Annotated in this window: 80 protein-coding genes and 5 tRNA genes; 21 read left to right on the top strand and 64 right to left on the bottom strand. The window is 54.5% G+C overall.

Features of this window, described 5'->3' with window-relative positions; translation table 11 throughout:
- Nucleotides 1-129 precede the first annotated feature (129 nt).
- Genes hemG through pepQ form a run of 4 tightly spaced genes read right to left on the bottom strand, consistent with a single transcriptional unit; the run spans nt 130 to nt 4,122 of the window.
- Nucleotides 130-672 (bottom strand): menaquinone-dependent protoporphyrinogen IX dehydrogenase, encoded by a 543-nt coding sequence (gene hemG / locus ACFX4U_RS22380; RefSeq protein WP_313508236.1) that lies wholly within the window; start codon nt 670-672, stop codon nt 130-132.
- Between the two features lie 11 nt (nt 673-683).
- A complete protein-coding gene (gene trkH, locus ACFX4U_RS22375) occupies nt 684-2,135 on the bottom strand; it encodes a Trk system potassium transporter TrkH (protein ID WP_200553469.1) in 1,452 nt (483 codons plus the stop codon).
- Nucleotides 2,136-2,176: 41 nt separating this feature from the next.
- Entirely contained in the window at nt 2,177-2,791 is a 615-nt protein-coding gene (locus tag ACFX4U_RS22370) for an IMPACT family protein (RefSeq protein WP_313508237.1), read from the bottom strand.
- Nucleotides 2,791-4,122, bottom strand: coding sequence for a Xaa-Pro dipeptidase (gene pepQ, locus ACFX4U_RS22365; RefSeq protein WP_313508238.1), 1,332 nt, complete (start codon nt 4,120-4,122; stop codon nt 2,791-2,793). The genes ACFX4U_RS22370 and pepQ overlap by 1 nt, the downstream gene beginning before the upstream one ends.
- Nucleotides 4,123-4,311: 189 nt before the next feature.
- On the opposite strand from pepQ, the gene fadB reads away from it, so the two are divergent.
- Complete coding sequence (fadB, locus tag ACFX4U_RS22360) at nt 4,312-6,501, top strand: fatty acid oxidation complex subunit alpha FadB (RefSeq protein ID WP_313508239.1); 2,190 nt, start codon at nt 4,312-4,314, stop codon at nt 6,499-6,501.
- A 9-nt stretch (nt 6,502-6,510) separates the two neighbouring features.
- Nucleotides 6,511-7,674, top strand: coding sequence for an acetyl-CoA C-acyltransferase FadA (gene fadA / locus ACFX4U_RS22355; protein ID WP_313508240.1), 1,164 nt, complete (start codon nt 6,511-6,513; stop codon nt 7,672-7,674).
- A 466-nt stretch (nt 7,675-8,140) separates the two neighbouring features.
- Here the strand turns inward: fadA and fre are convergent, their stop codons facing one another.
- Nucleotides 8,141-8,842 carry an NAD(P)H-flavin reductase gene (gene fre, locus ACFX4U_RS22350; RefSeq protein WP_313508241.1) on the bottom strand — a complete coding sequence of 234 codons (702 nt, stop codon included), beginning with the start codon at nt 8,840-8,842 and terminating at the stop codon, nt 8,141-8,143.
- Nucleotides 8,839-10,347 carry a 4-hydroxy-3-polyprenylbenzoate decarboxylase gene (gene ubiD / locus ACFX4U_RS22345; RefSeq protein ID WP_200553538.1) on the bottom strand — a complete coding sequence of 503 codons (1,509 nt, stop codon included), beginning with the start codon at nt 10,345-10,347 and terminating at the stop codon, nt 8,839-8,841. The genes fre and ubiD overlap by 4 nt, the downstream gene beginning before the upstream one ends.
- Before the next feature lie 170 nt (nt 10,348-10,517).
- Between ubiD and rfaH the strand changes: the two genes are divergently transcribed.
- Nucleotides 10,518-11,006 (top strand): transcription/translation regulatory transformer protein RfaH, encoded by a 489-nt coding sequence (gene rfaH, locus ACFX4U_RS22340; RefSeq protein ID WP_017459761.1) that lies wholly within the window; start codon nt 10,518-10,520, stop codon nt 11,004-11,006.
- 8 nt (nt 11,007-11,014) lie between these two features.
- Here the strand turns inward: rfaH and tatD are convergent, their stop codons facing one another.
- From tatD to udp, 9 genes are all read right to left on the bottom strand, one after another.
- Nucleotides 11,015-11,797, bottom strand: a complete 783-nt coding sequence (tatD, locus tag ACFX4U_RS22335; RefSeq protein ID WP_313508242.1) for a 3'-5' ssDNA/RNA exonuclease TatD — start codon at nt 11,795-11,797, stop codon at nt 11,015-11,017.
- Nucleotides 11,798-11,839: 42 nt separating this feature from the next.
- Nucleotides 11,840-12,604: a Sec-independent protein translocase subunit TatC gene (gene tatC, locus ACFX4U_RS22330; RefSeq protein ID WP_305737427.1), complete on the bottom strand. Its 765-nt coding sequence runs from the start codon at nt 12,602-12,604 to the stop codon at nt 11,840-11,842.
- 2 nt (nt 12,605-12,606) lie between these two features.
- The gene (gene tatB, locus ACFX4U_RS22325; RefSeq protein WP_305737428.1) at nt 12,607-13,131 is read right to left on the bottom strand and encodes a Sec-independent protein translocase protein TatB; all 525 of its coding nucleotides are present in this window, start codon (nt 13,129-13,131) and stop codon (nt 12,607-12,609) included.
- Nucleotides 13,132-13,134: 3 nt separating this feature from the next.
- Nucleotides 13,135-13,398, bottom strand: coding sequence for a Sec-independent protein translocase subunit TatA (gene tatA / locus ACFX4U_RS22320; protein ID WP_249880427.1), 264 nt, complete (start codon nt 13,396-13,398; stop codon nt 13,135-13,137).
- Nucleotides 13,399-13,514: 116 nt separating this feature from the next.
- Nucleotides 13,515-15,155, bottom strand: coding sequence for a ubiquinone biosynthesis regulatory protein kinase UbiB (gene ubiB / locus ACFX4U_RS22315; protein ID WP_305737430.1), 1,641 nt, complete (start codon nt 15,153-15,155; stop codon nt 13,515-13,517).
- Nucleotides 15,152-15,757, bottom strand: a complete 606-nt coding sequence (locus ACFX4U_RS22310) for an SCP2 domain-containing protein (RefSeq protein WP_313508243.1) — start codon at nt 15,755-15,757, stop codon at nt 15,152-15,154. Before ACFX4U_RS22310 ends, ubiB begins: the two co-directional genes overlap by 4 nt.
- Before the next feature lie 11 nt (nt 15,758-15,768).
- Nucleotides 15,769-16,524, bottom strand: coding sequence for a bifunctional demethylmenaquinone methyltransferase/2-methoxy-6-polyprenyl-1,4-benzoquinol methylase UbiE (gene ubiE, locus ACFX4U_RS22305; protein ID WP_020456038.1), 756 nt, complete (start codon nt 16,522-16,524; stop codon nt 15,769-15,771).
- Between the two features lie 66 nt (nt 16,525-16,590).
- Entirely contained in the window at nt 16,591-18,048 is a 1,458-nt protein-coding gene (rmuC, locus tag ACFX4U_RS22300; RefSeq protein WP_313508244.1) for a DNA recombination protein RmuC, read from the bottom strand.
- A gap of 135 nt (nt 18,049-18,183) precedes the next feature.
- Nucleotides 18,184-18,945, bottom strand: coding sequence for a uridine phosphorylase (gene udp / locus ACFX4U_RS22295; RefSeq protein ID WP_193821550.1), 762 nt, complete (start codon nt 18,943-18,945; stop codon nt 18,184-18,186).
- Nucleotides 18,946-19,204: 259 nt separating this feature from the next.
- Here udp and ACFX4U_RS22290 point away from each other — a divergent pair, with 259 nt between their 5' ends.
- Complete coding sequence (locus ACFX4U_RS22290) at nt 19,205-20,011, top strand: dienelactone hydrolase family protein (protein WP_200553495.1); 807 nt, start codon at nt 19,205-19,207, stop codon at nt 20,009-20,011.
- A 32-nt stretch (nt 20,012-20,043) separates the two neighbouring features.
- On the opposite strand, the gene ACFX4U_RS22285 is transcribed toward ACFX4U_RS22290, so the two are convergent.
- The 4 genes from ACFX4U_RS22285 to metE all read right to left on the bottom strand — a co-directional run bounded on the left by ACFX4U_RS22285 (nt 20,044) and on the right by metE (nt 26,146).
- A complete protein-coding gene (locus ACFX4U_RS22285) occupies nt 20,044-21,072 on the bottom strand; it encodes an ABC transporter ATP-binding protein (protein ID WP_313508245.1) in 1,029 nt (342 codons plus the stop codon).
- Nucleotides 21,060-22,772, bottom strand: coding sequence for an iron ABC transporter permease (locus tag ACFX4U_RS22280; protein WP_313508246.1), 1,713 nt, complete (start codon nt 22,770-22,772; stop codon nt 21,060-21,062). The genes ACFX4U_RS22285 and ACFX4U_RS22280 overlap by 13 nt, the downstream gene beginning before the upstream one ends.
- 3 nt (nt 22,773-22,775) lie before the next feature.
- Nucleotides 22,776-23,753: an ABC transporter substrate-binding protein gene (locus ACFX4U_RS22275; protein WP_313508247.1), complete on the bottom strand. Its 978-nt coding sequence runs from the start codon at nt 23,751-23,753 to the stop codon at nt 22,776-22,778.
- A 131-nt stretch (nt 23,754-23,884) separates the two neighbouring features.
- Nucleotides 23,885-26,146: a 5-methyltetrahydropteroyltriglutamate--homocysteine S-methyltransferase gene (gene metE / locus ACFX4U_RS22270; RefSeq protein WP_313508248.1), complete on the bottom strand. Its 2,262-nt coding sequence runs from the start codon at nt 26,144-26,146 to the stop codon at nt 23,885-23,887.
- Nucleotides 26,147-26,381: 235 nt separating this feature from the next.
- Between metE and metR the strand changes: the two genes are divergently transcribed.
- Nucleotides 26,382-27,335, top strand: coding sequence for an HTH-type transcriptional regulator MetR (metR, locus tag ACFX4U_RS22265; protein WP_313508249.1), 954 nt, complete (start codon nt 26,382-26,384; stop codon nt 27,333-27,335).
- Here metR and ACFX4U_RS22260 read toward each other — a convergent pair.
- The 3 genes from ACFX4U_RS22260 to pldB form a co-directional block, all read right to left on the bottom strand.
- The gene (locus tag ACFX4U_RS22260; protein WP_305737437.1) at nt 27,223-28,122 is read right to left on the bottom strand and encodes a carboxylate/amino acid/amine transporter; all 900 of its coding nucleotides are present in this window, start codon (nt 28,120-28,122) and stop codon (nt 27,223-27,225) included. The two genes, metR and ACFX4U_RS22260, sit on opposite strands and share 113 nt — an antisense overlap.
- Before the next feature lie 104 nt (nt 28,123-28,226).
- On the bottom strand, nt 28,227-29,027 hold the full coding sequence (yigL, locus tag ACFX4U_RS22255; protein WP_313508250.1) for a sugar/pyridoxal phosphate phosphatase YigL: 801 nt from the start codon (nt 29,025-29,027) through the stop codon (nt 28,227-28,229).
- A 25-nt stretch (nt 29,028-29,052) separates the two neighbouring features.
- Nucleotides 29,053-30,045, bottom strand: a complete 993-nt coding sequence (gene pldB / locus ACFX4U_RS22250) for a lysophospholipase L2 (protein ID WP_020456027.1) — start codon at nt 30,043-30,045, stop codon at nt 29,053-29,055.
- 109 nt (nt 30,046-30,154) lie between these two features.
- Between pldB and rhtB the strand changes: the two genes are divergently transcribed.
- Nucleotides 30,155-30,775 (top strand): homoserine/homoserine lactone efflux protein, encoded by a 621-nt coding sequence (gene rhtB, locus ACFX4U_RS22245; RefSeq protein ID WP_313508251.1) that lies wholly within the window; start codon nt 30,155-30,157, stop codon nt 30,773-30,775.
- Between the two features lie 40 nt (nt 30,776-30,815).
- Here the strand turns inward: rhtB and rhtC are convergent, their stop codons facing one another.
- The 3 genes from rhtC to pldA all read right to left on the bottom strand — a co-directional run bounded on the left by rhtC (nt 30,816) and on the right by pldA (nt 34,261).
- On the bottom strand, nt 30,816-31,436 hold the full coding sequence (gene rhtC / locus ACFX4U_RS22240; protein ID WP_313508252.1) for a threonine export protein RhtC: 621 nt from the start codon (nt 31,434-31,436) through the stop codon (nt 30,816-30,818).
- 61 nt (nt 31,437-31,497) lie between these two features.
- Nucleotides 31,498-33,324 carry an ATP-dependent DNA helicase RecQ gene (recQ, locus tag ACFX4U_RS22235; protein ID WP_313508253.1) on the bottom strand — a complete coding sequence of 609 codons (1,827 nt, stop codon included), beginning with the start codon at nt 33,322-33,324 and terminating at the stop codon, nt 31,498-31,500.
- A gap of 67 nt (nt 33,325-33,391) precedes the next feature.
- Nucleotides 33,392-34,261, bottom strand: a complete 870-nt coding sequence (gene pldA, locus ACFX4U_RS22230) for a phospholipase A (protein ID WP_313508254.1) — start codon at nt 34,259-34,261, stop codon at nt 33,392-33,394.
- A 159-nt stretch (nt 34,262-34,420) separates the two neighbouring features.
- On the opposite strand from pldA, the gene yigI reads away from it, so the two are divergent.
- The 4 genes from yigI to ACFX4U_RS22210 are packed head-to-tail and all read left to right on the top strand — an operon-like array spanning nt 34,421 to nt 36,785.
- Nucleotides 34,421-34,888: an acyl-CoA thioesterase YigI gene (yigI, locus tag ACFX4U_RS22225; RefSeq protein ID WP_017459741.1), complete on the top strand. Its 468-nt coding sequence runs from the start codon at nt 34,421-34,423 to the stop codon at nt 34,886-34,888.
- A gap of 55 nt (nt 34,889-34,943) precedes the next feature.
- Nucleotides 34,944-35,840: an EamA family transporter RarD gene (rarD, locus tag ACFX4U_RS22220; protein WP_175274390.1), complete on the top strand. Its 897-nt coding sequence runs from the start codon at nt 34,944-34,946 to the stop codon at nt 35,838-35,840.
- A gap of 8 nt (nt 35,841-35,848) precedes the next feature.
- Complete coding sequence (locus tag ACFX4U_RS22215; protein WP_313508255.1) at nt 35,849-36,400, top strand: hypothetical protein; 552 nt, start codon at nt 35,849-35,851, stop codon at nt 36,398-36,400.
- On the top strand, nt 36,393-36,785 hold the full coding sequence (locus ACFX4U_RS22210) for a DUF2628 domain-containing protein (RefSeq protein WP_086868473.1): 393 nt from the start codon (nt 36,393-36,395) through the stop codon (nt 36,783-36,785). Before ACFX4U_RS22215 ends, ACFX4U_RS22210 begins: the two co-directional genes overlap by 8 nt.
- A 36-nt stretch (nt 36,786-36,821) precedes the next feature.
- Here the strand turns inward: ACFX4U_RS22210 and corA are convergent, their stop codons facing one another.
- The 8 genes from corA to ACFX4U_RS22170 form a co-directional block, all read right to left on the bottom strand.
- The gene (gene corA, locus ACFX4U_RS22205) at nt 36,822-37,772 is read right to left on the bottom strand and encodes a magnesium/cobalt transporter CorA (RefSeq protein WP_017459737.1); all 951 of its coding nucleotides are present in this window, start codon (nt 37,770-37,772) and stop codon (nt 36,822-36,824) included.
- A gap of 153 nt (nt 37,773-37,925) precedes the next feature.
- Nucleotides 37,926-37,982, bottom strand: a complete 57-nt coding sequence (gene ysgD, locus ACFX4U_RS22200; protein ID WP_353609977.1) for a YsgD/CorL family protein — start codon at nt 37,980-37,982, stop codon at nt 37,926-37,928.
- A gap of 148 nt (nt 37,983-38,130) precedes the next feature.
- On the bottom strand, nt 38,131-40,293 hold the full coding sequence (gene uvrD / locus ACFX4U_RS22195) for a DNA helicase II (protein WP_313508256.1): 2,163 nt from the start codon (nt 40,291-40,293) through the stop codon (nt 38,131-38,133).
- A 49-nt stretch (nt 40,294-40,342) separates the two neighbouring features.
- Complete coding sequence (gene yigB, locus ACFX4U_RS22190) at nt 40,343-41,059, bottom strand: 5-amino-6-(5-phospho-D-ribitylamino)uracil phosphatase YigB (RefSeq protein ID WP_065369793.1); 717 nt, start codon at nt 41,057-41,059, stop codon at nt 40,343-40,345.
- Nucleotides 41,059-41,961, bottom strand: coding sequence for a tyrosine recombinase XerC (xerC, locus tag ACFX4U_RS22185; RefSeq protein ID WP_305737444.1), 903 nt, complete (start codon nt 41,959-41,961; stop codon nt 41,059-41,061). The genes yigB and xerC overlap by 1 nt, the downstream gene beginning before the upstream one ends.
- On the bottom strand, nt 41,958-42,665 hold the full coding sequence (locus tag ACFX4U_RS22180) for a DUF484 domain-containing protein (RefSeq protein ID WP_313508257.1): 708 nt from the start codon (nt 42,663-42,665) through the stop codon (nt 41,958-41,960). Before ACFX4U_RS22180 ends, xerC begins: the two co-directional genes overlap by 4 nt.
- Nucleotides 42,662-43,486 carry a diaminopimelate epimerase gene (gene dapF, locus ACFX4U_RS22175; protein ID WP_313508258.1) on the bottom strand — a complete coding sequence of 275 codons (825 nt, stop codon included), beginning with the start codon at nt 43,484-43,486 and terminating at the stop codon, nt 42,662-42,664. The genes ACFX4U_RS22180 and dapF overlap by 4 nt, the downstream gene beginning before the upstream one ends.
- 36 nt (nt 43,487-43,522) lie before the next feature.
- Nucleotides 43,523-43,726 (bottom strand): lipoprotein, encoded by a 204-nt coding sequence (locus ACFX4U_RS22170; protein WP_313508259.1) that lies wholly within the window; start codon nt 43,724-43,726, stop codon nt 43,523-43,525.
- Between the two features lie 137 nt (nt 43,727-43,863).
- Here ACFX4U_RS22170 and cyaY point away from each other — a divergent pair, with 137 nt between their 5' ends.
- Nucleotides 43,864-44,184, top strand: coding sequence for an iron donor protein CyaY (gene cyaY, locus ACFX4U_RS22165; protein WP_313508260.1), 321 nt, complete (start codon nt 43,864-43,866; stop codon nt 44,182-44,184).
- A gap of 34 nt (nt 44,185-44,218) precedes the next feature.
- On the opposite strand, the gene cyaA is transcribed toward cyaY, so the two are convergent.
- The gene (gene cyaA, locus ACFX4U_RS22160) at nt 44,219-46,762 is read right to left on the bottom strand and encodes a class I adenylate cyclase (RefSeq protein ID WP_313508261.1); all 2,544 of its coding nucleotides are present in this window, start codon (nt 46,760-46,762) and stop codon (nt 44,219-44,221) included.
- 311 nt (nt 46,763-47,073) lie between these two features.
- Between cyaA and hemC the strand changes: the two genes are divergently transcribed.
- Genes hemC through hemY form a run of 4 tightly spaced genes read left to right on the top strand, consistent with a single transcriptional unit; the run spans nt 47,074 to nt 51,130 of the window.
- Nucleotides 47,074-48,015 (top strand): hydroxymethylbilane synthase, encoded by a 942-nt coding sequence (gene hemC, locus ACFX4U_RS22155; RefSeq protein WP_313508262.1) that lies wholly within the window; start codon nt 47,074-47,076, stop codon nt 48,013-48,015.
- The gene (hemD, locus tag ACFX4U_RS22150) at nt 48,012-48,752 is read left to right on the top strand and encodes a uroporphyrinogen-III synthase (RefSeq protein ID WP_313508263.1); all 741 of its coding nucleotides are present in this window, start codon (nt 48,012-48,014) and stop codon (nt 48,750-48,752) included. The genes hemC and hemD overlap by 4 nt, the downstream gene beginning before the upstream one ends.
- Nucleotides 48,753-48,773: 21 nt before the next feature.
- Nucleotides 48,774-49,931 (top strand): uroporphyrinogen-III C-methyltransferase, encoded by a 1,158-nt coding sequence (gene hemX / locus ACFX4U_RS22145; RefSeq protein ID WP_313508264.1) that lies wholly within the window; start codon nt 48,774-48,776, stop codon nt 49,929-49,931.
- A 2-nt stretch (nt 49,932-49,933) separates the two neighbouring features.
- Nucleotides 49,934-51,130 carry a protoheme IX biogenesis protein HemY gene (hemY, locus tag ACFX4U_RS22140; RefSeq protein WP_065369785.1) on the top strand — a complete coding sequence of 399 codons (1,197 nt, stop codon included), beginning with the start codon at nt 49,934-49,936 and terminating at the stop codon, nt 51,128-51,130.
- A 608-nt stretch (nt 51,131-51,738) separates the two neighbouring features.
- Here the strand turns inward: hemY and ACFX4U_RS22135 are convergent.
- The 17 genes from ACFX4U_RS22135 to trxA all read right to left on the bottom strand — a co-directional run bounded on the left by ACFX4U_RS22135 (nt 51,739) and on the right by trxA (nt 66,991).
- A tRNA-Pro gene (locus ACFX4U_RS22135) sits at nt 51,739-51,815 on the bottom strand.
- Between the two features lie 38 nt (nt 51,816-51,853).
- Nucleotides 51,854-51,939 (bottom strand) — tRNA-Leu (locus tag ACFX4U_RS22130).
- A gap of 28 nt (nt 51,940-51,967) precedes the next feature.
- A tRNA-His gene (locus ACFX4U_RS22125) sits at nt 51,968-52,043 on the bottom strand.
- A 69-nt stretch (nt 52,044-52,112) separates the two neighbouring features.
- Nucleotides 52,113-52,189, bottom strand: a tRNA-Arg gene (locus ACFX4U_RS22120).
- A 103-nt stretch (nt 52,190-52,292) separates the two neighbouring features.
- Nucleotides 52,293-53,678: an amino acid permease gene (locus ACFX4U_RS22115; protein WP_200553518.1), complete on the bottom strand. Its 1,386-nt coding sequence runs from the start codon at nt 53,676-53,678 to the stop codon at nt 52,293-52,295.
- Nucleotides 53,679-53,936: 258 nt separating this feature from the next.
- Entirely contained in the window at nt 53,937-54,677 is a 741-nt protein-coding gene (wecG, locus tag ACFX4U_RS22110; RefSeq protein ID WP_313508265.1) for a lipopolysaccharide N-acetylmannosaminouronosyltransferase, read from the bottom strand.
- A gap of 13 nt (nt 54,678-54,690) precedes the next feature.
- Nucleotides 54,691-56,043, bottom strand: coding sequence for an ECA oligosaccharide polymerase (gene wzyE, locus ACFX4U_RS22105; protein ID WP_313508266.1), 1,353 nt, complete (start codon nt 56,041-56,043; stop codon nt 54,691-54,693).
- Complete coding sequence (locus ACFX4U_RS22100; RefSeq protein ID WP_313508267.1) at nt 56,040-57,119, bottom strand: TDP-N-acetylfucosamine:lipid II N-acetylfucosaminyltransferase; 1,080 nt, start codon at nt 57,117-57,119, stop codon at nt 56,040-56,042. Before ACFX4U_RS22100 ends, wzyE begins: the two co-directional genes overlap by 4 nt.
- Entirely contained in the window at nt 57,116-58,366 is a 1,251-nt protein-coding gene (gene wzxE, locus ACFX4U_RS22095; protein WP_313508268.1) for a lipid III flippase WzxE, read from the bottom strand. The genes ACFX4U_RS22100 and wzxE overlap by 4 nt, the downstream gene beginning before the upstream one ends.
- A 1-nt stretch (nt 58,367) precedes the next feature.
- The gene (gene rffA / locus ACFX4U_RS22090; RefSeq protein WP_305737455.1) at nt 58,368-59,498 is read right to left on the bottom strand and encodes a dTDP-4-amino-4,6-dideoxygalactose transaminase; all 1,131 of its coding nucleotides are present in this window, start codon (nt 59,496-59,498) and stop codon (nt 58,368-58,370) included.
- A gap of 4 nt (nt 59,499-59,502) precedes the next feature.
- Nucleotides 59,503-60,180: a dTDP-4-amino-4,6-dideoxy-D-galactose acyltransferase gene (gene rffC / locus ACFX4U_RS22085; protein ID WP_380218671.1), complete on the bottom strand. Its 678-nt coding sequence runs from the start codon at nt 60,178-60,180 to the stop codon at nt 59,503-59,505.
- Between the two features lie 24 nt (nt 60,181-60,204).
- Nucleotides 60,205-61,467 (bottom strand): UDP-N-acetyl-D-mannosamine dehydrogenase, encoded by a 1,263-nt coding sequence (gene wecC / locus ACFX4U_RS22080; RefSeq protein ID WP_313508269.1) that lies wholly within the window; start codon nt 61,465-61,467, stop codon nt 60,205-60,207.
- Nucleotides 61,464-62,594, bottom strand: a complete 1,131-nt coding sequence (gene wecB, locus ACFX4U_RS22075) for a non-hydrolyzing UDP-N-acetylglucosamine 2-epimerase (RefSeq protein WP_313508270.1) — start codon at nt 62,592-62,594, stop codon at nt 61,464-61,466. Before wecB ends, wecC begins: the two co-directional genes overlap by 4 nt.
- 55 nt (nt 62,595-62,649) lie before the next feature.
- Nucleotides 62,650-63,696, bottom strand: a complete 1,047-nt coding sequence (gene wzzE, locus ACFX4U_RS22070) for an ECA polysaccharide chain length modulation protein (protein ID WP_313508271.1) — start codon at nt 63,694-63,696, stop codon at nt 62,650-62,652.
- 13 nt (nt 63,697-63,709) lie between these two features.
- Nucleotides 63,710-64,813, bottom strand: a complete 1,104-nt coding sequence (gene wecA / locus ACFX4U_RS22065) for a UDP-N-acetylglucosamine--undecaprenyl-phosphate N-acetylglucosaminephosphotransferase (RefSeq protein ID WP_313508272.1) — start codon at nt 64,811-64,813, stop codon at nt 63,710-63,712.
- Nucleotides 64,814-65,057: 244 nt separating this feature from the next.
- On the bottom strand, nt 65,058-66,317 hold the full coding sequence (gene rho, locus ACFX4U_RS22060) for a transcription termination factor Rho (protein ID WP_004386383.1): 1,260 nt from the start codon (nt 66,315-66,317) through the stop codon (nt 65,058-65,060).
- A 344-nt stretch (nt 66,318-66,661) separates the two neighbouring features.
- Nucleotides 66,662-66,991: a thioredoxin TrxA gene (trxA, locus tag ACFX4U_RS22055; RefSeq protein ID WP_017459713.1), complete on the bottom strand. Its 330-nt coding sequence runs from the start codon at nt 66,989-66,991 to the stop codon at nt 66,662-66,664.
- Between the two features lie 144 nt (nt 66,992-67,135).
- Here trxA and rhlB point away from each other — a divergent pair, with 144 nt between their 5' ends.
- Both rhlB and gppA read left to right on the top strand, forming a co-directional pair.
- Nucleotides 67,136-68,404, top strand: a complete 1,269-nt coding sequence (rhlB, locus tag ACFX4U_RS22050; protein ID WP_017459712.1) for an ATP-dependent RNA helicase RhlB — start codon at nt 67,136-67,138, stop codon at nt 68,402-68,404.
- A gap of 4 nt (nt 68,405-68,408) precedes the next feature.
- Entirely contained in the window at nt 68,409-69,893 is a 1,485-nt protein-coding gene (gene gppA / locus ACFX4U_RS22045) for a guanosine-5'-triphosphate,3'-diphosphate diphosphatase (RefSeq protein WP_305737461.1), read from the top strand.
- Between the two features lie 171 nt (nt 69,894-70,064).
- On the opposite strand, the gene rep is transcribed toward gppA, so the two are convergent.
- Nucleotides 70,065-72,086 carry a DNA helicase Rep gene (gene rep, locus ACFX4U_RS22040; RefSeq protein ID WP_313508273.1) on the bottom strand — a complete coding sequence of 674 codons (2,022 nt, stop codon included), beginning with the start codon at nt 72,084-72,086 and terminating at the stop codon, nt 70,065-70,067.
- A gap of 262 nt (nt 72,087-72,348) precedes the next feature.
- On the opposite strand from rep, the gene ppiC reads away from it, so the two are divergent.
- Nucleotides 72,349-72,630 (top strand): peptidylprolyl isomerase PpiC, encoded by a 282-nt coding sequence (ppiC, locus tag ACFX4U_RS22035; protein WP_001140255.1) that lies wholly within the window; start codon nt 72,349-72,351, stop codon nt 72,628-72,630.
- Between the two features lie 33 nt (nt 72,631-72,663).
- Here ppiC and ACFX4U_RS22030 read toward each other — a convergent pair whose 3' ends face one another.
- The 3 genes from ACFX4U_RS22030 to ilvC form a co-directional block, all read right to left on the bottom strand.
- The gene (locus ACFX4U_RS22030) at nt 72,664-73,029 is read right to left on the bottom strand and encodes a DUF1360 domain-containing protein (RefSeq protein WP_313508274.1); all 366 of its coding nucleotides are present in this window, start codon (nt 73,027-73,029) and stop codon (nt 72,664-72,666) included.
- Nucleotides 73,029-73,466 (bottom strand): Rrf2 family transcriptional regulator, encoded by a 438-nt coding sequence (locus tag ACFX4U_RS22025; protein WP_313508275.1) that lies wholly within the window; start codon nt 73,464-73,466, stop codon nt 73,029-73,031. Before ACFX4U_RS22025 ends, ACFX4U_RS22030 begins: the two co-directional genes overlap by 1 nt.
- A 158-nt stretch (nt 73,467-73,624) precedes the next feature.
- Nucleotides 73,625-75,100, bottom strand: coding sequence for a ketol-acid reductoisomerase (ilvC, locus tag ACFX4U_RS22020; RefSeq protein WP_380218669.1), 1,476 nt, complete (start codon nt 75,098-75,100; stop codon nt 73,625-73,627).
- 217 nt (nt 75,101-75,317) lie between these two features.
- Between ilvC and ilvY the strand changes: the two genes are divergently transcribed.
- Entirely contained in the window at nt 75,318-76,208 is an 891-nt protein-coding gene (gene ilvY, locus ACFX4U_RS22015; RefSeq protein ID WP_313508276.1) for an HTH-type transcriptional activator IlvY, read from the top strand.
- Here ilvY and ilvA read toward each other — a convergent pair.
- The 7 genes from ilvA to ilvL form a co-directional block, all read right to left on the bottom strand.
- Complete coding sequence (gene ilvA, locus ACFX4U_RS22010; RefSeq protein ID WP_305737669.1) at nt 76,205-77,749, bottom strand: threonine ammonia-lyase, biosynthetic; 1,545 nt, start codon at nt 77,747-77,749, stop codon at nt 76,205-76,207. The genes ilvY and ilvA overlap by 4 nt on opposite strands.
- 2 nt (nt 77,750-77,751) lie before the next feature.
- Nucleotides 77,752-79,602, bottom strand: a complete 1,851-nt coding sequence (gene ilvD, locus ACFX4U_RS22005; RefSeq protein WP_200553534.1) for a dihydroxy-acid dehydratase — start codon at nt 79,600-79,602, stop codon at nt 77,752-77,754.
- A gap of 187 nt (nt 79,603-79,789) precedes the next feature.
- Nucleotides 79,790-80,719 carry a branched-chain amino acid transaminase gene (locus tag ACFX4U_RS22000; protein ID WP_020455988.1) on the bottom strand — a complete coding sequence of 310 codons (930 nt, stop codon included), beginning with the start codon at nt 80,717-80,719 and terminating at the stop codon, nt 79,790-79,792.
- A 17-nt stretch (nt 80,720-80,736) separates the two neighbouring features.
- Nucleotides 80,737-81,006 carry an acetolactate synthase 2 small subunit gene (ilvM, locus tag ACFX4U_RS21995; protein WP_017459702.1) on the bottom strand — a complete coding sequence of 90 codons (270 nt, stop codon included), beginning with the start codon at nt 81,004-81,006 and terminating at the stop codon, nt 80,737-80,739.
- Nucleotides 81,003-82,649 carry an acetolactate synthase 2 catalytic subunit gene (gene ilvG / locus ACFX4U_RS21990; RefSeq protein ID WP_313508277.1) on the bottom strand — a complete coding sequence of 549 codons (1,647 nt, stop codon included), beginning with the start codon at nt 82,647-82,649 and terminating at the stop codon, nt 81,003-81,005. Before ilvG ends, ilvM begins: the two co-directional genes overlap by 4 nt.
- A 2-nt stretch (nt 82,650-82,651) precedes the next feature.
- Nucleotides 82,652-82,702: a peptide IlvX gene (gene ilvX, locus ACFX4U_RS21985; RefSeq protein ID WP_202819293.1), complete on the bottom strand. Its 51-nt coding sequence runs from the start codon at nt 82,700-82,702 to the stop codon at nt 82,652-82,654.
- A gap of 86 nt (nt 82,703-82,788) precedes the next feature.
- A complete protein-coding gene (gene ilvL, locus ACFX4U_RS21980) occupies nt 82,789-82,887 on the bottom strand; it encodes an ilv operon leader peptide (RefSeq protein WP_015966468.1) in 99 nt (32 codons plus the stop codon).
- A 318-nt stretch (nt 82,888-83,205) separates the two neighbouring features.
- On the opposite strand from ilvL, the gene ACFX4U_RS21975 reads away from it, so the two are divergent.
- Nucleotides 83,206-84,726, top strand: a complete 1,521-nt coding sequence (locus ACFX4U_RS21975) for a YifB family Mg chelatase-like AAA ATPase (protein WP_313508278.1) — start codon at nt 83,206-83,208, stop codon at nt 84,724-84,726.
- Between the two features lie 26 nt (nt 84,727-84,752).
- Here the strand turns inward: ACFX4U_RS21975 and ACFX4U_RS21970 are convergent, their stop codons facing one another.
- Nucleotides 84,753-85,091, bottom strand: a complete 339-nt coding sequence (locus ACFX4U_RS21970) for a DUF413 domain-containing protein (RefSeq protein ID WP_017459699.1) — start codon at nt 85,089-85,091, stop codon at nt 84,753-84,755.
- A 106-nt stretch (nt 85,092-85,197) separates the two neighbouring features.
- On the opposite strand from ACFX4U_RS21970, the gene hdfR reads away from it, so the two are divergent.
- Nucleotides 85,198-86,031 (top strand): HTH-type transcriptional regulator HdfR, encoded by an 834-nt coding sequence (gene hdfR, locus ACFX4U_RS21965; protein WP_313508279.1) that lies wholly within the window; start codon nt 85,198-85,200, stop codon nt 86,029-86,031.
- A 96-nt stretch (nt 86,032-86,127) separates the two neighbouring features.
- Here hdfR and ACFX4U_RS21960 read toward each other — a convergent pair.
- A tRNA-Trp gene (locus ACFX4U_RS21960) sits at nt 86,128-86,203 on the bottom strand.
- Nucleotides 86,204-86,287 lie beyond the last annotated feature (84 nt).

The following is an 86,287-nucleotide window of genomic DNA, read 5'->3' as shown; positions in this document are numbered from 1 at the left end:
CACCTGACAGGCCGGTGTGTTTGCCGTTGTGCCGTGTCAGTGGAGGCGCATTATAGGGAGTTAATTCCCGCTGACAAGTATAAATTTAAAAAAAGTTTTCGTTCGCTTAATTTTCAGTCGCAACGGCCGCTAATCGGTCGATTTGCATTTTAATTGAGCGATTTCGCGGGCAAAACTCGCTACATGCTGCCAGTCGGTATAGACAACTTCCTTCGTGGGATCCGTTTCGCCGCCGGTCATCTTCATAATCAGTTGAATCATCAAGCGGTCATACCAACGATAATGTGGATAACGCAGCGCACCGGCAAACACTGCACACTGATCTGGCTGCCACGGTGAAGAGAGTAAAAATTTGCGCGTATAGCTATTAGTTTGCGGAGAGCTTTTCTCCGGCTTACGCGCAACAAGGTTAACGGAGTAGAACGCGCTCGGTAGCGCATTCAACTGCTGCAGGTGCTTTTTCACAAAGCTCGCCAGCGCCGGGTGGAAATGGCCGTAACGGATAGACGCACCAATCACCACGCGTTCATAGTTATCCCATTCAATATCTGGCGTACGGTTCAGGTTCACCACATCAGCATAAACACCAAGCTCTTTCAGCTCGGACGCCAGGTAAGAGGCGATTTCCCGCGTTTGCCCATCCCGGGTCGAAAATAGAATCAATGTTTTCACGTCACGCTCCCTTATTCACGCCAGAAAGTTGGGGTAAACAGTACCAACAATGTGAAGACTTCAAGGCGACCAAACAGCATATTCGCGATGAGGATCCACTTCGCCACCGGGTTCATACTCGCGAAGTTATCAGCAACTACGCCCAGCCCTGGTCCCAGGTTATTCAGCGTGGCGACAACCGAAGCAAAGGCAGAAAAGTCATCAACACCCGTAGCGATAATCGCCAGCATGCTGACAATAAACACCAGCGCATAAGCAGAGAAAAACCCCCACACCGCTTCAAGAATACGCTCCGGCAAGGCGCGATTCCCAAGCTTAATGCTGTAAACCGCGTTCGGGTGCACCAGACGTTTCAGCTCGCGGTTACCCTGTTTAAACAGCAGCAATATGCGGATCACTTTCAAACCACCCCCGGTAGAACCCGCACAGCCACCAATAAACGCCGAACACAGTAGCAGCACCGGCAAGAACAGCGGCCAACGCGCAATACTGTCAGTGGTAAACCCGGCAGTGGTTGCCATCGACACCACCTGGAAGAAAGCCTGGTTCACCGTCGTCACCGCAGAGCTGTAAACATCGTGGAACCACAGCACCACGGTGCAGATCACCACCAGCGTCAGTTGCACGCCAATAAACATTCTGAATTCAGGATCGCGCCAGTAAACTTTCAAGCTGCGCCCGCTCAGTAAAGAGAAGTGCAGGCCGTAGTTACAGCCGGAGATCAATAAGAAGATGGCAATGATGGTGTTGATGGTTGGGCTATTGAAGTAACCCACGCTGGCATCGTGTGTCGAGAAGCCGCCAATGGCGATGGTCGCGAAGCTATGGCCGATAGCGTCAAAAGCGGGCATTCCGGCAAACCACAGCGCCAGCGCGCACGCTACGGTCAGCAACACATAAATAAGCCATAGCGTTTTCGCCGTTTCGGCAATACGCGGGCGCATTTTGTTATCTTTCAGCGGTCCTGGCATCTCCGCACGGTAAAGCTGCATCCCCCCCACGCCCAGAATCGGCAGTATCGCGACCGCCAGGACAATGATCCCCATCCCACCAAACCATTGCAGCATCTGGCGGTAGAAGAGGATGGCATGCGGCAACGAATCCAACCCTACCAGCGTGGTCGCCCCGGTTGTCGTCAGGCCAGAGAAGGATTCAAAAAAGGCGTCAGTCACCGTCAGGTTCGGGCTTTCCGAGAAAATAAACGGCAGCGCGCCCACACTCCCCAGCACGGTCCAGAACAGCACGACGATCAAAAAGCCTTCGCGGGATTTCAGTTCCTTTTTCTCCCGACGGTTCGGCCACCACAACATGGAGCCAATCACCAGCGCAGCGAAAAAGGTCTGGGTAAATGCACGACCCGCACCATCGCGGTAAATAAGGGCTACCAGTCCGGGTAAGATCATCGTTCCGGAAAAGAGGATAACCAGCAGTCCAACGATTCGGGTTATGGCGCGAAATTGCATCTCTGCCGCTTCCTTAGGTGTTCAGAAAATCAGGTGGGGGATTATTCTTCAGTTTTTAACAATTGCAATGCGCCACGACTAAAATCAGCAAGCCTTGCTGAAAATGCGTCCAGTCTGCTGTGAGGAAGCGCCACTCGCAGATGCACGGAAGCCTGATACTCGCTTGCGACAATTTTCCCCTCAAATTGCCCAAGCAGCGTTTCAACTCCGGCGAGCTGTGCGTAATCGCACCACAAAGTATATTCGGTTAATGGCGTTTTGCGGACGGTGGTTAACAGGCTTAACGCCTGTTGCACACCGCCACCATAAGCTTTCACCAGCCCACCGGTTCCCAGCAGCACGCCGCCATAATATCGCACCACGACGGCGGTAATTTCGCCGATACCGCTGCCCATTAACTGCGAGAGTATCGGTTTACCCGCCGTGCCCGCCGGTTCGCCATCGTCAGAAAAGCCTAGCTGCTGCGAATCATCCGGCGCGCCAGCGACCCACGCTACACAGTGGTGACGCGCGTCCAGATGTTCCGCCCGAACGGCGTCGACAAACGCTTTTGCCGCGTCAACACCATCCGTGTGCGCCAGCAGCGTAATAAAGCGGCTCTTTTTGATCTCCTCGCTAAAGGTGACCGGTGCCGCCGGGATCAGCCAGCTCTCCATTACGCCAGCTTCTGGTCCCGCGTCATGTTTTCAATGTTGTTTTCGTGGATAACCACGTTATCTTCAATACGAATGCCGCCAAACGGTTTCAGCGCATCAATCTTCTGCCAGTTGAAGTGCTTGCTGAGCGGGCCATCACGCCACGGCGCTAACAGCGACTCAATAAAGTAGATACCCGGCTCGATGGTCAGCACCATGCGCGGTTCCATCACGCGTGTGCAGCGCAGATACGGGTATTTCGATGGCGCAGCCAGATGCGTACCGCTGTCATCTTGCATAAAACCAGCGACATCATGTACTTGCAAGCCAAGCGGGTGACCAATACCGTGCGGCATAAACGGCCCGGTAATATCCTCCTCAACCATGGCTTCTTCACTGATATCGGTGATGATTTGGTGGCGACGCAGCAACTTCGCGATACGCTGATGGAACTGCACATGGTACTCCACGTAATTGACACCCGCTTTCATGGTGGCAATCAGCGCCAGTTGTTCATCATTGACGTCTTTCACCAGTTGCGCGTAATCGGTATCGCTGTTCGCCGCCCAGGTACGGGTCAGATCAGCGGCATAGCCGTTGTACTCCGCGCCAGCATCTAACAAGAAACTGCGCATTTCCGCCGGTGCGCGGTGATCGAGTTTGGTGTAATGCAGCACAGCGGCGTGTTCGTTCAGAGCAACAATGTTGCCATAAGGCACGTCAGTATCGCGATGGCCGGTGGCGGTCAGATAGGCGAGGTTGATGTCGAACTCGCTCATGCCAGACTGGAACGCTTCATGCGCTGCGCGATGACCAATCACCGCCGTCTTCTGCGCTTCACGCATGCACGCCAGTTCATAATCGGTTTTATAGGCGCGGTAATAGTGCAGATAATCGATCACCCCTTTCGGGTTGATATTGCTTGCCGCGATATCAAGGCTCAACGCGCGTTCCGCAACCGGACCAATATAGGCAATGTTGCCACGCGCTGCTGGCAGTTGGCTGCCAATGCCGTCCGCTTTCGGTAGCGCAATAACGTCAATTTCTTCGGTCCAGAAACTGGTCGGCAGCGGTTCCACGTTGTGCCAGTAGTCCACCGGCAAATAGAACCACAGCTTCGGTTTATTCACACCATCAACCAGCAGCCAGCAGTTCGGCACCTGCGTGACCGGCACCCAGGCTTTAAATTGCGGGTTCACTTTAAACGGATAAGGGTGGTCATCAAGAAAGACGTTAAACAACTCGCCGGAGTGAATAAGTAACGCGTCGAGTTTAAACCGCGCCAGCACGTCACGCGTGCGTTCCTGCAAAGTAACAATATGATTTTTATAAAGTTCAGCCAGTGAGTCCATCGTTTTTCCTTCTGTTTCTTGTGACCTCAAGTTTTCGCATCTTAGCACACCTGCCCGCAACTGAGTGATTTCCGCCGAGCGTGATCGGCGCTGCATTTTTTTAATGAGTTATTTGCATTTTATTAACATAAAAACCACACTCCGCTTCATCTGGTACGACCAGATCACCGCTGGATTCAGGAGACTGACATGCTCTACAAAGGCAACAATCTGTACCTCGACTGGCAGGAAGACGGCATCGCCGAACTGGTGTTCGATGCGCCTGGCTCAGTTAACAAGCTTGATACCGCTACCGTCGCCAGCCTTGGCGAAGCGTTGGGCGTGCTGGAAAAGCAATCAGATTTAAAAGGGCTGCTGCTGCGCTCGGAAAAAGCGGCCTTTATTGTCGGTGCCGACATCACCGAATTCCTCTCCCTGTTCCTGGTCCCGGAAGAACAGTTGAGCCAATGGCTGCACTTTGCTAATAGCGTCTTTAACCGTCTGGAAGATCTGCCTGTCCCGACGATCTCCGCCGTGAATGGCTATGCCCTCGGTGGCGGCTGCGAATGTGTCCTGGCAACAGACTACCGCTTAGCCACACCGGATCTGCGCATTGGCCTGCCGGAAACCAAACTCGGCATCATGCCAGGCTTTGGCGGTTCGGTGCGCATGCCGCGTCTGTTGGGCGCCGATAGCGCACTGGAGATCATCGCCGCCGGGAAAGATGTCGGCGCGGAACAAGCACTGAAAATCGGCCTGGTCGATGGCATCGTCAAACCGGAGAAACTGCGTGATGGCGCGGTGGCGATTCTGCGTCAGGCGATCAATGGCGATCTCGACTGGAAAGCCAAACGCCAGCCGAAGCTGGAGCCTTTGAAGCTCAGTAAAATTGAAGCCGCCATGAGCTTTACCATCGCCAAAGGCATGGTGATGCAAACCGCCGGTAAACATTACCCGGCACCGATCACTGCGGTTAAAACCATTGAAGCCGCCGCCAGGTTTGGCCGAGAGGAAGCGCTGAAGCTGGAAAACCAGAGCTTTGTTCCACTCGCGCATACCAATGAAGCCCGCGCACTGGTCGGCATTTTCCTCAATGACCAGTATGTGAAAGGCAAGGCGAAAAAACTCACCAAAGATATTGAAACGCCAAAACATGCGGCTGTGCTGGGCGCTGGCATTATGGGCGGCGGTATCGCTTACCAGTCGGCCTGGAAAGGCGTGCCGGTATTAATGAAAGATATCAATGAGAAATCCCTTGCGCTTGGCATTAATGAAGCGGGCAAATTACTGAATAAACAGCTTGAACGCGGCAAGATCGATGGCCTGAAACTGGCGAACGTAATTGCGACTATTCAGCCAACGCTGGAATACGCTGGTTTTGAGCGTGTCGATGTGGTGGTTGAAGCAGTGGTAGAAAACCCGAAAGTGAAAAAAGCGGTGCTGGCGGAAACAGAAGACAAGGTTCGCCCGGATACCGTTTTGGCCTCGAACACCTCGACCATTCCGATCGGTGAACTGGCAAGTGTGCTGAAGCGGCCTGAAAATTTCTGCGGCATGCACTTCTTCAACCCGGTGCACCGTATGCCGCTGGTTGAGGTCATTCGCGGCGAGAAAACCTCTGACGACACTATCGCGAAAGTGGTGGCCTGGGCGAGCAAGATGGGCAAAACGCCGATTGTGGTCAACGACTGCCCTGGCTTCTTTGTTAACCGCGTGCTGTTCCCCTACTTTGCCGGTTTCAGCCAGTTGCTGCGCGACGGCGCGGATTTCCGCAAAGTCGACAAAGTGATGGAAAAACAGTTCGGCTGGCCGATGGGCCCGGCTTATCTGCTTGATGTCGTCGGCATTGACACCGCGCATCACGCGCAGGCAGTGATGGCAGCTGGATTCCCGCAGCGGATGCAAAAAGATTATCGCGATGCGATTGACGCGCTGTTCGACGCTAACCGCTTTGGACAGAAGAATGGCCTCGGTTTCTGGCGCTATAAAGAAGACAGCAAAGGCAAACCGAAGAAAGAAGAAGACAGCGCCGTGGACGGCATGCTGGCGGAAATCAGCAAAGGCAAAAACGACTTCAGCGACGACGAAATTATCGCCCGTATGATGATCCCAATGGTCAACGAAGTGGTGCGCTGCCTTGAGGAAGGCATCATCGCCAGCCCCGCAGAAGCGGATATGGCGCTGGTTTACGGCCTGGGCTTCCCTCCGTTCCACGGTGGTGCATTCCGCTGGCTGGATACCATCGGCAGCGCGAAATACCTCGATATGGCGCAGCATTATCAGCACCTTGGCCCACTGTATGAAGTGCCGGCTGGATTGCGTGAAAAAGCGCGTCACAACGAACCTTACTATCCTGCGGTTGAACCTGCGCGCCCGGTGGGCGATTTGAAAACGGCTTAAGGAGTCACAATGGAACACGTTGTCATTGTCGATGCGATTCGCACCCCGATGGGCCGTTCAAAAGGCGGCGCATTTCGCAATGTGCGGGCGGAAGATCTTTCCGCTCATCTGATGCGTAGCCTGCTGGCGCGTAACCCGGCGCTGGACGCAAGCGCTATCGACGACATTTACTGGGGTTGTGTACAGCAGACACTGGAGCAGGGCTTCAACATTGCCCGTAACGCCGCGCTGCTGGCTGAGATCCCACATTCCGTACCCGCCGTAACGGTTAACCGTCTGTGCGGCTCCTCAATGCAGGCGTTGCACGATGCCGCACGCATGATCATGACCGGCGATGCGCAGGTCTGTATGGTCGGCGGCGTGGAACATATGGGCCACGTACCGATGAGTCACGGCGTTGATTTTCATCCGGGCATGAGCCGTAACGTTGCGAAAGCGGCGGGAATGATGGGGCTGACTGCTGAAATGTTATCGCGCATGCACGGCATCAGCCGTGAAATGCAGGATGCCTTTGCCGCTCGCTCCCATGCTCGCGCCTGGGCCGCGACGCAATCCGGTGCGTTCAAAAATGAGTTAATCCCGACCGGTGGCCACGATGCAGATGGCGTACTCAAACAGTTTACCTATGACGAAGTGATCCGCCCGGAAACCACGGTCGAAGCACTGTCGACTCTGCGCCCGGCCTTTGATCCGGTAAGCGGCACCGTGACCGCTGGCACCTCTTCGGCGCTGTCAGACGGCGCATCAGCAATGCTGGTGATGAGCGAGAGCCGCGCCCGTGAGCTGGGTCTGAAGCCGCGCGCGCGCATTCGTTCGATGGCGGTTGTCGGCTGCGATCCGTCGATCATGGGCTATGGCCCGGTTCCGGCATCTCAACTGGCGCTGAAAAAAGCCGGATTGAACGCCAGCGATATCGACCTGTTTGAGATGAATGAAGCGTTTGCCGCACAGATCCTGCCGTGTATTAAAGATCTGGGGCTGATGGAGCAGATTGACGAGAAGATCAACCTCAACGGCGGCGCGATTGCGCTTGGTCACCCGCTGGGCTGCTCCGGAACACGTATCAGCACCACCTTGCTGAACCTGATGGAACGCAAAGACGCACAATTTGGTCTGGCGACCATGTGCATCGGGTTAGGTCAGGGGATCGCTACGGTGTTTGAACGCGTTTAGTGCTTCAAACGGGAAAAGTGCAGTCTCAATACCCTGAACGCCACAGTAAGGCAGCAACAGCGCGGATCCCCGGCGCGCAGCCGGGGTGAGCAAAAGCAGCCAGCAGTGCTGATGGCGATTAGGGCAAAGAGAAAAGGTCTGTCATGCCATTGGTGCCAGAGCAAGGCGGCAACTGAGTGAATACCCGGCAGCATAGTGGTATGTAACCGGGGTGAGCGAAAGTAGCCAGCACCGCGATGGCGTCAAGGGTAAAGAGAAGGTTTAGTTGCCGTTCTTCCCGCCTGTCAGGGGCGGGTTTTTTATTTCTGTTATCCGGCAGGCGACCACGGCATAGAGAATGAAGAAAAGGCGATATTAAAGCCGTTGGTGGCAGAGCAAAGCGGCAATAAATCAATCCCCGGCAGCATAGCGAACTATGTAACCGGGGAAAGCGAAGGCAGCCAACGCGGCAAAGGCGAAGACAGGTTTAGATAAACGCAAACGCATCGCCAAACAGGCGATCTTCACGCGCACTGCGCTCATTACAGAACAGATCGCGGGCGATTTTCGCCATCTCGAAACGACCCGCAATATAGATATCGTGCTCGGCCAGCGAACCGAAATCCTGCAACACCGCAGCCAGCACTGTGCCTGAGCGGCCGCGCCAGTCCGCTTCCGGTTGCTCAACGACGGGCACGACACGCAGATTCGGATGATCCACCGATAACGCTTCCAGCTCGCTTAAATCATAGAGATGTTTCTCTTCGCGACCGCCCCAGTAAATGGTGATTTCACGATTCGGGTTTTGCGCCAGCGACGTCAGCAAAATAGAGCGGACATACGAGAAGCCGGTACCACCGGCAATCAGCACCATCGGACGCTCTTCATCGTCGCGCAGCCAGGCATCGCCGTGCGGAATATCGATAACGATTTCGCGGTCTTTCAGAATGCGATCCATCACCGCCATGGCGTAGAGATTCAGCTCAGACGCGCCAATATGCAGTTCGATAAAATCATGCTGATCCGGCGTAGAAGCCATAGAGAACGGGCGCTTGTCTCGCTCATCCATCACCACCATCAGATACTGGCCCGCGCGGAACGAAAAAGCCGCCTCCGGCACTAAACGGACACGATATACGGTATCAGTGATGGCCTCTACCGAGGTCACTTTACAGCTTAAGGTTGTCATGCGCTCTCTCTGTCGGGTCTATTTTCGTCGTTCAGTATGGCCAGTTCATCCCAGATGGCGTCGATTCTTGCCGTAACCTCCGGGTCTTTCTTGATGGGGCGACCCCATTCGCGCTGGGTCTCACCCGGCCATTTATTGGTGGCATCCAGTCCCATTTTGGAGCCCAGACCGGAAACCGGCGAGGCAAAATCCAGATAATCAATCGGCGTGTTTTCCACCAGAACCGTATCCCTCGCAGGATCCATTCGGGTGGTAATCGCCCAAATAACGTCATTCCAGTCGCGGGCGTTCACATCGTCATCGCACACGATCACAAATTTGGTGTACATAAACTGACGCAGGAAAGACCAGACGCCCATCATTACGCGCTTGGCGTGACCGGGGTACTGTTTCTTCATGGTGACTACCGCCAGGCGATAGGAGCACCCTTCCGGCGGCAGGTAAAAATCAACGATTTCCGGGAACTGCTTTTGCAGGATCGGCACGAACACTTCGTTTAGCGCCACGCCCAGCACTGCCGGCTCATCTGGCGGGCGGCCAGTATAAGTGGAGTGGTAAATCGCATCTTCGCGCTGCGTAATATGGGTAACCGTAAACACCGGGAAATTATCAACTTCATTGTAATAACCGGTGTGATCGCCATACGGCCCTTCCGGCGCCATCTCACCCGGCTCAATATAGCCTTCCAGCACGATTTCTGCACTGGCAGGAACTTCAAGATCGCTTGATACGCACTTCACCACTTCGGTTTTTGTGCCGCGCAGTAACCCGGCGAAGGCATATTCAGACAGCGTATCCGGCACCGGCGTCACCGCGCCAAGGATGGTTGCCGGATCGGCACCCAGCGCCACCGCAACCGGGAAACGCTCGCCAGGATGCGCTGCCTGCCACTCCTGAAAATCGAGCGCTCCACCGCGATGAGAAAGCCAGCGCATGATTAATTTGTTTTTACCGATCAGCTGTTGGCGATAAATGCCCAGATTCTGCCGCTCTTTGTGCGGGCCACGCGTCACGGTCAGCCCCCAGGTGATCAGCGGCGCGGCGTCTTCCGGCCAACACTGCATAATCGGGATGTTGCGCAAATCAACATCATCCCCCTGCACCACTTTTTGCTGGCAAGGGGCACCGCGCAGACGCTTTGTCGGCATGTTCAGCACCTGCTTAAACTGCGGCAGTTTATCGAACAGATCGCGAAAACCTTTTGGCGGCTCCGGTTCTTTGAGAAACGCCAGCAGTTTGCCCACGTCGCGCAAAGCACTGACATCATCTTGCCCCATGCCCAGCGCTACGCGGCGCGGCGTGCCAAATAAATTGCACAACACCGGCATGGTGTAGCCTTTGGGATTTTCAAATAACAACGCCGGGCCACCCGCACGCAACGTGCGATCGGCTATTTCCGTCATTTCCAGATAAGGGTCAACCGGAAGAGTGATGCGTTTCAGCTCGCCCTGCTGCTCAAGCAGCGTCAGGAAGTCGCGTAGGTCGTTGTATTTCATGCGGTCTATTATCGCCTCCAGGTAAGGGGCTTATTATACGGTGTTCGCCCGGCGGTTGCTGTATTTTTGTTAAATCTGCGTGAATTACAACGACATCTTTAGGTGCAGGTTATAATCAACTTAGCCATCATGCCGCGGTTTTGATATTCTTGCGCCCGAACTTACGGAAAAGAGTCATTATGCGATCCTGGTATCTACTTTACTGCAAACGTGGCCAGCTCCAGCGCGCCCAGGAACACTTAGAACGCCAGGCGGTCAGCTGTCTGACGCCTATGATTGCACTGGAAAAAATGGTGCGCGGCAAACGCACAACAGTGAACGAACCTCTTTTCCCGAACTATTTGTTTGTGGAGTTCGATCCTGAAGTGATTCATACCACCACGATCAACGCCACGCGCGGCGTCAGCCATTTTGTCCGCTTTGGTATGCACCCGGCAACCGTTCCGCAATCCGTTATTCAGCAGCTTTCGCTCTACCAACCAGAAGGGATTACCGACCCTGACACGCCTTATCCAGGCGATGATGTGGTGATCACCGAGGGCGCACTCGAGGGGTTGCAGGCGATCTTTAAAGAACCGGACGGCGAAGCACGCTCCATGCTCTTGCTCCACCTGCTCAATAAGCAGGTACTGCAAAGCGTCAAGAACACCGATTTTCGCAAGGCGTGAGCGTCGCGTTAAAAATCCACGCCGAATAACCGCCGCACGTTCTGATCCGTTACCGAACTCAGCCACTGAGCATCTTCACCGCGAAGCTCAGCCACTGCGGCAAGAATATGCCCTAACAGAGCCGGTTCATTACGCCGCGACGCAGGCTTTGGTTTGAGATCGCGCGGCAGCAGGTACGGCGCATCGGTTTCAATCAATAGCCGCTCGGCGGGGATCAGCGGAACCACTTCACGTAATTCCAGCCCGCGACGTTCATCGCACACCCAGCCGGTAATGCCTAAGTAGATGCCGCGATCGAGACAATCTCGCGCTTCCTGCGCCGAACCGGTGAAACAGTGCAGTACCGCACCGGGCAACTTATCCAGCCACGGATCCAGCAGCGTCAGAAAGCGTTCATGCGCATCGCGGCAGTGCAGAAACACCGGCATGTTTAGCTCGGCGGCCAGCGACAGTTGCGCGTCGAAAGCGCACTCCTGCTCCTGCGGCGTCGAAAAATTACGGTTGAAATCCAGCCCGCATTCACCCAAGGCAACAACTTCCGCTGTAGCCGCCAGCGTGCGGATCGCCTCTGCGGTTTCATCCGTCCAGCCACTGCTATCATGCGGATGCACGCCAGCAGTGGACCAGCAATGACAATAACGTTGGGCGAGTTGCTGTGCCTGCTGGCTTTCATGCAGATTGGTTCCGGTAATGAGCATCCCCGTCACACCTGCCGCTTGCGCTCGCGCCACGGTGTCATCCTGGTCTTTTGCAAACTGGCTGCTGGTTAAATTCACACCGATATCAAACATGCTTTTTCCCATACAACAACCGCCCTGTCGGGCGGCTGGTAATTACTCTTCGCTGGTTTCTGTTTCGTTCTCTTCGTCTGTTATGCGGCGCTTGCCGACATAGAAGCGAGCAAAAAAGACGCCGACTTCGAACAGGCAATACATCGGGATTGCCAGTAAGGTCTGCGAGAAGACATCCGGCGGCGTCAACAACATACCGATAACGAACGCGCCAACCAAAACGTACGGACGTTTTTGCCGCAGATCGGCAGGTGTGGTGACGCCCATCCAGCACAGCAGCACAATGGCAACCGGCACTTCAAACGACACGCCGAAGGCCATAAACAGCGCCATTACGAAGCTAAGATAACTGGCGATATCCGTGGAAACCTGCACGCCTTCCGGTGCGGTGTGTGTCAGGAAACCGAAGGCCAGCGGGAACACCACGAAATAGGCGAACGCCATGCCGATGTAAAACAGCAGCGAACTGGAGACCAGCAGCGGCACTACCAGACGACGCTCATGCTTGTATAACGCCGGCGCGACAAACGCCCAGACCTGATACAAAATGACCGGCGCGGAAAGGATCAGCGACACCATGAAGGTCAGTTTGATCGGCGTAAAAAACGGTGAGGCTACGTCGGTGGCAATCATCGTCGCGCCCAATGGCATCTGCTTGATGAGCGGTGCGGAAACCAGTTGGTAGATATCATTCGCGAAGTAAACCAGCGCGAGGAAAATCACGATAACGGCGATAATGCAGTTCAGCAGACGCTTACGCAGCTCAATAAGGTGTGCGATCAGCGGTTGGGTATCGTCTACAGCCATGTTCAGGATTTATCACTTGAAGAAGGTGTGGAGTCGGAAACCGGCGAGGCCGCTTGCACCGCGGTAGTCACCTGCGGTGCTTTTTTCGTTTCCGCAACGTCGGGGACTTGCTGCGGCGAACTGGCCTGGTTTTCAGCGGCGGCAGGCGTAATGCCTTCATGCTGCGCTTCGTTATCTTTCACCACCGGGTTATGGATGGTATGCGCTTCATCGCTGGCTTTTTCGGCATCGTTAGCGCTATAAGAGCGTTTCATCGATTCCGCCGCCTGGCGCAGCTCATCCATCGACTGCTTTAACTCTGGCGTCAGATTTTCCAGGCTCGCTTTTTCCACCTTTTTCAGGCTGTCCTGGAACTCCTGCAGCTTCAGTTCCTGCGTCAGCTCATTTTGCACCGTCGTTGCCAGCGAGCGCAGCGCGCGAACCCAGCCCGCCACCGTGCGCACAGCCACGGGTAGTCGTTGCGGCCCTAACACCACGAGGCCAATGATGAAAACGAGTAACAGTTCGCCAAAACCTATATCGAACACGAATTACACCTGCTCTTTGTCGTGACGTTTTTCGTCTTTTTTAGCGTCGTCGGATGTCTTGCTGTCGGAAAGAGACTTAGCCGTAAAATCCGCATCTTGTGCCGATTTATCCTGCTTTCCCTCTTTATCGTCATCACCCATGGCCTTTTTGAAGCCTTTAATGGATGCGCCAAGGTCGGAACCAATAGAACCGAGTTTTTTGGTGCCAAACAGCAGCACAACGATGACCGCAATAATCAACAACTGCCAAATGCTGATACCACCCATACATAGTCCTCTGTAACAGATGATGTTAAAAACAGGCCCCAGTATACACTTTATCCATTAAGCTGCCTCTTTGCTGACAGCTTCTGTGCACCATGCCCACCCAGGCGGCGTTTCGCTTAACGTGTTTTATACCAACCTACAAACCAGGTCAGAACGCCACCTGCCATTAGCCACGCAGGCGTTAAACCCCACTCTGGTCGATTAATCAGTAACAGCGTACCGCTCAATAACAGCGTTGCGCCAATGCCAAACAGATAGCGCGATTGCCCCTGCCGCACATGGTTTGCCTGTAATTCCCGGGCAATCTTATCCACGCTTTGCTGCAAATGCTTGCCTTGCTGCAACCCGTTGTAGATCAGTTCAGGAATTTCCGGCATTTTTTCGATCCAGAATGGGCCTTTCTCTTTCAGCGCTCTGACCAGAGCCGGAATACCCACTTGATCTTTGATCCACGTTTCAAGGAAAGGTTTCGCGGTTTTCCATAAATCCAGTTGCGGGTAGAGCTGACGGCCGACACCTTCGATATAGAGCAAAGTTTTCTGCAACAACACCAGTTGCGGCTGCACTTCCATATTAAAGCGACGTGCCGTGTTAAAGAGGTTGAGCAGCACATGACCAAAGGAGATTTCCGCCAGCGGCTTTTCAAAAATCGGCTCACAAACAGTGCGAATAGCAAATTCGAACTCTTCTACATTGGTATCCGGCGGAACCCAGCCTGAATCCACATGCAGCTCCGCTACTTTGCGATAGTCGCGGTTAAAGAAAGCAATAAAGTTCTCCGCCAGGTAGCGCTTATCTTCTTTGTTCAGTGAACCGACAATACCGCAGTCAATACCGATATATTGCGGATCTTCCGGGTGATCGTAGCTGACGAAAATATTACCCGGATGCATGTCTGCATGGAAAAAGCTGTCACGGAAAACCTGGGTGAAAAAAACCTGCACACCGCGTTCGGCCAGCAATTTTAAATTGGTGCCGTTTTTCTCCAGCGCAGCAATATCGGAAACCGGTATGCCGTAAATACGCTCCATTACCAGCATATTTTGGCTGCAATAGTCCGAATAGATTTCCGGCACATACAGCATTGGGCTGTTTTCGAAGTTGCGGCGCAACTGGATCGCGTTAGCGGCTTCACGTAGCAGATCCAGCTCATCAATCAGCGTCTTCTCATACTCGCGCACCACTTCACGCGGGCGCAGGCGACGACCATCCGGTAACAGGCGTGGAACCCAGCCCGCCAGGCGGTAGATCAGTTTCAGATCCGCTTTGATAATCGGCAGAATGTCCGGGCGGATGACCTTAATCACCACCTCTTTGCCACTCTCTTTCAACCGTGCTGTATGCACCTGCGCAATGGACGCAGAGGCCAGCGGTTCAATGGCGAAATCATCAAACCAGGTTTCAACTGGAAGATCACCCATCGCTTTTTCAATCTGCTTTTTGGCGAGATGACCATCGAAAGGCGCAACGCGGTCCTGCAACATCGCCAGCTGATCGGCAATCAGCGGCGGGAATAGATCACGGCGAGTAGACAACATTTGCCCGAATTTAATCCACACCGGCCCCAGCTCCTGCAAGGCAAGACGCAGGCGTTCCCCAAGCAATTTTTCTTTGTGCCGGTTTGGCATCCAGAACAGCGTCCGTCGCCATAACCGCAGCGGCAGGGTGAGACGCATTTTGGGAATGAGCTCATCAAGCCCGTAACTTAAAAAGGTTTGGATGATGAAATAGAGGCGCCGTAATTCTCCAGGCGTCATTTGCCCTCCAGTTTATCCAGGCGTTTGGCTAAGGCATCCGCAGCCCTTTCCACAGCAGCCGTTTCTTCAGCAAACCAGGCAACTTCCAGTGCGCCCGGCGCAAGGCGCCACTCTTCCGTTAGCACTTCAGCGACATAGCGTTGCTGGCGTTGAAAACCGAGTTGCAGAAAGCGAGCCCCACCGCGCAGGAATTTACTGATCCCCTCAGCGGCGATATCGCCTGTCCATGGCGCGAGGATCTCGGCAGGATCGAATTCCGCTAAATCCATCAGCGAAACCAGGTTTTGCACTACCTGGATATCGCCCTGCACTTCCAGCTCGCCGCTGCGAATAAGCGCGGTCAGCTGCTGGCGGTCGCGCAGCTTCGGCAGTACCCGCAGTTGCGTAATCACGGAACAGTCGGCCTCACCTTCCCACTCGCCTAATACATCAATCTGGCGCTCACTGAACACCAGCACAAAGGGGGAAGAGAACTCTTGCAGCACTACGCGCAACACCTTGCCATGCAAACGCTGGCGCGCGGGTTTCAGCGCGCCTTCACGGTATAAAAACGTATTCAATACGCGTTCAATCCCGGCGGCAACCATCGGCTTAAAAGGCATACGCACTCCTGTCAGAATTTGTAGCCACGGTGCAGAGCAACGATACCGGCCGTCATGTTGTAGTAATCGACGTTTTCGAAACCGGCGTCCTGCATCATCGCTTTCAGGGTGTCCTGATCGGGATGCATACGGATGGATTCAGCAAGATAGCGATAGCTTTCCGCGTCGTTTGCTACCAGTTGACCAATACGCGGCAGAACGTGGAAAGAGTAAGCGTCATAAGCTTTGCTCAGCGGTTCAATAATTGGCTTGGAAAATTCGAGCACCAGCAGGCGGCCACCCGGTTTCAAAACGCGGAACATGGAGCGTAGCGCTTTCTCTTTTTCCGTCACGTTACGCAAACCAAAAGAGATGGTGATGCAGTCAAAGGTATTATCCGGGAACGGCAAGGCTTCAGCATTCGCCTGCACATATTCTACGTTACCGATCACGCCGAGGTTGCGCAGTTTTTCGCGCCCCATTTTCAGCATCGAATCGTTAATATCTGCCAGCACAACCTGGCCGGTTTCGCCCACCAGGCGGGAGAACTTCGCCGTCAGATCGCCCGTCCCACCGGCCAGATCGAGAACTTTCTGCCCACGACGCACGCCGCTGCAATCAATGGTAAAGCGCTTCCATAAACGGTGAATGCCCATCGACATCAGATCGTTCATCACGTCATATTTTGACGCGACCGAATGGAAGACATGCGCCACCATGTCGGCTTTGTTTTCTTTGGCGACGGTCTGAAAACCAAAGTGTGTTGTCTCTTTTGAATCTTCCGCCATCTTAGTGCCTGCTATTCAAGAAATTGTTTGTGAAGTGTATCAGATTGGAGGCGATTGCCCTACGATTCAACCACCCGAAGAAGCCTTCGATTCAGGCTCATCGCCTGCGGCCATGCTATCTAATGCATTGTCTTCAAAGCAATCGAGGGAATCGTTTTGCCCGGAGCGCAAACGAAACTCTTCGTCCTGTTCTTGTGCTTGCGCCGCCAATTCCGGATTAATCTCGCGTTTGATTTCGACACCGAGCCCGCGAAACGCCTCTGCCTGGGCCAGCAAATTGCCGCGCCCGGAACTCAGTTTTTTCATTGCCTGACGGTAATTGTCCTGCGCTTTATCCAGGCTCTGACCAATGGATGACATGTCGTCAACGAACAGGCGCATTTTGTCATACAGGCGGCTCGCCCGCTCCGCGATCTGCTGCGCATTGCGGCTTTGATGTTCATAACGCCACAGGTTGGCGATGGTGCGTAGCGCCACCAACAGCGTGGTAGGGCTGACCAGCATAATGTTATTTTTCAGCGCTTCGGTGATCAGTTCAGGCTGTCTGTCCAGCGCAATCAAAAAGGCCGGCTCCACCGGAATAAACATCAACACATAATCCAGACTGCGTAGCCCCGGCAACTGCTGATAATCCTTACGACCAAGCAAGCGAATATGGTTGCGTACCGAGGCGATATGTTCCTGTAACGCCCCTTCACGAGTAAAATCGTCGTCGGCATTGAAGTAACGTTCGTAGGCAACCAGCGTCATTTTGGCGTCGATCACCACGTCTTTGCCCTGCGGCAGACGCACGATCACATCCGGCTGCATTCGCGCGCGATGGTCATTTTCAATACTGACCTGGGTTTCATATTCATAGCCTTCACGCAGACCAGAGGCTTCCAGCACACGGGTCAGCACCACTTCACCCCAGTTACCCTGGGTTTTGTTATCGCCTTTCAGCGCACGCGTCAGGTTTATCGCTTCCTGCGCCATCTGGGCATTCAGCTGTTGCAGGTTGCGAATTTCATGCGCCAGCGTGTGTCGTTCACGTGCTTCCTGACCAAAACTCTCCTGCACCTGACGGCGAAAGCCATCAAGCTGCTCGCGCAGCGGCGTTAGCAGCCCGTTCAGACTTTGTCGGTTTTGTTCATCGACGCGACGATTGCTCTGCTCAAAGATACGATTAGCAAGGTTTTCAAACTGTTCGCTCAGCCGCTGCTCGCTGCTGTGCATCTGGCGCAGCTTCTCTTCGGCATGTAACTGGGTAGATTCCAGCCGGGTAGTGACTTCACGCAGATCCGCTTCCAGCGAGCTATTGATATGTTGCAGGCTACGCAGCTCGTTATTGAGCAACTCGCACTCTTCACGCCAGTGTTCGTTTTGGGTTATCTGCTGCCGGGCGGCGCTCAGTTCGCTAAAGACATCTCGCTGCTCCGCGAGCAGATCCGCCTGCTGCTGCGCCCCGCGCCAGCTTGCGGCCAACCAGCCGACCAATAAACCCGCCAGCGCAACGGCTGCCATGACGATGATTGAAGTGTCCACCACGTCCCCTTAGTGATAACGCATATAGCGGAGGATTGTGCTGTATAAACGTCCAGTTTGGAAGGGGTTTTCCTGCGAGGCAGTACGCAAAAAGAAAAGGCCGAACACGTCGGCCTTAGCAAATGGGAAAGTGAATTACAGAAGACGACGCGCCGCTTCCACCACGATTTTCACCGCGTGGCTTTCGGTCTGCTTCATGGTTTCCGCATTCGGGATCTCTTGCTGGGTACGGTTCACAATCACACCGGCAACCATACCAGCACGCAGCCCCTGGCTTGCGCACATGGTCAGCAACGTGGCGGATTCCATTTCATAGTTCATCACGCCCATGGATTGCCACTCTTCCATGGAACCTTTAAAGCGGTTCACTACGCGACCAGAGAAAGTGTCGTAACGCTCCTGGCCTGGGTAGAAGGTGTCAGAAGAGGCAGTAACGCCGATGTGTTTCGTCGCGCCAATCGCATCCGCTGCCGCAACCAGCGCAGTAGTGCACTCAAAATCCGCCACCGCCGGGTATTCCATCGGCGCAAAGTGCAGGCTCGCGCCGTCAAGGCGCACGGACGCGGTGGTGATCAGCACGTCGCCAACATTAATGTGCGGCTGAATCGCACCGGTGGTGCCCACGCGCAGGAAAGTGCGGATGCCAAGCTGCGCCAGTTCTTCTACGGCGATAGAGGTTGACGGCCCGCCGATGCCGGTGGAGCAAACGATAACCGGTTTGCCATCCAGCTCTGCGCGCCAGCTGGTAAATTCGCGGTGGGAGGCCAGTTTGACCGGCTTATCCATCAGCGCGGCGATCTTTTCCACACGCTCCGGATCGCCAGGGACGATGGCCAGCGTAGCCCCTTGTAAATCGTTTTTGGTGAGGCCGAGATGAAAAACATCAGACTTGGACATAACAGACTCCTCTGTGGTCGGTTTTATCAGTAGAGGCAAAAAGATACTTTACAGAAGGCACGGACATAATTTCGTGACTGATATCACCATGAATGAAACTGATTGCATTTCATTTCCATAAATTAGTGACTTACATCACATTAACATGACGTATCCCACAACTCAGCAGCAAAGATAGTCTACGGCACGGCGATTTGCGCGCGCGGCAACTCTTCCCGTCTATAGTTATTGAAGCGCTAAAAAAGGTATGGAGAATGCCATGACAACCAACAACACACCAGGCTTTGCACCTGCGGCTTCACCCCTTGCTTCAACCGTTGTGCACACGCCGGAAGACGCCTTAATCGCGGGCGAAACGTCTATTCCGACACAGGGCGAGAACATGCCCGCGTTTCACGCCCGGCCGAAAAATGCCGAAGGCCCCTTGCCGATTGTCATTGTGGTACAGGAAATTTTCGGTGTGCATGAGCATATTCGCGATCTGTGCCGCCGTCTGGCGCTGGAGGGCTATCTCGCCATCGCACCAGAGCTCTATTTCCGCCAGGGCGATCCGAATGATTTCGCCGACATTCAAACCCTGCTGAGCGGCCTAGTAAGCAAAGTACCGGACGCGCAAGTGCTTGCCGATTTGGATCACGTCGCCAGCTGGGCGGCGCGTAACGGCGGGAACGCTCACCAACTTTTAGTGACCGGTTTTTGCTGGGGCGGGCGTATTGCCTGGCTGTATGCCGCGCACAATCCGCAGTTGAAAGCCGCCGTCGCCTGGTATGGCAAGCTGGTGGGGGAGAAATCGCTCAATTCTCCACGCCACCCGGTGGATATTGCCACTGAACTTACCGCGCCGGTGCTCGGTTTATATGGCGCACAGGATACCGGCATTCCGCTGGAGAGTGTGGAAACTATGCGCCAGGCGCTAAGAGCCGCGAACGCCAAAGCGGAAATCATCGTCTACCCCGAAGCAGGTCATGCGTTTAATGCGGACTATCGCCCAAGCTATCACGCAGAATCCGCCGCCGATGGCTGGCAGCGGATGCTGGCATGGTTTGCGCAGTACAGTAAAAAGTGACGGTTTGCGCCGGAAAAAACGCCCGGCGCAGCTCATGCTGTTTCGAGACGCCAGCCCTGCGTCAAACGTACCGCCACTGCCTGTTTGCGTTGCAGCGGTGCATGATGAAACGCACTCAGCGTTTGCCCATCGCGCAGACGTAAATCAAGCAAATAGCGCTCGCCCTGATAAATACAGCTTTCCACCTCAGCACTCAGTCCCCCACTCGTTACCTGCACATGTTCGGGGCGAACCAACACCGGCTGGCGGGGATCTGCGCCAGCGTACGCCAAACCTGTATGCATTTGCGCACCATCCAGTTGTTGCGTCCCGGCGGGCGTCGCCAGCATCAGCACGCTGCCCTTCCCAATAAAACGCGCCACCCAACCATTCTGCGGCTGCTGATACAGCGCTTGCGGTGCGCCCCACTGCATCAGTTCGCCCTGGTGCATTACCGCGATATGGCTGGCGAGCGCCATTGCTTCCGCCTGATCATGGGTGACATAGACAAATGTCGCGCCAGTACGGCGGTGAAAATCACGGAAAGTCTGTTCCATGGTGGCGCGCAGATGGCGATCGAGGTTTGCCAGCGGTTCATCAAGCAGCACCACTTGCGGTTCTGCGACCAGGCAGCGCGCCAGCGCCACGCGTTGACGCTGACCGCCGCTTAACTCTTGCGGTGAACGTGCGGCGTAAGCACCCAGTTCAACCACTTCCAGCGCGTCCATCACTTGTTTATGGCGCGCAGCGCCGTTCACGTTGCGCAGCTTTAACGGATAGCCAACGTTCTCGGCAACCGTCATATGCGGCCACAACGCGTAAGACTGAAACACCATCCCCATATCGCGCTGCTCTGGCGGTGTGTGCAGCGTTTTATCCGCCAGCAGACGATCGCCCAGCCACAAGCGCCCTTCGCTCAATGTTTCAAGCCCCGCAAGAATACGCAGCGTGGTGGTTTTGCCGCAGCCGCTTGGCCCCAACAGGGCGGTAAACGCCCCCTGCGGAATGGTCAGATTGATATCCCGCACCACCATCTGATCGGCAAACGCTTTGCGTAGATGTTCCAGTCTCAGCTCTGCCAAGGGATCACTCCTTTCGGTAAATAACGGCCAAGCGCGCTGAGTAGTAGCATTACCAGTGCCACAAGGATGACAACCAGCACGGAAAGCGCCGATGCCAGCACCTTATCGCCGCTCTCATCAAGGTTAAAAATCACCACGCCCAGCGTCTCTTTCCCGGCGCTCCACAGCAGCGCCGAGACGGTAAGTTCATTCACCGCCGTGAGGAATACCAGTAACGCCCCGGCAAACGCCGCCGGTGCCAGTAACGGCAGGACGATATGGCGCAGCCGCTGGGAAAAATTCGCCCCAGCAAGGCTGGCGGCTTCTTCCATTGCGGGATCCAGTTGCAGCATGCTGCTGTGCACAGGCTTCAGGCAAACCGTGAGGAAACGTGCAAGGTAGGCGAAAAAGATAATGCTCAGCGTGCCGCTAAGGCTGATATCGATCAGCGGCAATGGTCGGGCAAACAGCAGAATACAGGCAATCGCCAGTACCACGCCGGGCAAGGTATAGGGAATGTCGATAATTAAATACAACCAGCGCAACGGCCGGGTCGGGTAGCGCACCAGCAGCCACGCCAGCGGCAGGCTGAGCAGCATCAACACCAGGGCGGCAGAGATCGATAAAAACAGGCTGTTGCTGAGCGCGCGCAATGTCGAGCTTTGCGCATCAAAGATGCCGTGCCAGGCGGCAAAAGTAAGGGTTTCACTGTTAAGCGATACGCCAAGCGTCGGCACCAGTGAGGTGCTAATCAGCGCCAGCAGCGGCGCGAGCAGGATGGCACACAGCACCGCCCCAAGTAATAACTCAACCGCCAGCCGCCATTTGCCGAGGGTGAAACCCAGCGCGCGCCCTGCCATACCAATCAACGGCAGCGCATAACGCCGCTGCATGTGGCCTTGCAGCGTGACAATACCAATCGCCAGCATCCCCATCAGCACCGACAGCGCCGCCACGTCGTTCAGCATCGCCGGGCCAAAGCTGGAAAGCGTCTGATAGATATACACAGGCAGTACAAAGTAGGAAATCGGGATACCCAGCATCGCCGGAATACCGAAGTTACCGAGCGCCGAAACAAACGCAATCGCCGCCCCGGCCCACAGCGCAGTGCGACACAGCGGCAGCACTATGTCGAAGAACACCCGCCACAGCGATGCGCCGTGCAGCCGGGCGGCTTCAATATGCTCTTTTGGCAAACACTGTAACTGGGTGCGCAGCGCCAGAAACACCAGTGGCGCATGTTGAATACCGAGCAACAACGCGATACCTTCCGCCGAATAGAGCGGGTTGCTGCTGCCAAACCCAGGTGCAAGACCAATGCTATTGAGCAAGATGCTGCCCGGCCCAAAAAGTTGCAGCCAGCTTAACGCGGTGACCTGCGGCGGGATCATCATCGGCAGCATAAACAGAAATACCCACAGCTGTTTGAGGCGGATATTGGTCAGCGCCAGGCAAAAAGCGAACAAGCTACCCAGCAGCAGTGACAGCAGCATGCCCAGCCCACTGGTATACAGGCTGTGCCACAACGCAAGCCAGGTGGAAGGGTTACTCAACACGCGCCACAAACTGCTGTCGCTGCCGTGGCGTCCGTCAATCAGCGCAGAGATCAGCAACCGCAGGCTGGGCAGCAGGCTCAGTAGCGCAACGAGAAACAATAACAGCCAGAGCAGCCCTTTGGCCGGGCCGCCGCTGGCGTGCTGGCGCAGCGTCATACTGGTCATCAACTAGCGGTTTCCGAACAGGTCGGCAAAGCGTTTTTTATTGGCTTCCGTATCGGCCAACGCTTTTGCTGCATCAAACGGCATCAGCTTGATGCTGTCGCGCGGCGGGAATCCGGCCGGAACCGGCAGGTTGGCATCGGCGGGCAGGTAGCCCTGCTGGAGCACCAGTTTTTGCCCCTCATCCGAAAGCACAAAGTCGATAAACGCTTTCGCCGCCTGCGGGTTTTTCGCGTTTTTCATCATCGCTACCGGTTCGGTAACAATGCTGACGCCCTCTTTCGGAAACACGAACTCAATCGGTGCGCCTTTGGCTTTTTCACGAATCGCCATGTAATCCACCAGTACGCCGTAGGCTTTGCTGCCAGAGGCAATCGAGCTCATCACCGCGCCGTTACCGCTTTGCGGCATCGCACCGTTCTCTTTCAGTTTCTCGTAGTATTGCCAGCCGAGCGCCGGATCGTTCATCAGCGTCGCCTGGTGGATTTGCGCCGCGCCGGAATAGAGAGGGCTTGGCAGCGTGGTCATGTTTTTCAGCTCCGGTTTGAGCAGATCCTGCCAGGAGGTAGGCTTAACCGGGGCTTTGCTGTGATAAGCAATACCGGTGGTGATCAGTTTGGTGCCGTAGTAGTAACCGTCTTTGTCGTATAACTGCGCATCAAAACGCGTCGCTTGCGGTGATTTATACGGTGCCAGCAGGTTTTGCTGTTTCAGGGATTCCATGGTCACGCTGTCGGCAATCAGCAGCACGTCCGGGGCGGCACCACCGGCGGCTAACTCTGCCTGCAAGCGCGCGGTCAGCTTGGTCGTTCCGTCGCGGATCCATTTCACTTCAATGTCCGGGTGCGCTTTTTCAAAGGCACTGACGGTCATTTGCGCATCTTCATTGGGCTGGCTGGTATAGAGCGTCAGAGTGGATTTGGCGAAAGCCGACGTACTGATCACGGCCAGCAGTATTGCCGCCAGCGCACTTTTTTTACTCATGGTTCAGTCCCCTGTGTTTTCGTTGCGACGATTAAAACAAGGGAGTTTGACAAAAATGTTACCGAAGCGATGTTGGCTTGTTACAGAGGAATGATGCGCCGCCGGTTTCACACCGGACGGCGCGGTAAGGCTTACTGCTGGCGCAGGTTCTGCGCGGCTTTCACCATGTTTGCCAGCGCGCTACGGGTTTCCGGCCAGCCGCGGGTTTTCAGGCCGCAGTCCGGGTTCACCCACAGGCGTTGTGCCGGGATACGCTGCGCCGCTTTCTGCAACAGCGCTTCGATCCACTCAACGCTCGGTACGTTCGGCGAATGAATGTCGTACACGCCTGGGCCGATTTCGTTCGGGTACTCAAACTCTTCGAACGACTCCAGCAGTTCCATATCCGAACGCGAGGTTTCAATGGTGATCACATCGGCATCCAGCGCGGCAATGGAATCCATGATGTCGTTAAACTCGCAGTAACACATATGGGTGTGGATCTGCGTGTCATCTTTCGCCACCGCCGCGTTGATGCGGAAGGCCTCCACGCCCCACGCCAGATAGGCATCCCAGTCGCTGCGACGCAGCGGCAAGCCTTCGCGCAGTGCCGGTTCATCAATCTGGATAATGCCAATCCCTGCCGCTTCCAGATCCGCCACTTCATCACGCAATGCCAGCGCAATCTGTTTGGCGATGGTTTCGCGGCTCACGTCTTCGCGCGGGAACGACCAGCAAAGAATGGTCACCGGGCCGGTCAGCATGCCTTTCACCGGTTTATCAGTCAGCGACTGCGCATACTTCGCCCACTCCACGGTAATGGCTTCCGGACGGCTTACATCGCCGATAACTACTGGCGGTTTCACGCAGCGGGAACCGTAGCTCTGCACCCAGCCGTTTTGTGTAAAGACGAAGCCATCCAGGTTTTCACCGAAGTACTCCACCATGTCATTACGCTCGGCTTCACCATGCACCAGCACGTCTAAGCCCAGACGTTCCTGCTCGACAATCGCCTGTTTGATATGTTCAGCAATACCGGTACGGTAGTTGCCCGCGTCGAGATTGCCTTTTTTGAAATCCAGGCGCAGGCCGCGTATTTCCGTGGTTTGCGGGAAGGAACCAATAGTGGTGGTCGGCCAGGCGGGCAGCTTAAAGCGCGCGCGCTGGGCTTTCGCACGCTCGGCGTACGGGCTGTTACGCTGGCTGTCCTGCGCGGTGATCGCCGCCAGACGCTGTGCCACTGCCGTATTGTGAACGCGCGTAGAGTGGCGACGCGCCTGAATCGGGGCGCTCCATTCCACCAGTTTTTCCGTGTTACCGCTGTTCAGCGCATCGCGCAGCAGCGCCAGTTCCTGACATTTTTGCAGGGCGAAGGCGAACCAGCTTTTCACTTCCGCATCCAGACGCGTTTCAACACTCAGATCGATCGGGCTGTGCAGCAAAGAACAAGAAGAGGCAACCCACAGCGGACGTTTACCGACCACTTCGTGGATTTGCGCATATTTCTCGGTGAGATCGGCGCGCCAGACGTTACGACCGTTCACCAGACCAGCAGAGAGCAGCCAGTCAGCAGGCAGACGCGAGTGCAGCTCGGCCACGTTGTCCTTGCCGTGTACCAAATCAACATGCAGCCCCTGCACCGGCAGCGCGGTGATCACATCAAGGTTCGGCGTCACGCCTTCAAAATAGGTGGTCAGCAGCAGCTTCAGCTGGCCGGAAAGCGCGTCGTAAGCTGGTTTAAACGCATCCAGCCAGGCTTGTGGCAGCTCCAGCACCAGCGCCGGTTCGTCGATTTGTACCCACTCAATACCGCGTTTTGCCAGCTCGCCGAGCACCTGTTTGTAGACCGGCAGAATGTCGTTCAGCAGGCTTAAACGATCAAACTGTTCGCCTTTCACTTTGCCCAGCCACAGGTAAGTGACCGGGCCCAGCAGCACAGGTTTCACCTTATGGCCGAGCGCCAGCGCTTCGTCTACTTCGTCCAGCAGTTGCGTCCAGGTCAGTTTGAACTGCTGGCCTTTGCTGAATTCCGGCACCATGTAGTGATAGTTGGTGTTGAACCATTTGGTCATTTCCGCCGCTGCCGCCGGTTCGCCGGTTGGCGCACGTCCACGACCAATGCGGAACAGGGTGTCGATATCTACGGAACCGTCGTTGTTCTGATGACGAGCCGGCACATTGCCCAGCAGCAGGCTGGTGGTCAGAACATGGTCGTACCAGGCGAAATCGCCCACCGGCAGCAGATCGATACCGGCCTCTTTTTGCTGCTCCCAGTGGCGGGCACGCAGCTCGCGCCCCACTGCCAGCAGCTCTTCACGGGTGGAGTTACCCGCCCAGTAACTCTCTTGCGCTTTTTTCAGCTCGCGACGCAGGCCAACGCGAGGGAAACCGAGGGTGTGATTAAGAATTGTCATTTTTAGCCTCTTCAATTGGGTTAATCCAAAGGATTTCGGATTAAGGGAAGGCGGCAAGTTCATGAATCCCCAGGAGCTTACTGAAGTAAGTGACTGGGGTGAATGAGCGCAGCCAACGCACCATTAATTCGAAAGACGCAGGATTTTTAGACGTCCAGATGTTTACACATCTATAATTCGCAAGTACTGTATATTCCTCAAGCGCAAAATGTTCATGCCGGAGTGAAGGACTTTCATGATCGAAATTAAACACCTGAAAACGCTACAGGCGTTACGAAACAGCGGGTCGCTGGCGGCAGCGGCGGCAACGCTGCATCAAACGCAGTCCGCGCTTTCCCACCAGTTCAGCGATCTGGAACAGCGCCTTGGCTTTCGTCTGTTTGTGCGGAAAAGCCAGCCGCTGCGCTTTACGCCGCAGGGTGAAATCCTGCTGCAACTGGCGAATCAGGTGCTGCCGCAGATTAGCCGCGCGCTGCAGGCCTGCAATGAGCCGCAGCAAGCCACGCTGCGCATCGCTATTGAGTGCCATAGCTGTATTCAGTGGCTGACACCTGCGCTTGAGAACTTCCGCCAGGACTGGCCGCAAGTGGAGATGGATTTCAAATCCGGCGTCACGTTTGATCCGCAACCTGCGCTGCAACAGGGCGAGCTGGATCTGGTCATGACCTCCGACATTCTGCCGCGCAGCGGTCTGCACTATTCGCCGATGTTTGATTTTGAAGTGCGGCTGGTGCTTGCTCCCGATCACCCGCTGGCGGCAAAAGCACGTATCACGCCGGACGATATCGCCAGCGAAACGCTGCTGATCTACCCGGTACAGCGCAGCCGCCTGGATATCTGGCGTCACTTCCTGCAACCGGCGGGCGTGAGCCCGTCGCTGAAAAGCGTTGATAACACGCTGCTGCTGATTCAGATGGTTGCCGCGCGGATGGGCATTGCGGCGCTGCCGCACTGGGTTGTGGAGAGTTTTGAGCGCCAGGGTCTGGTGGTGACCAAAACCCTGGGCGAAGGATTGTGGAGCCGGCTGTATGCCGCCGTGCGCGATGGCGAGCAGCGTCAGCCGGTAACGGAAGCGTTTATTCGCTCAGCGCGGAACCACGCTTGCGACCATCTGCCGTTTGTGCGGAGCGCGGAGCGACCCAACGGCGATGCACCCACAGCGAGGCCATTATCACCGCACCACCAATAATAAAACTCGGCCAGTGCGGCTGTTCCTGCCAGATAGCAAGGTTAACCAGTAACCCGGCGGGAACATGCACATTGTTCATGATGCCGAGCGTCCCGGCGTCCACCTGGGTGGCGCCGTAGTTCCACATAAAATAACCCAACCCGGATGCCACCACGCCAAGCCACACCAGCACGCTCCATTGCAGCGTCGTGGTTGGCAATTTCTGCGGATTACCCATCACAAACCACGCCACAACGGCGACCACGAATGCGCCAAGATAAAACCAGGCGAACGCGTTGTGTTGCGGCATCGGGCGCGTCTCCATCAGGCGTTTGTAGCCGACCATACCAATGGCAAAGCTGATATTCGCCAGTTGCACCAGAATCAGGCCAATCCAGAAGTGATCGCTCACTTTGTCGTAGCGAATAATCGCCGCGCCAATTACCGCCAGCCCGGCGCTCAGCGCGTAGCTCCAGCGCAGCCCGCGCTTACTGAGCAGATCGTAAATCAGGGTGACATACAGCGGTGTGAAAACGGTAAACAACAGGAATTCAGACACCGTCAGGTAGAGATACGCCTGGAAGCTGAACAGGTACATAATACCCAGTTGTAGCGCGCCCACTAGCATGTACAGGCCAATGGTTTTCAGGTTGTGACCGCGCGTGCGCAGGAACGGTAAAAAGATCAGCGCCGCCAGCCCCACGCGCATCAGCACGGAGAAGTAGCTGTCGACATGGCCCGCAAGGTATTCGCCAATCAGGCTAAAAGAGAAAGCCCACAAAATAGTGGTGATGATGAGTAACGCCACAATGAATGTCTCTTCGATAAGTGGACAGGCATTGTAGCGAACTCAGTTGCGCAAAGTTTGAGTATTTAGTTGACGAGTGGTTAATTTAAAGCCATTTGTCAATCTTAATCGAGAAACAGCTTACGCAGGTAATTCGGCACCGCGTTATCGGCATTGGTGCCGATAACTTCCAGCTCCGGGTGCAGCTCTTTCAGGCGCTGGTGAGCGTTACCCATAATGCAACCTTTGCCCGCCATCGACAGCATTTCCGCGTCGTTCATGCCGTCGCCAAAGGCGATGCATTCTTTCAGGCTATAACCCAGCGCGCCCGCGACCGCTTCCAGCGCATGCCCTTTCGACACGCCGCCCGCCATCACTTCCAGGCAGGTTAAGGTAGAGAAACTAACGTTCACGCGATCGCCCCAGCGAGCGTTGATAGCCTGCTCCAGCGGCAGCAGTTTTTCATGGCTTTCGCAACTGAAGAAAACTTTGCTGATCCCTTCCGGCTCAAGCAAACCCGGCTCATACAGTGAATACTGGAACACCGCTTCTTTGAAGAAACGCATCTCATCCGGGCGGTGGCGGTTCATGAACCACTCATCGTTGCGGTAGACGTTGGTAATGATATCCGGCTCGTTATGCACCACGCCGAAAAGATCGGTGGCGATATCGCGATCCAGGTTATGGGTGAACACCAGATTGCCATCGGTGTCGTGTACCCGCGCACCGTTGGAGGTGATCATATAGGCTTTAATGCCCAGATTGTCGCGGATTTGTCCGACATCCACATGGTGGCGGCCGGTGGCGAAGACGAAGTTGATGCCGCGCGCGGTAAGCAGTTTTAACGTTTCTTTGGCAAAGGGCGACAGTGTGTGGTCGGGGGAGAGCAATGTGCCATCTAAATCAGATGCAACAACCTGGTACATAAGAAAATTTAACCTCAATAATTCATCAGTTATGCCGGTCGAAGAATTCGACGATGGCGTTGAGCGCGACCGAGCGCATGGCGTCCTTTTCAAAAAGGATCTCATGGTACGCGCCTTGTATGACCAGCGGTTTCCCTCCTTCACAAGGGTGGCCCGCTGCGGCGCGTCGTTCACAGAAGCGTTGATGCATGCGGTTATCCACCACGTGCTCCTCTTCTGCCTGAATAATCAATGTCGGCGTGGCGTCTTTTTCCGCCCCCGCCAGCGCGTGTTCACCGGCGAGGATCCCTTCGCGTACCCAGTGCCAGGTGGGCCCGCCAACGCGAAGCTGCGGTTCATCGGCATAAAAACGCAAATTACGGCGATAGCGCTCGCGGCTGTGGGTTAACACGTTTATCGCGAACGGCAACGGGCGCCAGCTCCCGGTGCCAATAGCGTAACCTTCACGAAGACTCGGGTAGCTTTCGGCCCAGTCCAGCAACGGGCGCACCATCCATTCAGGCAGGCGAATGATAATGCCGAACATGGGCGCGCACAGGGCAATCGCATCGCAGGCTTGCGGATAGCGCTGTAAAAACAAGGTGGAAATGGCACCACCCATCGAATGGGCAAGGATATAGCGTTTGCGCCACGGCCCGCTGGCCACTTCCTGATCCCAGAACGCCGCCAGATCGTCGACATAATCGCTGAATTTCACCACATGGCCACGATGCGTGTCCGGCAACATTCGCCCGGAACGCCCCTGGCCGCGATGATCGATAATCAACACGTCATAACCGAGGTGGAACAGGTCATACGCCAGCTCTGCGTATTTTACGTAGCTTTCGATGCGGCCGGGACAAATCACAATAACGCGGTCGTTACTTTGCGCGCGAAAACGGACAAAACTGACCGGCACATCGTCCACGCCGGTAAAGACCGCTTCTTCCCGCGAACGCCAGAAATCCATCAGCGGTCCCATGGTAAAAGCCGCGAACGCTTTTTCTCTGGTTTCCCATGTCGATTTGTGCCGAAACATTGGGATTTCGCCCCTTTTAGCCATGTAAAATCGTTTTTTTGTGACCCATAGCAAATTCCGCTGCCAATAGCGTATTGTGGCATAAAAACCGATATCCAGGGAGTTTCTCATGACCTTCGAATGGTGGTTCGCCTACCTGCTGACATCCTTAATCCTGAGCCTGTCCCCCGGCTCCGGCGCGATTAACACCATGTCCACGTCCATCAGCCACGGTTATCGCGGCGCGGCGGCGTCGATTGCCGGGCTGCAAACCGGTTTAGGCATTCACATTGTGCTGGTGGGCGTTGGTCTTGGAACGCTGTTCTCACGTTCGGTTCTGGCTTTTGAAGTGCTGAAATGGGCGGGCGCGGCTTATCTGATTTGGCTTGGCATTCAGCAGTGGCGTGCCGCTGGCGCTATCGATCTCAATACTCTGGCGAAGACGCAAACGCGCGGGCATTTGTTTAAGCGCGCCGTATTCGTCAATCTGACCAATCCGAAGAGCATTGTTTTTCTCGCCGCCCTGTTCCCGCAGTTTATCGTTCCGCATCAACCGCAAGTGATGCAGTACGTGGTACTCGGCGCCACCACCATTGTGGTGGATATCATTGTGATGATTGGCTACGCCACGCTGGCGCAGCGTATTGCGGCATGGATTAAGGGCCCGCGCCAGATGAAAGCGTTGAACAAAGTGTTTGGTTCGTTGTTTATGCTGGTCGGCGCGCTGCTGGCATCGGCAAGACACGCCTGAGAAGAGAGCCGGATAACGACTATCCGGCGGCTTTTATCGCTTAGCGGGAAATAATCAGGTGGATACCAAAACCGGCGAACAGTGCGCCAGCAAAACCATCAATCCACTTCGCCAGACGCTGATAACCCCGACGGATTTGCGGTAAGGCGAACAGGCTGGCTACTACGGTAAACCAGGCGAAAGTTTCCACCGCAATCAGCATAAAAATACCCCAGCGCGCACCAGCGCCCACGCTATCGCCAACAAACAGTGAAAACACCGAGCCAAAGTAAATGATCGCTTTCGGATTGGCGAGATTGGTCAGTAATCCTTTGATAAAACTACGTCCACTAGCGGCCAGCTCAACCTGCGGCGCGTCGCTGTTTTGCGGCCCTTTCTTCAGCGCGCCGCGCAACATCTGGTAGCCCATCCAGCATAGATACAGGCCGCCACCGACCATAATGATGTTATGCAGCCACGCCATTTTCGCGAGGATCAGGTTCAGGCCGAGCAGCGCCACGCCTGCCCAAATCATGACGCCGGTGGTGATACCGAGCACGCCCATCATCGCTTCTTTGCGCGAGCGGCTGACAGCGGTTTGTGAAACGAAGAAGAAATCGGGGCCGGGGCTCATCAGTGCGACGATATGCACCAGCGCCACGGTGAGAAATAACATCAACATAGATAACTCGCGGGAAAATAGTTCAGGGGGAAACCATCCTCCCATTTTTTTCGCTGGCTGACTACTCTTCTTCGCCGTCGACATGGGCGCGGATCAGCGCCATAAACTCCTGGCCGAAGCGCTCAAGTTTGCGCGTTCCCACACCGTTGACGCTGAGCATTTCACCGGGAGAGAGTGGCATCTGCTCGGCCATTTCAATCAGCGTCGCATCGTTAAATACCACGTAAGGCGGAATGTTCTCTTCATCGGCAATCGCTTTACGCAACTTGCGCAGCTTGGCGAACAGCTTGCGGTCATAGTTACCGACCGCCGCTTTCTGCATCACTTTTGGTTTCAGCGCCACCATACGCGGCACCGCCAGCATCAGCGGCACTTCGCCGCGCAGTAGCGGACGCGCCGCTTCGGTGAGCTGCAACGCCGAGTGCTGAGCAATGTTTTGCGTGGCAAAGCCTAAGTGAATCAGTTGGCGGATCACGCTCACCCAATGTTCGTGGCTTTGCTCGCGACCAATTCCATATACCGGTAATTTATCGTGACCAAACTCGCGGATGCGCTGGTTATTCGCCCCGCGCAGCACTTCCACCACATAGCCCATGCCGAAACGCTGATTCACGCGGTAGATAGCCGACAGCGCTTTTTGCGCGTCCTGTAAGCCGTCGTACTGGCGCGGCGGATCGAGGCAAATATCGCAGTTACCGCAGGGCTCCTGGCGACCTTCGCCAAAGTAATTAAGCAGCACCAGACGGCGGCAGGTTTGCGCTTCAGCAAAGGCGCCCATCGCATTGAGCTTGTGTCGCTCAATATCCTGCAACGGCCCGGCGGGCTTCTCTTCCAGGCAGCGGCGCAACCACGCCATATCCGCCGGATCGTAAAACAGCATCGCTTCCGCAGGCAGGCCGTCACGCCCGGCGCGACCGGTTTCCTGATAATAGGATTCGATATTGCGCGGAATGTCGAAATGCACCACGAAGCGCACGTTAGGCTTGTTGATGCCCATACCAAACGCGACTGTCGCCACGACAATTTGCAGATCGTCGCGCTGGAACTGTTCCTGCACGCGCGCCCGCACCTCGTTTTCCAGCCCGGCATGGTAAGCCGCCGCGCTAAAACCGCGGCTTTGCAAACGGGCGGCGGTGTCTTCCACTTTCGCCCGGCTGTTGCAATACACGATGCCGCACTTGCCGCGCTGCTCCTGCACATAACGCAGCAGTTGATCGAGCGGCTTAAATTTTTCCATCAGCATGTAGCGGATGTTCGGACGGTCGAAGCTGCTGACCTGAATCAGCGGATCGTTAAGCCCCAGCAAACGCTCAATGTCGCGGCGGGTGGTGTCATCTGCGGTGGCGGTCAGCGCCATAAACGGCACGGAAGGCAACATTTGGCGCAACTGGCCCAGCGCGGCATATTCCGGGCGGAAATCATGGCCCCATTGGGAAATACAGTGCGCTTCGTCCACGGCCAACAGCACCGGGTTCCACTGGCGCAGTTGATCGAGGAAGTTGTCGAGCATCAGGCGCTCAGGGGCGATATAGAGCAGGCGAATCTGGCCATTGCGACAGCCGTTGATCACCTCAAACTGCTGCTCGCGGCTCTGGGTAGAGTTCAGACATGCCGCCGCAACACCGTTTGCCAGCAGTTGATCGACCTGATCTTTCATCAGCGAGATGAGCGGTGAAACCACCACCGTCAGGCCATCTAACACCAGCGCCGGAATCTGATAACACAGGGATTTCCCGCCGCCGGTCGGCATTACAACCAGGCAGTCGCGGCCGCTGAGCACGGTATCGATAATATCCTGCTGGCCCGGGCGGAATTGCTGGTAGCCGAAGGTCTCTTGCAAAACCTGTTTCGCCAGCGATTCCTGATTCAATACTTCCGCCTGTGCCACTCTGACCCCATCTGCCTGAAATAAAAACAGGCGCTATTTTCAGCGCCTGAGAGAGAAACTGCAATGCTTAAAACAGATCGTTAAGCATCACGCCCACGCCGACACGTGTCTGATTGAAATTGTAGTCAATCAACGATTCGCCGTACCCGCTGTAGACCTGCGTATAAAGGCGCACGTGTTTGGTAACAGGATAGCTTAGCCCGATTTCCGCGCCGCCGTAGCCGGTATTCCAGTTATATTGGCCTTTTGCGCTGAGGATCGCATCGCCCAGTTGATAACCAATCTTCAACTGGTAATAACCCATATATTTGGTGATATCCGGGTTGTCATCGACCGACCCCACCACATACCAGGGTTTCACTTCCACCAGCCAGTTGCCGTTTTGCGCCATTAAGCGCGTATAGGCGCGGTTCCAGCTGCGTGAAGTCGGGTCGGAACGCCCGTTCGAATCGTGGTTAAAGCCAAACTCCACGTCGCGCAGCGTCCAACCAGCAAACTCGTAATCGGTGGCGAAACCGAGGAACAGTTGCGGTTCGTAGTTGGTTTCACGGAATGGCGAGGACTCGCCGCTATTTGACAGCTGCCACCAGGATTTTTGCGTGTAGGAACCACCGAACACCGAGTTTGGCCCCAGAATCCCGCGCCAGAGCGGGAACGCCAGGCTGAGCTGGAACTTCACTTCATCTTTGCGCGCATTATCCGCCCAGTTATAGGAGCGAATCGCTTCTTTGTTCAGATCGCTGGTATCGGTGTAGATAACGTAGTTGGATTCATACGGATAGAGCGTGAACGGATTGTCGTGCTCCTGCAATAAATTGGCGATGATGCTGCCGCGCACGGCGGGTGCATCATGAACTTCTTTTACCGTCGCTTCTTGTGCGTAAGCCATAAACGGCAGTGCAAGCACTGCGAAAAACCAACCCAGAGAGGTCCGCATCGGTTTGCTGCTCCAAATCATATTGTTGAATTGACGAATTTCCCCGCAAGTATTCTACATATTTATTGAGTCACTGCTCATGTATCGGTTCCGAAAGTGGAAATCAACAATCGATAAGCATAAAATCAACATTTCATTAACTCATCGGATCAGATAGCCATGTCAGTTGTTCTCACAGCGGAAGAAGTCCTGAAAACGGTCGGCGAGATATTCGTTTACCACATGCCGTTTAATCGTGCGTTAGGGCTTGAGCTGGAGCGCTATGAAAAAGAGTACGCGCAGCTGAGTTTTAATAACCAACCTATGATGGTCGGCAACTGGGCGCAAAGCATTTTACACGGCGGCGTGATTGCATCCGCGCTGGATGTCGCCGCGGGTCTGGTTTGCGTGGGCAGCACGTTAACGCGCCATGAAACCATTAGTGAAGAGGAGCTGCGCCAGCGTTTAGCACGCATGGGCACTATCGATTTACGCGTCGATTACCTGCGACCGGGTCGCGGCACGCGTTTTACCGCCAGCAGCAGCTTGCTGCGCGCGGGTAACAAAGTTGCCGTCGCGCGCGTAGAGTTGCACAACGAAGAACAACTCTATATCGCCAGCGCGACCGCCACCTATATGGTGGGGTGAGCCACTCAGAAAAATCGGGTACCATGAGGATTCATTTCAGCTAAGAGCTTTCCCGATGGATGCAAAACAGACGCGGCTGGGCGTGCTTCTCGCCCTGGCCGCTTATTTTATTTGGGGCATTGCCCCGGCGTATTTCAAAACGATCTGGTTCGTTCCGGCCGACGAAATTCTTACGCATCGCGTAATCTGGTCTTTCTTCTTTATGCTGGCGTTGATTAGCGTAAGCCGCCAGTGGAGCAGTGTGAAAGCCCTGCTGCAAACGCCAAAAAAGATCCTGCTGCTGGCGCTCTCTGCCGTGCTGGTCGGGGGAAACTGGTTGCTGTTTATTTGGGCGGTCAACCATAACCATATGCTGGAAGCGAGCCTGGGCTACTTTATTAACCCGCTGGTGAATATTCTGCTGGGGATGCTGTTTTTGGGTGAACGTTTTCGCCGCATGCAGTGGCTGGCGGTGCTGCTGGCGGCGATCGGTGTGCTGGTACAACTGTGGACATTTGGTTCGCTGCCGGTAATCGCGCTTGGCCTGGCTTTCAGCTTTGCTTTTTACGGCCTGCTGCGCAAAAAGATTGCGGTGGAAGCACAAACCGGCATGTTGATAGAAACGCTGTGGCTGCTGCCGGTGGCGGCGATTTGGTTGTTTGGCATTACCGACAGCCCGACCAGCCATATGGGGCAAAATAGCCTGTCGCTTAATCTGCTTTTAATGGCCGCAGGTGTCGTAACCACGGTGCCGCTGCTCTGTTTTACCGGTGCGGCAACGCGTCTGCGCCTGTCGACGCTCGGCTTCTTCCAGTACATTGGCCCGACGCTGATGTTCGTGCTGGCGGTGCTTTTTTACGGCGAACATCCCGGAGCGGATAAAATGGTGACCTTCGGTTTTATCTGGGTTGCGCTGGCTATCTTTGTCCTCGACGCGGTTTATACACAGCGCGGGTTACGCAAAAAAGCCTGATTAAACACATGGGCGGAATAGCCGCCCAATACCTACAAAAATTTAGAGGTAAGGATTTACTCAATCGCGTAATGCGCAATGGAATGCTATGTTTGCCCCTTCGTCATTACGTTATTCAGGATGAATCAGCGATGATCCGCAGGATTTTTTTGCCGTCGGGCAAAACGTGCCTCGCGCGTGGGCCGTATATCCTTATCTTTTTACTTCTGCATATTCTCTTTTTAGTGGTCGCCTTTAATGTGGCCGAACTGCCTGTTCTGCCGCTGGTGTGCTTTCTGCTTTACACCTATTTAAAGCTAAATATTAACGCGCAACGCTGCAGAGATAGCGGTGCAAAAGGCCGCTATGTGGTCATTTTTTCATTGCTGGTCTACCTGGCCTCGCTGGCGGTTACCGCCACCGGTGTTGTCAGCGATGTAGAGTGCGTGAGCTTAGGTATCAGAATCTATTTCGGTTACGACGTGCTGGTATTTTTTGTCTTTATGCTCGCACCGACGCAGTTAAAGCAACAAATTAATTCGACGGACCACGTGTCTATTTCAGGAGGGGAAAATGAGTAACATCAACACTTATGATTATAAAAGCGACCATTCATTAAGCGACAAATGGAAGTATCGTTTCGCATTCTATGAAAAGAATGGCTATCCCTCTTTTTGGGGAATGAGCCCGGCATGGAAAAACGCCTATAAAGAAATGACCTTCGGGCAGAAGATAAAAGTCTCTTTCAATTTCTTCGCCTGGTTTTTTTCTATTATCTATTTGCTGATCCTTGGTTTGTGGAAGAAAGCCCTGTTAGTTTTAGTTATCAACGTTGTCGTTATCGTGGTTGCGGTTATTTTTAACATTGGCTTCCTGGGTTATATGGTCAACGCCATCATCGCCTGTCGGGCCAACATTTGGTATTACGATCTAAAAGTGAAGGGCAAACAGGACTGGAGCCTGTAATAAAAAAGGTTCAGCGCGATGCTGAACCTTTTTGTTTTACAGCCAGTTACGGCGCTTGAAGTAGAGATAAGGCGCGAGCCCTGCGAGGATCATAAAGATGATTGCGCCAGGGTAGCCAAAGCTCCAGTGCAGTTCGGGCATAAATTCAAAGTTCATTCCGTAGCTGGAAGCCACCAGCGTCGGCGGCAGGAACACGACCGATACCACCGAGAAGATTTTGATGATGCGGTTCTGCTCGATATTGATAAAACCCATCGCCGCCTGCATCAGGAAGTTCACTTTCTGGAACAACGATTCGTTGTGCGGCAGCAGGGATTCGATATCGCGCAGGATCTCGCGCGCCTGCTCAAGCTGACCTGCCGGTAAACGCGCCTTACGCACCAGGAAGTTCAACGCGCGCTGGGTATCCATCAGACACAGGCGCACTTTCCAGCCGATATCTTCCTGTTCCGCCAGCGTCGAAAGCGCGTCGTCATACTCGTCGCCCTGCTGGCCTTCCATAATGACGCGACTCAGCTTTTCCAGATCGCTGTAAATGTTTTCGATTTCATCCGCCAGTTGCTCAATTTTGGTTTCGAACAGATCCAGCAGCAGTTCATAAGCGTTGCCGTCGACCATCTCCTGGCTACGGGCGCGCATACGATACAGGCGAAACGCGGGCAGCTCGCGCTCACGCAGGGTGAACAGGCGACCTTCGCGGATGGTAAATGCTACGGTTGAGTTTCCTGCATGATCTTCAGCATCTTCAAAAAAGAAGAAGGAGTGGATGTGCAGGCCGTCTTCGTCTTCAAAAAAACGCGCCGACGCCTCAATGTCTTCCAGTTCAGGTCGGGTGGCCAGGTTCTGACCCAATTCCGTTTGCACGCGGGTACGTTCTTCATCGTCCGGCTCGACCAAATCAACCCAAACAGAGCTGGCGAGGTGCTTGATTTCGTCAGCCTCAAGGCGGGTTAAACGATTGTTTTCCAGTTGAAATGCGCTCAGCATAGCCGGGACTCCCAATGCAAAAAATATCGGACAGTTCGGTGGGCACACAGAGAAACAAATTGGGTTTCAGACCATTAAACAGCCTGACTCAGCGCGACGGGGATACAGCGGGTCGCTGACAACCTCTAAGGCCATCAGCATGAGGAGATAGCCTTAGGAGTTGTTCCTGAAAACCAGGAAATTGAGCCAGTATCTACTGGGTGTGTCCAAGGCGAATGTCCTCTTAGCGTGATCGTGCGCGCATGTTACGCCAGCACTCAGAAGGCGTCAACACGCAACGAAACGCTAAAGAGCAATATTTGCCCTTCAGCGTATAAGGCTAGCAGAATATTACAAAATAATGATATTTTTCTGAAAGTTACACGGTTTCGAGCTTGGCGTAAGCCGCCACCAGCCATTTGATACCCTGCCCCTGGAAAGCCACCTGCAAACGGCTGTGCTCACCGCTGCCTTCCATGTTCACCACCGTGCCTTCGCCAAATTTGGCATGGCGTACGCGCTGGCCAAGTTTATAGCCGGTATCGCTTTGCGCAACCGGCGTCCCCATGCGCTGATGGCTAACCGGACGGCTGATGCTGGCGCGCAGACGCACCTCTTCCACACACGCTTCCGGCAACTCGCCAATAAAGCGCGACGGGCGGTGATACACCTCTTTGCCGTAAAGGCGGCGCGTTTCCGCATAGGTTAAGGTCAGTTTTTGCATGGCGCGCGTCACACCGACATACGCCAGACGGCGCTCCTCTTCCAGCCTCCCGCCTTCATCCAGTGACATTTGGCTGGGGAACATGCCCTCTTCCATGCCGACAATAAACACCTGCGGGAACTCCAGACCTTTCGCCGAGTGCAGCGTCATTAACTGCACGGCATCCTGCCAGGTATCCGCCTGCCCTTCGCCCGCTTCAAGTGCGGCGTGGGAGAGAAACGCCTGCAGTGGCATCAAATCTTCGTCTTCTTCGTTGTAGCTGAACTGGCGCGTCGCGGTAACCAGTTCCTCTAAGTTCTCGATACGCGTCTGGCCCTTTTCGCCTTTTTCCTGCTCGTACATCATGCGCAGGCCGGAATCGCTGATCACCCGGTCGGTTTGCACATGCAGCGGCATATCAGCCGTTTCCTGCGCCAGCGCGTCAATCAGCTCAAGAAAACGTTGCAGCGCGCTCGCCGCGCGGCCCGCCAGCGCTTTCTCCTGCAACAACTCGCGCGTTGCCTGCCATAACGTCAACTGGCGGTCACGCGAGGTTTGGCGTACCACGTCCAGCGTACGGTCGCCGATGCCGCGCGTTGGCGTATTCACCACGCGCTCAAAGGCGGCGTCATCATTGCGGTTGGCGATCAGGCGCAGGTAGGAGAGCGCATCTTTAATTTCCTGACGTTCGAAGAAGCGCATACCGCCATAAATCCGGTACGGCATACTGGCTTGCAGCAGCGCTTCTTCCAGCACGCGCGACTGGGCGTTGCTGCGATAGAGAATGGCGCACTGCGTCAGTTGCCCGCCGTTATCCTGCCAGGCTTTAATGCGATTGACGACATAACGCGCTTCATCCAGCTCGTTAAACGCGCAGTAGAGTGAAATCAGCTCGCCATCGACGCCATCGGTCCACAGCTTTTTACCCAGACGCCCGTTATTGTTCTCAATCAGGGCGTTCGCCGCGCTCAGGATATTGCTGGTCGAACGGTAGTTCTGCTCCAGGCGGATCGTCTGCGCGCCGGGGAAATCTTTCAGGAAGCGCTGGATGTTTTCCACCTGCGCACCGCGCCAGCCGTAAATGGACTGATCATCGTCGCCGACGATCATCACTTTGCCGGTATCACCCGCCAGCAGGCGGATCCACGCGTATTGAATGTTGTTGGTATCCTGGAACTCGTCCACCAGGATATTGGTAAAGCGTTCGCGGTAATGCTGCAAAATATGCGGCTTGTTGAGCCACAACTCATGGGCGCGCAGCAGCAGCTCGGCGAAATCCACCAGCCCGGCACGGTCACAGGCTTCCTGATAGGCCTGATAAACTTTCTGCCAGGTTTGTTCCACCGGGTTACCGAAACTTTGAATATGGTGCGGACGAATGCCTTCGTCTTTCTGGCCGTTGATGTACCACATCGCCTGGCGCGGCGGCCATTGTTTCTCGTCGAGGTTCATCGCTTTGATCAAACGCTTGAGCAAACGCAGCTGATCTTCGCTGTCCAGAATCTGGAAATCCTGCGGGAGATTGGCATCCATATGGTGCGCGCGCAGCAAACGGTGCGCGAGGCCGTGGAAGGTGCCAACCCACATCCCGCCCTGCGAAGTGCTCATCAACTGGCCGATGCGGTGACGCATTTCCGCCGCCGCTTTGTTGGTGAAAGTCACCGCCATAATGGAGTATGGCGAGCAGTTTTCCACAGTCATCAGCCAGGCGATACGGTGTACCAGCACGCGCGTCTTACCGCTTCCCGCCCCTGCCAGCACCAGCATATTGCTGCGCTCGGCGGCTACGGCGTCGCGCTGTTTGTCATTGAGGCTGTCGAGCAGATAAGAAACGTCCATTGGCACCGCCGCGAAATATTACTGGGAATTTATACAGAACAGCTGGTGATTATATCAGCGTAGTGAGGGATGCCAACCGCGAAATTTCCACATGCGGCAGTAACCGGCTGTCGCTGGCTTGCAGCAGATCTGCGCCTTCCGGCTTGATCCAACAGGCCTGCATACCGCAGCGCACAGCCCCGGCGACGTCGGTGGTTAAATCATCGCCGACATGCAGGATATCGCCAATCGCCACGCCAAGACGCTCAGCTGCCAGGTGATACATATCGCTAAACGGTTTTGAGCGCCCGTCCGGCCCGGCGCGCAACACGAATTCAAAGTAGTCGCCCAGACCGAACAACTCCGGCTGCGCGTTACCGTTGGTGATCGCCACCAGCGGCCACTTTTTGGCGAGCTTCGTCAGTGTGTCGTGGGTTTCCTCCGGCACATCAATGCGGCTGCGCCATTTGGCAAAATTGACCATCGAGGCATTTGCACCGGCCGCCGCTTCTTCCGCGGTCAGACCGGCATCCAGCATCGCACGTTCGACGGCACGCCGGCGCCACTCGGTGACATCGTGGTAAATATCCGGTTCGGTTTCCCGCAGCGACTGGCGCAGACGATGGAACTCTGTGTTTTCCAGGTTGCTTAACGCCGGGTGATAACGTTGCACAAACGCCAGCGCTTCCTGTTCAGTGCGCTGGATAACCAACCGGTTGTCGTAAAGAGTGTCGTCCAGGTCGAAGGTGATCGCGGAGATCTGACCTAATGGGCGGTAAAAACGCATTATTTCCCCCGTTTGGCGCGCGGGTGCGCCGCATCGTATACCGAAGCAAGGTGTTGAAAATCAAGATGAGTATATATTTGAGTGGTAGACAGATTGGCGTGACCGAGCAGCTCCTGTACGCCGCGCAGATCGCCGCTCGATTCGAGCATATGGGTGGCGAAAGAGTGGCGCAGCTTATGTGGATGCACGTGGCTGTTCAACCCTTGCTTAATGCCCCATTCAGCGAAGCGCTTTTGCACATTGCGCGCCGAGATGCGTTTGCCAAGCTTCGACAGAAACAGCGCATCGTCTTGTGCGCCAAACAAACCGCGTAAATCAAGCCAGTGCTCAATCCAGGCAACCGCGTTGCGGCCAATCGGTAAACGGCGTTCTTTACTGCCTTTGCCCAGCACCCACACTTCGCCGCTTTCCAGATCCAGATGTTTAATATCCAGATTCACCAGTTCAGACAAACGCAGACCCGCGCCATACATCACTTCAAGCATCGCGCGATCGCGCACGGCGAGCGGATCGTTAAGATCGATATCCAGCAGTCGGTTAATATCATCAACATCGATATTTTTCGGCAGATGGCGCGGCGCTTTTGGCGCGGAAATGCCTTTTGCCGGGTTAGCGGGCAACTCGCCCTGGCTGACCATCCAGTCAAAGAAACTGCGCAACGCCGAGAGCCGCAGCGCCAGGCTCGCGGCGCCCAGCCCTTTGCGTCGGCTGCGCACGGCAATGGTACGCACCATCGCAGCATCACATTGTTGCCAGCTTTTCAGACCCGTTTCTTCGGTCAAAGCAATAATGGCATCAAGCTGACGCTGATAATTTAAAAGCGTGATGGGGCTGAGCTGACGTTCAACGCTAAGGTAGCGCAGAAAACGGGTGACGAACGAAAACAGCGGAGAATCGGTCATGCGCGCTCAATCCAGCGCTCCAGCAGATCTGGCAGCATCTGCGTGATCTCTTCCAGCAACTGGGTGCCTTGTCCCTGTTGATAATGATGAACGTCGCGGCTGCTGAACAACACAACGCCCAGATCACCCTTTTGTCCCATCAGCGACATCGCGACGGAACCGATCGCTTTCGCTTCTGGCAACAGCAGCAGTAATTCCGGCCCGTTGAGCGGCCCAAGATAGTGATGCTGCTGGCCAAGGCGCTGAATACGTAGCGGCTCAAACGCCTGTCGGGAGAGCGCAAGATGGGTAAACTTCGACGGTGCGCCAAGACGCCAGCGATCGGGAAACAGGCGGATAGTGGCGCCCGCCAGCCCTAAATCACGCGCCCAGCGATGGAAACGGTTGAGCAATTCATCAAGGCTCGGCGCAGACGCCAGCCGTCCCTGCAAACGCAGCAGGCGATAGAACAGACCTTCGTTAGCGCTGGCCTGCTCCATCAACAGCGTCATGTTCTCTTCCAGCGCATTGATGTGATTGCGCGAACGCGCCATGTGCCATTCCACCAGTGAAACGGTGTCGCGTACCGCATGCGGTACGCGCATCTGTTCCACCAGCCGTGCATTGCGGATAAAGAAATCAGGGTTACGCAGCAGATAATCAACGACATCGCTGTCATCCAGCTGTGTAAAGGTGTCCTGTAGTTCTTCCCCTGGCTGCTTCATAACTGAATAAACCCGTCGTAGACATGTGCCGCCGGGCCAGTCATATACAGTGGTTGGCCCGGGCCTTTCCATGCGATATCAAGTCGACCGCCTGGTAACTCCACGCGAACATTTTCCGCCAGCAAACCCTGCGAGATGCCGACAGCGACCGCTGCGCAAGCGCCGCTGCCACAGGCCTGGGTTTCCCCGGCACCGCGTTCATAAACGCGCAGGCGAATGTTGTCCGGTTTAACGACTTGCATAAAGCCGATGTTCGCGCGTTCAGGAAAACGTTCGTGGCTTTCCAGAACCGGCCCCAGCGTTTCGACGGGGGCGGTGTTGACGTCGTCCACCTGAATCACGCAGTGCGGGTTGCCCATCGAGACAACGCCGCACAATACTGTTTGCTCTGCTGCACGCATAATATAGGTCTTTTCCGCTTTGTTCGCGCGAAACGGCACCTGCGACGGTTCGAAGTTCGGCTCGCCCATATTCACGCGCACTAACTCATCTTCCGTTACGCTCAATACCATACGACCGTTCGCCGTACTGACGCGGATATCACGTTTATTGGTCAACCCTTTCAGGCGAACAAAACGGGCGAAGCAGCGCGCGCCGTTGCCGCACTGCGACGCTTCGCTGCCATCGGCATTAAAGATCCGATAGTGAAAATCAAGTTCAGGATCGTAGGGCGGCTCAACCACCAGTAACTGGTCAAATCCTACACCAAGATGGCGATCCGCCAGACGACGGATCAGCTCCGGGGAAAAAAAGACATTCTGCGTTACCGCGTCGACGACCATAAAATCGTTGCCAAGGCCATGCATTTTTGAGAACTGCATCATCTACTCCATTTGCGCGGATACAGAACGGTAACGTCAGTAATTCACCTGCGTCGGCGAGCCGTCATCACCACGATCGTTTTTATCCGGCGTGATCGGCTGAATCGTGCTGGTTTGCGTTTTGGTTGGCGGCGGCGCGTTTTTATCGGCGGGTGGGAAGTAGAGTGGGCCTTTCAGACCACAGCCCGTCAGGCTGAACAGAGTCAGCAGTACGGCCAGCGTGCGAAACACATCTTTCATTATAAGTTGCCTGTAAGTTCGTTCTTTCTGCTTTCTATCATCGCAGGAGAAGACACAAAAGCAAGAGTTTGCGCGTTTAGGGCATCGGGAAATGTTTCGCGTTATACTGCTGCCATCATAAAAAACGGGATAAGAGAATGAACGACAGTGAATTTCATCGCCTCGCAGACGGCCTGTGGCTGACCATCGAAGAACGCCTGGATGACTGGGACGGCGACAGTGATATCGACTGCGAGATCAACGGCGGCGTGCTGACCATCAGCTTTGAAAACGGCAGCAAAATCATTATTAACCGCCAGGAACCGCTACACCAGGTCTGGCTGGCAACCAAACAGGGCGGCTACCATTTTGATCTGAAAGGTGACGAATGGGTGTGCGATCGCAGCGGTGAAACATTCTGGGATCTGCTGGAACAGGCGGCAAGCCAACAGGCGGGAGAAACCGTCAACTTCCGCTGACATTCATTGCCCGGTGAAACGCCGGGCAAATCGCTTAAGAGAAATACTGCTGCAGCAACGGCGCGTCGTTATCCTGATTTGCCGGCGTCGCGGTGCTGATTGCCTGATTACGGAACGGAATCACCTGCGCGCGCCCTTCAACGTTCACAATCTGGTAGAACTGCGGCAAGTTAAAGTTGATAAAGCTCGAACCGTAAGTAAAGCGATCGTGAGATGAAGAATAGAAACGGCTGACATCGCGCACCAGCTCTTCTTTGCTGCCTTCGCAGTGGTGATAGACTTCCGCGCGGTTGCTCTCATCTAAGATATAGATGTTAAAGCCCTCTTCGCCGGTCTCTTCAAAGAAGAATTGAATAATCCCTTCACTGGCAAAACCATCTACCACCGCAGGTAACTCAACGTGATTGGTTTCCACCTGCACCGAAAGACCATGCAGCTTGTTATGAGAAATCGCGCCGTAAAACTCAATCGCGTTTTCCAGCTTCTGCACGGAGACATTGAGACGTTCAAAGAACAGCCCCCAGGTCTGACCGGCAACACGCAACGCTTTGAAACGCCCGGTTTCCTGCCGCGTACTGGAAAGGCGCAGCTCAATACACTCCGACACCAGTTGCTGCACACGCGTACGAATAAGACCACGTAAATGCTGGCTGTAGCAGAACACTTCCACGCTGTCCGGTGGCGCGGCATCCTGGTGCATTTTCCCCAGAATGGTTTTCAGCGCTTCGGTCATCGCCTGCTCGCCGTTGAAATGCAGGGTTCGCACTTCATTCCACGAGTTGCGATAGAGCAAATCGACGCTGCCAACGAGGCAATTTTGCTGCTCACCAAAGCTGAACACATCAAGTTTGCGGAAATCAAAATGTACAACCTGGTTACGGAACGCCGCGGTTGGGTCGTATTCCAGGTTAACGATGATCGCCAGGTGACGGATTTCGCAAGGGCTGTAGAGCGCTTTCGGCGTCGGGGCGGGCAGCCGCAGCGGGAAGTGATGGGAAACATCTGCCACCATCTCCTGCAACTTCGGCAAATCAACAATGCCGTTGCCTTTAATAAACAGGTGCGTACGCGAAGTCAGCAGACCGTTAAACCACGCCCAGGCGACCAGCTTATTAAGGTAGCGGTTATATTCCAGCGGTTGGTGGCTAACGATCGAATCCATATTTGGCGCGCGGTTGTAAAGATACCAACCCGTACGGTTAGCGCGGCCCGGCGGCACATGAATAAAGGTTAAATTCGGTTCGGAGAGATCCGGTGAAATTTGCGGGTTCACCAGCGTCACTTTACCCGGCAGCGCTTCAAACGCCGCGTACAGCTTACGGGTTAATACGCCAATATCCTGCGGGCTGGCGGAAACGCTCAGATTGTTGCGGCGCGCAAAGCGAATCAGGTTCCGGTAACTCTGCATCATCGCGTCGAGCAGTTCGTTGTGCGCTTCGCGTACCTGATCGATTTTCCAGTTCGCGCGGTTATCCAGCATCGCTACACGCGCGTCGTCCCAGCCCCACTCTTTCACCAGCTGCGAAATTACTTCACGACGCCAGCCAACGCAGGCGCGCTCGCGGCTCAGTTTTTCGCAGACTTTTAAATAGAAACATCGACGAGCAAGATCGAGACGCGCGGTGTCTTCAATCGCGATCAGGTATTCCGTCACGCGCTCCAGCATCATGCAGTAGTGATCGAGACCAAACGAGACAATCTCGCCATCGTGCAAACGCTGTTTAATATCTTTCGCCAACAGACGCGTGTTTGGGTATTCCCAGGAGTAGGCTTCCAGCAGCAATGTTTTCAACACCGCTTTGTACGGTGAATCAATACTTTTATAGAGCTGCCACAGGCTGGCACCGAAGTACTCTTCAGCCGAAAGCGAACTTAAGCCACCCAGATCCAGCCATTCGTTCGGCGTTAAAACGCCCTGCGCATAGAGCGTCATGACGTAGTCGTCGTAATGTTCCTCTTCGTCTCCCGGCACCATATTCCACAGAATACGTTTACCTGCCAGGCGCACGGCGGTGCGGTAAAATTCATCAAGCAACAGAATATGCTGCGTAGAACCGCAGTCTTCACCACCGAGGCTGCCGCTTTCATTGTGGCGGAAACGGTTTTCATCAATCAGGAAGAAGCTTACTTCAACACCGAGCGAGGCCGCCCAGCTTTCCAGCAGGCTGCACTTACGCTGCAACAGTTGGCGCTCTTCATTATCAAGCCAGGATTGATGGCAGACCCAGATATCGAGATCCGAGGAACAGCTTTGCCCAACCGATGAGGTACTGCCCATAGAATAGACGCCGGTGATCGGCAGTTCGCCTTTTGGCGAAGCCTGCGGCGGCAAGCCACGGTGCAGCTCAAGTTCGTTCAGGTAGTGAAGTTGGTTTTCATCAGGCGTGTAAAAGCAAATGCCCTGGGGAACGTTACCTTCAAGGTAGCCCGGCATCAGCGGATGGTGGTAATGCAACAATGTAGGCAGCAGACTGTAAACCTGCTGGAAAGCAGGCCCCATGGCAGCAAGCGCGCGATCCACACGCAATTGATTGATGGCATCCAGTCTCTGTTTCAGAGTCTCAATATAGAGGTACAAGACATATCGCCTGATGTTTACAGAAAATCCAAAATAGCCGTCACCTTTTTTCGCCCTTATCTTTATAGGGGGAGCGACGAAAAAATGGTCTAAAACGTGATCAATTTAACACCTTGCTCATTGACCGTAAAGAAAGATGCGCTACAAACCAGTGTAGCAGCAAACGCTCTCTGTAAAGTCCGAATTACAGCCCGGTTGCGCCTGCATTGCAGAGGTGCCGCCTTCTCGCACCTATGCAATCCACCGCGAGCACTGACACCCTAATGCAACAATGTTAGGATGGTCAACGGACGATAAGGACGGTAACAAGCATGTTAGACAATGTTTTAAGAATTGCCACACGGCAAAGCCCTCTTGCGCTCTGGCAGGCACATTACGTTAAGGAACGCCTTGAGGCGAGCCACCCTGGGCTTACAGTTGAACTGGTGCCGATGGTCACTCGCGGAGATGTGATCCTCGATACACCGCTGGCGAAAGTGGGCGGTAAAGGCCTGTTTGTCAAAGAACTCGAACTGGCACTGCTTGAAAACCGTGCCGATATCGCTGTGCATTCGATGAAGGATGTGCCGGTCGATTTCCCGCAAGGGCTTGGCCTGGTGACCATTTGTGAGCGCGACGATCCACGCGACGCGTTTGTATCAAATCGCTATAACTCGCTGGACGAATTGCCCGCTGGCAGCATTGTTGGCACATCCAGCTTGCGCCGCCAGTGTCAGTTGGCAGAGCATCGCCCGGATCTGGTGATCCGCTCCCTGCGCGGGAATGTCGGCACGCGCCTTAGTAAGCTGGATAACGGTGACTATGACGCGATTATTCTCGCCGTTGCCGGTCTTAACCGCCTTGGATTAAGTTCCCGTGTACGCACCGCGCTGCCACCGGAAACCTCGCTGCCAGCTGTCGGTCAGGGCGCAGTAGGTGTTGAGTGTCGTCTGGACGATGCGCGTACGCGCGCCCTGCTCGCGCCGCTCAACCACGACGACACCGCCGTTCGCGTGAAAGCCGAGCGCGCAATGAATACGCGTCTTGAAGGCGGCTGCCAGGTGCCAATCGGCAGCTATGCTGAACTGATTGATGGCGGGATCTGGCTGCGTGGGTTGGTTGGCGCGCCAGACGGCTCCATTATGGTACGCGGCGAACGTCGCGGTCTTCTGGAGGATGCCGAACAGCTTGGCATCTCACTGGCGGAAGAGCTACTCGATAATGGCGCTCGCGCCATCCTGGCCGAAATTTATAACGGAGACGCCCCCGCATGAGCATTCTCGTCACCCGCCCGTCCCCCGCAGGGGAAGAATTAGTGAGCCGACTGCGCACACTGGGGTTGGTGGCCTGGAGCTTTCCGTTGATCGAATTTACACCGGGTCGTGAGTTGAATTCGCTCCCCGCCCGGCTTGCCGCGTTAACCGCAAACGACATGGTTTTTGCGCTGTCGCAACATGCCGTTTCATTCGCTCACGCGCACCTGCAACAACAAGGTCTGCGCTTTCCGGGCGAACCGCACTATTTCGCGATTGGTCGCACCACCGCGCTGGCACTGCACACCGTCAGCGGAATTGACGTGCGCTATCCCTTCGATCGGGAAATCAGCGAAGTGTTGCTACAATTACCTGAATTACAAAGTGTTCAGGGCAAGCATGCGCTAATCTTACGAGGTAACGGCGGGCGCGAAGTGCTGGCGGAAACGCTGGCAGCACGCGGTGCCGACGTTGAGTTTTGCGAGTGCTATCAACGCAGCGCGAAATGTTATGACGGCGCGGAAGAAGCGATGCGCTGGCACACACGCGGTGTGACCACACTTGTGGTCACCAGCGGCGAAATGATGCAACAACTGTATTCACTTATTCCTCCCTGGTATCGGGAGAACTGGTTACTTCGCTGCCGCCTGGTCGTGGTAAGCGAACGTCTGGCGCACCTCGCCCGGGATCTGGGCTGGCAGGATATTCAGGTCGCTGACAATGCCGACAACGATGCGCTGCTTCGCGCATTACAATAACTCTCATAATGGGAAGCCATAATGACGGAACAACAACACTCCTCCGCCGAGGTTGAAGAGACCAAAGCGGCTGACGGCGCAACGCCGCCGCCGGAGAAAGCAGAGAAAAATGCACGCGCTAACAGGACCAGCCTTGCACTCAGCGCGATCGCCATCGCGATTGCACTGGCATCTGGCGCAGGGCTTTATGGCTGGGTGAAACAGCAGACCGCAACCCTGAACAACAACAATGGCGAACTCGCCGACCAGGTTATTGCACTACAGCAGTCGCAGGATAAGCAGCGTGCGGAACTGGAAGGCGTAATCAAGCAGCAATCCAGCGAGCTTGCAGCGGCTAAACACCAGAATGACGTGCTGGCAAAAGAGCTAAATGAAGTACAGCAGAAAGTGGCAACTATTTCCGGTTCCGACGCAAAAACCTGGCAGTTGGCTCAGGCTGATTTTCTGGTGAAACTGGCCGGTCGCAAACTGTGGAGCGATCAGGACGTCACCACCGCGGCGGCACTGCTGAAAAGCGCCGATGCCAGCCTGGCGGATATGAACGATCCGAGCCTTATCACCGCCCGCCGGGCGATTACTGACGATATCGCCAGTCTTTCCGCTATCACTCAGGTGGATTACGACGGTGCCATTCTGAAGTTAAATCAGCTTTCCAACCAGATTGATAACCTGCGTCTGGCGGACAATAACGATGACGACTCCCCGATGGATGCTGACAGCAGCGAGCTGTCCGGCTCAATCAGCGAATGGCGGGTAAACCTGCAAAAAAGCTGGCAGAACTTTATGGACAGCTTTATTACCATTCGTCGCCGTGATGAAACAGCCGTGCCGCTGCTCGCACCGAATCAGGATATCTATTTGCGTGAGAATATCCGTTCGCGTCTGCTGGTTGCCGCGCAGGCCGTTCCGCGTCACCAGGAAGAGACTTACAAACAAGCGCTGGATAACGTCTCCACCTGGGTGCGGGCCTACTACGATACCGATGATGCCGCGACCAAAGCGTTTCTTGAGGAAGTGGACAAGCTGAGTCAGCAAACCATTGCCATGGATTTGCCGGAATCACTGCAAAGCCAGCCGATTCTGGAAAAACTGATGCAGACACGCGTACGCAATCTGATGGCCCAGCCCGCCGTAGCGGCTGAACAGGCACCTGCCGCCGCCGCAGCACAAGGAGAGTAACCATGTTAAAAGTGTTATTGCTCTTTGCACTGTTGATCGCCGGGATCGTGCTTGGCCCTATGCTCGCCGGGCATCAGGGATACGTGCTGATCCAGACCGATAACTACAACATTGAAACCAGCGTTACCGGGTTGGTCATTATTCTGGTGCTGGCGTTAGTGGTTATCTTCGCTCTCGAGTGGGTACTGCGCCGCATTTTCCGTACCGGCTCGCATACGCGTGGCTGGTTCGTCGGCCGTAAACGCCGTCGCGCCCGTAAACAGACAGAGCAGGCGCTGCTGAAACTGGCGGAAGGCGATTATCAGCAGGTTGAAAAGCTGATGTCGAAGAATGCCGATCACGCTGAGCAACCGGTGGTTAACTATCTGCTGGCGGCAGAAGCGGCGCAGCAGCGCGGTGATGAAGTCCGCGCGAATCAGCATCTGGAACGCGCCGCAGAGCTGGCGGAAAACGATCCGATTCCGGTAGAAATCACCCGGGTGCGTCTGCAGCTGGCGCGCAACGAAAATCATGCCGCACGTCATGGCGTGGATAAGTTACTGGAAATCACTCCTCGCCATCCCGAAGTGCTGCGTCTGGCGGAGCAGGCTTATATTCGCACCGGCGCGTGGACATCGCTGGTGGATATCATTCCGTCGATGGCGAAAGCCAACGTTGGCGACGATGAACACCGCGATCTTCTGCAGCAGCAGGCGTGGATCGGCATGATGGATCAAGCGCGTGCCGATCAAGGCAGCGAGGGGCTGAAAACCTGGTGGAAAAACCAGAGCCGCAAAACCCGCCAGCAAGTGGTGTTGCAGGTGGCCATGGCCGAGCACTTAATTGAGTGCGACGATCACGATACCGCACAGGAGATCGTGCTTGATGGCCTGAAGCGACAATACGACGATCGTCTGGTATTGGTCATCCCTCGCCTGAAAACCAATAACCCGGAGCAGATCGAAAAAGTCCTGCGCCAGCAAATCAAAACGCAGGGCGACCGCCCATTGCTGTGGAGTACGCTGGGGCAATCGTTGATGAAGCACGGTGAATGGCAGGAAGCCTGCCTTGCGTTTCGTGCCGCGTTGAAACAGCGCGCGGACGCGTTTGATTATGCCTGGCTCGCCGACTGCCTCGATCGCCTGCATCAACCGGAAGAAGCCGCCACCATGCGCCGTGACGGTTTGTTACTGACGCTGCAAAATAACCCGCCTCACTAACACTTTGATTCGAGTTGCAGGAAAGACAAAGCATCTGCAACTCGAAACATGGAGTGTTACGACATAAAAAAACGCCTGCCGGAATACTCAGGCAGGCGTTAAAACAGGTCTTTGACAACTAAATGGGTGCTTCACTCAACGTTATGTCCATGGTGTTTGATGAGGCCGAAGCGACATCTGTCTGTGGACGATAAGCACCGTAAACGGCTCTGCATCATTCCTGAGTTTATGAGGCCTGAAGGCGAACATAAGAGATGGAATGAGCATCTACGCATAGATTATTGCACATACCGTGCCACAACTGCATTAACTAATGTTACCGAGCGCAAACTTTTAAAATATCAGCAAATTCAGCGTATCTTGCCCCGCAATCACGCCCTAGTCGTCTTTCCCAAAAGCCAGTATGTCGCTAGCTGGCGACAAATAGCAGGCTAATTATTTTAGTCATTTAAAATCAGTGAGTTACATGTCACCATTAAGCGACACAGCAGGTGCTCATTGTCGCTCAGAAGCAACACAGGCAAAAAGGACGATGGAAAGGCGCGAAATGCAGAAGATGTGGCAGGAAAGCCAAAAACAAAAAACCCCGCTTACGCGGGGTTCAAAATTGGTCGGCGAGAGAGGATTCGAACCTCCGACCCACTGGTCCCAAACCAGTTGCGCTACCAAGCTGCGCTACTCGCCGTTTTACTGCTTTTTGAATTTTTCGTTCAATCTAAGTTGTGGTGCGAGGGGGGGGACTCGAACCCCCACATCCTAAGGACACTAACACCTGAAGCTAGCGCGTCTACCAATTCCGCCACCTTCGCATTCCACGAAACTTGTACTGCAAAATAATGGGGTGGCTAATGGGACTCGAACCCACGACAACTGGAATCACAATCCAGGGCTCTACCAACTGAGCTATAGCCACCACTGTAAATCTTTTCACACGGTATCGTGATATTTCACGAACCACCGCAGCTCAAGCGCCGGGTTTAAATGGCGCGCCCGACAGGATTCGAACCTGAGACCTCTGCCTCCGGAGGGCAGCGCTCTATCCAGCTGAGCTACGGGCGCGTAGCGCCGTTGCGGGGGTGGATAGTACGGACTTCGGGCGCGGCTGTCTAGTGCTTTTTTTAAAGAAAATGCGCGTTTGGTTATGCTTTGCGCATTTTGCCTCTTATTCACCCACCCGTTGCGTAACAGCATGCCGATGGAAGCCAAATACCTTATACGCCACCGTTACCGCAGCGAGGAAGATAATGCCGACAAACAGCGACATACGCGTGTCGTCGTTGAAGCCCATCCCCACCAGCACGCAAATCAGAAATGCCATGGTTAACCAGTTTGCCCACGGGAACAGCATCGAGCGGAACGGATGGCTGGCAATCGCTTCTTTATGTGCCTTACGAAAACGCAGTTGGCTTATCAAGATCACGAACCACGGCACCATACCTGGCAATACGCTGGCGCTGTAGACGTAAACAAACACCCGTTGTGGGTTCGGAATCACGTAATTCAGGCAGGAGCCGACCAGCAGAATAATGATGGAAATGGTCACGCCCATCGCCGGAACGCCGCTTTTGGACACTTTAGCCACCGCAGCCGGCAACTGGCGGTTCTTCGCCAACGCGTAAAGCATACGCCCACAGCTATACATACCGCTGTTACAACCGGATAGCGCCGCCGTCAGCACGACAAAGTTAATGATCCCGGCAGCCGCCGTGATACCGATTTTGGCAAAAGTCAGCACGAACGGGCTGCCATTGGTGCCAATTTCATTCCACGGGAAGATGGTGACGATGACAAAAATGGCGCCCACATAGAAAATCAGAATGCGCCACAGCACCTTGCTGACCGCGCTACGCAGCGTCACTTGCGGGTTTTTCGCTTCACCTGCGGTGATACCAATCAACTCGACACCCTGATAAGAGGCTACAACGATACAAAGCGCGGTTAAAAAGCCTTTCCAGCCGCCGGCAAAAAAACCGCCATGTTCGGTCAGGTTGCCAAAACCAATCGAGTGACCGCCGTTACCAAAGCCGAAGAAAATCACGCCCAGGCCCACGACAATCATCACGATAATGGTGGTGACTTTGATCATCGCAAACCAGAATTCAATTTCACCATACAAACGCACCGCTGCCAGATTGGCCAGGGCGACCAGCCCCACCGCAATCAGCGCGGGTATCCACTGCGCAAGATCCGGGAACCAGAACTGGACATACACGCCAATCGCGGTGATTTCCGAGATGCCAACCGCCATCCACATAAACCAGTAGGACCAGGCGGTGAGATAGCCAAAGAACGGGCTCATATAGCGATGCGCATAAACTGCAAAGGACCCGGCGACCGGCTCCAGAAACAGCATTTCGCCCATGGAGCGCATAATAAAGAAGACGAAAACACCGGCGATGATATACGCCAGCAATACCGACGGGCCTGCCCATTTCAGCGTACTGGCAGCCCCCATAAACAGGCCTACGCCTATAGTGCCCCCGAGGGCAATTAATTCGATGTGACGAGACTCCAGACCACGCTGAAGCTCTGGTTTGTTTTCGGCCATAAATCCTCTGTTGTGTTTGCTTCTTTCTTTGCCCGCTCTGCGGGTTATTGTTATGAGTTTTCCCTCAGCTCATAACAGGCCATGCTGCACCGACCCGGAAATGGTTGGCGCAAAAAACACCACGGCACTGCAATGAGTGAGCGAATGGTTTCTTAAAATGAGGGAAATGGCAAACGATGTATAAAAAAAACAGGCGTAATGCACAATAAAACAACAACAGGAAGGGAAAAGGCAGCGCATTACGCCGCCGGGAGAGTGTCAGAGTTTTCCACTATAGTGCCAGCGGAGATAACGCAGCAAACGTAACTGGCGTTTCAGCCGCGTCGGTTGTGACAATAAGCGATAGAGCCACTCCAGCCCTAATTTCTGCCAGAGCGTCGGCGCGCGTTTCACATGCCCGGTAAAGACATCGTAAGTGCCGCCCACGCCCATATACAGCGCATCCGGCCAGACAGCACGGCAATCACGCATAAAAATCTCTTGTTTTGGCGAGCCCATGGCGACGGTGACGATTTTCGCCCCGCTATCGCGGATCCGCTCAAACAGCGCTTGTCGCTGCGCTGGGCTAAAGTAGCCATCCTGGCTTCCCACCACATTCACCTGCCATTGCGTGCGCAGTTTCTGCTCTGTTTGCGCCAGCACTTCGGGTTTTCCACCGACCAGAAACACCGGTGTGCCCGTTTTTCCTGCCCGCGCCATCAGTTGTTCCCAGAGATCGGCACCCGCAACACGAGAAACCTGTGCCTGCGGGAATTTCTTGCGCAGCGATCGCACGACGCTGATGCCATCGGCGTACTTATATTCCGCCGCCTCAATCAACGCGCGAACTTGCGCGTCATCTTCCAGCGTCAGCATTTTCTCGGCGTTGATCGCCACCAGTGTGCCCTGTTTGATTTGCTCATCCGCACAGAGAAAATCCAGCGCGTGTTGCATATCGCGCCAGCCGACCAGTTTCAGACCGCGCAGGTCATACAACGGCGCTGCCGTCTTATCCGTCATGTTAAATCCTTTTTCACACCTGGGAGAGGGGTTTCACTACACGCGTATCGCGACGATGTATAAGTCCTGCACTGTCAAACAGCCAGTAGAGCAGTTTCGCTATTAACAGGCAGAAGCCGAAAATGACAAGGAAAAAGACAACCCGCGAGGTAAACGCATCCAGCCCTTCGCGCGCCAGCACAATCATGTTGAAAATAGCGCCAAAGCAGAAGCTGTGAAGAATCGCGGCCTTATAGCGGTTGGTTTCCCGGTTTCCTAAAGTATATAACCAGTCGAACCATTTAATGATCAGTCCCACCACCACCGCACCCAGCGGGATAAACCACGCGCCGCCCATCACCACTAACGAACCAATCAGCGTGGGCGAAATCGCCAGCCCGGAGTGGTTGTTGAGCACTTCCCAGGTGAAGTAGTTCGCCGTGTTGAGCACAATGCCAGGCCGGGAAGGCCATAACCAGGAGGGAATAAACACGTAGAAGTCGCGCACAATCGGCGCCAGCCCCTGAAAATCTATCTTGTCGTAGTTTTGCAACAGCAACGACAAGTTTTCCCACGGCGAGAAAGTATCGCGCGTCAGGTATAAAAAGGTGTAAAACGCCTCGTCGCCGCTGACATTTAAGCCATAGCGTTTCAGCGCCAGCCAGAACATACCGACAATCCCCAGCACGCCCGCAGCGGCCAGCATCCAGAGCGAAATCCAGCCGCGAATAATGCCGATAAACAGGAAAATCGCGAACGCGATAATGATATTGGCGCGCGTACCGCCAACAATCATGTAGGTCAGCAAACCAAACGCCACGGTGCTGACCAGAAAGAATAGCCATGCCTGTGCGCTCTGACGCAGAAAGTAGACCACCAACATCGCCGGAATAAAGAAGTAGAAGAAACGCTTTAACGCGACGCCGGACACTTCGCTGGAGAAGATCTGGCTATAGGAGTGCAAGCGGAATAACAGAAAGCCGTTGTGCATGAAGAAGATCCCCACGCTCACCAGCGCGATGATCATCAGCATCACCCATGTCAGATGCGCCTCCACCCGGTTAATGGTGAACAGCGGGCGACGTGTCGCCTGTTCGGCTTTCGCCCGCAGCCGCGTTTTATAGGTGACGTAATAGATGCCATAGAAACACGCCGCCGCCAGCAATGACTGCATCATAATTCCCGGCGGTGCCACGGCGACGTTAAAGCGGAACACCAGTACGCACGTCAGCGGAAAACCGAAGAAAAAGGTCAGCAGAAACAGCAGCGAAAAGAAAACGTTAAAGTTAAAACGCACACGGCGGAATTCAAACCAGGTCAGCGTGGCGATAAAGAGTGTCGCCAGCAGCCAGATGATAAACAGTCCGCAAAACTCAAGTGGGCTCATCCGACGATCCCCGCAGCCATACGCAGCGTTTTATGCCAAAGCGTAATGTAATTCGGGCTAAAGAACGTAATGCCATTCTTATCCACGGCCACCAGTTGTCGCCGGGCCTCGCGGATCACCGATTCGCTTAGCGCATCGCTGGTAAACAACACCGGAATATCTTCTGCCACCATATCGCGCCAGAACGGATTTTCCCGGTTCAGTACGCAGGGAACGCCAGCCTGAATCAGTAAGCAAAGCGTGCCGATCCCCTGCTGACGGGCGAAAATAAAGTAACCTAAATCGCATTGCGCCAGCAGTGCCAGATAGGCATCAAAGTCCATTTTTTCGCTCAGAATACGCAAGTTATCTGCGCTAAATAGCGCCAGACCGGCGTTGCGGACCGCGGTGATATAGCTGTCGTTATTCGCCGGATAACCCATCGGTACAATGATATTGACCGTGTCGCCAAACTGGCGGTGAATCGCTCGCAATGCAGCAATGTGCTCGTTGCTCGGGTCGCCGGAGTTACCCACCAGAATCGTCAGTTTGCCTTCCCGTTGCAGCTCGTGCGCCATGGTATTCAGCGCCGGATCCATACGCGTAGGGAAATAGAGCAGCTCGCCGCGCACAGCTGGGTTACGTTGCCCGAACCAGGCCAGATCGCCACGGGTAGCAAAAATGCAGCCCACCCGGCGTTGCGCTAAACGGCGCAGCGGATAAAAAAGACGGAATTTGAGGCTGCGCGACACTTCATACAGATCGGCGCCCCAGGCATGCCAGTAGAACTGTTCGCGCTTAATGGCACCGCGCAACAACGCCAGCCACAGGCCGAAGTTAAACTGGCCGTGAAAGAAGAAGCGTTGCTGACGATCGGCTTTTGCACGCGCGACAACGGCCTTTGCCAGCACTTTTTTATCGGCATAGAAGTGCAGCGTTAATTCCGGATACGCCGCGCTTTGCCCTTCGTCGCAGCCAACAACCATAAATTCACGGGCATACGTGCCCGAAGCCGCGAGGTTTTCGTTAAAAAACCGCAGAACAGTCTGGTTATGGTGTGGGATATCCGATCCCAATACGTGAATCAGTGCAGTCATGCCTTCTTACGCCAAATCAAAAAAGCGCCGCAACATGCGGCAAAATAAATAATGTAGGTCGCCATATAGGCCTGCGCCGCGCCGATAGCGCCATGTGCCGGGATAAGCACGCGCGAAAACAGCGTTAACAGCGCGAACTGGCTCACTTCAGCCAGAATATAAAAGCGCAGCGACGCTTTGGCGATCACCAGATAACCAAATACGTAAGCGCCCACTTTCAATACATCCCCGACCAGCTGCCAGGCGAACAGATCGCGCATCGCAGTGAACTTGTCGGAAAATAGCAGCCAAATCGCCACATCGCGCAGCAGCCAGACGCAAAGGCTCACTGCCGCTACCGCCGGTAACACAAAACGCAGCGATTTAACGATTTCGCGCGAGATCTCTGCTTTTGTCGTCAGTCTGGACAATGTGGGTAACAGATAAACGCTGAACGAGGCGGTAATAAATTGCAGATAAGCATCGGAGATACTGCTGACCCCTTGCCAGATCCCCACATCATCCCAGCTGTAGTGCGCAGCCAGTTGGTTTCGCATCATCACGTAGGCCAGTGGCAGGGTCGCCGAGGTGATCAGCGCCATTAACGTAAATTTGCTCAACTGCCCCGCTAATCCGTTGTCCCATCGCGGCGCAAAGTACCCCAGCGGAACACTGCCACGCCGCAGCAGCATGATCATTGCCGGGATAACCACCAGCGCCGGAACCAGCGCCATTCCCAGCAGTGCGCCCTGATAGCCGCCCAATTTAAAACAGAGAAACCATGCCAGCACGCCGATCACGCTACCGATAATCAGCGAGAGTGCGTTACTTGCTGCGTCGCGAAACCCTTTCATTACCGCCAGCAGCAGGTTGGCCCATGCAATGCCCATCTGCACCAGCGCCACCAGACGCACCAGACCCTGATAATCTTTATGACCAAATAACCCCTGGCTGATTGGTGCTGCCGCCAGCAGGAAAATCAGCGCCAACAGCGCCGAAAAGCCCAGCACCATCGCGGACGATGTGCCCACAGCAATGCGTAAGCGAGCCGGATCGTCATGGTATTGCGCGACAAATTTCGTTACGCCGTTAAAAATCCCGGCCCCTGCCAGCACACCCAATACGGTAATAAGCTGGCGGAAATTCCCCGCCTGCCCGACGCCTGACGGCCCAAACGCCACCGCAAGCAATTTGACCACCAGCAAGCCCGCGCCAATCTTGACCAGCGTGCTGGCGGCCGTCCATATCGATGCTTTTGCCAGCGACATGTCAGTTGAAGTAGCTCAGAAGCGTGCTGATAACGGTGCGCTGATTAACCGGTGCCAGGTTGTAGAACAGCGGCAGACGAAGCAAACGCTCACTTTCTTGTGTGGTGTAACGATCTTCGCCGTGGAATTCACCGAATTTTTCACCGGCCGGTGAAGCATGCAGCGGGATATAGTGGAACACCGCGAGGATTTCCGCTTCTTTCAGGAAAGCAATCAGCGCACTACGGTCGGCTTCATCGCGCAGCTTGATATAAAACATATGCGCATTATGGCTACACTCCGCAGGGATCGAGGGCAGCTCAATACGACCCGCGCGCGCCAGCGGCTTTAACGCGTCGTAATAGGTTTGCCACAGCGCCAGGCGCTGCTGGTTGATGCGTTCTGCCGCTTCCAGTTGCGCCCATAAATAGGCCGCCTGGAGATCCGCCATCAGATAGCTGGAACCGATATCCCGCCAGGTGTATTTATCCACCTGCCCACGGAAAAACTGGCTGCGGTTAGTGCCTTTCTCACGAATGACCTCTGCCCGCTCTACCAGCGCGCGATCGTTAATCAGCGTCGCGCCACCTTCGCCGCCGGCGGTGTAGTTTTTGGTTTCATGGAAACTAAAGCAACCAATATGGCCGATGGTGCCCAGCGCCCGCCCTTTATAGGTCGACATCACACCCTGTGCGGCATCTTCCACCACATACAAATTATGGTGTTTGGCAATCGCCATGATGGTATCCATTTCGCAGGCAACACCCGCGTAATGCACCGGCACAATGGCGCGAGTATTTTCGGTGATGGCGGCTTCGATCAGCGTTTCATCAATGTTCATGGTATCCGGGCGGATATCAACAAAGACGATTTTCGCACCGCGCAGTACAAACGCGTTGGCGGTTGAAACGAAGGTGTAGCTCGGCATGATCACTTCATCGCCAGGCTGGATATCCAGCAGTAGCGCGGCCATCTCCAGCGATGCCGTGCAGGAAGGTGTCAGCAAGACTTTCGCGCTGCGAAAACGCTGCTCCATCCACTGCTGACAACGGCGGGTAAAACCGCCATCGCCGCACAACTTACCGCTGCCCATCGCCGACTGCATGTAGTCGAGTTCCGTTCCCACCACTGGTGGAGCGTTAAAGGGGATCATAGAGTCACCTGTATAGCCACAAGGCGGTGCTTTCAATATTCGCCCCGCTCTGAATATAGCGTTTAAGTGCGGCAGTATTCCCAAGCTGAGTCGCTACCCGCACACGTTTTAGCTCGCGCTGGCGCGCCCAATGGCACGCCGCCTGCATTAATTTTTCGCCCATACCGCGTCCGGCCAACAGGCCAATGCGGGCTTCCTGTTCGTTGAGCTGGCGCAGCGAAACAAAGCCTGTGAAAGCGCCCTGCGCATTACGAAAGACCAGACATTGATGGTCAAACTCGCCTTTTACCGCGTTTTCAATCCATTGTGCATAAAAACGCCCGCTCGCCTCTGCTGGATACCAGGGGGCGCGGAACCGGCTCTGCACAAAGATTTCGGCTGCCATCTGACGTAGCACAGGGATATCCGCAAGCGTTGCCACTTCAGCCGCCGGATCGACGCCCTGTTCCTCTACCACCAGCGAGAGGTCGATCTCGCCTTCAACCAGTTGAAAACCGAGCTGCTGCAATGCATCTAACTGGTGGGGCTGCGATGCCGGTAGTTTCACCTGCACACGCGCCCAATTAGCGAAATCCGCGCGGGTCAACGCTGGCGCCGAGGGTTGCAGGCGAACAATCGCGCTACGCAAGCTAAAAAAGCGGCTTTCCCATGCCAGTTCTTCTACCGTGCCGTGAATGGTCATGCTGTTCCCTTTGTGCTCGCTCGCTTAGCGCCAGACACCTTTGGTATCGACAACGAACTGCTGGCCAATGCTGGCGCTCTCCACCGCTTTAAACTCATTATGATCAACCAGCATCACCAGCACATCGGCCTGCGCCAGCGCATCATGGGTATTTACCAGCGTGGCGTGTCCGGCGAACTTAGCCGGCAGTTGATGAATATTCGGCTCCACCACCAGCGTTTCACCGCTGTGCCACTGCGCGATGTCGAGGGCAATTTCCATTGCCGGGCTTTCACGCAAATCATCGATATTGGGCTTAAAGGCCAGCCCGAAACAGGCGATTTTGATTTCACTGGCGCGTTTGCCACTGGCCGTCAGGCAATCGGCAACCATCGCTTTAACCTGATTCAGCACCCAGTGCGGCTTAAAGTCGTTAACTTCACGCGCGGTGCGGATAAGCCGTGACTGCTGCGGATTCTGCGCGACAATAAACCACGGATCAACGGCGATACAGTGCCCGCCGACGCCAGGCCCAGGCTGGAGAATATTGACACGCGGATGGCGGTTCGCCAGGCGAATCAACTCCCAAACGTTGATCCCCTGATCGGCGCAAATCAGCGACAGTTCGTTGGCAAACGCGATGTTGACATCGCGGAAGCTGTTTTCGGTAAGTTTGCACATTTCAGCGGTGCGCGAGTTGGTCACCACGCATTCGCCTTCGAGGAAAATTTTGTACAGCTCGCTGGCACGCGCCGAACAAACCGGCGTCATCCCGCCAATCACGCGGTCGTTTTTAATCAGCTCGACCATCACTTGCCCCGGCAGCACGCGCTCCGGGCAGTAGGCGATATTGATGTCCGCATTTTCACCCGCCTGCTGCGGGAAAGTGAGATCCGGGCGCGCTTCGGCAAGCCACTGCGCCATCTGCTCTGTTGCCCCTACCGGCGAGGTCGACTCAAGGATCACTAACGCGCCTTTGCTAAGCACTGGCGAGATGGATTTAGTCGCCGCCTCAACATAGGCCATATCCGGCTCGTGCTCGCCTTTAAACGGCGTTGGCACGGCGATCAAGTAAGCATCTGCGACGACAGGTGTGGTGCTCGCGCGAAGATAGCCACCGTTTACCGCCGATTTCACTACACTTCCCAGTTCCGGCTCGACGATATGGATTTCGCCGCGGTTAATGGTTTCCACCGCGCTGGCGTTGATATCGACGCCAACAACCGTCTTCTGCCGTGAAGCAAATGCCGCCGCGGTAGGCAGACCAATATAGCCCAGGCCAATAACGGAAATGGTTTTAAAGCTCATAGTGTTACCCGATTATTTTTAAGTGCGTGCAAAATGCGACCACAGGCCAGCCCGTCACCATAAGGGTTATGCGCGCGGCTCATCGCCTGCCAGGCATCGTTGTCATGAAGCAGGTGCGAGACCTCTTCCACAATGCGCTGGCGATCCGTGCCAACCAGTTTAACCGTGCCCGCATCGACGGCTTCCGGGCGTTCGGTGGTATCACGCATCACCAGCACCGGCTTGCCGAGCGAAGGAGCTTCTTCCTGAATACCGCCCGAATCCGTCAGGATCAGCCAGGCATGATTCATCAACCACAAAAACGGCAGGTAATCCTGGGGTTCGATTAGCGTAACGTTCTCAACGTGGCCAAGAATGCGGTTAACTGGCTCGCTGACGTTGGGATTCAGATGAACCGGATAAACAATTTGCACATCATCGTGTTGCGCGGCGATATCCGCCAGCGCATGGCATATCTGTTCAAAACCAAGCCCAAAACTCTCACGGCGATGCCCGGTGACAAGAATGAGTTTTTTATCTCTATTGAGGAACGGATAACGCGCCGCCAGCGCCTCGTAGCGCGAAGGGTTGTTCATCACGCTGTCGCGAACCCAGAAAAGCGCATCAATAACGGTATTGCCGGTGACAAAAATGCGGTTATCCGCAACATTCTCACGGCGTAAATTGAGGCGAGAGTTTTCCGTCGGCGCAAAGTGATACATCGCCAGGTGACCGGTCAGCGTGCGGTTTGCCTCTTCTGGCCATGGCGAAGAGAGATCGCCAGTTCGCAGGCCCGCTTCAACATGCCCGACAGGAATACGCTGATAAAACGCGGCAAGGCTCGCCGCAATCGTCGTTGTCGTGTCGCCATGCACCAGCACCACATCCGGGCGGAAGGATTCAAGGATGGGTTTTAAGCCTTCAAGGATGCCGCAGGTAATTTCCGTAAGCCCTTGTCCCGGCCGCATAATATTTAGATCGTAATCCGGAACAATAGAGAAGAGTGTTAGCACCTGATCAAGCATCTCCCGATGCTGCGCAGTGACGCAAACTCTTGCTTCAAAGTCTGGATCCTTTGCCAGCGCATGTACCAGCGGAGCCATTTTGATGGCTTCTGGCCTCGTGCCAAATACGGTAAGTACTTTCACAACGATTCTCTTCGATTAGAGGATGAAGGCATCATGCCTTCATCTCGGACAGCGTTTAGTTCGAACGGCGGCGCATTAATGCAATACCCGACCCGATTAGCGCACCGACAATTCCCCACATGATCATCAGGAAAGCACGACGCGGGCTGTCGCGTTTTACCGGTTCTTCCGGCGTACGCAAATAACGATATGTCTGAAAACGGGGATCAAGGGTCGGACCGACGTTAAGCGTATTCAGCATTGCCCGATTTTGATCATAGTCCAGATCAAACTGCGGCCCCACTGCCCGCAGGTTTTCCAGCCGCGCTTGCAGCATTGGGCGCCCCAGCATAAACAGTTCTGAATCTGGCAGTTCATCTGGCGGAACTTCTGTCTCAGTGCGGGAAATGTTGTGCTGTTGAGCGATTTGAAGTGCTTGCTCAACGCTGTGCAGACGGCGGTTAAAAATTGCCTTTGCTACTTCTTCCTGGCGTTTAACCTGTGCTTTCATCTGGATGGTACGCGCGGCCCAGGCACCTTTCAGCTCATCGTTAAGATGGCTGGCGGCACGCTGGCTGGCAAAAGCGACATACTGACGCAGCAAATTGTTGGCATCTGGCGCGGTTTCAGCAATCAACTTAACATTGTCATTAAGGTTGCGGACAACATCTCCGGGCGTGTACTGGATGTTATTGATCAGATCATCAAGCATTGCCGCATCCGCTTTGCTGTTACCAACCAGACGCTGTTTGTAGTAATCCGTCTGCGACCAAAAATCACGCCGTGTATCCCAGGAGGCGAGTTGCATAATGAACTCTTTATACGCCTCATCCATGACCGATAGCTGATCGGTAGGTGTCTGGTTAGCTTTGTCGTCCAGGTTACGCAGGAACTGTTGCTGGGAATAATAGCCCCCCAGCATATTAACCGTGGGGCGATCGGTAACTGCGGTTGCACTCCACTCCTGGGTAGCAAAGAAGGTCCAGACTAAGGCGAGCAAAGCAAACAGCAGTGCTATTCCCACGATCCATAATTTTCCTACCCACAAAGTACGGAATAAGCCCCGGATATCCAGTTCGTTTTCCGTCCCCATTGAAGGTGTTCCTGACGCTGGTTGAATCATCGCTTTCCCGGATTTACTTGGTTAGTGTTGATTTAGAAACGCTATTACGGCGCATTCTGCGTTTAATTCGCTTGATAAAGCGCGCCACTTTCCATGCGCGCTTAATACAGTAGCCATATAAAAAGAAGCATAGCAAAAATAATGCCAACATCACCCATTCAGGAATAAAACGGAGATACTCTGTGACGACACCAATACTGGCCAAAAGGGAAGCCGCGAGAGTTATCAGCACGAAGGCCTGACGGGAAGTAAATCCTGCGCGCATGATCAGATGATGAATGTGCTGGCGATCTGGTGAAAAGGGGCTCATTCCTTTACGTAGTCGACGGAACATTATCGCTACCATATCCATCAGCGGAATGGCAATGATCCATAACGCAGTGACCGGGCTAATTGAGTGGATAGGGCCTTGTGTCGTTTGCAGTAAAATCCAGATGATCGTAAAACCAATCAACGTACTGCCCGCATCTCCCATAAAGACTTTGTAACGTCGTCCCAATACACCCAGATTCAATAGAATATAAGGCAAAATAGCCGCAATCATGGCAAAGCACCACATTGCGAGGCTAACCTGGCCATCTAACAATAAAATCACGCCAATAGCAGCAAAAGAGACGCAGGAAAGCCCGCCTAACAGACCATCAATACCGTCAACCATATTGAACGCGTTAATTGCCGCCCAGACTGCAAACAGGGTAAGTAAGTAGCCAAAAGGCCCCAGCACCATCTCCCATGAACCAAAAATATAGCCGAGGCTGCTGAGATAAAGCTTGCCGACTGCCATCATCACTACAGCAATAGTCGCCTGGACAGCCGCACGGATTTTTACACTAATATCGAATCGATCGTCCAGCGCACCGATAAAGACCAAAACACCGGCACAGCAGAGATAGAGGGCAGCATGAGGAATGTAATAATCCGTGATACCAAACGTAAAGCAGACCCCTGCGAATACTGAGATTCCCCCAACAAGAGGGATCAATCCCTGATGCCGTTTACGATAGTTGGGTTTGTCCACCAATCCAACATGTCTTGCCATTTTACGAGCAACAAACAGGAAGACGGTTGTGAACAAGAAAATACTGAATAATTCAGTAAACGCAGTGAGTAAATTCACAATGGATGCTCTCAGCGAATGTTAATCCTGGCAGTATAACGACGTTGTCATGCCCCATAAAATGAGAAAGCAGGTCGTTTACAAGCTTTATTGTCTGTTTTTCAACCGAACGAGATATTCAACAGATTTATCTATCACTCTTGAGCGGCCAGCATCGGACAGTGCCTGTCCCGGTGCATATAGCGTATAGCTCGCAAATAAAAAACGCCACGTAAAAACGTGGCGTTTCCGAGGTTTATTTATATTAAGAGCGCTTCATCATGTCGAAGAATTCATCATTGGTCTTCGTCATTGCCAGCTTGTTAATGAGGAACTCCATCGCGTCGATCTCACCCATCGGGTGAATGATTTTGCGCAGGATCCACATTTTCTGCAGCTCTTCCTGAGTGGTGAGCAGCTCTTCTTTACGCGTACCAGAACGGTTGTAATCAATCGCCGGGAAGACACGTTTTTCAGCGATTTTACGCGAGAGGTGCAGTTCCATGTTACCGGTGCCTTTAAACTCTTCGTAAATCACTTCGTCCATTTTCGAACCGGTATCAATCAGCGCGGTTGCGATAATGGTCAGGCTGCCGCCCTCTTCCACGTTACGCGCGGCACCGAAGAAGCGTTTCGGGCGGTGCAGGGCGTTCGCGTCGACACCACCGGTCAGCACCTTGCCGGAGGCCGGAACAACGGTGTTGTAAGCGCGTGCCAGGCGGGTGATGGAGTCCAGCAGAATGATAACGTCTTTCTTGTGCTCGACCAGGCGCTTGGCCTTCTCGATAACCATTTCTGCAACCTGCACGTGACGGGAAGCCGGTTCGTCAAAGGTAGAAGCAACCACTTCGCCTTTAACCAGACGTTGCATCTCGGTCACTTCTTCCGGACGCTCGTCAATCAGCAGCACCATCAGTACACAGTCAGGATGGTTGTAAGCAATGCTCTGCGCGATGTTCTGCAGCAGCATGGTTTTACCGGCTTTTGGCGGTGCGACAATCAGACCACGCTGACCGCGACCGATCGGCGACGCCAGATCCAGTACGCGTGCGGTTAAGTCTTCCGTCGAGCCATTACCACGTTCCATACGCAGACGAGAGTTCGCGTGCAGCGGCGTTAAGTTTTCGAACAGAATCTTATTGCGCGCGTTTTCCGGCTTATCGAAGTTCACCTCGTTAACTTTCAGCAATGCAAAGTAACGTTCACCTTCTTTAGGCGGGCGAATCTTACCTGAAATGGTGTCACCAGTGCGGAGGTTGAAACGGCGGATTTGGCTGGGGGATACATAGATGTCGTCGGGGCCGGCGAGGTAGGAGCTGTCTGCGGAACGGAGGAAACCAAATCCATCCTGCAGAATCTCCAGCACGCCATCGCCAAAGATATCTTCGCCACTCTTCGCGTGCTGCTTCAGGATGGCGAAAATGATGTCCTGTTTGCGCATACGGGCCAGGTTTTCCAGCCCCATATTTTCGCCGAGAGTGATCAGCTCAGAAACCGGCGTATTCTTTAATTCGGTAAGATTCATAATGGTGTGGGTTCTTAAACTCGGGGTAGATCTCGAACTTAATGTTGTGAATGGTATGGCAGGGTCATCCATGCCTGTTAACGGCCATCAACTTATGTCTGATCGGTGCCTGGTCACAGGAAAGTACGCAGAACTGAAACGATAAGACGGAATAAGTGATAAGCCCGGAATCTGTCGACTTCTCTCGCGATGGTGTTGCTCTGCGGGAAGTATCGGGGTAATGCAAGATTCAAACAACTAAAGGTATGTTCAAAACGAAGTCAAAACTAAATTAGCACGGCTGAAGCCGGGCGTCCAGCGATCCAAAAAAATTAGGACTGCTGGCACGCCGGCGGAGTCTGGGGTTACGCCAGGTTGGCGTCCAGGAACTCTTTCAGTTGGCCTTTAGACAAGGCGCCAACTTTGGTTGCTGCAACTTCGCCGTTTTTGAACAGCAGCAGGGTCGGGATGCCGCGGATGCCGTATTTCGGCGCGGTGCCCGGATTCTGGTCGATGTTCAGTTTCGCAATGGTCAGCTTGCCTTCGTACTCATCAGCGACTTCATCCAGAATCGGGGCGATCATTTTACACGGTCCACACCACTCTGCCCAGAAATCAACGAGCACAAGCCCGTCCGCTTTGAGTACATCCGTGTCAAAACTATCGTCAGTCAGGTGAATAATTTTATCGCTCATATATAACTCCACAGGAATAAGCCTGGCATGTTGGTGTAGCATAAAACAGCAACGTGTTGATGCCACAATAACCAACTAAAGGTTGACTTTATTTCACCGGATACGCTTTCGTAAAGCAATAGTAAGCTGATATTCTACCACACTATGAGCAAAACACATTTAACAGAACAGAAGTTTACCGACTTCGCCCTGCACCCAAAGGTGATCGAAGCCCTTGAAAAAAAAGGGTTTCATAATTGCACGCCTATTCAGGCTTTGGCTCTTCCGCTGACGCTGGCGGGCCGTGATGTTGCAGGTCAGGCACAAACCGGTACCGGAAAAACGATGGCGTTTTTAACGTCAACGTTTCATTATCTTCTCTCTCACCCGGCAATTGAAGACCGTAAAGTGAACCAGCCGCGCGCGATTATTATGGCGCCGACACGTGAACTCGCGGTGCAAATTCACGCCGATGCAGAACCGCTGGCGCAGACGACTGGCCTGAAACTGGGTCTGGCTTACGGCGGTGATGGCTACGACAAACAGCTGAAAGTGCTGGAAAGCGGCGTCGATATTTTAATCGGCACCACGGGTCGAATGATCGATTACACCAAACAGAACCATATTAACCTGGGCGCGATCCAGGTCGTGGTACTGGACGAAGCAGATCGTATGTACGATCTGGGCTTTATCAAAGATATCCGCTGGCTGTTCCGCCGCATGCCACCCGTGACTTCACGTTTGAACATGCTCTTCTCCGCCACGCTGTCCTACCGGGTGCGCGAGCTGGCGTTTGAGCAGATGAATAACGCTGAATACGTGGAAGTGGAGCCGGAACAAAAAACGGGCCACCGTATTAAAGAAGAGCTTTTCTACCCGTCTAACGACGAGAAAATGCGCCTGCTGCAAACGTTGATCGAAGAAGAGTGGCCAGATCGCGCCATTATCTTCGCTAACACCAAACACCGCTGTGAAGATATCTGGGGCAGCCTGGCTGCAGATGGTCATCGTGTTGGTTTGCTGACCGGTGATGTTGCGCAGAAAAAACGCCTGCGTATTCTTGATGAGTTCACGCGCGGCGATCTCGACATTCTGGTGGCGACTGACGTTGCCGCACGTGGTCTGCATATTCCTGCGGTTACACACGTCTTTAACTACGATCTGCCGGATGATTGCGAAGATTACGTTCACCGTATCGGTCGTACCGGTCGTGCTGGCGCCAGCGGTCACTCAATCAGCCTCGCCTGTGAAGAGTACGCATTGAACCTGCCGGCGATTGAGACCTATATCGGGCACTCAATTCCGGTCAGCAAATACGATCCGGATGCCCTGCTCACCGAGCTGCCGCCGCCAAAACGTCTGACACGTTCACGCTCTGGCAACGGCCCGCGCCGCAGCGGTGGCGCTCCACGTAATCGTCGTCGTTCAGGTTAAAAATATGCTCGGTTCCGCCTCGCTCTATGCCGCTATTGATCTTGGATCCAACAGTTTTCATATGCTGGTTGTGCGCGAGGTGGCGGGAAGCATTCAGACGCTTTCTCGCATCAAACGTAAAGTTCGCCTGGCTGCAGGATTAAGCCCCGATAATCGTCTTTCTCAGGAAGCGATGGAGCGAGGCTGGCAGTGCCTGCGGCTGTTTTCCGAACGTCTACAGGATATTCCCCAGGAGCAAATCCGCGTCGTAGCAACGGCCACGTTGCGCCTGGCGGTTAACGCGCAGGAATTTATCGACAAAGCGCAAGAAATCCTTGGCTGCCCGGTGCAGGTCATTAGCGGCGAGGAAGAAGCGCGGCTGATTTATCAGGGCGTTGCGCACACAACGGGTGGCGCGGATCAGCGTCTGGTGGTTGATATTGGCGGTGCCAGCACAGAGCTGGTTACCGGCACCGGGGCACAAACGACCTCTCTTTTCAGCCTGTCGATGGGCTGTGTCACATGGCTTGAGCGCTTTTTCACCGACCGAAATCTCGGACAGGAAAACTTCGCCGCCGCCGAACAGGCCGCGCGTGAGGTGCTACGCCCGGTTGCCGATGAGCTTCGCCGCCATGGCTGGAAAGTTTGTGTCGGGGCATCGGGTACGGTTCAGGCACTGCAAGAAATCATGATGGCGCAGGGCATGGATGAGCGCATCACCCTTGCGAAATTGCAGCAGCTTAAACAGCGCGCCATACAGTGTGGACGGCTTGAAGAGCTGGAAATCGAAGGCCTGACACTCGAACGCGCTTTGGTGTTCCCGAGCGGTCTGGCAATCCTTATCGCTATCTTCACCGAAATGAATATTGAAAGCATGACGCTGGCCGGTGGCGCATTACGCGAAGGTCTGGTCTACGGCATGTTGCACCTGGCGGTAGATGAAGACATTCGTAGCCGCACGCTGCGCAATATTCAACGCCGTTTTATTATCGATACCGATCAATCCCGCCGCGTGACAACGCTGGCCGGGCGGTTTGCGCAGGACGTCGCTCAAGTGTGGGAATTAGATGCGTACAGCATCGAAATTCTGAAAGTTGCCTGCGAACTGCATGAAATTGGTTTGAGCATTGAGTTTAAGCAAGCACCGCTACACGCGGCATGGCTGGTACGCAATCTCGATCTGCCAGGGTTTACCCCCGCGCAAAAGAAACTGCTCGCGACGTTGCTGCTTAATCAGACGAACGCCGTCGATCTCTCGTCACTGCATCAGCAAAACGCCGTACCGCCGCGCGTAGCCGAGCATCTTTGTCGTCTGCTTCGTCTTGCCATTATTTTTGCCAGCCGTCGTCGCGACGATCTGCTGCCGGAAATTACGGTTACCGCGCAGGGAGAGAAGCTGGTGCTGACGCTACCGCAAGGGTGGCTGGCAAGTCATCCGCTTGGCGCAGAGCTGATTGATCAGGAAAGCCAGTGGCAAAGTTACGTGCACTGGTCGCTGGAAATTCAGTAATTCTCATACGAATATAGCCCGCTCGCTGCGGGCTTTTTATTGCTCGCTGAAAACCAACGTTCCGCAGCTCTGCCGGGTTCAAACCTTACAGAGCGGGCAGACGCTTCTTTTTAACTTTTTCAGCGCGCTCTTCGAGAGCGTAATCAACGCCGCCTTCACTGAAAGCAGATTTTATTTGTCCTTCGCTTTCGCCAGCATCGCGCGAATATTCGCCACGTTAGCCTGGCCTTTATGCATGCGCTCTTCGGCGCTGACCACTTTGCGTTCCTGCTCCCAAATCAGATCGTCCTGCGGCAGTTCCAGCAGGAAGCGACTCGGCTCAGGGCGGACTAACTCACCGTACTGGCGGCGTTCTTTGCAGAGGGTGAAAATCAGCTCTTTCTGCGCACGGGTGATGCCTACATAAGCCAGCCGCCGCTCTTCATCGACGTTATCTTCATCGATACTGCTCTGGTGCGGTAATAATCCCTCTTCCATACCAACGAGGAAAACATACGGGAATTCAAGGCCTTTAGAAGCGTGCAGCGTCATCAACTGCACCTGATCGGCTTCGTCGTCGCTCTCGCCACGCTCCATCATGTCGCGCAGGGTAAAGCGCGTGACGACTTCCGCCAGCGTCATCGGCTCGTCCAGTTCGCTGCCTTCCAGCATCTCCGTCATCCAGCCGAATAGCGTGTTGACGTTTTTCATGCGCATCTCCGCCGCTTTCGGGCTGGCGGATGTTTCGAACAACCAGGACTCGTAATCGATGCCGTGAATTAAATCGCGCACTGCCGCGATAGGCTCGCGTTCCGACAAACGCTGAACCTCGCCCAGCCAGTGAGTAAACCGCGTCAGCGCATCATAGCCACGTCCGGTCAGCGTCTGATTCAGGCCAACGTCAAAGCTGGCAGCAAACAGGCTCTTATTGCGCAACATCGCCCATTCGCCCAGCTTCTGCAGCGTCGCCGAGCCAATTTCACGCTTTGGCGTATTCACGATGCGCAAAAACGCACTGTCATCATCCGTATTGGTCAGTACCCGCAAATAGGCCAGCAGATCTTTGATTTCCGGGCGCGAAAAGAACGAGGTGCCGCCGGAAATCTTGTACGGAATACGGTTTTGCATCAGGAATTTTTCGAATACTCGCGACTGGTGGTTGCCGCGATACAGGATCGCATAATCCTTATATTCGGTTTTATTCACGAAGTGGTGAGCAATCAGCTCACCGGTCACGCGCTCGGCTTCATGTTCTTCGTGGTTGGCGCTGAGCACTTTCAGCTCAGCACCGTAACCCAGCTCGGAAAAAAGCCGCTTTTCGAACACGTGTGGGTTGTTGGCGATGAGGATATTCGCCGCTTTCAGGATGCGCCCGGAAGAGCGGTAGTTTTGCTCCAGCTTAATCACCTGCAATGCCGGAAAATCCTGGCTCAGCAGCACCAGGTTTTGCGGTCGCGCCCCGCGCCACGAATAAATAGACTGGTCATCGTCACCCACGACGGTGAAGCGCGCACGCTGGCCCACTAACAGCTTTACCAGCTCATACTGGCTGGTGTTGGTGTCCTGATATTCATCCACCAGCAGATAACGGATCTTGTTCTGCCAGCGTTCGCGTACCTCTTCATTGCGCTGTAATAACAGTGTTGGCAGCAGGATCAGGTCGTCAAAATCGAGTACGTTACACGCCTTCATATGGGCGTCGTACAGACCATAGCAATGAGCAAAAATACGATCGCGTTCGCCGTTTGCGCGCGCAGCGGCCTGCGACGGTGTCAGCAGATCGTTTTTCCAGTTTGAGATCGTAGAGATCAACTGTTGCAGCACCACTTTGTCATCGTCGATCAGCCCTTCAGTCAGATCTTTCAGCAGCGCAACCTGATCGGTATCGTCAAACAGGGAAAAGTTAGATTTCATCCCTAACGCGGCGAACTCACGTTTGATGATATTCAGCCCCAGCGTATGGAACGTAGAGATCATCAATCCGCGGGCCTCTTTGCGCCCCAGCGTCTGCGCAACACGTTCTTTCATCTCGCGCGCCGCTTTGTTGGTGAAGGTTACCGCCGCGATATGTTTCGCCTGATAGCCGCAGCCACGAATCAAATGGGCGATTTTATTGGTGATCACGCGTGTTTTACCGGATCCCGCCCCCGCCAGCACCAGGCATGGTCCGGTGACAAATTCGACGGCTTGTTGTTGTCCGGGGTTTAAACGCATAAAAAATCACTCAATGAAAAGTCTGGAGGGGAAATATATACACAAAATCATTCAGGCCGTGAATCTTCAGCCGCTTACTAATGTAAGTGGTGGGATAACGAATCTGCCGGGATTCAGATTTTAACGCAGCTTACTGCGGCACCAACGGCCCTCGCATAAGTTGAACCGCAGACGCAACTCGAAGCCGGGGCAGAATGAAGATCGAAGTGTATAAACGCGTGGTAGTATAGCCAGCCTCAACAACCTCACTCAAGGCACGATCATGGCAAAAACCGCAGCAGCACTGCATATCCTTGTTAAAGAAGAGAAACTGGCACTGGATCTTCTGGAACAGATCAAAAACGGCGGCGATTTCGAAAAGCTGGCGAAAAAACACTCTATCTGCCCGTCAGGCAAAAAAGGCGGACACTTGGGCGAATTCCGTCAGGGCCAGATGGTTCCCGCGTTCGATAAAGTGGTGTTCTCCTGCCCGGTGCTGGAGCCAACCGGCCCGCTGCACACCCAGTTCGGTTACCACATCATCAAAGTGCTGTACCGCAACTAATCATTGAGCCTCTCACTCCAGAGAGGCTGTTTTTTATTTGTGCGATTGCAGCTTCTGCTGCGCGTCATGCTTCATCACATGCATACCGATCGCCGCCTGGAACACTTTAAACATCAAGCCATTAATCAACGTCGCCAGCGTAATGGTAATAAACGCCGTCATCACCCAGTCAATCAATGCAAAGCCGCTGTGCAACAGCGCAGGACGGTACACCAGCATGCCGCCAAACACCGCCCAGTGGCTCAGACAATAGAAACACTGAAACAAGTGCCCTATCATTGCATTTTTTTTCACCGTCCATTCACGAAAAGCCGCAAATAGCTCCGTTTGCGTCACCGTTATTGAAATGCTGCTGGCAGCCAGCGCAATCATCAGGCAGGTGATTAAATCTGCAATCATCAGTGGTGCCCCTTTTCGTTGAAGTAACTGATAAATTCCGCGCCGACATCTTGTAGCGTCAGGTTTTTAAAACGTTCAAGCATCAGCGATTGAGCGTCGGCAAGCGTCGATGACATCACCCGGTTCACCCCTTGTTCAACCAGACATTCGGGGTTCTCGTTACGATTACCCAATGCGAACAGCGCAGGCGATCCCAGTGCAATGTAGATGTCATAGAGAGTGACATGACTGGCGGAGCGACAAAGCCGCCAGCCGCCGTGGTGCCCTTTGGTCGCGCAGACAATCTGCTTTTCCCGTAACCCGGCGAGCAGTTTGCGAATAAACGCAGGATTGCCGTCGATGTACTCAGCCATCTGTTCCGATGTCATCGGTTTATCGGCCTGTTCCATATGGAGCAGGATGTGCAATGTCGCGGAGAAGGAGTTATTTATTTTCATGTAACTTACGATATTACATAAAGACAAATTCAACAAGACAAATAGGCAAAAAAGATCGCGTCCATTGCCGCGCATAAAAAAGCCCGGAAGCGCTAACGCCTCCGGGCTTAAATTTTTCGATGAACGTCGGCTTGTCGCTACCGAAAGATGATGCGGAATTAACTCGCGACGGCGATACGTTTCATATCCGTCATATAACCGCGCAGTTTCTGGCCCACTTTCTCGATTTCGTGGCTGCGAATCGCATCATTCACATCGCGCAGCTGTGCGTTATCTACCGCGCCTTCAGCAATCGCTTTACCCAAATCGCCCGTTTGCAGCGTAGTCATAAACTCTTTCAGCAGCGGTACGCAAGCGTAAGAGAACAAGTAGTTGCCGTACTCTGCGGTATCGGAAATCACCACGTTCATTTCATACAGACGTTTACGCGCGATGGTATTGGCAATCAGCGGCAGTTCATGCAGCGATTCATAGTAAGCGGACTCTTCGATAATGCCGGATGCCACCATGGTTTCGAACGCAAGTTCAACACCCGCTTTCACCATCGCAATCATCAGCACGCCTTTATCAAAGTACTCCTGCTCGCTGATTTTGCCTTCAAACTGCGGTGCGGTTTCGAACGCGGTTTTACCGGTTTCTTCACGCCAGGTCAGCAGTTTCTTATCGTCATTGGCCCAGTCAGCCATCATGCCGGAAGAGAACTCACCGGAGATGATGTCGTCCATATGTTTCTGGAACAGCGGCGCCATAATACCTTTCAGCTGTTCTGACAGCGCGTAAGCACGCAGTTTCGCCGGGTTGGACAAGCGATCCATCATCAGCGTGATACCGCCCTGTTTCAGCGCTTCGGTGATGGTTTCCCAACCGAACTGAATCAGTTTTTCTGCGTAAGCCGGGTCAGTACCTTTCGCCACCAGCTTGTCGAAGCACAGCAGGGAACCCGCCTGCAGCATGCCGCAGAGGATGGTCTGCTCGCCCATCAGGTCAGATTTCACTTCCGCAACGAAAGAGGACTCCAGAACGCCCGCCCGGTGACCACCGGTTGCCGCAGCCCAGGCTTTAGCAATCGCCATCCCTTCACCTTTCGGGTCATTTTCCGGGTGGACGGCGATCAGGGTCGGAACGCCGAAACCGCGTTTGTACTCTTCACGCACTTCAGTGCCAGGGCACTTCGGCGCCACCATCACAACGGTGATATCTTTACGGATCTGCTCACCCACTTCCACGATGTTGAAGCCGTGAGAGTAACCCAGTGCCGCGCCGTCTTTCATCAGCGGCTGCACGGAACGCACAACGTCAGAGTGCTGTTTGTCCGGCGTCAGGTTCACGACCAGGTCCGCCTGCGGGATCAGCTCTTCATACGTGCCGACTTTAAAACCGTTTTCGGTCGCTTTGCGCCAGGACGCGCGTTTTTCCGCAATGGCTTCTTTACGCAGCGCGTAAGAGATATCCAGACCGGAGTCGCGCATGTTCAGGCCCTGGTTCAGGCCCTGAGCGCCGCAGCCGACGATGACCACTTTTTTACCCTGAAGGTAGCTTGCGCCATCGGCAAATTCGTCACGCGCCATAAAGCGGCATTTGCCCAGCTGCGCCAGCTGCTGGCGCAGGTTCAGTGTATTAAAGTAGTTAGCCATTTGAGACCTCGTCGTGTGATGTTGTGTTGTGCCGTTCTTCTTTTGCGCTAACGCGTTGGATTTTCTGTTGCGCAAATTATTCAGGGCAATATTTATTGTTCAGTTCGCTGAATCGCGAGATTGAACCCACTATATGACAGGAAATGCGTTGCTTAAATTGATATATTAACAATGTCACATTGCAATTTTTGCAATGTAAATTTGTGGAGTCTGTCTCATGGATTTACGCGATCTGAAAACATTCCTGCATCTGGCCGAAAGCCGCCATTTTGGCCGCAGCGCGCGCGCCATGCATGTCAGTCCCTCCACGCTTTCGCGACAAATCCAGCGGCTGGAAGAAGATCTTGGGCAGCCGCTGTTTGTGCGCGATAACCGTACCGTCACGCTGACAGAAGCGGGCGAAGAGTTACGCGTTTTCGCGCAGCAAACGTTATTGCAGTATCAGCAATTGCGCCACACCATCGACCAGCAAGGCCCGTCGCTCTCCGGTGAGCTGCATCTTTTCTGTTCCGTTACCGCGGCTTACAGCCATTTGCCGCCAATTCTCGATCGCTTTCGCGCAGAGCATCCGTCGGTAGAGATCAAACTCACCACTGGAGATGCCGCCGATGCGATGGAAAAAGTGGCCACCGGCGAAGCGGATCTGGCCATTGCCGGGAAACCGGAAACGCTGCCCGGCGCGGTAGCGTTTTCGATGCTGGAAAACCTGGCCGTGGTGCTGATAGCACCTGCGCTTCCCTGCCCGGTACGTACCCAGGTTTCGCAGCCCGAACCGGACTGGTCAACCGTGCCGTTTATCATGGCGGATCAAGGCCCGGTGCGCCGCCGTATCGAGCTGTGGTTCCGCCGCCACAAAATCAGCAACCCGTCGATTTACGCCACCGTCGGTGGTCACGAAGCAATGGTGTCGATGGTCGCGCTCGGTTGCGGCGTGGCGCTAATCCCGGAAGTGGTGCTGGAAAACAGCCCGGAGCCGGTGCGCAACCGCGTGATGATCCTTGAACGCAGCGATGAGAAAACGCCGTTTGAGCTTGGCGTGTGTGTACAAAAAAAGCGGCTCTATGAGCCGCTTATTGATGCGTTCTGGAAAATCCTGCCAAACAACTAACCGGCAAGGAAAAAGCGGAACGCCGGGTTATTTGTTTCGTCGTGGCACTCGTAGCCCAGCTCGTTGAGCCGGGTTTCGAAATCCGGCTCATGCTCGCCCAGTTCAAATGCGGCCAGAACGCGCCCATAATCGGTACCGTGGCTACGGTAATGGAACAATGAAATATTCCAGTGCGTACCGAGCGTATGCAGGAATTTCAGCAGCGCGCCGGGCGATTCCGGGAACTCAAAACTGTACAGACGTTCACGCAGCGGTTTTGACGGTCGCCCGCCGACCATGTAACGCACGTGCAGTTTCGCCATCTCATCGTCGGAAAGATCCACGACGCTATAACCGCCTTCGTTCAGCAGCGCGAGGATCTCTTTGCGCTCTTCCAGCCCGCGGCTTAAACGTACACCGACAAAAATGCAGGCATCTTTGGCATCGGCAAAGCGATAGTTAAACTCGGTAACGGAGCGCCCGCCCAACAACTGGCAGAACTTCAGGAAGCTACCTTTCTCTTCCGGAATGGTCACCGCCAGCAGCGCTTCCCGCTGCTCGCCCAGCTCGCAACGCTCAGAAACATAACGTAAGCCGTGGAAATTGACGTTCGCGCCGGAAAGTACATGCGCCAGCCGTTCGCCGCGAATGTTGTGTTTAGCGATGTATTTTTTCATCCCCGCCAGCGCCAGCGCGCCGGACGGTTCCGCCACCGCGCGGACATCTTCGAACAGATCTTTCATCGCCGCGCAAATCGCATCGCTATCGACGGTGATGATATCGTCGAGATACGCCTGGCACAGGCGGAAGGTTTCGTTACCAATGCGTTTTACCGCCACGCCTTCGGCAAACAAGCCCACGCGCGGTAGCTCGACCGGATGACCCGCATCCAGCGCCGCTTTCAGGCACGCGGAGTCTTCCGCTTCCACCGCAATCACTTTGATTTGCGGCATCAGCTGTTTAATCAACACTGCCACGCCCGCCGCTAAACCGCCGCCGCCGACCGGCACGAAAACCCGATCGATATGTGCGTCCTGTTGCAGCAACTCCAGTGCCAGCGTGCCCTGCCCGGCGATCACCATCGGGTGATCAAACGGCGGCACAAAGGTGAAACCTTGTTGTTCGGCCAGTTCAATGGCTTTCGCTTTCGCTTCGTCGAAGTTGGCACCGTGCAGCAGCACTTCGCCACCAAAGCCGCGCACCGCATCCACTTTGATATCCGCAGTGGCAACCGGCATCACAATCAGCGATTTGATACCCAGGCGCGTCGATGACATCGCCACGCCCTGCGCATGGTTGCCCGCAGAAGCAGTAATCACACCGTGCGCTTTCTGCTCAGGCGTCAGCCCGGCAATCATTGCGTACGCGCCACGCAGCTTAAAGCTGTGCACTGGCTGGCGGTCTTCGCGCTTCACCAGGATCACGTTGTCGAGACGCGAAGAGAGCTTCTCCATTTTTTGCAGCGGCGTTACCTGCGCCGCTTCGTAAACCGGCGCGCGCAGCACCGCTCTCAGATACTCCGCTCCTTCGGGAGCGGCTGAGAGGGGTTGAGATTCGGCCATCATTAACCCCCAAGTTTGGATTTATCGCGAACCGCGCCTTTATCCGCACTGGTCGCGAGGCTGGCATAAGCGCGCAGCGCGAAGGAGACCTGACGCTCACGGTCAACCGGTGTCCAGGCTTTATCACCACGGGCTTCCTGTGCTTCACGGCGCGCCGCCAGTTCACGGTCGCTCAGTTGCAGTTGAATGCTACGGCTCGGAATATCGATAGCAATGATATCGCCGTCTTCAATCAGACCGATATTGCCGCCGCTTGCCGCCTCCGGGGAAACATGGCCGATAGACAAACCCGATGTTCCGCCGGAGAAACGCCCGTCGGTGATCAGCGCACACGCTTTGCCGAGGCCCATCGATTTCAGGAAGCTGGTTGGGTAGAGCATTTCCTGCATCCCCGGCCCGCCTTTCGGCCCTTCGTAGCGAATCACCACCACATCGCCAGCGACAACTTTACCGCCGAGAATGGCTTCCACCGCCGCATCCTGGCTTTCATACACTTTCGCCGGGCCGGTGAATTTCAGGTTGCTGTCATCAACGCCTGCGGTTTTGACGATACAGCCGTTTTCCGCAAAGTTACCGTACAGTACCGCCAGACCACCGTCCTGGCTGTAAGCGTGCTCCAGCGAACGGATGCAGCCTTCAGCGCGATCGTCATCCAGCGTGTCCCAGCGGCAATTCTGCGAGAACGCCTGCGTGGTGCGGATGCCCGCCGGACCTGCGCGGAACATGGTTTTCACCGCGTCGTCTTTGGTCAGCATCACGTCGTACTGCTCAAGGGTTTGCGGCAGCGTCAGACCGAGCACGTTTTTCACGTCACGGTTCAACAAGTTAGCGCGATCCAGCTCACCCAGGATGCCCAGCACGCCACCGGCGCGGTGCACATCTTCCATATGATATTTCTGCGTACTCGGCGCGACTTTACACAGCTGCGGAACTTTGCGGGACAGCTTATCGATATCACTCATGGTGAAATCAATTTCCGCTTCCTGCGCGGCGGCCAGCAGATGCAGAACGGTGTTAGTGGAGCCGCCCATGGCGATATCCAGCGTCATGGCGTTCTCGAACGCCGCTTTGCTGGCAATAGAACGCGGCAGCGCGCTGGTGTCATCCTGCTCGTAATAGCGTTTGGTCAGCTCAACAATGCGTTTGCCCGCGTTGATAAACAGATCCTTGCGGTCAGCATGGGTCGCCAGCAGCGAGCCATTACCCGGCTGCGACAGCCCCAGCGCTTCGGTCAGACAGTTCATCGAGTTGGCGGTGAACATGCCGGAGCAGGAGCCGCAAGTTGGGCAGGCGGAACGTTCTACCTGATCGCTCTGATCGTCAGAGACTTTCGGATCTGCGCCCTGAATCATCGCATCCACCAGATCGAGTTTGATTATCTGATTGGAGAGTTTTGTTTTCCCGGCTTCCATCGGGCCGCCGGAGACGAAAATCACCGGAATATTCAACCGCAGAGAGGCCATCAACATCCCTGGGGTGATTTTGTCGCAGTTGGAAATACACACCATCGCGTCAGCGCAGTGGGCATTGACCATATATTCAACGGAATCGGCAATCAGCTCGCGGGAAGGCAGTGAGTAAAGCATGCCGCCGTGGCCCATGGCGATGCCATCATCAACGGCGATGGTGTTGAACTCTTTCGCCACGCCGCCTGCGGCTTCGATTTGCTCCGCAACCAGCTTACCAAGATCGCGCAAGTGAACGTGGCCCGGCACGAACTGGGTAAACGAGTTCACGACGGCGATAATCGGCTTGCCGAAATCGGCGTCGGTCATCCCGGTTGCGCGCCACAGCGCGCGGGCACCCGCCATATTGCGCCCGTGGGTGGTGGTGGCGGAACGGTACTTAGGCATGCTCTTTTACTCCCGTCTATCTTGTCGATGGGGTGGTGCGTGCCATCCCATATTTATTTGCTACACCCTAAATAATTCGGGTTGTAGGAAGGCGGCAAGCGAGCGAATCCCCGGGATCTTACATAAGTAAGTGACTGGGGTGAACGAGTGCGGCCAACACACCTACAACCTGAAGTATGACGGGTATTTATGGATTAACTTGATCCAACCAGCCCCATTTATCTTCCGTTTCACCGGTGAAGAGGCCAAAGAATGCTTGCTGAATACGTTTAGTGACCGGGCCGCAACGACCTTCGCCAACCTGAATACCGTCGACGCTGCGTACCGGCGTGATCTCCGCTGCGGTACCGGACATAAACACTTCATCCGCCAGATACAGCGATTCGCGGGACAGCACTTGCTCGCGAACTTCGATATTCAGCTCTTTCGCCAGCTTGATGATCGCATCGCGGGTGATACCCGGCAGGGCAGAAGAGGTGAACGGCGGCGTGAACAGGATGCCGTCTTTTACTTCAAACAGGTTTTCGCCTGCACCTTCAGAGATGTAGCCGTTAACATCCAGCGCAATCCCTTCCTGGTAGCCGTGACGGCGCGCTTCGCTGCCAACAAGCAGGGAAGAGAGGTAGTTACCGCCCGCTTTCGCGGCTGTCGGGATGGTGTTCGGCGCGACGCGGTTCCAGGAAGAAACCATCGCGTCGATCCCCTGATCCAGTGCTTCCGCACCGAGGTAAGCGCCCCACGGGAACGCGGCGATGATCACATCAGTGGTGTAGCCCGCCGGAGGGTTAACGCCCATGCCAACATCGCCCACAAACACCAGCGGACGAATATAGGCGCTGGTCAGATTGTTTTTGCGGATCACTGCGCGGCAGGCTTCCATCAGCTCATCAACACTCTGAGATACCGGGAAACGATAGATTTTGGCGGAATCGCGCAGACGTTGCATATGTTCACGATGGCGGAAGACTACCGGACCTTTGTGCGAGTCATAGCAACGGATACCTTCAAATACGGAGGTGCCGTAATGCAGCGCGTGGGACATCACGTGGACTTTTGCATCTTCCCAACGAACCATCTCGCCATTAGACCAAATGTAGTCTGCTTTTTTCGTCGTCATTATTCTTCCTTTTGCGCTTACGCGCGGATTTGTTGTGATTGTGATGATGTGGCACGCTGGCGGATATCAACCCGGGCAACGTCAACAAGTTTGCTTAACTGGCTAAACAGTAATTCGACAGGCCGCGGGCTGGCAACGGTCAATTCGATATTTATGTTCCGTGCATCACTGGCGGTTTCCATATTCATGGCACACACCTGAAAGCCACGGTGGCGCACCACACGCAGTACGCGTTCTAATGTTTCCGGATTGAAGCGGGCCTCAACGGCAACCTGATGTTGCATCATGATAATTTCTCCAGCATTTGTGAGTTACTGGCGCCGGGCGGCACCAACGGCCAGACATTCTCAAGTTCATCGATTGAGACATGAAGCAGGTATGGCCCCGGGCTCGTGAGCATCGTGTCGAGTGCCGCTTCAACCTGGTCTTTTCGGGTGATGTGCTGGCCGGGGATGCCAAAAGCGCTGGCCAGCGTGAGGAAATCGGGGTTATCAGTCAGGGTGGTTTCGCTATACCGCTCGTTGAAGAATAACTGCTGCCACTGGCGAACCATCCCTAAACGCTGGTTGTCCAGTAAGACAATCTTCAGCGGTAATTGCTTACGTTTAACGGTGCCGAGCTCCTGAACATTCATCATGAAGGAGCCGTCACCGGAGATACAGATTACCGTATCGTCCGGGCGGGCAACCTGCGCGCCAACAGCGGCCGGCAAACCAAAACCCATCGTGCCTAATCCACTGGAGGTAATGAAATCTTCCGGGCGGCTGAAACACAGATGTTGCGCCGCCCACATCTGATGCTGGCCAACGTCGGTAGTGACTACGCTGTTTTCCGGTTTGCGATCGGAGAGCTGTTTTAACAACAGCGGCGCATAAATAGCTTCGCCTGGATGATCGTAACGCCAGGCGTGTTCGCGACGCAGATCCGCGCTGTATTGACGCCATGCATCAATTGCCAGCGGCTGTTGCAGCGCAGGCAGCAACGCATTTAAATCGCCCTGCAACGCAACGTGCGCCTGGCGCAGTTTGCTCATTTCCGCCGGGTCGATATCCATATGGATCACTTTGGCGTTCGGCGCGAAGGTATTCTGCTTGCCGGTCACGCGATCGTCAAAGCGAGCGCCAACGGCAATCAGCAAGTCGCACTCCTGCACGGCAAAATTCGCGGCTTTCGTACCGTGCATCCCCAGCATGCCAAGATAGTAAGCATAATCGGCTTCCACCGCGCCCAGCCCTTTCAGCGTGCAAGTAACTGGCATTTGCGTCACGCTCAGAAACTCACGCAGCACCGGAACCGCCTGCGCCATGCCAACACCACCGCCAACGTACAGCATCGGTTTTGTTGCCTGCGAGAGCATCTGCACGGCCTGTTCAACTTCAGCCTGCGGGAAATAATGCTCATCGTCGACAGTCGCGAACCAGGGATCCAGATCGCCTACAGCCAGTTGAATGTCTTTCGGAATATCAACCAGAACCGGGCCAGGGCGGCCAGAATTTGCCACGTAGAAAGCCTCAGCCATGACACGCGGTAATTCTTCCAGCGATTCAACCAGAAAGCTGTGCTTCGTGCAGGCGAGGGATAAACCCAATACGTCCACTTCCTGAAACGCGTCGGTGCCAATAAGTGGAGCTGCAACCTGACCGGTAATGGCAACAACCGGAACGGAATCTAATAATGCGTCAGCAAGACCGGTGATCAGATTCGTCGCACCCGGGCCGGAAGTGGCGATACAAACGCCGGTCTTACCGGTGGCGCGAGCATAGCCGATAGCGGCCATCGCCGCGCCCTGCTCGTGCCGGCAAAGTAGGTGTTCCACGCCGCCGTCATACAATGCATCGTAAACCGGCATAATTGCGCCGCCCGGATAGCCGAAGACGATATCGACTTTCTGCGCTCGCAACGCATGTACTACCCACTGTGCACCATTCATAGTCAGTTCCCCGCCGGATATCGGGAGAAACAGAATTTTGTGCTGCTACTCATTCTTTGCTCCTCGTTTATGTTTTTAGGTCATAAAAAAACCCCCGGACCTTTCGGTGCGGGGGTCTTAGTTCGTTAAGGCTTGTTTTTTAAGCCTTTCCTCGTCCAAGTGCAGCCCCGCACGGTGGGATAATAATCACCACCACGCTAATCACAACCAGGCTAATCACTCGTAGAAGGGCTTTCATTTGTGTTCGTTCTTGCTTCATGTTCGAAGGAATGCCTAAAGAGGTAACACAGATTTAAGACAAGAAACAAGAAAAATTTATGACGCAGTTTGCGGCCGCACCGACAAATTGACAAAAAATGTTTGTTTTATATAGAGAAAAGTCTTAATGAAAATTTCTCACACCTCGCAGTCGTGATAAAACGCTGCGATCAACATTCCAACACGATGAAATAAGTGACTAATTGCAGCGAAATTCAGGAAACGTGCGCGCAAAAACAGCTTTCCGAGAATGAAAAACGATAACCAAAACAGATAATGTCTGCGAAAAGGAGAGCCTATGGCATTGTCTGTAATTTTTACGCGAGCGGCGTTAGGCGTGACGGCCCCCCTGGTTACCGTTGAAGTGCATATCAGTAATGGGCTGCCGGGGCTGACTATTGTCGGGCTACCGGAAACCACGGTTAAAGAAGCACGCGATCGTGTTCGTAGCGCCATTATCAACAGCGGATATGAATTCCCGGCGAAACGGATCACGATCAACCTGGCACCTGCGGATCTACCCAAAGAAGGTGGACGATATGATTTACCCATCGCTATCGCGCTTCTGTCCGCTTCTGAGCAGCTAACGGCATCAGAACTGAGTCGTTATGAGTTTGTCGGCGAACTTGCCCTTACAGGCTCATTACGCGGGGTTCCCGGCGCCATCTCTTCTGTCATTGAAGCGGTAAAAGCCAACAGGCGCATTGTTATTGCCAGAGAAAACGAAGCTGAAGCTAGCCTTACAGAAACACAGGAGTGTCTGGTTGCCGACCATTTACAGGAAGTGTGTGCGTTTCTGGAAGGAAAACAGGCACTAGCTTCACCTGTCCCCTTTTGTGGCAGCCAGGAGGCCTACAGTGAGGATTTAAGCGATGTTATTGGGCAGGAACAAGGGAAGCGCGCACTGGAAATCACTGCGGCAGGTGGACATAACCTGTTGTTAATAGGACCTCCGGGCACGGGCAAGACCATGCTGGCTAGTCGATTGGGGGGATTGTTGCCGCCATTGAATAACCAGGAGGCGCTGGAAAGTGCGGCCATTATGAGCGTGGTAAATTCAGCAGCACTCTCTCGTCACTGGCGCAGACGCCCATTCAGAGCGCCGCATCACAGTGCTTCACTAGCGGCGCTTGTCGGCGGCGGCTCCATACCCGGTCCGGGGGAGATTTCATTGGCGCATAATGGTGTTCTATTTCTGGATGAATTACCGGAATTTGAACGCCGTGTGCTGGATGCACTCCGCGAACCTATTGAATCCGGACAAATCCATCTCTCGCGGGCAAGGGCCAAAGTTACCTATCCCGCACGTTTCCAGTTAATCGCCGCCATGAACCCGAGCCCGACCGGACATTACCGGGGAAACCATAACCGCTCGACACCGGAGCAAACGCTGCGCTATTTGGGAAAGCTATCAGGCCCTTTTCTCGATCGCTTCGATCTCTCGCTTGAAATCCCCCTGCTTGCACCGGGGTTGATGAGCCAGCAACAGCATAAAGGTGAAAGCAGCGAAACAGTACGCTTACGGGTTATTCAGGCTCGGGCACGGCAATACCAGCGGCAGAATAAACTCAACGCACGTCTGGACAGTAGCGAAACGAAACAGCTTTGTATACTTACCAGAGAAGACGGGAACTGGCTGGAAGAGACGTTAACACGGCTGGGATTGTCGGTACGGGCCTGGCAACGCCTGTTGAGAGTTGCACGAACGATAGCCGATCTTGAAGAAGAGCCAGCGATCCAGCGAGCGCACCTGCAGGAAGCGTTAAGTTATCGCGCAATCGACAGACTACTGATTCATTTGCAAAAGATGCTGATGTAAAAAAAGGGGCCTTAGCCCCTTTTCTCTTAATCTTCGGAATCCGTATAGTCTTCCGCGCCTTCCATTTGTGGTTTCCCACCTGAAAGGGTGTGAAAGCGTTTCGGACGCTTAATGCGTGCCATATATTTGATCCAGACGCGTTCAGCTTCGGTGTCTGGCTCACGCTCTCCACGGCACACTGCAACGAATTGCGTTTCTTCTGCAGTCACTGGTTCACGCTTACCGAGTTCCAGCTCGTTAAAAGCATAACCATGGCGCTCAAGCAGTTGCGCCTCTTTGATGGTGAAGTCACCGTGGCGAGAGAACCCGCGCGGATAATTCTTATTGTCGAAAAAACGATTCGTCGTCGTAAAGCTTTCCGCCATCCTGCACGCTCCTAATTCTTTGGCCGAGCTATTTATGGCGCGGAGTATTAGTTACGCTTGACAGAGTGTAAAACAAAACATTTAAATCATTACGACAAATATTTTTGTGGAGAAAACTGTGGATACGGAATTATTAAAAACTTTCCTCGAAGTTAGCAGGACTCGTCACTTCGGTCGTGCAGCCGAAGCACTCTATCTGACCCAGTCCGCGGTGAGTTTTCGTATTCGCCAGTTAGAGAACCAACTTGGGGTTAATCTCTTTACACGCCATCGCAACAATATCCGCCTGACAGCAGCGGGCGAAAAGCTGCTGCCGTATGCGGAAACATTGATGAGCACCTGGCAAGCAGCAAGAAAGGAAGTGGCGCACACATCGCGACACCACCAATTTTCAATTGGGGCCAGCGCATCCCTGTGGGAATGCATGCTTAGCGATTGGTTAACCCGGCTGTATAACCTGCAAGGGAACCTTCAGTTCGAAGCACGAATTGCACAACGGCAATCATTGGTTAAACAGCTACATGAACGGCAACTGGATCTGCTGATCACGACTGAAACGCCGAAGATGGATGAATTTAGCAGCCAGTTGCTCGGCCATTTCACACTTGCGCTTTATTGCGCAACCCCCGAAAAGAGCAAGTCAGAATTGAATTACCTGCGCCTCGAATGGGGTCCGGATTTTCAGCAGCATGAGGCGGAGTTAATCGCCAGTGATGACGTGCCAACATTGACGACCAGTTCAGCAGAAGTGGCGCATCAGCAATTACCGCAGCTCAATGGCTGCACCTGGCTGCCTGTCTCATGGGCAGAGCAAAAAGAGGAGTTATATCCAGTTGCTGACACGACAATGCTTTCTCGTCCACTTTATGCAATTTGGCTGCAGAATAGCGATAAACAGAATCAGATACGTGATCTTTTGAAAATCAAAGTGATTGATTGAATATTTTTGGCAAGGATGCCATGCGAGAGATTATTTATAGCTTGGGCACTGAAAAAGAAGCAAAAAAAATCCTTAGCAGATGCTAAGGATTATTTCTGGCAGGGGCGGAGGGACTCGAACCCCCAACACCCGGTTTTGGAGACCGGTGCTCTACCAATTGAACTACGCCCCTAATAAGGGTGGCGGAACGGACGGGACTCGAACCCGCGACCCCCTGCGTGACAGGCAGGTATTCTAACCGACTGAACTACCGCTC

It is taken from the genome of Kosakonia sp. YIM B13588 (assembly GCF_042788165.1).
GTDB classification, from domain to species: Bacteria; Pseudomonadota; Gammaproteobacteria; order Enterobacterales; family Enterobacteriaceae; genus Kosakonia; species Kosakonia sacchari.
Note: the sequence above shows the minus strand (reverse complement) of the source record. Positions and strands in the feature narration are given on the sequence as shown.

What these genes read in the sequence shown, in the direction of transcription:
- trkH (WP_200553469.1), bottom strand. Translation starts at nt 2,135, where the DNA reads ATGCAATTTCGCGCCATAACCCGAATCGTTGGACTGCTGGTTATCCTC.
- ACFX4U_RS22370 (WP_313508237.1), bottom strand. Translation starts at nt 2,791, where the DNA reads ATGGAGAGCTGGCTGATCCCGGCGGCACCGGTCACCTTTAGCGAGGAG.
- pepQ (WP_313508238.1), bottom strand. Translation starts at nt 4,122, where the DNA reads ATGGACTCACTGGCTGAACTTTATAAAAATCATATTGTTACTTTGCAG.
- fadB (WP_313508239.1), top strand. Translation starts at nt 4,312, where the DNA reads ATGCTCTACAAAGGCAACAATCTGTACCTCGACTGGCAGGAAGACGGC.
- fadA (WP_313508240.1), top strand. Translation starts at nt 6,511, where the DNA reads ATGGAACACGTTGTCATTGTCGATGCGATTCGCACCCCGATGGGCCGT.
- fre (WP_313508241.1), bottom strand. Translation starts at nt 8,842, where the DNA reads ATGACAACCTTAAGCTGTAAAGTGACCTCGGTAGAGGCCATCACTGAT.
- rfaH (WP_017459761.1), top strand. Translation starts at nt 10,518, where the DNA reads ATGCGATCCTGGTATCTACTTTACTGCAAACGTGGCCAGCTCCAGCGC.
- tatD (WP_313508242.1), bottom strand. Translation starts at nt 11,797, where the DNA reads ATGTTTGATATCGGTGTGAATTTAACCAGCAGCCAGTTTGCAAAAGAC.
- tatC (WP_305737427.1), bottom strand. Translation starts at nt 12,604, where the DNA reads ATGGCTGTAGACGATACCCAACCGCTGATCGCACACCTTATTGAGCTG.
- tatA (WP_249880427.1), bottom strand. Translation starts at nt 13,398, where the DNA reads ATGGGTGGTATCAGCATTTGGCAGTTGTTGATTATTGCGGTCATCGTT.
- ubiB (WP_305737430.1), bottom strand. Translation starts at nt 15,155, where the DNA reads ATGACGCCTGGAGAATTACGGCGCCTCTATTTCATCATCCAAACCTTT.
- ACFX4U_RS22310 (WP_313508243.1), bottom strand. Translation starts at nt 15,757, where the DNA reads ATGCCTTTTAAGCCGATGGTTGCCGCCGGGATTGAACGCGTATTGAAT.
- ubiE (WP_020456038.1), bottom strand. Translation starts at nt 16,524, where the DNA reads ATGGCGGAAGATTCAAAAGAGACAACACACTTTGGTTTTCAGACCGTC.
- udp (WP_193821550.1), bottom strand. Translation starts at nt 18,945, where the DNA reads ATGTCCAAGTCTGATGTTTTTCATCTCGGCCTCACCAAAAACGATTTA.
- ACFX4U_RS22290 (WP_200553495.1), top strand. Translation starts at nt 19,205, where the DNA reads ATGACAACCAACAACACACCAGGCTTTGCACCTGCGGCTTCACCCCTT.
- ACFX4U_RS22280 (WP_313508246.1), bottom strand. Translation starts at nt 22,772, where the DNA reads ATGACCAGTATGACGCTGCGCCAGCACGCCAGCGGCGGCCCGGCCAAA.
- ACFX4U_RS22275 (WP_313508247.1), bottom strand. Translation starts at nt 23,753, where the DNA reads ATGAGTAAAAAAAGTGCGCTGGCGGCAATACTGCTGGCCGTGATCAGT.
- metE (WP_313508248.1), bottom strand. Translation starts at nt 26,146, where the DNA reads ATGACAATTCTTAATCACACCCTCGGTTTCCCTCGCGTTGGCCTGCGT.
- metR (WP_313508249.1), top strand. Translation starts at nt 26,382, where the DNA reads ATGATCGAAATTAAACACCTGAAAACGCTACAGGCGTTACGAAACAGC.
- yigL (WP_313508250.1), bottom strand. Translation starts at nt 29,027, where the DNA reads ATGTACCAGGTTGTTGCATCTGATTTAGATGGCACATTGCTCTCCCCC.
- pldB (WP_020456027.1), bottom strand. Translation starts at nt 30,045, where the DNA reads ATGTTTCGGCACAAATCGACATGGGAAACCAGAGAAAAAGCGTTCGCG.
- rhtB (WP_313508251.1), top strand. Translation starts at nt 30,155, where the DNA reads ATGACCTTCGAATGGTGGTTCGCCTACCTGCTGACATCCTTAATCCTG.
- rhtC (WP_313508252.1), bottom strand. Translation starts at nt 31,436, where the DNA reads ATGTTGATGTTATTTCTCACCGTGGCGCTGGTGCATATCGTCGCACTG.
- pldA (WP_313508254.1), bottom strand. Translation starts at nt 34,261, where the DNA reads ATGCGGACCTCTCTGGGTTGGTTTTTCGCAGTGCTTGCACTGCCGTTT.
- yigI (WP_017459741.1), top strand. Translation starts at nt 34,421, where the DNA reads ATGTCAGTTGTTCTCACAGCGGAAGAAGTCCTGAAAACGGTCGGCGAG.
- rarD (WP_175274390.1), top strand. Translation starts at nt 34,944, where the DNA reads ATGGATGCAAAACAGACGCGGCTGGGCGTGCTTCTCGCCCTGGCCGCT.
- ACFX4U_RS22215 (WP_313508255.1), top strand. Translation starts at nt 35,849, where the DNA reads ATGGGCGGAATAGCCGCCCAATACCTACAAAAATTTAGAGGTAAGGAT.
- ACFX4U_RS22210 (WP_086868473.1), top strand. Translation starts at nt 36,393, where the DNA reads ATGAGTAACATCAACACTTATGATTATAAAAGCGACCATTCATTAAGC.
- corA (WP_017459737.1), bottom strand. Translation starts at nt 37,772, where the DNA reads ATGCTGAGCGCATTTCAACTGGAAAACAATCGTTTAACCCGCCTTGAG.
- uvrD (WP_313508256.1), bottom strand. Translation starts at nt 40,293, where the DNA reads ATGGACGTTTCTTATCTGCTCGACAGCCTCAATGACAAACAGCGCGAC.
- yigB (WP_065369793.1), bottom strand. Translation starts at nt 41,059, where the DNA reads ATGCGTTTTTACCGCCCATTAGGTCAGATCTCCGCGATCACCTTCGAC.
- xerC (WP_305737444.1), bottom strand. Translation starts at nt 41,961, where the DNA reads ATGACCGATTCTCCGCTGTTTTCGTTCGTCACCCGTTTTCTGCGCTAC.
- ACFX4U_RS22180 (WP_313508257.1), bottom strand. Translation starts at nt 42,665, where the DNA reads ATGAAGCAGCCAGGGGAAGAACTACAGGACACCTTTACACAGCTGGAT.
- dapF (WP_313508258.1), bottom strand. Translation starts at nt 43,486, where the DNA reads ATGCAGTTCTCAAAAATGCATGGCCTTGGCAACGATTTTATGGTCGTC.
- ACFX4U_RS22170 (WP_313508259.1), bottom strand. Translation starts at nt 43,726, where the DNA reads ATGAAAGATGTGTTTCGCACGCTGGCCGTACTGCTGACTCTGTTCAGC.
- cyaY (WP_313508260.1), top strand. Translation starts at nt 43,864, where the DNA reads ATGAACGACAGTGAATTTCATCGCCTCGCAGACGGCCTGTGGCTGACC.
- hemC (WP_313508262.1), top strand. Translation starts at nt 47,074, where the DNA reads ATGTTAGACAATGTTTTAAGAATTGCCACACGGCAAAGCCCTCTTGCG.
- hemD (WP_313508263.1), top strand. Translation starts at nt 48,012, where the DNA reads ATGAGCATTCTCGTCACCCGCCCGTCCCCCGCAGGGGAAGAATTAGTG.
- hemX (WP_313508264.1), top strand. Translation starts at nt 48,774, where the DNA reads ATGACGGAACAACAACACTCCTCCGCCGAGGTTGAAGAGACCAAAGCG.
- hemY (WP_065369785.1), top strand. Translation starts at nt 49,934, where the DNA reads ATGTTAAAAGTGTTATTGCTCTTTGCACTGTTGATCGCCGGGATCGTG.
- ACFX4U_RS22115 (WP_200553518.1), bottom strand. Translation starts at nt 53,678, where the DNA reads ATGGCCGAAAACAAACCAGAGCTTCAGCGTGGTCTGGAGTCTCGTCAC.
- wecG (WP_313508265.1), bottom strand. Translation starts at nt 54,677, where the DNA reads ATGACGGATAAGACGGCAGCGCCGTTGTATGACCTGCGCGGTCTGAAA.
- wzyE (WP_313508266.1), bottom strand. Translation starts at nt 56,043, where the DNA reads ATGAGCCCACTTGAGTTTTGCGGACTGTTTATCATCTGGCTGCTGGCG.
- ACFX4U_RS22100 (WP_313508267.1), bottom strand. Translation starts at nt 57,119, where the DNA reads ATGACTGCACTGATTCACGTATTGGGATCGGATATCCCACACCATAAC.
- wzxE (WP_313508268.1), bottom strand. Translation starts at nt 58,366, where the DNA reads ATGTCGCTGGCAAAAGCATCGATATGGACGGCCGCCAGCACGCTGGTC.
- rffA (WP_305737455.1), bottom strand. Translation starts at nt 59,498, where the DNA reads ATGATCCCCTTTAACGCTCCACCAGTGGTGGGAACGGAACTCGACTAC.
- rffC (WP_380218671.1), bottom strand. Translation starts at nt 60,180, where the DNA reads ATGACCATTCACGGCACGGTAGAAGAACTGGCATGGGAAAGCCGCTTT.
- wecC (WP_313508269.1), bottom strand. Translation starts at nt 61,467, where the DNA reads ATGAGCTTTAAAACCATTTCCGTTATTGGCCTGGGCTATATTGGTCTG.
- wzzE (WP_313508271.1), bottom strand. Translation starts at nt 63,696, where the DNA reads ATGATTCAACCAGCGTCAGGAACACCTTCAATGGGGACGGAAAACGAA.
- rho (WP_004386383.1), bottom strand. Translation starts at nt 66,317, where the DNA reads ATGAATCTTACCGAATTAAAGAATACGCCGGTTTCTGAGCTGATCACT.
- trxA (WP_017459713.1), bottom strand. Translation starts at nt 66,991, where the DNA reads ATGAGCGATAAAATTATTCACCTGACTGACGATAGTTTTGACACGGAT.
- rhlB (WP_017459712.1), top strand. Translation starts at nt 67,136, where the DNA reads ATGAGCAAAACACATTTAACAGAACAGAAGTTTACCGACTTCGCCCTG.
- gppA (WP_305737461.1), top strand. Translation starts at nt 68,409, where the DNA reads ATGCTCGGTTCCGCCTCGCTCTATGCCGCTATTGATCTTGGATCCAAC.
- rep (WP_313508273.1), bottom strand. Translation starts at nt 72,086, where the DNA reads ATGCGTTTAAACCCCGGACAACAACAAGCCGTCGAATTTGTCACCGGA.
- ppiC (WP_001140255.1), top strand. Translation starts at nt 72,349, where the DNA reads ATGGCAAAAACCGCAGCAGCACTGCATATCCTTGTTAAAGAAGAGAAA.
- ACFX4U_RS22030 (WP_313508274.1), bottom strand. Translation starts at nt 73,029, where the DNA reads ATGATTGCAGATTTAATCACCTGCCTGATGATTGCGCTGGCTGCCAGC.
- ACFX4U_RS22025 (WP_313508275.1), bottom strand. Translation starts at nt 73,466, where the DNA reads ATGAAAATAAATAACTCCTTCTCCGCGACATTGCACATCCTGCTCCAT.
- ilvC (WP_380218669.1), bottom strand. Translation starts at nt 75,100, where the DNA reads ATGGCTAACTACTTTAATACACTGAACCTGCGCCAGCAGCTGGCGCAG.
- ilvY (WP_313508276.1), top strand. Translation starts at nt 75,318, where the DNA reads ATGGATTTACGCGATCTGAAAACATTCCTGCATCTGGCCGAAAGCCGC.
- ilvA (WP_305737669.1), bottom strand. Translation starts at nt 77,749, where the DNA reads ATGGCCGAATCTCAACCCCTCTCAGCCGCTCCCGAAGGAGCGGAGTAT.
- ilvD (WP_200553534.1), bottom strand. Translation starts at nt 79,602, where the DNA reads ATGCCTAAGTACCGTTCCGCCACCACCACCCACGGGCGCAATATGGCG.
- ACFX4U_RS22000 (WP_020455988.1), bottom strand. Translation starts at nt 80,719, where the DNA reads ATGACGACGAAAAAAGCAGACTACATTTGGTCTAATGGCGAGATGGTT.
- ilvM (WP_017459702.1), bottom strand. Translation starts at nt 81,006, where the DNA reads ATGATGCAACATCAGGTTGCCGTTGAGGCCCGCTTCAATCCGGAAACA.
- ilvG (WP_313508277.1), bottom strand. Translation starts at nt 82,649, where the DNA reads ATGAATGGTGCACAGTGGGTAGTACATGCGTTGCGAGCGCAGAAAGTC.
- ilvL (WP_015966468.1), bottom strand. Translation starts at nt 82,887, where the DNA reads ATGAAAGCCCTTCTACGAGTGATTAGCCTGGTTGTGATTAGCGTGGTG.
- ACFX4U_RS21975 (WP_313508278.1), top strand. Translation starts at nt 83,206, where the DNA reads ATGGCATTGTCTGTAATTTTTACGCGAGCGGCGTTAGGCGTGACGGCC.
- ACFX4U_RS21970 (WP_017459699.1), bottom strand. Translation starts at nt 85,091, where the DNA reads ATGGCGGAAAGCTTTACGACGACGAATCGTTTTTTCGACAATAAGAAT.